Origin of the sequence: Cellulomonas cellasea (assembly GCF_006538745.1) — a bacterium.
Lineage (GTDB): Bacteria > Actinomycetota > Actinomycetes > Actinomycetales > Cellulomonadaceae > Cellulomonas_A > Cellulomonas_A cellasea.
The window spans coordinates 57,672-173,014 of sequence record NZ_BJLR01000025.1 but is presented as its reverse complement, the minus strand read 5'-3'; the positions used below and the strand labels follow the sequence as shown (position 1 = coordinate 173,014).

103 protein-coding genes and 1 riboswitch (2 of these 104 cut by a window edge) are annotated in these 115,343 nt (G+C 74.7%); of the genes, 76 read left to right on the top strand and 27 right to left on the bottom strand.

Features of this window, described 5'->3' with window-relative positions:
• The 10 genes from pdxT to CCE01nite_RS13845 all read left to right on the top strand — a co-directional run.
• On the top strand, positions 1-568 hold the 3' portion of the coding sequence (gene pdxT / locus CCE01nite_RS13890; protein WP_034626557.1) for a pyridoxal 5'-phosphate synthase glutaminase subunit PdxT. Its footprint begins 44 nt before the window's first position; only the last 568 of its 612 coding nucleotides appear in the window; its start codon lies beyond the left edge, outside the window; its stop codon occupies positions 566-568.
• A 75-nt stretch (positions 569-643) separates the two neighbouring features.
• Complete coding sequence (locus tag CCE01nite_RS13885; protein ID WP_034626553.1) at positions 644-1,405, top strand: YebC/PmpR family DNA-binding transcriptional regulator; 762 nt, start codon at positions 644-646, stop codon at positions 1,403-1,405.
• 106 nt (positions 1,406-1,511) lie between these two features.
• Positions 1,512-2,081 carry a crossover junction endodeoxyribonuclease RuvC gene (ruvC, locus tag CCE01nite_RS13880; protein ID WP_034626601.1) on the top strand — a complete coding sequence of 190 codons (570 nt, stop codon included), beginning with the start codon at positions 1,512-1,514 and terminating at the stop codon, positions 2,079-2,081.
• A gap of 118 nt (positions 2,082-2,199) precedes the next feature.
• A complete protein-coding gene (ruvA, locus tag CCE01nite_RS13875) occupies positions 2,200-2,814 on the top strand; it encodes a Holliday junction branch migration protein RuvA (RefSeq protein ID WP_034626599.1) in 615 nt (204 codons plus the stop codon).
• Positions 2,815-2,857: 43 nt separating this feature from the next.
• Positions 2,858-3,895: a Holliday junction branch migration DNA helicase RuvB gene (ruvB, locus tag CCE01nite_RS13870; protein WP_052103690.1), complete on the top strand. Its 1,038-nt coding sequence runs from the start codon at positions 2,858-2,860 to the stop codon at positions 3,893-3,895.
• A 111-nt stretch (positions 3,896-4,006) separates the two neighbouring features.
• Positions 4,007-4,429 (top strand): preprotein translocase subunit YajC, encoded by a 423-nt coding sequence (gene yajC / locus CCE01nite_RS13865; protein ID WP_034626546.1) that lies wholly within the window; start codon positions 4,007-4,009, stop codon positions 4,427-4,429.
• Positions 4,430-4,519: 90 nt separating this feature from the next.
• Positions 4,520-6,475 (top strand): protein translocase subunit SecD, encoded by a 1,956-nt coding sequence (secD, locus tag CCE01nite_RS13860; protein ID WP_034626542.1) that lies wholly within the window; start codon positions 4,520-4,522, stop codon positions 6,473-6,475.
• Positions 6,475-7,566 carry a protein translocase subunit SecF gene (gene secF / locus CCE01nite_RS13855; RefSeq protein ID WP_034626538.1) on the top strand — a complete coding sequence of 364 codons (1,092 nt, stop codon included), beginning with the start codon at positions 6,475-6,477 and terminating at the stop codon, positions 7,564-7,566. The genes secD and secF overlap by 1 nt, the downstream gene beginning before the upstream one ends.
• A gap of 8 nt (positions 7,567-7,574) precedes the next feature.
• Positions 7,575-8,123, top strand: coding sequence for an adenine phosphoribosyltransferase (locus CCE01nite_RS13850; RefSeq protein ID WP_034626534.1), 549 nt, complete (start codon positions 7,575-7,577; stop codon positions 8,121-8,123).
• Positions 8,124-8,216: 93 nt separating this feature from the next.
• A complete protein-coding gene (locus CCE01nite_RS13845; RefSeq protein WP_141372595.1) occupies positions 8,217-10,556 on the top strand; it encodes a RelA/SpoT family protein in 2,340 nt (779 codons plus the stop codon).
• Here CCE01nite_RS13845 and CCE01nite_RS13840 read toward each other — a convergent pair.
• The 3 genes from CCE01nite_RS13840 to CCE01nite_RS13830 form a co-directional block, all read right to left on the bottom strand.
• Positions 10,505-11,194, bottom strand: coding sequence for a hypothetical protein (locus CCE01nite_RS13840; protein WP_052103662.1), 690 nt, complete (start codon positions 11,192-11,194; stop codon positions 10,505-10,507). The genes CCE01nite_RS13845 and CCE01nite_RS13840 overlap by 52 nt on opposite strands.
• A gap of 181 nt (positions 11,195-11,375) precedes the next feature.
• A complete protein-coding gene (locus tag CCE01nite_RS13835; protein ID WP_428829502.1) occupies positions 11,376-13,076 on the bottom strand; it encodes a DUF349 domain-containing protein in 1,701 nt (566 codons plus the stop codon).
• 416 nt (positions 13,077-13,492) lie between these two features.
• Positions 13,493-14,272 (bottom strand): peptidylprolyl isomerase, encoded by a 780-nt coding sequence (locus CCE01nite_RS13830; RefSeq protein WP_034631475.1) that lies wholly within the window; start codon positions 14,270-14,272, stop codon positions 13,493-13,495.
• A gap of 168 nt (positions 14,273-14,440) precedes the next feature.
• On the opposite strand from CCE01nite_RS13830, the gene CCE01nite_RS13825 reads away from it, so the two are divergent.
• Positions 14,441-15,238 carry an MBL fold metallo-hydrolase gene (locus CCE01nite_RS13825; protein ID WP_034631477.1) on the top strand — a complete coding sequence of 266 codons (798 nt, stop codon included), beginning with the start codon at positions 14,441-14,443 and terminating at the stop codon, positions 15,236-15,238.
• Between the two features lie 296 nt (positions 15,239-15,534).
• Positions 15,535-17,307: an aspartate--tRNA ligase gene (gene aspS / locus CCE01nite_RS13820; protein WP_034631478.1), complete on the top strand. Its 1,773-nt coding sequence runs from the start codon at positions 15,535-15,537 to the stop codon at positions 17,305-17,307.
• Positions 17,308-17,445: 138 nt separating this feature from the next.
• On the opposite strand, the gene CCE01nite_RS13815 is transcribed toward aspS, so the two are convergent.
• Complete coding sequence (locus CCE01nite_RS13815) at positions 17,446-19,680, bottom strand: MMPL family transporter (RefSeq protein WP_034631479.1); 2,235 nt, start codon at positions 19,678-19,680, stop codon at positions 17,446-17,448.
• 169 nt (positions 19,681-19,849) lie between these two features.
• Here CCE01nite_RS13815 and CCE01nite_RS13810 point away from each other — a divergent pair, with 169 nt between their 5' ends.
• From CCE01nite_RS13810 to CCE01nite_RS13710, 21 genes are all read left to right on the top strand, one after another.
• Positions 19,850-21,301 (top strand): replication-associated recombination protein A, encoded by a 1,452-nt coding sequence (locus tag CCE01nite_RS13810; protein WP_034631481.1) that lies wholly within the window; start codon positions 19,850-19,852, stop codon positions 21,299-21,301.
• A 227-nt stretch (positions 21,302-21,528) separates the two neighbouring features.
• Positions 21,529-22,155 carry a 30S ribosomal protein S4 gene (gene rpsD / locus CCE01nite_RS13805; RefSeq protein WP_052104227.1) on the top strand — a complete coding sequence of 209 codons (627 nt, stop codon included), beginning with the start codon at positions 21,529-21,531 and terminating at the stop codon, positions 22,153-22,155.
• 129 nt (positions 22,156-22,284) lie between these two features.
• Positions 22,285-22,656 (top strand): DUF948 domain-containing protein, encoded by a 372-nt coding sequence (locus CCE01nite_RS13800; RefSeq protein WP_034631486.1) that lies wholly within the window; start codon positions 22,285-22,287, stop codon positions 22,654-22,656.
• Entirely contained in the window at positions 22,656-23,024 is a 369-nt protein-coding gene (locus CCE01nite_RS13795) for a hypothetical protein (protein WP_034631488.1), read from the top strand. The genes CCE01nite_RS13800 and CCE01nite_RS13795 overlap by 1 nt, the downstream gene beginning before the upstream one ends.
• A gap of 115 nt (positions 23,025-23,139) precedes the next feature.
• The gene (alaS, locus tag CCE01nite_RS13790; RefSeq protein WP_034631490.1) at positions 23,140-25,848 is read left to right on the top strand and encodes an alanine--tRNA ligase; all 2,709 of its coding nucleotides are present in this window, start codon (positions 23,140-23,142) and stop codon (positions 25,846-25,848) included.
• A gap of 1 nt (position 25,849) precedes the next feature.
• On the top strand, positions 25,850-26,473 hold the full coding sequence (gene ruvX / locus CCE01nite_RS13785; protein ID WP_084142771.1) for a Holliday junction resolvase RuvX: 624 nt from the start codon (positions 25,850-25,852) through the stop codon (positions 26,471-26,473).
• Complete coding sequence (mltG, locus tag CCE01nite_RS13780) at positions 26,466-27,617, top strand: endolytic transglycosylase MltG (RefSeq protein WP_034631492.1); 1,152 nt, start codon at positions 26,466-26,468, stop codon at positions 27,615-27,617. Before ruvX ends, mltG begins: the two co-directional genes overlap by 8 nt.
• Positions 27,614-28,504 (top strand): shikimate dehydrogenase, encoded by an 891-nt coding sequence (locus CCE01nite_RS13775; RefSeq protein ID WP_052104229.1) that lies wholly within the window; start codon positions 27,614-27,616, stop codon positions 28,502-28,504. Before mltG ends, CCE01nite_RS13775 begins: the two co-directional genes overlap by 4 nt.
• 184 nt (positions 28,505-28,688) lie before the next feature.
• Positions 28,689-30,368 carry a GspE/PulE family protein gene (locus CCE01nite_RS13770; RefSeq protein WP_034631494.1) on the top strand — a complete coding sequence of 560 codons (1,680 nt, stop codon included), beginning with the start codon at positions 28,689-28,691 and terminating at the stop codon, positions 30,366-30,368.
• Positions 30,369-30,678: 310 nt separating this feature from the next.
• Positions 30,679-32,253, top strand: a complete 1,575-nt coding sequence (locus CCE01nite_RS13765) for a type IV pilus twitching motility protein PilT (protein ID WP_281282396.1) — start codon at positions 30,679-30,681, stop codon at positions 32,251-32,253.
• A complete protein-coding gene (locus tag CCE01nite_RS13760) occupies positions 32,253-33,482 on the top strand; it encodes a type II secretion system F family protein (protein WP_034627368.1) in 1,230 nt (409 codons plus the stop codon). The genes CCE01nite_RS13765 and CCE01nite_RS13760 overlap by 1 nt, the downstream gene beginning before the upstream one ends.
• Positions 33,483-33,653: 171 nt before the next feature.
• Positions 33,654-34,121, top strand: a complete 468-nt coding sequence (locus tag CCE01nite_RS22420) for a prepilin-type N-terminal cleavage/methylation domain-containing protein (protein ID WP_034627366.1) — start codon at positions 33,654-33,656, stop codon at positions 34,119-34,121.
• 107 nt (positions 34,122-34,228) lie between these two features.
• The gene (locus CCE01nite_RS13750; protein ID WP_034627365.1) at positions 34,229-36,037 is read left to right on the top strand and encodes a prepilin-type N-terminal cleavage/methylation domain-containing protein; all 1,809 of its coding nucleotides are present in this window, start codon (positions 34,229-34,231) and stop codon (positions 36,035-36,037) included.
• A complete protein-coding gene (locus CCE01nite_RS13745) occupies positions 36,030-36,734 on the top strand; it encodes a PulJ/GspJ family protein (protein WP_034627362.1) in 705 nt (234 codons plus the stop codon). The genes CCE01nite_RS13750 and CCE01nite_RS13745 overlap by 8 nt, the downstream gene beginning before the upstream one ends.
• Positions 36,735-36,751: 17 nt before the next feature.
• Positions 36,752-38,380 (top strand): hypothetical protein, encoded by a 1,629-nt coding sequence (locus tag CCE01nite_RS13740; protein WP_141372594.1) that lies wholly within the window; start codon positions 36,752-36,754, stop codon positions 38,378-38,380.
• Between the two features lie 17 nt (positions 38,381-38,397).
• Positions 38,398-39,162, top strand: coding sequence for a prepilin peptidase (locus tag CCE01nite_RS13735; RefSeq protein WP_246056552.1), 765 nt, complete (start codon positions 38,398-38,400; stop codon positions 39,160-39,162).
• Positions 39,163-39,251: 89 nt separating this feature from the next.
• The gene (pilM, locus tag CCE01nite_RS13730) at positions 39,252-40,310 is read left to right on the top strand and encodes a type IV pilus assembly protein PilM (protein WP_034627352.1); all 1,059 of its coding nucleotides are present in this window, start codon (positions 39,252-39,254) and stop codon (positions 40,308-40,310) included.
• Complete coding sequence (locus tag CCE01nite_RS13725; protein WP_034627347.1) at positions 40,307-41,011, top strand: fimbrial assembly protein; 705 nt, start codon at positions 40,307-40,309, stop codon at positions 41,009-41,011. The genes pilM and CCE01nite_RS13725 overlap by 4 nt, the downstream gene beginning before the upstream one ends.
• A gap of 1 nt (position 41,012) precedes the next feature.
• Complete coding sequence (locus CCE01nite_RS13720) at positions 41,013-41,798, top strand: hypothetical protein (RefSeq protein WP_034627341.1); 786 nt, start codon at positions 41,013-41,015, stop codon at positions 41,796-41,798.
• Positions 41,799-41,874: 76 nt separating this feature from the next.
• Positions 41,875-43,065, top strand: a complete 1,191-nt coding sequence (gene aroC, locus CCE01nite_RS13715) for a chorismate synthase (RefSeq protein WP_034627340.1) — start codon at positions 41,875-41,877, stop codon at positions 43,063-43,065.
• 177 nt (positions 43,066-43,242) lie between these two features.
• The gene (locus CCE01nite_RS13710; RefSeq protein ID WP_034627333.1) at positions 43,243-44,478 is read left to right on the top strand and encodes a glycosyltransferase 87 family protein; all 1,236 of its coding nucleotides are present in this window, start codon (positions 43,243-43,245) and stop codon (positions 44,476-44,478) included.
• Here CCE01nite_RS13710 and CCE01nite_RS13705 read toward each other — a convergent pair.
• Positions 44,465-46,396, bottom strand: coding sequence for a DUF6541 family protein (locus CCE01nite_RS13705; protein ID WP_034627329.1), 1,932 nt, complete (start codon positions 46,394-46,396; stop codon positions 44,465-44,467). The two genes, CCE01nite_RS13710 and CCE01nite_RS13705, sit on opposite strands and share 14 nt — an antisense overlap.
• Before the next feature lie 110 nt (positions 46,397-46,506).
• Here CCE01nite_RS13705 and CCE01nite_RS13700 point away from each other — a divergent pair, with 110 nt between their 5' ends.
• From CCE01nite_RS13700 to nusB, 7 genes are all read left to right on the top strand, one after another.
• The gene (locus tag CCE01nite_RS13700) at positions 46,507-47,100 is read left to right on the top strand and encodes a shikimate kinase (RefSeq protein ID WP_034627380.1); all 594 of its coding nucleotides are present in this window, start codon (positions 46,507-46,509) and stop codon (positions 47,098-47,100) included.
• On the top strand, positions 47,097-48,230 hold the full coding sequence (gene aroB, locus CCE01nite_RS13695) for a 3-dehydroquinate synthase (protein WP_034627327.1): 1,134 nt from the start codon (positions 47,097-47,099) through the stop codon (positions 48,228-48,230). The genes CCE01nite_RS13700 and aroB overlap by 4 nt, the downstream gene beginning before the upstream one ends.
• Positions 48,227-48,685, top strand: coding sequence for a type II 3-dehydroquinate dehydratase (locus CCE01nite_RS13690; protein ID WP_034627325.1), 459 nt, complete (start codon positions 48,227-48,229; stop codon positions 48,683-48,685). Before aroB ends, CCE01nite_RS13690 begins: the two co-directional genes overlap by 4 nt.
• A gap of 39 nt (positions 48,686-48,724) precedes the next feature.
• Positions 48,725-49,369 (top strand): sigma factor-like helix-turn-helix DNA-binding protein, encoded by a 645-nt coding sequence (locus tag CCE01nite_RS13685; RefSeq protein ID WP_034627324.1) that lies wholly within the window; start codon positions 48,725-48,727, stop codon positions 49,367-49,369.
• Positions 49,370-49,490: 121 nt separating this feature from the next.
• Positions 49,491-49,943, top strand: a complete 453-nt coding sequence (locus tag CCE01nite_RS13680) for a hypothetical protein (RefSeq protein WP_034627322.1) — start codon at positions 49,491-49,493, stop codon at positions 49,941-49,943.
• A 148-nt stretch (positions 49,944-50,091) separates the two neighbouring features.
• Entirely contained in the window at positions 50,092-50,655 is a 564-nt protein-coding gene (gene efp / locus CCE01nite_RS13675) for an elongation factor P (protein WP_034627321.1), read from the top strand.
• Position 50,656: 1 nt separating this feature from the next.
• Positions 50,657-51,073, top strand: a complete 417-nt coding sequence (gene nusB, locus CCE01nite_RS13670; protein WP_034627315.1) for a transcription antitermination factor NusB — start codon at positions 50,657-50,659, stop codon at positions 51,071-51,073.
• A gap of 340 nt (positions 51,074-51,413) precedes the next feature.
• On the opposite strand, the gene CCE01nite_RS13665 is transcribed toward nusB, so the two are convergent.
• Positions 51,414-53,648 (bottom strand): putative bifunctional diguanylate cyclase/phosphodiesterase, encoded by a 2,235-nt coding sequence (locus tag CCE01nite_RS13665; protein ID WP_034627374.1) that lies wholly within the window; start codon positions 53,646-53,648, stop codon positions 51,414-51,416.
• 173 nt (positions 53,649-53,821) lie between these two features.
• Between CCE01nite_RS13665 and pyrR the strand changes: the two genes are divergently transcribed.
• The 25 genes from pyrR (at position 53,822) to CCE01nite_RS13540 (ending at position 79,990) form a co-directional block, all read left to right on the top strand.
• Complete coding sequence (gene pyrR, locus CCE01nite_RS13660) at positions 53,822-54,442, top strand: bifunctional pyr operon transcriptional regulator/uracil phosphoribosyltransferase PyrR (RefSeq protein ID WP_034627313.1); 621 nt, start codon at positions 53,822-53,824, stop codon at positions 54,440-54,442.
• A complete protein-coding gene (locus CCE01nite_RS13655) occupies positions 54,439-55,425 on the top strand; it encodes an aspartate carbamoyltransferase catalytic subunit (protein WP_034627310.1) in 987 nt (328 codons plus the stop codon). Before pyrR ends, CCE01nite_RS13655 begins: the two co-directional genes overlap by 4 nt.
• Positions 55,422-56,762, top strand: a complete 1,341-nt coding sequence (locus CCE01nite_RS13650; RefSeq protein ID WP_034627308.1) for a dihydroorotase — start codon at positions 55,422-55,424, stop codon at positions 56,760-56,762. The genes CCE01nite_RS13655 and CCE01nite_RS13650 overlap by 4 nt, the downstream gene beginning before the upstream one ends.
• On the top strand, positions 56,762-57,325 hold the full coding sequence (locus tag CCE01nite_RS13645) for a PH-like domain-containing protein (protein WP_034627306.1): 564 nt from the start codon (positions 56,762-56,764) through the stop codon (positions 57,323-57,325). The genes CCE01nite_RS13650 and CCE01nite_RS13645 overlap by 1 nt, the downstream gene beginning before the upstream one ends.
• On the top strand, positions 57,322-58,533 hold the full coding sequence (gene carA / locus CCE01nite_RS13640) for a glutamine-hydrolyzing carbamoyl-phosphate synthase small subunit (protein ID WP_034627304.1): 1,212 nt from the start codon (positions 57,322-57,324) through the stop codon (positions 58,531-58,533). The genes CCE01nite_RS13645 and carA overlap by 4 nt, the downstream gene beginning before the upstream one ends.
• Positions 58,533-61,937: a carbamoyl-phosphate synthase large subunit gene (gene carB / locus CCE01nite_RS13635; protein WP_052103800.1), complete on the top strand. Its 3,405-nt coding sequence runs from the start codon at positions 58,533-58,535 to the stop codon at positions 61,935-61,937. The genes carA and carB overlap by 1 nt, the downstream gene beginning before the upstream one ends.
• Positions 61,934-62,794, top strand: coding sequence for an orotidine-5'-phosphate decarboxylase (pyrF, locus tag CCE01nite_RS13630; protein WP_034627302.1), 861 nt, complete (start codon positions 61,934-61,936; stop codon positions 62,792-62,794). Before carB ends, pyrF begins: the two co-directional genes overlap by 4 nt.
• A gap of 78 nt (positions 62,795-62,872) precedes the next feature.
• Positions 62,873-63,184 (top strand): integration host factor, actinobacterial type, encoded by a 312-nt coding sequence (gene mihF / locus CCE01nite_RS13625; RefSeq protein WP_034627300.1) that lies wholly within the window; start codon positions 62,873-62,875, stop codon positions 63,182-63,184.
• Positions 63,185-63,255: 71 nt separating this feature from the next.
• Positions 63,256-63,822, top strand: a complete 567-nt coding sequence (gene gmk / locus CCE01nite_RS13620; RefSeq protein WP_034627297.1) for a guanylate kinase — start codon at positions 63,256-63,258, stop codon at positions 63,820-63,822.
• A gap of 42 nt (positions 63,823-63,864) precedes the next feature.
• Positions 63,865-64,128 (top strand): DNA-directed RNA polymerase subunit omega, encoded by a 264-nt coding sequence (rpoZ, locus tag CCE01nite_RS13615; RefSeq protein ID WP_034627292.1) that lies wholly within the window; start codon positions 63,865-63,867, stop codon positions 64,126-64,128.
• A gap of 31 nt (positions 64,129-64,159) precedes the next feature.
• The gene (gene coaBC, locus CCE01nite_RS13610) at positions 64,160-65,356 is read left to right on the top strand and encodes a bifunctional phosphopantothenoylcysteine decarboxylase/phosphopantothenate--cysteine ligase CoaBC (RefSeq protein WP_034627288.1); all 1,197 of its coding nucleotides are present in this window, start codon (positions 64,160-64,162) and stop codon (positions 65,354-65,356) included.
• Between the two features lie 24 nt (positions 65,357-65,380).
• Positions 65,381-66,583, top strand: coding sequence for a methionine adenosyltransferase (gene metK, locus CCE01nite_RS13605; RefSeq protein ID WP_034627283.1), 1,203 nt, complete (start codon positions 65,381-65,383; stop codon positions 66,581-66,583).
• A 366-nt stretch (positions 66,584-66,949) separates the two neighbouring features.
• The gene (locus CCE01nite_RS13600) at positions 66,950-69,154 is read left to right on the top strand and encodes a primosomal protein N' (RefSeq protein WP_141372593.1); all 2,205 of its coding nucleotides are present in this window, start codon (positions 66,950-66,952) and stop codon (positions 69,152-69,154) included.
• Between the two features lie 130 nt (positions 69,155-69,284).
• Positions 69,285-69,899, top strand: coding sequence for an HAD family hydrolase (locus CCE01nite_RS13595; protein WP_141372592.1), 615 nt, complete (start codon positions 69,285-69,287; stop codon positions 69,897-69,899).
• A 33-nt stretch (positions 69,900-69,932) separates the two neighbouring features.
• Positions 69,933-70,883, top strand: a complete 951-nt coding sequence (fmt, locus tag CCE01nite_RS13590; RefSeq protein WP_141372591.1) for a methionyl-tRNA formyltransferase — start codon at positions 69,933-69,935, stop codon at positions 70,881-70,883.
• Positions 70,880-72,412 (top strand): RsmB/NOP family class I SAM-dependent RNA methyltransferase, encoded by a 1,533-nt coding sequence (locus CCE01nite_RS13585; RefSeq protein ID WP_174774698.1) that lies wholly within the window; start codon positions 70,880-70,882, stop codon positions 72,410-72,412. The genes fmt and CCE01nite_RS13585 overlap by 4 nt, the downstream gene beginning before the upstream one ends.
• A gap of 152 nt (positions 72,413-72,564) precedes the next feature.
• Complete coding sequence (gene rpe, locus CCE01nite_RS13580; protein WP_141372589.1) at positions 72,565-73,236, top strand: ribulose-phosphate 3-epimerase; 672 nt, start codon at positions 72,565-72,567, stop codon at positions 73,234-73,236.
• 185 nt (positions 73,237-73,421) lie between these two features.
• Positions 73,422-73,556: riboswitch (FMN riboswitch) on the top strand.
• 99 nt (positions 73,557-73,655) lie between these two features.
• Positions 73,656-74,984, top strand: coding sequence for a bifunctional diaminohydroxyphosphoribosylaminopyrimidine deaminase/5-amino-6-(5-phosphoribosylamino)uracil reductase RibD (ribD, locus tag CCE01nite_RS13575; RefSeq protein ID WP_246056550.1), 1,329 nt, complete (start codon positions 73,656-73,658; stop codon positions 74,982-74,984).
• Entirely contained in the window at positions 74,984-75,625 is a 642-nt protein-coding gene (locus CCE01nite_RS13570) for a riboflavin synthase (RefSeq protein ID WP_034626960.1), read from the top strand. The genes ribD and CCE01nite_RS13570 overlap by 1 nt, the downstream gene beginning before the upstream one ends.
• Positions 75,622-77,058, top strand: coding sequence for a GTP cyclohydrolase II (gene ribA, locus CCE01nite_RS13565; protein WP_246056548.1), 1,437 nt, complete (start codon positions 75,622-75,624; stop codon positions 77,056-77,058). Before CCE01nite_RS13570 ends, ribA begins: the two co-directional genes overlap by 4 nt.
• Positions 77,055-77,561: a 6,7-dimethyl-8-ribityllumazine synthase gene (ribH, locus tag CCE01nite_RS13560; protein WP_034626963.1), complete on the top strand. Its 507-nt coding sequence runs from the start codon at positions 77,055-77,057 to the stop codon at positions 77,559-77,561. The genes ribA and ribH overlap by 4 nt, the downstream gene beginning before the upstream one ends.
• A complete protein-coding gene (gene pnuC / locus CCE01nite_RS13555; protein ID WP_211254528.1) occupies positions 77,561-78,271 on the top strand; it encodes a nicotinamide riboside transporter PnuC in 711 nt (236 codons plus the stop codon). Before ribH ends, pnuC begins: the two co-directional genes overlap by 1 nt.
• A gap of 9 nt (positions 78,272-78,280) precedes the next feature.
• On the top strand, positions 78,281-78,544 hold the full coding sequence (locus tag CCE01nite_RS13550) for a phosphoribosyl-ATP diphosphatase (protein ID WP_034626965.1): 264 nt from the start codon (positions 78,281-78,283) through the stop codon (positions 78,542-78,544).
• A gap of 87 nt (positions 78,545-78,631) precedes the next feature.
• The gene (gene hisG / locus CCE01nite_RS13545) at positions 78,632-79,480 is read left to right on the top strand and encodes an ATP phosphoribosyltransferase (RefSeq protein WP_034626967.1); all 849 of its coding nucleotides are present in this window, start codon (positions 78,632-78,634) and stop codon (positions 79,478-79,480) included.
• Between the two features lie 30 nt (positions 79,481-79,510).
• Positions 79,511-79,990: a PH domain-containing protein gene (locus CCE01nite_RS13540; protein ID WP_052103759.1), complete on the top strand. Its 480-nt coding sequence runs from the start codon at positions 79,511-79,513 to the stop codon at positions 79,988-79,990.
• 83 nt (positions 79,991-80,073) lie between these two features.
• On the opposite strand, the gene CCE01nite_RS13535 is transcribed toward CCE01nite_RS13540, so the two are convergent.
• The gene (locus tag CCE01nite_RS13535) at positions 80,074-81,231 is read right to left on the bottom strand and encodes a DUF3866 family protein (protein ID WP_034626969.1); all 1,158 of its coding nucleotides are present in this window, start codon (positions 81,229-81,231) and stop codon (positions 80,074-80,076) included.
• A 33-nt stretch (positions 81,232-81,264) separates the two neighbouring features.
• Between CCE01nite_RS13535 and CCE01nite_RS13530 the strand changes: the two genes are divergently transcribed.
• The 9 genes from CCE01nite_RS13530 (at position 81,265) to lnt (ending at position 92,687) form a co-directional block, all read left to right on the top strand.
• Positions 81,265-82,296 carry a helix-turn-helix transcriptional regulator gene (locus CCE01nite_RS13530; protein WP_034627054.1) on the top strand — a complete coding sequence of 344 codons (1,032 nt, stop codon included), beginning with the start codon at positions 81,265-81,267 and terminating at the stop codon, positions 82,294-82,296.
• A complete protein-coding gene (locus CCE01nite_RS13525) occupies positions 82,289-83,254 on the top strand; it encodes a helix-turn-helix transcriptional regulator (RefSeq protein ID WP_034626971.1) in 966 nt (321 codons plus the stop codon). The genes CCE01nite_RS13530 and CCE01nite_RS13525 overlap by 8 nt, the downstream gene beginning before the upstream one ends.
• A gap of 66 nt (positions 83,255-83,320) precedes the next feature.
• The gene (locus tag CCE01nite_RS13520; protein WP_034626975.1) at positions 83,321-83,647 is read left to right on the top strand and encodes a hypothetical protein; all 327 of its coding nucleotides are present in this window, start codon (positions 83,321-83,323) and stop codon (positions 83,645-83,647) included.
• Positions 83,648-83,728: 81 nt separating this feature from the next.
• Complete coding sequence (tatA, locus tag CCE01nite_RS13515) at positions 83,729-84,076, top strand: Sec-independent protein translocase subunit TatA (protein ID WP_084142540.1); 348 nt, start codon at positions 83,729-83,731, stop codon at positions 84,074-84,076.
• A 45-nt stretch (positions 84,077-84,121) separates the two neighbouring features.
• The gene (gene tatC / locus CCE01nite_RS13510) at positions 84,122-84,907 is read left to right on the top strand and encodes a twin-arginine translocase subunit TatC (protein ID WP_034626979.1); all 786 of its coding nucleotides are present in this window, start codon (positions 84,122-84,124) and stop codon (positions 84,905-84,907) included.
• A gap of 121 nt (positions 84,908-85,028) precedes the next feature.
• Positions 85,029-85,955, top strand: a complete 927-nt coding sequence (locus CCE01nite_RS13505; protein WP_034626983.1) for a diacylglycerol/lipid kinase family protein — start codon at positions 85,029-85,031, stop codon at positions 85,953-85,955.
• Between the two features lie 9 nt (positions 85,956-85,964).
• Positions 85,965-88,949, top strand: a complete 2,985-nt coding sequence (locus CCE01nite_RS13500) for a DEAD/DEAH box helicase (RefSeq protein ID WP_034626987.1) — start codon at positions 85,965-85,967, stop codon at positions 88,947-88,949.
• Between the two features lie 138 nt (positions 88,950-89,087).
• A complete protein-coding gene (locus CCE01nite_RS13495; RefSeq protein ID WP_034626991.1) occupies positions 89,088-90,749 on the top strand; it encodes an amidohydrolase in 1,662 nt (553 codons plus the stop codon).
• A gap of 372 nt (positions 90,750-91,121) precedes the next feature.
• Positions 91,122-92,687: an apolipoprotein N-acyltransferase gene (gene lnt, locus CCE01nite_RS13490; protein ID WP_034626995.1), complete on the top strand. Its 1,566-nt coding sequence runs from the start codon at positions 91,122-91,124 to the stop codon at positions 92,685-92,687.
• A gap of 154 nt (positions 92,688-92,841) precedes the next feature.
• Here the strand turns inward: lnt and CCE01nite_RS13485 are convergent, their stop codons facing one another.
• The 4 genes from CCE01nite_RS13485 to CCE01nite_RS13470 form a co-directional block, all read right to left on the bottom strand.
• The gene (locus CCE01nite_RS13485; protein WP_034626998.1) at positions 92,842-93,186 is read right to left on the bottom strand and encodes an RNA polymerase-binding protein RbpA; all 345 of its coding nucleotides are present in this window, start codon (positions 93,184-93,186) and stop codon (positions 92,842-92,844) included.
• 252 nt (positions 93,187-93,438) lie between these two features.
• Positions 93,439-94,044 carry a hypothetical protein gene (locus tag CCE01nite_RS13480; protein ID WP_034627000.1) on the bottom strand — a complete coding sequence of 202 codons (606 nt, stop codon included), beginning with the start codon at positions 94,042-94,044 and terminating at the stop codon, positions 93,439-93,441.
• Positions 94,045-94,213: 169 nt separating this feature from the next.
• Positions 94,214-96,448, bottom strand: coding sequence for an ABC transporter ATP-binding protein (locus tag CCE01nite_RS13475; protein WP_084142538.1), 2,235 nt, complete (start codon positions 96,446-96,448; stop codon positions 94,214-94,216).
• 10 nt (positions 96,449-96,458) lie between these two features.
• The gene (locus CCE01nite_RS13470) at positions 96,459-97,562 is read right to left on the bottom strand and encodes a carboxylate-amine ligase (RefSeq protein WP_034627002.1); all 1,104 of its coding nucleotides are present in this window, start codon (positions 97,560-97,562) and stop codon (positions 96,459-96,461) included.
• 415 nt (positions 97,563-97,977) lie between these two features.
• Here CCE01nite_RS13470 and CCE01nite_RS13465 point away from each other — a divergent pair, with 415 nt between their 5' ends.
• Entirely contained in the window at positions 97,978-98,829 is an 852-nt protein-coding gene (locus CCE01nite_RS13465; protein ID WP_034627004.1) for a site-specific integrase, read from the top strand.
• A 156-nt stretch (positions 98,830-98,985) separates the two neighbouring features.
• On the opposite strand, the gene CCE01nite_RS13460 is transcribed toward CCE01nite_RS13465, so the two are convergent.
• The 8 genes from CCE01nite_RS13460 to CCE01nite_RS13425 all read right to left on the bottom strand — a co-directional run bounded on the left by CCE01nite_RS13460 (position 98,986) and on the right by CCE01nite_RS13425 (position 107,664).
• Positions 98,986-100,152, bottom strand: coding sequence for a tyrosine-type recombinase/integrase (locus CCE01nite_RS13460; RefSeq protein ID WP_034627007.1), 1,167 nt, complete (start codon positions 100,150-100,152; stop codon positions 98,986-98,988).
• Positions 100,153-101,069: 917 nt separating this feature from the next.
• On the bottom strand, positions 101,070-101,516 hold the full coding sequence (locus CCE01nite_RS13455; protein WP_034627009.1) for an SRPBCC family protein: 447 nt from the start codon (positions 101,514-101,516) through the stop codon (positions 101,070-101,072).
• Between the two features lie 178 nt (positions 101,517-101,694).
• Positions 101,695-102,045 carry an ArsR/SmtB family transcription factor gene (locus CCE01nite_RS13450; protein WP_034627011.1) on the bottom strand — a complete coding sequence of 117 codons (351 nt, stop codon included), beginning with the start codon at positions 102,043-102,045 and terminating at the stop codon, positions 101,695-101,697.
• Positions 102,042-102,503, bottom strand: coding sequence for an SRPBCC family protein (locus CCE01nite_RS13445; RefSeq protein ID WP_034627014.1), 462 nt, complete (start codon positions 102,501-102,503; stop codon positions 102,042-102,044). Before CCE01nite_RS13445 ends, CCE01nite_RS13450 begins: the two co-directional genes overlap by 4 nt.
• 174 nt (positions 102,504-102,677) lie before the next feature.
• The gene (locus tag CCE01nite_RS13440) at positions 102,678-103,190 is read right to left on the bottom strand and encodes a GNAT family N-acetyltransferase (RefSeq protein WP_034627016.1); all 513 of its coding nucleotides are present in this window, start codon (positions 103,188-103,190) and stop codon (positions 102,678-102,680) included.
• On the bottom strand, positions 103,187-103,393 hold the full coding sequence (locus CCE01nite_RS13435) for a hypothetical protein (protein ID WP_141372588.1): 207 nt from the start codon (positions 103,391-103,393) through the stop codon (positions 103,187-103,189). The genes CCE01nite_RS13440 and CCE01nite_RS13435 overlap by 4 nt, the downstream gene beginning before the upstream one ends.
• A 135-nt stretch (positions 103,394-103,528) precedes the next feature.
• On the bottom strand, positions 103,529-104,182 hold the full coding sequence (locus CCE01nite_RS13430; protein WP_034627023.1) for an MBL fold metallo-hydrolase: 654 nt from the start codon (positions 104,180-104,182) through the stop codon (positions 103,529-103,531).
• Positions 104,183-104,262: 80 nt separating this feature from the next.
• Positions 104,263-107,664, bottom strand: coding sequence for a pyruvate carboxylase (locus CCE01nite_RS13425; RefSeq protein WP_034627025.1), 3,402 nt, complete (start codon positions 107,662-107,664; stop codon positions 104,263-104,265).
• 168 nt (positions 107,665-107,832) lie between these two features.
• Here CCE01nite_RS13425 and CCE01nite_RS13420 point away from each other — a divergent pair, with 168 nt between their 5' ends.
• Positions 107,833-108,609: a ParA family protein gene (locus CCE01nite_RS13420; protein ID WP_034627027.1), complete on the top strand. Its 777-nt coding sequence runs from the start codon at positions 107,833-107,835 to the stop codon at positions 108,607-108,609.
• Positions 108,610-108,718: 109 nt separating this feature from the next.
• Here CCE01nite_RS13420 and CCE01nite_RS13415 read toward each other — a convergent pair whose 3' ends face one another.
• The 8 genes from CCE01nite_RS13415 to clsA form a co-directional block, all read right to left on the bottom strand.
• A complete protein-coding gene (locus CCE01nite_RS13415; protein WP_034627030.1) occupies positions 108,719-109,318 on the bottom strand; it encodes a MerR family transcriptional regulator in 600 nt (199 codons plus the stop codon).
• A gap of 197 nt (positions 109,319-109,515) precedes the next feature.
• The gene (locus CCE01nite_RS13410; RefSeq protein WP_246056545.1) at positions 109,516-110,085 is read right to left on the bottom strand and encodes a bifunctional nuclease family protein; all 570 of its coding nucleotides are present in this window, start codon (positions 110,083-110,085) and stop codon (positions 109,516-109,518) included.
• A gap of 75 nt (positions 110,086-110,160) precedes the next feature.
• Positions 110,161-110,973, bottom strand: a complete 813-nt coding sequence (ftsR, locus tag CCE01nite_RS13405; protein WP_084142539.1) for a transcriptional regulator FtsR — start codon at positions 110,971-110,973, stop codon at positions 110,161-110,163.
• Positions 110,970-111,491 (bottom strand): FHA domain-containing protein, encoded by a 522-nt coding sequence (locus tag CCE01nite_RS13400; protein WP_052103762.1) that lies wholly within the window; start codon positions 111,489-111,491, stop codon positions 110,970-110,972. The genes ftsR and CCE01nite_RS13400 overlap by 4 nt, the downstream gene beginning before the upstream one ends.
• 135 nt (positions 111,492-111,626) lie before the next feature.
• A complete protein-coding gene (locus CCE01nite_RS21375; protein ID WP_170223975.1) occupies positions 111,627-113,525 on the bottom strand; it encodes a DUF881 domain-containing protein in 1,899 nt (632 codons plus the stop codon).
• Positions 113,522-113,854 (bottom strand): small basic family protein, encoded by a 333-nt coding sequence (locus tag CCE01nite_RS13390; RefSeq protein ID WP_034628570.1) that lies wholly within the window; start codon positions 113,852-113,854, stop codon positions 113,522-113,524. Before CCE01nite_RS13390 ends, CCE01nite_RS21375 begins: the two co-directional genes overlap by 4 nt.
• 22 nt (positions 113,855-113,876) lie before the next feature.
• Complete coding sequence (locus CCE01nite_RS13385) at positions 113,877-114,785, bottom strand: DUF881 domain-containing protein (protein WP_169744005.1); 909 nt, start codon at positions 114,783-114,785, stop codon at positions 113,877-113,879.
• A 41-nt stretch (positions 114,786-114,826) separates the two neighbouring features.
• Positions 114,827-115,343, bottom strand: the 3' portion of a protein-coding gene (clsA, locus tag CCE01nite_RS13380) for a cardiolipin synthase ClsA (protein ID WP_034628572.1). The gene runs 71 nt beyond the window's last position; the window shows 517 of its 588 coding nt (coding positions 72-588); its start codon lies beyond the right edge, outside the window; it ends in the stop codon at positions 114,827-114,829.

The following is a 115,343-nucleotide window of genomic DNA, read 5'->3' as shown; positions in this document are numbered from 1 at the left end:
CGAGCACGCGCGCGCGCTCGAGGAGTGCGGCGCGGACGCGGTCCCCGTGCGTCGTGCGAGCGAGCTGGCCGCGGTCGACGGGCTCGTGATCCCCGGCGGGGAGTCCACGACGATCGACAAGCTGCTGCGCGCGTTCGACCTCTTCGAGCCGGTCCAGCAGCGCCTGCGCGACGGCCTGCCCGCGTACGGGTCGTGCGCCGGGATGATCCTGCTGGCGGACCGCGTGCTCGGCGGCATCGAGGGCCAGCGGACGCTCGGCGGCCTCGACATCACGGTGCGCCGCAACGCGTTCGGGCGGCAGGTCGACTCGTTCGAGACCGACCTCGTGATCGACGGCGTCGAGGACAGCGCCGCGGACCCGCTGCACGCGGTGTTCATCCGGGCGCCGTGGGTCGAGGAGGTCGGCGAGCAGGCGACCGTCGTGGGGCGCGTCGAGTCGGGTCCCGCCGCCGGTAGGATCGTCGCGGTGCGTCAGGGCCCGCTCCTGGCGACCTCCTTCCATCCGGAGGTCACCGGCGACACGCGGGTGCACCGTCTGTTCGTGCAGATCGTCCGCGACAGCCTCTGACCCCGTACGGCGCCCTCGACGGCGCGGCACGTCCGGGGTCCGCGCCGCGGGCGGAGACGAAGGGGTAGCGAGACCATGTCGGGTCACTCCAAGTGGGCCACCACGAAGCACAAGAAGGCCGTCGTCGACGCCAAGCGGAGCAAGCTCTTCGCGAAGCTCATCAAGAACATCGAGGTCGCGGCCCGCACGGGCGGCGGTGACCTCGCGGGCAACCCGACGCTCTTCGACGCGGTCCAGAAGGCCAAGAAGAACTCGGTCCCGATCGACAACATCAACCGCGCGGTCAAGCGCGGGTCGGGCCAGGAAGCCGGCGGCGCCGACTACCAGGGCATCATGTACGAGGGTTACGGCCCGGGCGGCATCGCGGTGCTCGTCGAGTGCCTCACGGACAACCGCAACCGTGCCGCGTCCGACGTGCGGGTCGCCTTCACGCGCAACGGCGGCCAGATGGCCGACCCCGGCTCGGTCTCCTATCTGTTCTCCCGCAAGGGCGTCGTCATGGTCCCCAAGAACGACGGGGTCGACGAGGACGGCGTCATGGAGGCCGTGCTCGACGCGGGCGCGCTCGAGGTCAACGACTTCGGCGACGCGTTCGAGGTGCTCTCCGAGGCGACGGACCTGGTCCCGGTGCGCACCGCGCTCCAGGAGGCCGGCCTCGAGTACGACTCCGCGGACGTCGTGTTCTACCCGGCGACGCAGGTCGAGGTCGACGCCGAGGGTGCGCGCAAGATCCTGCGCCTCATCGACGCGCTCGAGGACAGCGACGACGTGCAGAACGTCTACGCCAACTTCGACGCGTCCGACGAGGTCATGGCCGAGCTCGACGCGGACGACTGACCCGAGCCCTGCGCCGGGCGCCCCGCGGCGCCGGGTGCGGACGGCCGGCTGCGGCGCGCCGCGCGAGGTGCGCCGCGGCGGGCGGCGGGGCTGGGAGACTGCGGGCGTGCGCGTGCTCGGAGTCGACCCAGGCCTGACCCGTTGCGGCCTCGGCGTCGTCGACGGGCTGTCCGGCCGGCGGGCCCGGCTCGTGGCCGTCGGGGTGGCGCGCTCCGACCCGGGCCTCGACGTGGACCAGCGTCTCCTCGCGATCGCGACGAGCATCGACGCGTGGCTCGAGGAGCACGCCCCCGACGCGGTCGCTGTGGAGCGCGTGTTCGCGCAGCACAACGTGAGCACCGTCATGGGGACCGCGCAGGTCGCCGGCATCGCGATGCTCGCGGCCGCCCGGCGGCGCATCCCCGTCGCGCTGCACACGCCGAGCGAGGTCAAGGCCGCGGTCACCGGCAGCGGCCGCGCCGACAAGCCGCAGGTCCAGGCGATGGTCACCCGCCTGCTCGCGCTGACCGAGGTCCCGAAGCCCGCCGACGCGGCCGACGCGCTCGCGATCGCGATCTGCCACTTGTGGCGTCCGGCCGGGGCGCTCGGCACGCCGCAGCGCGCCCCCGGTTCGCTCACGCCCGCGCAGCTCGCCTGGGCGCAGGCCGAGCAGTCGGCGCGGCGCGGCGCGCGCTGAGCGTGTCCGTTCGTACACGTGTTCGTCCGCGTGGCATAGTGCGTGCCGACCCCGGGCGGGGGCCCGCCGCTGTGCGGTGCGCCGCCCGGGCGGCCAGGACCAGCAGGAGGAGGAGCGCGTGATCGCGTCGGTACGAGGGACCGTGCAGACGGTCCGGCTGGACGCGGCGATCCTCGAGGTCGGGGGAGTGGGCCTGCTCGTGCAGGCGACGCCCGCGACGCTCGCCTCCCTGCGCGTCGGGGCCGAGGCCGTGCTCGCGACGTCGATGGTCGTGCGGGAGGACTCCCTGACGCTCTACGGCTTCGCCGACGCCGACGAGCGCGAGGTCTTCGAGGTCGTGCAGACGGTCAGCGGCGTGGGCCCGCGTCTCGCGCTCGCGATGCTTGCGGTGCACACCCCGGACGGGCTGCGCCGGGCCGTCGCCGCGGAGGACCTCGCCGCGCTCAAGCGCGTGCCGGGCATCGGTCACAAGGGCGCCCAGCGCATCGTGCTCGAGCTCGCCGACCGGCTCGGTGCCCCGACGCCCGCGGGCGTGCCGGACGGGCCGCCCGCGCCGGCGGGCGACCAGCGCGGTCAGGTCGTCGACGCGCTCGTGGGTCTGGGCTGGAACGTGCGCGCGGCCGAGGACGCGGTCGCCGGGGTGCTGCCCGACCCGGCAGTGACGATCGGCCCGGACGACGTCGCGGGCGTGCTGCGCGCGGCGCTCCGGGCGCTCGGCGGCGGCCGTGGCTGACGCGTACGGCGCCGACGACCACGAGGAGCTCACGACGGAGCGCATCCCCGCTCCCGGCGGGGACGACCCGTCGCTCGTCCGCTCGGCCGCCGACGACCTCGAGCGCGCCGCCGAGGCCGCCCTGCGCCCGCGCCGGCTCGAGGAGTTCGTCGGGCAGCGCGTCGTGCGCGAGCAGCTCTCGCTCGTGCTCCAGGCGGCGCTCGGCCGCGGCCGGGCCCCCGACCACGTGCTCCTCTCCGGCCCGCCGGGGCTCGGCAAGACGACGCTCGCGATGATCATCGCCGCCGAGCTCGGCGCGCCGCTGCGCGTCACGAGCGGGCCCGCGATCCAGCACGCCGGCGACCTCGCCGCCGTGCTGTCCTCGCTCGACGAGGGCGAGGTGCTCTTCCTCGACGAGATCCACCGCCTCGCCCGGCCCGCCGAGGAGCTGCTCTACGTCGCGATGGAGGACTTCCGGGTCGACGTCGTCGTCGGCAAGGGCGCCGGCGCGAGCGCGATCCCGCTGAGCCTGCCGCCGTTCACGGTCGTCGGCGCCACGACCCGGGCGGGGCTGCTCCCCGCGCCGCTGCGCGACCGGTTCGGCTTCACCGGGCACCTCGACTTCTACTCGTCCGAGGAGCTCGAGCGCGTGCTCGTGCGGTCCGCCGGGCTGCTGGGCGTGCCGCTCGCGGCCGACGCCGCCGCCGAGATCGCGGGCCGCTCGCGGGGGACCCCCCGCATCGCGAACCGGCTGCTGCGCCGCGTGCGCGACTGGGCGCAGGTCCGCGGCGACGGCACCCTCTCGCTCGCCGCGGCCCGCGCCGCGCTCGAGGTGTACGAGGTCGACGCGCTGGGCCTCGACCGGCTCGACCGCGCGGTGCTCACCGCGCTGTGCACGCGCTTCGGGGGCGGTCCGGTGGGGCTCACGACTCTCGCCGTCGCGGTCGGCGAGGAGCCCGAGACGGTCGAGACGGTCGCCGAGCCGTTCCTCGTCCGCGAGGGGCTCGTCGGACGCACGCCGCGCGGACGCGTCGCGATGCCGGGCGCCTGGGCGCACCTGGGCCTCACCCCGCCGGCGGCGGGGAACACGCTCTTCGGCTGACCGCTCCGGGCGTCCGCCGGGGAACCGCGCACCGCCGGCGGACGTTAGGTCCGAGGAGCCGCTGCGCCTAGACTGCGGCGGACATCTCGACCAGATCCGGAGACCCACCCCGTGGACCCCACGTTCCTGCTCTTCATCGCCATCGCCTTCGGCGCCATGTGGCTCATGACCAGCCGCACGCGCAAGCAGCAGAAGCAGGCGGTCGACTTCCGGGCGAACCTCGCGGTCGGCCAGGACGTGATGACCGGCTCCGGGATGCTCGGGACGGTCGTCGCGATCGACGGGGACGAGATCACGCTCGAGTCGACGCCCGGCAACCGGTCCCGGTGGTTGCGCGCGGCGATCGCGAAGCTCGTCGAGGCCCCGGTCGCGGCGTCGGCGGAGGAGGACGTGACGGTGGTCGACGAGGACCCCGAGCCCACGACCGCCGGCCCCTCGCTCGTGAAGGGGACCCCGGCCGCGTCGTACGACGTGCCCGACGACCTGTCGACGCTCCCGCCCGCGCGGGGGGACGACACGCCCGAGAAGAAGTAGCCCGCAGGCCCGCCCCGGCACCGACGCCGGGACGGACCACGATCCCACCGCCGCGCTCGTGGCGGTGCGCGCACGAGAGAAGACACTCCGTTGGCTCAACCCACACGCCGTCACCGGCCGCTGCGCTCGCTGATCATCCTCGGCGGGCTCGTGCTCGCGCTCTTCGGGTCCCTGCTCGCCGGCTCGCGGTGGTCCGACGCGTCGCTCACCCCGAAGCTCGCGCTCGACCTCGAGGGCGGCACGCAGATCATCCTGCAGCCCGTCACCGAGAACGACGAGGAGGTCACGCCCGAGACGATCTCGGAGGCGATCGCAGTCATCCGCCAGCGCGTCGACTCCTCGGGCGTCGCGGAGGCCGAGATCACGAGCCAGGGCGGCCGGAACATCGTGGTCGCGCTCCCGGGCCGCCCCGACGCCGAGACGCTCGCGCTCGTGCGCACGTCGGCCCAGATGGAGCTGCGACCGGTGCTGACGGTCTCGGGCCCGGCACCGGTCGAGGACCCGGCGGAGGCCGACCCGGCCGCCGACCCCGCGGCGACCGCCGCGCCCACCGACGGCGAGCCGGCAGCCGCGGACGCCGCCGCGACGCCGGCCGCCGACGCTGCGGCGACGCCCGCGCCCGCGCCCGAGGCAGCGGCCACGCCCGCGCCGACGGAGACGGCCGCGCCCTCGGACGAGCCGGGCAAGGAGGCGCCGGACAACGCGAGCGACCTCACGTACTACGCGACGCCCAAGGTGCAGGCGGACTTCGCGGCGCTCGACTGCACGGACCCCGCGAACCTCACCGGCGGCGTTCAGGGCCCCGCGGACCGCGCGCTCGTGACGTGCGACCCCGACGGCACCGCCAAGTACCTGCTCGGCCCGGTCGAGATCCAGGGCACGAACATCGCGAACGCGACGTCCGGCCTCGAGGTCACGCAGACCGGTGCGACGACCAACAACTGGGTCGTCAACATGGAGCTCGACGGCGAGGGCACGCGGATCTTCCGCGACACCACGACCCGTCTGCAGGCGCTCACGCAGCCGCAGAACCAGTTCGCCATGGTCCTCGACGGGCTTGTCATCTCGGCGCCGAGCCTCGCCACGGGCGTCATCATCTCCGACGGCAAGGCGCAGATCTCCGGCGACTTCACGCGCGAGACGGCCGCGACGCTCGCGAGCCAGCTCAACTTCGGTGCGCTCCCGCTGACCTTCGAGGTGCAGAGCGAGGAGCAGATCTCTGCGACGCTCGGCGCCGAGCAGCTCGAGAAGGGCCTCATCGCGGGCCTCATCGGGCTCGGCCTCGTCGTCGTGTACTCGCTGTTCCAGTACCGCGCGCTCGGTCTGGTGACGGTGGCCTCGCTCATCGCCGCCGGCGTCCTCACGTTCGGCGTCATCTCGGTGCTGTCGTGGACGCAGGGCTACCGGCTGTCGCTGCCCGGCGTCGCCGGCCTCATCGTCGCCATCGGCATCACCGCCGACTCCTTCATCGTCTACTTCGAGCGCATCCGCGACGAGCTCCGCGACGGGCGCACGCTCCAGGCGGCGGTCGACAAGGGCTGGGAGCGCGCGCGGCAGACGATCCTCGCGTCCGACGCCGTCAACTTCCTCGCCGCGATCGTGCTGTACCTGCTCGCGGTCGGCGGGGTCCGGGGCTTCGCGTTCACGCTGGGCCTGACGACGATCATCGACCTCGTCGTGGTGTTCCTCTTCACCCACCCGCTCATGCTGCTGCTCGCCCGCACGAAGTTCTTCGGCGAGGGTCACCCGCTCTCGGGCCTGGACCGTCGCCGGCTCGGCGGGACCGCACCGCGGTACGCCGGCCGCGGGCGCGTCGTCAGCGCCGGCAACGCGGGCACGGCGTCGCTCGAGAGCACGTCCGAGCCCAAGGTGCCGGTCACCGCGGGCGTCGGGGGCTCCGGCCAGACGATCGCGCAGCGCCGCGCCGCAGCAGCGGCCGCGGCACGGACCACCGAGCCGGGACCTGATGCGGCCGCACCGGACCCGTCCCCAGGGGACGGCGCCGCCGAGCCGACGTCCGGACGCACCGAGGGGAACGAGCACTGATGGCCTCCGGATTCGCCCAGTGGGGCAACGACCTGTACACGGGACGACGCTCGTACGACATCGTCGGCAAGCGGCGCCTGTGGTTCCTGATCGGCGCGGTGCTCGTCCTGATCTCCGCCGTCCTGCTCGTGCGCCCGGGCCTGAACCCCGGCATCGAGTTCCGGGGCGGCTCGGAGTTCCGGATCAACGAGATCGTCGACCCCGCGGAGCAGCCCGCCATCGACGCCGTGACCGCGGTGTCGGAGGAGGAGGAGGCGCGCGTCAGCCGCATCGGCTCCAACGCGCTGCGCGTCCAGACGGCGACGCTGACGTCCGAGGAGGTCGAGGAGGTCCGCACGGCCCTCGCCGAGGCCTACGACGTGTCGACCGACCAGGTCACGAGCTCGTTCATCGGCCCGACGTGGGGCGCCGACGTCTCCGACAAGGCGATCCGCGGCCTGCTCGTCTTCCTCGGCCTCGTCACGGTCGTGATGACGCTGTACTTCCGCAACTGGCGGATGGCGGCGGCGGCGCTCATCGCGCTGTTCCACGACCTCGTCGTCACGGTCGGCGTCTACGCGGCCGTCGGCTGGGAGGTCACGCCCGCGACGGTCATCGGCTTCCTGACGATCCTCGGGTACTCGCTGTACGACACCGTCGTGGTGTTCGACAAGGTGCGCGAGAACACGGTCGGCGTGCTGGACCAGTCGAAGGCGACCTACGCCGAGCGCGCCAACCTCGCGGTGAACCAGACGCTCGTGCGCTCGATCAACACCTCCGTCGTCGCGCTGCTCCCGGTCTCGGCGATCCTGTTCGTCGGTGCGTTCATCCTCGGCGCCGGGACGCTGCGCGACATCGCGCTCGCGCTGTTCGTCGGCATGGCGATCGGCACGTTCTCGTCGATCTTCCTCGCGACGCCGTTCGAGGTCGCGCTGCGCCAGGGTGAGCCGAAGATCAAGGAGCACACCGCCCGGGTCCTGCGGTCGCGCACCGCCGCGTCCGAGGGCGGCGAGCCGGCTCTGGCGGCGGCAGCACGCGCGTCGGGGCAGATCCGCCCCGGCACGCACCTGGGCACGGCCGCGCAGCCGCGCCGCAAGCCGAGCAAGCGGTAGGCGCCCGGATGACGTCGGTCGACCTCACCGGCCCCGCGCTGCTCGCACGCATCACGGAGCTCATCCGTGACGTCCCGGACTTCCCGACCCCGGGTGTGGGCTTCAAGGACATCACCCCGGTGCTCGCCGACGCGGCGGCCTTCTCGGCGGTCGTCGCCGAGATGGCCGCGCGCGTCGACGGCCCGGTGGACCTCGTCGTCGGCATGGAGGCGCGCGGGTTCATGTTCGCGGCCCCGGTCGCCGTGGCGCTCGGCGCGGGCTTCGTGCCGGTGCGCAAGGCCGGCAAGCTGCCCGGCCCCACGGTCTCGCGCGAGTACAGCCTCGAGTACGGCACCGCGACGGTCGAGCTCCACCCGGCGGACATCCCCGCCGGGTCGCGGGTGCTCGTGGTCGACGACGTCCTGGCGACCGGCGGGACGGCCGCCGCGACGGTCGAGCTGCTCGAGGGCTGCGGCGCCGAGGTCGTCGGCCTGACGTTCCTCGTCGACCTCGAGTTCCTCGGCGGGCGCGCGCGCCTGCACGGCCGCCGTGTCGAGGCGCTGCTCGGCGTGAGCTGAGCCCGTCCCGCCGTACACTTCACGGATCGGGTCGGTGGGGACCCGGCGGGCCGCGCCCTCGCACCGGGCGCCGACCCGACGGGCGCCCGCCGGATGGGCGCGGGGAGGGGGTGTGCGGTGACCGACGAAGCACGCCAGGAGCCGCCGACGGCGCCCGGGGAGGTCTTCGCGGGCGGCCGCGTCCGCTCGCGGCTCGCGCGCTTCGGCACACGCGGCCCGGGGACGTCACCCGCGCTCGAGCCGTTGCTGCAGGCGATCCGCACCAACCACCCCAAGGCCGACCTCGGGGTCATCGAGCAGGCGTACGTCGTGGCCGAGCGCGCCCACCGCGGCCAGATGCGCAAGAGCGGCGACCCGTACATCACCCACCCCGTCGCCGTCGCGACGATCCTCGCCGACCTCGGCATGACGCCGCCGACCCTCGCGGCTGCGCTGCTGCACGACACCGTCGAGGACACCGAGTACTCGCTCGACCAGCTCCGCACCGAGTTCGGTCCCGAGATCGCGATGCTCGTCGACGGCGTCACGAAGCTCGACAAGGTGACGTACGGCGACGCGGCGCAGGCCGAGACCGTCCGCAAGATGGTCGTGGCGATGTCGCGCGACATCCGCGTGCTCGTCATCAAGCTCGCCGACCGGCTGCACAACGCGCGGACCTGGAAGTTCGTCGCGTCGGGGTCCGCCGAGCGCAAGGCCCGCGAGACGCTCGAGATCTACGCCCCGCTCGCGCACCGGCTCGGCATGAACACGATCAAGTGGGAGCTCGAGGACCTGTCGTTCGCGACGCTCTACCCGAAGGTCTACGACGAGATCGTGCACCTCGTCGCCGAGCGGGCGCCGGCACGCGAGGAGTACCTGGCGGTCGTGCGCGACCAGGTCGGCGCGGACCTGCGGACCTCGAAGATCAAGGCGACGGTCTCGGGCCGGCCGAAGCACTACTACTCGATCTACCAGAAGATGATCGTCCGCGGCCGCGACTTCGCGGACATCTACGACCTCGTCGGCGTGCGCGTCCTGGTCGACTCGGTGCGGGACTGCTACGCGGCGCTCGGCGCGCTGCACGCGCGGTGGAACCCGGTCCCGGGCCGGTTCAAGGACTACATCGCGATGCCCAAGTTCAACCTCTACCAGTCGCTGCACACGACCGTGATCGGCCCCGGCGGCAAGCCCGTCGAGATCCAGATCCGCACGCACGACATGCACCGCCGCGCGGAGTACGGCGTCGCCGCGCACTGGAAGTACAAGGAGAACGCCAAGAACCAGCCGGCCGCCACGGACGCGGCGGGCAACGACATGACCTGGCTGCGCCAGCTCGTCGACTGGCAGAAGGAGACCGCGGACCCGAGCGAGTTCCTCGACTCGCTGCGCTTCGAGATCGCCGGCGCCGAGGTCTACGTGTTCACCCCGAAGGGCGACGTGATCTCGCTGCCCGCCGGGTCGACGCCGGTCGACTTCGCGTACGCGGTGCACACCGAGGTCGGGCACCGCACGATGGGCGCGCGCGTGAACGGCCGCCTCGTGCCGCTGGACTCGGCGCTCGAGAACGGCGACGTGGTCGACGTCTTCACGTCGAAGTCCGAGACCGCGGGTCCGAGCCGGGACTGGATGGGCTTCGTCAAGAGCCCCCGCGCGCGCAACAAGATCCGGCAGTGGTTCTCGAAGGAGCGCCGCGAGGAGGCCATCGAGCAGGGCAAGGACGCGATCGCGAAGGCGATGCGCAAGCAGAACCTGCCGATCCAGCGCCTGCTGTCGCACGAGTCCCTCGTGGGCCTTGCGAACGAGATGCGCTACGCCGACGTGTCCTCGCTGTACGCGGCCATCGGCGAGGGCCAGGTGTCCGCCGCGAACGTCGTCCAGCGGCTCGTGCAGTCGATGGGCGGGGAGCCGGGCGCCGAGGAGGACCTCGCCGAGACCGCGCGGCCCGGCCACACCGCGCGCCGCATCCGCACGGGCGACCCCGGCGTCGTGGTCAAGGGCGTCGACGACATCTGGGTCAAGCTCGCGAAGTGCTGCACCCCGGTCCCCGGCGACGAGATCATCGGGTTCGTCACGCGCGGCGCCGGTGTGAGCGTGCACCGGACCGACTGCATCAACGTCGACGGCCTGCGCCAGCAGCCCGAGCGGATCGTCGACGTGAGCTGGACCCAGGGGAGCAGCGCGCTGTTCCTCGTCCAGATCCAGGTCGAGGCGCTCGACCGCAGCCGGCTTCTCTCGGACGTCACGCGCGTGCTGTCCGACCACCACGTCAACATCCTGTCCGCCTCGGTGTCGACATCGCGCGACCGCGTGGCGATGTCGCGCTTCGTGTTCGAGATGGCCGAGCCCTCGCACCTCGCGTCGGTGCTCGGGGCGGTCCGCAAGGTCGAGGGCGTCTTCGACGTCTACCGGATCACGGGCGCCAAGGCGTCCGAGGAGCCTGCGATCCGCGCCTGACGCGGCGCGTGCGCGGTCCCGGGGCTCGGCGGCGGAGCCTGCGCCGCCCGGTCCTGCGGTCGCGGTCCCGGGGTGGTGGGAGCCAGCGACGCGAGCAGGTCCGCCGCGGCGAGGGTCCCGGCGTAGCCGTGCAGCCGCGCGAGGTCCGTCCGGGCGTGCACCGGGTCGAAGCCGGCGCGCAGCAGCGAGCCGAGCAGCGTGGACGCCTCCTCGGCCGGGAACCAGCGGGCCACGTCGAGACCGGTGCGCTGGACCGTCGTCACGCGCACGCCACCGAGGTCGACCACGTCGGCCTCGGGCAGCGCGCACTCGTGCGTCGTGCGGCGCGGGTGGGGGTCCGGGCGCCGGCTCCGTGGGCCGACGAGGACGTCGACGCGCCGCGGTGTGTGCTCCCCGGTGTGCACCCAGACGGCCGACCGCCGACCGACGACGGCCCGCGCCGGCACGAGCCCGCGGAACGCTGCGGCGCGCAGCCGCGGGCCCACGGGGACGTCGGCGGGCACCGCGAGGTCGCCCCAGACGACGTGAGCTACGCCGTCACGCACAAGCGTGCGGTGGGTGAGGGGGCCGACGTTCGACGGGCGCAGCTCGAGCGGCAGGGGCGGAGCGGGGCGGGGCATCCACGGTGCGGGGCGCATCGCGCCAGCATGGCCCCACGGGCGACCGGCCGTGCGGACCGTGCACAGGGTCCGCCGGCCGCCGGCCGCCGGCCGCCCGCCGCCCGCCGCCCGTCACAGCCTCGGCAATCGACGGCGACGGGGGCGGACGCGCCGACGGGGCGGTGCGGGCCGACGCCCGCACCGCCCCGTCGAGGCTCGCTCAGCCGCGCGCGTCCTGCGCGGCGCGCTGGACCTGCTCGAGCCAGGAGCGCCGGGCGTCGAGCGCGGCCTGCGCCTCGCGGATCCGGCGCTGGTCGCCCTTCGCCTGCGCCTTGGCGAGGTCGTCCTCGAGACCGGCGATCGCCGCCTCGAGCTGCGCCGCCGCGCCCTCGGCCCGCGCGCGCGTCTCGGGGTTGCTCCGGCGCCAGTCGCTCTGCTCGGCGTCGCGCACGGCCGTCTCGACCGCCCGCATGCGCGCCTCGACGCGCTGCACGTCGGCGCGCGGCACCTTGCCGGCGGACTCCCAGCGGTCCTGGAGGCTGCGCAGCGCCGCCTTCGCGGCACGCAGGTCCGTGACCGGGACGAGGCGCTCGGCCTCGGCGAGGAGCGCCTCCTTGACCTCGAGGTTCGCGCGGAACTCGGTGTCGGTCGCGGCTGACGCGGCGTCGCGCGCGGCGAAGAACGCGTCCTGGGCGCTGCGGAAGCGGGCCCACAGCGCGTCGTCGTCCGACCGGCTCGCACGGCCGGCGGCCTTCCAGCGCGTCATCAGGTCGCGGTACGCACCTGCGGTCGCACCCCAGTCGGTGCTCGTCGCCAGGGCCTCGGCCTCGCGGACGAGCGCCTCCTTGGCCGCCTTCGCACCGGCGTTGCGCGACTCGAGCTCGGCGAAGAAGTGCCGGCGCTCACGGTCGAACGTCGTGCGCGCGTGGCTGAACCGCTTCCACAGCGACTCCTCGGTCGGCCGGTCCAGGCGCGGGCCATTGCGCTGCGCGTCCTTCCACTGGTCGAGCAGCAGGCGCAGCTGCTCACCGGCGGGCCGCCACTGGATGCGGCTCGGGTCGGTCGCCGCGATCTTCTCGGCCTGCTCGACGATCGCCGTCCGCGACGCCACCGCCGCCTCGCGCGCCGCGGCCCGCTCGGCCTCGGCTGCCGCCCGACGCTCCGCAGCGACACCCCGCAGCGCGTCGAGGCGCGCACGCAGCGCGGCGAGGTCGCCCACTGCGGCGGGCTCGGCGAGCTCGTCGGTCAGCTTCGCGAGCGTCTGGTCGATCTCCTTGACCGCGAGGTCCGTGGCGCCGAGGCGGGCCTCGAACAGCACGACCTTGGCCTGCAGGTCGAGGAACCGGCGCACGTAGAGGGCGAGCGCCTCGTCGTGACCGGCGCCCGGGAACTGCCCGACCACGCGCTCGCCCGACTCCTCGCGGACGTAGACCGTGCCGTCCTCGTCGACCCGGCCGAAGGTCGCGGCGTGCGCGGCCTCGGCGGCGTCCTGCGGGGGCACGACGGCCGCGGGGACGGCGGGAGCACCGGCAGGCGCCCCGGCCTGGGGGACGGCGACCGGGCGCGCCGACGGGCGCGGGACGGGACGCGGCACGGGGCGGGGCGTCGGACGGGGCGCCGAGGCACCCGCGGATGCCTCGGTGTCGCCCTCCTCCGCGGGCGCGGCATCGGGCGTCGGGGCCTCGGCCGTCTCGTCGACGGTGGTCTGGTCGGTCGACGCGACATCGGAGGACGCCTCGTCCGCGGGCGCGACGTCATCCGTCGCCTCGGCGTCGGTCGCCGGGCGGGACTCGGTGTCGGCAGCTGCCGACGCCTCGTCCACGCTCTCGTCGGAGCCCGTGACCTCGTCCGCCGGCTCGGTGGCGGCCGGAGCCTCGCCTGTCGCGTCGTCCGGTGCCGCGTCGGGTGCGGCGTCGTCCACCGGGCTCGGCTCGGCGTCGGCCGGAGCGACGTCGTCGGCGGGAGTCACCTCGTCGGCGGCAGGAGCCTCGTCGACGGGGGCAGGAGCCTGGTCGACGGGAGCCACGTCGTCGGCCGGAGCCTCGTCGGGCGCGGTCACGCTGGTGTCGGCCCCCGCGGGCTCGTCCGGGGCCGTCTCGGGCGTCGTCTCTGCCGCGGTCGCCGCGTCGTCGGCGACGAGCTCCTCGTCGGGCACGGCGTCCTCGAGGGCCGGGGCCGCCTGGAACTCGCCGGCGTCGGCGATGTCCGCCGCGATCTGCGCGTCGAGCTCCTCGCCGCCGCCGGACGCGATGTCCTCGGCGGCGGGCTCGACGCCCTCCGGTGGTGTGGACTCCGCGACGTCGTCGGTCTCGGGCTGCCGGGCAGCCGGGTTCTCGGTCACTGGGTCTCCACTCCCTCGATGATGACGTCGGAGGCCGGTGCCGTTCCGTCGGCACCGATCCCGCCGTCAGCGATTGCCTGCACCACGTCCAGTCCGGAGGTGATGCGGCCGAACACCGTGTACCCGCCCGCTGCGTCGGACGGGATGGTCGAGTCCTCGTAGACGAGGAAGAACTGGCTGCCCATGGACTCGCCGCTGCCGCCGACGCGGGCCATCGCGATCGTGCCCGCGGGGTAGACGTCGTCCGCCGGGGCGTTCTCGATCGGTCCCCAGGTGTAGCCCGGGCCGCCCGTGCCGGTCGCGGTCGGGTCGCCGCACTGCAGCACCTTGATGCCCTCGGTCACGAGCCGGTGGCACTTCGTACCGTCGAAGTAGCCCTCGCGCGCGAGCGTCACGAAGTTCGCGACGGCCTGCGGGGCCGCGGCGCCGTCGAGCTCGATGCCGACCGCGCCGGTGTTCAGCGTGACGGCGCCGGTCCAGGTCCGGGCCTCCGCGGCCGCGGGGTCGGGCACGACCCCGCCGTTGCCGGTCCGCGCGGGCAGCGCGCTGGCCGAGGCCTCGGGCGCGGGCGACCCCGTCGCGGTCGGCGAGGCGTCCGCGGTGGCATCGCGGCGGGTGAGGATCACGGCGGACACGACTCCGAGCCCGAGCACGAGGACACCGACGAGCGAGATGGCGATCACCCTGCGTCGACGCTCGCGGTTCGCGGCCTGACGCTGCTGCCACTTCTCGTAACGGCGACGCTCGTACTCACGCTCGCGCTTGCTGGACGACACGCAGACTCCTCGACGACGGGCGACCGGCTGACGCTGTGGCCTGCCGCGTCGCACTCTGGACCTCCGACAGTCTAGGCAGGGGACACCGCGCGTTCGCCACGCGGCGCGTCGTGCCGGGGCGCCGAAGGTCACGGTCTGGTCTCGGAACCGCGCCGCTACCGTGGTGACGTGCAGATCCTCACCGTCGTCGCCCCCGTGTTCGGCACCAACTGCTACGTCGTCGTGGCCGACGACGGCACGTGCGTCGTGGTCGACGCGGGTGCGGGCGTCGCGGGCCCCGTGCGCGACGCGGTGACCGGGCGCGGCCTGCGCTGCGTCGCGGTGCTCGCGACGCACGGGCACGTCGACCACACCTGGGACGCGGCCGAGCTGTCCGAGGCGTTCGACGTGCCGGTGCACCTGCACGCGGCGGACGCCTACCGGCTCGATGACCCCTTCGGCACGCTCGGGCTCGGAGCCTCCCACGACCCGGGCGGCCCGCTCGCGCAGGCCCTCGCGTCGGCCGGCGCACGGCCCGAGTCCTACCGGCGCCCGGAGCGGGTCGAGCCGTTCGGCGGCGCGGCGGGGGAGGGCGGCCGCAGCGCGGACGTGGTGCTCGCGCTGGGCGGCGTGCGGGTCGTCGCGCGGCACGCCCCCGGGCACACCCAGGGGTCGACGCTGTACCTGCTCGGCGCGGTGCCCGACGCGGTCGACGGCGCTCCGGCTGCGCGCGCCGGGAACGCAGGGACGACCGACTCCGCTGCGCCGGCAGCCGCGGGCGGCGACCTGGTCGCGCTCACGGGGGACGTGCTGTTCGCCGGGACGATCGGCCGCACCGACCTGCCGGGCGGCGACGACGCCGTGATGGCCGTGACGCTGCGGGACGTCGTCGCGGCGCTCCCGCCGCACACCGTCGTCCTGCCCGGGCACGGGCCGACCAGCCGGGTCGCGGCCGAGCTCGCCGGCAACCCGTACCTGGCCCGCTGACACCCCCCGTCGCACGCGCCGCTCAGCTCAGGTGCGCGGGCGCGAGGTCGCGCACCACGGCACGGTGCTCCGGGGCGTCGGCGGGGCCGAGCCGTGCGTGCGGGCACCCACGGCCAGGACGGGCCCGGCAGCGGGGACGCGCGCGGAGGTCGCCATCCCCCGAGCCTCACCCCGCGGCAGCGCCCCCGCAACCGGGTGCGCCCGGAATCAGGAGGCCGTCGCCCGGGCCTGCCCCACTAGACTCGTCCGGGCGCCCGCGCGGCGCCATCCCCTGGACGTCCCGGAAGGACCCTCTCGTGCTCCGCACCCACTCCGCCGGCTCCCTGCGAGCCGAGCACATCGGTACGACCGTCACCCTCACCGGGTGGGTGGACCGGCGCCGCGACCACGGTGGGGTGGCCTTCATCGACCTGCGCGACGCGAGCGGCATCGCCCAGGTCGTGATCCGCGACGAGCAGGTCGCGCACGGGCTGCGCAACGAGTACGTCCTGCAGGTGACGGGCGAGGTCGGGCGCCGGCCCGAGGGCAACGAGAACGCGCACCTCGCGACCGGCGAGGTCGAGGTCGTCGCGCAGCAGGTCGTCGTCCTCAACGAGTCCGCGCCGCTGCCGTTCCAGGTGTCGTCCGCGCTCGACGAGACGATCGGCGAGGAGGCGCGCCTCAAGCACCGGTACCTCGACCTGCGTCGTCCCGCCCCCGCCCGCGCGCTGCGGCTGCGCTCGCAGGCGAACCAGGCGGCGCGCCGCGTGCTCGACGCCGAGGACTTCGTCGAGGTCGAGACCCCGACGCTGACCCGCTCGACGCCCGAGGGCGCCCGCGACTTCGTGGTGCCCGCGCGCCTCGCGCCCGGCTCGTGGTACGCGCTGCCGCAGTCCCCGCAGCTGTTCAAGCAGCTGCTCATGGTCGCCGGCCTCGAGCGGTACTACCAGATCGCCCGCTGCTACCGCGACGAGGACTTCCGCGCGGACCGGCAGCCGGAGTTCACGCAGCTCGACGTCGAGATGAGCTTCGTCGAGCAGGACGACGTCATCGCGCTGGGGGAGAAGATCCTCGTCGCGCTGTGGGACCTCATCGGGTACACGGTCCCGACGCCGATCCCGCGCATGACGTTCGCCGACGCGATGGCGCGCTACGGCTCGGACAAGCCCGACCTGCGCTTCGGGCTCGAGCTCGTCGAGCTGACCGACTACTTCAAGCAGACGCCCTTCCGGGTGTTCCAAGCCCCGTACGTCGGCGCGGTCGTCCAGCCGGGCGGGGCCTCGACGCCGCGCCGCGGGTTCGACGCGTGGCAGGAGTGGGCCAAGCAGCGCGGGGCCAAGGGCCTGGCGTACGTCACCGTCGGCGAGGACGGCGAGCTCGGCGGTCCCGTCGCCAAGAACCTGTCCGAGGACGAGCGCGCGGGCCTGGTCGCCGCCGTGGGCGCGAGCCCGGGCGACGCGGTGTTCTTCGCCGCGGGCAAGGTCTCCGACGCCCGGGCGCTCCTCGGTGCCGCGCGGCTCGAGATCGGCCGCCGCGGCGGGCTCATCGACGAGGACGCGTGGAACTTCGTCTGGGTCGTCGACGCGCCGCTGTTCAAGCCCACGGGCGAGGACGACGACGTCGCGGTCGGCGAAGGCGCCTGGACCGCGGTGCACCACGCGTTCACGTCGCCGACGCCCGAGTGGCTCGACCGGTTCGAGGAGGACCCGGGCCAGGCCCTCGCGTACGCCTACGACATCGTGTGCAACGGCAACGAGATCGGCGGCGGGTCCATCCGTATCCACCGCCGCGACGTGCAGGAGCGCGTCTTCCGGATCATGGGGATCGGCGAGGAGGAGGCCCAGGAGAAGTTCGGGTTCTTGCTCGACGCGTTCCAGTTCGGCGCGCCGCCGCACGGCGGGATCGCGTTCGGGTGGGACCGGATCGTCGCGCTGCTCACGCGCTCCGAGTCGATCCGCGACGTCATCGCCTTCCCGAAGTCCGGGGGCGGCTACGACCCGCTGACCGGCGCGCCGGCCCCGATCACCGCGGCCCAGCGCCGCGAGGCCGGCGTCGACGCGAAGCCGAAGGCCGCGCCGCCCGCGGAGTGAGCACGGCGCCGTCGGCGCAGCGAGAGGGGCAGCGGCCCGCCGGGCGACCGGTGCGGGCGCTGCCCTTCGTCGTGCAGGACTACGGGTCGCGCGTCCGGGGCGCACCGGCGGGTGCGCCCCGGGGACCGGTGCGACCGGTCAGTGGTCCAGTCCGACGCGCGCGTGCAGGCGCTTGAGGAAGCCCGGCGCCCACCAGTTCGCGCGCCCGAGGATCGTCATGGTCGCGGGGACGAGCAGCAGGCGCACCACGGTCGCGTCGATGAGCACCGCGACCGCGAGGGCGAAGCCGACCTCCTTGATCACGAGGAGCTTGCCGGCGACGAAGCCCGCGAACACGACGATGATGATCGCCGCCGCAGACGTGATGATGCGCCCCGAGCGCTGCAGGCCGAGCCGCACCGCCTCGTCGTTCGGCAGCCCCGCGTCGTGCAGCTCCTTGATGCGCGAGAGCAGGAAGACCTCGTAGTCCATCGCGAGCCCGAACGCGAACGCCACGACGAGCGCGAGCACGTATGTCTCGATGCCCCCGGTCGACACGAAGCCGATGAGCCCCGACAGGTGACCGTCCTGGAACACCCAGACGAGCACGCCCAGCGACGCGGCGATCGACAGCAGGTTCGTCAGCAGCGCCTTGACGGGGATCACGACCGAGCCCGTCATGAGGAACAGCAGCACGAGGCTCGCGACGGCGACGATGCCCGCGGCCCACGGCAGGCGCTCGACGAGCGAGTCCGCGAAGTCCATCTGGCCCGCGGCCTGGCCCGTGACGAGGACCGGGAAGTCGGCGTCCAGGTCCCGGATCTGGGTGACGACGCCGCGGGCCACCTCGTCGCCGGGGTCGTCGGTGTCCGGCCGGACGCCGATCACGACGTGCGCGCCGCTCGGTGACGGCGGGTCGACGCCGGCGACGTCGTCGAGCTCCGCGATCGACGCGGCCCACGCCGTCGCGGCCTCGAGCGACGTCTCGGCGACCACGATCACCCCCGGCGAGGACGCGGCGGGGTAGTCGTCGGCGAGCGCCTCGACGTACTCGCGCTGGGTCGTGCCCGACGGCAGCAGCTGCGTCGTGGAGTTGCGCAGCTCGAGCTGGGTGAGCGGCAGGGCGAGCACCCCGAGCAGCGCGACCGACCCGAGCATCACGACCCAGGGGTGGCGCTGGACGCGGGTCGCGAGGCGCGAGAAGACGCCCTCCTCCGACTGCACGTCCGCGGTGCGCGCGAGCAGCCCCCGCAGCCCCGGGACGCGCGAGACGAGCCCGGGGCGCACCAGCCGGCGGCCGAACAGCACGAGCATCGCCGGCACGAGCGAGAGCGCGGTCGCGACCGCCACGACGATGACCGCGACACCGGCCGCGCCGAACGCCCGCAGGATGTCGGGTCGGAACGCGAGCAGCCCCGCGATCGAGATCGCGACCGTGACCGCGGAGAACGCGACCGTCCGGCCCGCCGTCGACATCGTGCGGGTCAGGGCGGTCACCACGGCGCCGTCGCCGCGCCGCCGACGCGCGCCGGCACCGCCGTCCTCGTCGACGAGGTGGTGCAGCTCCTCGCGGAACCGGGACACGATCAGCAGCCCGTAGTCGATCGAGAGCCCGAGCCCCAGGATCGTCACGACGTTGACCACGGACGAGTCGAGGTCGAGCACGTAGGAGAACCCGAGGAGTGCGCCGAGCCCGCCCGCGATCGACGCGATCGCCCCCACCATCGGCATCGACGCCGCGAGGAAGCCGCCGAAGACGAGCACCATGATGACGAGCGCGACCGGCAGCGCGATCGTCTCGCCCGTCGCCAGGTCCTCCTCGACCTGGCTCGTGATCGCCTCGACGATGAGCGACGTCCCGCCGACCAGCCCGCTCGCGCCGGGCGCGACCGGCTCGAGCACCGCGGGGACGCCGTCGAGCGTGCGCTCGACGGACCCGAGCGCCTCGTCCTGCGCGGCCTCGCCCAGCCCGGGCTCGAGCTCGACGACGACGAGGAACCCGCTGCCGTCCTGCGCGATCAGCGGCGCCGCCGCCGGGTTCGCCGCGCCCTGGGGCAGCACCAGCGGGTCGATCACGGACGCGACACCCTCGATGGCCGCGAGCTCCTCGTGCACGGGCGCCATCGCCTCGGCGACGCCCACCGTCGTGGGGTCGACGTCGCGCAGCACGAGGGTCAGGCTCGCGCCGCGCTCGTCGGAGTCGCTGAGGATCTCGTTCGCGCGCGAGCTGTCCGAGCCGGGCACCGCGGGCTCACCCGTCGACAGCCGCTCGAACAGGTTCTCGCCCTGCACGCCGACGACGGCGAGGCCGAAGCCCAGCACCGTCAGGACGAGCCAGACGGCGACCGTGAGGCGGGGGTGGTGGGCGATCGCGCGGCCCAGGCTCTCGAACACGGCGTCAGCATCGCAGCAACGCGCGCGCGACCGCACACCGGGCGTCCCGCGTGGGCGCGTTCGGGGGGCCGGACCGTCCCGCCGGGCGCGCGTCCGGCGGACGGGCCCGTCCCGCGGGAGCGCGTCGGGCGGGCCGGGCACGTGGGCGGCGGTGCGTAGGCTCGACGCCATGGACCTGTTCGACGCGGTCAGCTCGACCGCGCAGGGGCTGCCGACGGTCTCCGCCGGTGCCCCCCTTGCGGTGCGCATGCGTCCGCGCACCCTCGCCGAGGTCGCCGGCCAGGGGCACCTGCTCGTCGCCGGGTCGCCGCTGCGGCGCCTCGTCGAGCCCGGGGGAGAGGCCTCCCGCCGCGCCGCGCCCAGCTCCGTGGTCCTGTGGGGGCCGCCCGGGACCGGCAAGACGACGCTCGCGTACCTCATCGCCGCGACGTCGGGACGGCGCTTCGTCGAGCTGTCCGCGGTCACCGCGGGCGTCAAGGACGTGCGCGCCGTGATCGACGACGCCCGCCGCCGGCTCGCGGGCGACGGCAGCGAGACCGTGCTCTTCATCGACGAGGTGCACCGTTTCACCAAGGCCCAGCAGGACGCGCTGCTGCCGAGCGTGGAGAACCGCTGGGTCACGCTCGTCGCGGCGACGACCGAGAACCCGAGCTTCTCGGTGAACTCCCCGCTGCTGTCGCGCTCGCTCCTGCTGACCCTCCAGCCGCTCGGTGTCGAGGACGTGCGCGCGCTCGTGCGCCGAGCGGTGCTCGACGAGCGCGGGCTCGGCGGAGCGGTCACGCTCGACGAGGATGCCGAGGAGCACCTCCTGCGGCTCGCGGGCGGGGACGCGCGCAAGGCGCTGACCATCCTCGAGGCCGCGGCCGGTGCGGCGCTCGCGGACCACGACGAGCGCCCCGACGAGGACGAGCGCCCCGACGAGGACCAGCGCCCGGACGAGGACGCGCGCCCGGACGACGGCCCCACGGGCGCACCCGCACCCGCCGTCGTCGACCTCGCGACCGTGGAGCGCGCGATCGACGTCGCCGCGGTGCGCTACGACCGCGACGGCGACCAGCACTACGACGTCATCAGCGCGTTCATCAAGTCGATGCGCGGGTCCGACGTCGACGCGTCGCTGCACTACCTCGCGCGCATGATCGCGGCCGGCGAGGACCCCCGCTTCATCGCCCGCCGCATCGTCATCGCCGCCGCGGAGGACGTCGGCATGGCGGACCCGAGCGCGCTGCAGACCGCGGTCGCCGCCGCGCAGGCCGTCGCGCTCATCGGCATGCCCGAGGCGCGGATCATCCTCGCCGAGGCGGTCGTGCACCTCGCGACGGCGCCGAAGTCCAACGCGGCGTACACCGGGATCGACGCCGCGCTCGCGGACGTGCGTGCGGGGCGGATCGGATCGGTCCCAGCGCACCTGCGCGACGCGCACTACGCCGGCGCGAAGGAGCTCGGCCACGGGAAGGGCTACCGGTACGCGCACGACGCGCCGCACGCGGTCGCCGCGCAGCAGTACCTGCCCGACGAGCTCGTCGGGACGCGGTACTACACGCCGAGCGACCGCGGCTTCGAGCGGTCGGTGTCCGAGCGGCTCGAGCGCATCCGGGCGATCCTCGCGAGCGACGGCTGACGCGATTGGGTGCACCGGCGTGCACCCGCTAGTCTGTACAGGTTGCCCGGCGGGCGACGGCACGGTGCGGCCCGGGAGACCGGGGAGCACGCGCCGTCCCGACGAGCCGGACGACCACCTGGGGCCTTAGCCGCGCGACCGACACGGGTCGCGCACCGAAGGTCGGCCCCACCCCGCCGGAGTCCTCCGCGTCGGGTGTGACGTCTACAACGACAGGAAGTACGTCTGTGAGCAGTGTGACCCGCTCGCGTCGCCAGGTGCGCCTCTCGCGCGCCCTCGGCCTCGCGCTGACGCCCAAGGCTGTCAAGCACTTCGAGAAGCGTCCCTACCCCCCGGGCGAGCACGGCCGCGCGCGCCGTCGGACCGAGTCCGACTACGCCGTCCGTCTCCGCGAGAAGCAGCGCCTGCGTGCGCAGTACGCGCTCCGCGAGAAGCAGCTCGCCCGTGCGTACGAGGACGCCCGCAAGGCCCCGGGCCTGACCGGTGAGGCGCTCGTCGAGAACCTCGAGACGCGTCTCGACGCGCTCGTCCTGCGTGCCGGCTTCGCCCGCACGATCCTCCAGGCCCGCCAGGTCGTCGTGCACCGTCACGTGCTCGTCGACGGCAAGATCGTGGACCGCCCGTCGTTCCGCGTGAAGCCGGGCCAGACCCTCCAGGTCAAGCCGAAGAGCCAGGCGACCGTGCCGTTCCAGGTCGCCGCCGCCGGTGCGCACCGCGACGTCCTGCCGGCCGTCCCGGGCTACATCGACGTGCAGCTGGAGAAGCTCAGCGCGGTCCTCGTGCGCCACCCCAAGCGCGCCGAGGTCCCCGTGACCTGCGAGGTCCAGCTCGTCGTCGAGTACTACGCGCGCTGACACCGGCGCGTCGCAGCACCTCAGCGCCCCGCGCGTGCCGAACCCGGCGCACGCGGGGCGCTGTGCTGTCCGGGTAGGGTTTCGCAGGATCGGGCGGGCGCCCGGTCGCACGCTTCCAGGAGGGTCGTCATGCTCGGAGACATCGCAGGGATCGTGGCGGCGTCTGCCTTCCTCATCCTCGTGGGCGTCCTGGCGGTGCCGCTCGTGAAGCTCGGCCGGACCTTCGACGAGGCGACCGTGTCGCTGCGCAAGGTCACCGAGCACACGCTCCCGGTGATCGACGAGACCGCGGCCGTCGTGGCGTCCACCAACGGCCAGCTCGAGCGCGTCGACCAGATCACCACGTCCGCGGCGCAGGTCTCCGCGAACGTCTCGGCGCTCACGTCGCTGTTCGCGGCGACGGTCGGCGGCCCGATGATCAAGGTCGCTGCGTTCTCCTACGGCGTGCGGCGGGCGCTGTCCGGGCTCGGCGCGACCGCGAAGGCGTCGAGGACCCGCTGATGCGGCGCCTGTTCTGGGTCGCCGTCGGCGCGACCGTGACGCTCGTGGCGGTGCGGCGCGCGCGCGACGTCGTGACCGGGTACCTGCCCGCCGGCACGGGGGAGGCCCTCGGCGTCGTCCAGCAGGTGACCACGGCCGCCCGCACCGCCCGCTCCGAGTTCCTCGCGGGGCTCGCGGAGCGCGAGGAGCAGCTCACGCACGACCTCGTCGGCGACGTCGACGTGGACGCGCTGCGCGAGGAGCGCGCCCGCCGCCGTGCGGCGGAGGACGCCGAGCCGGCCGCGCGCGGGCGTCGCGCGGCGCACCGCCGGCCCGCCACCGAGGACCCGGACGACGCCGACGGGGACCTGCCCTACTCGTTCTACTGACCGACGTCCTCCTGACGGACGCGGACGGCCCCGCGGAACTGACCGGGGCCCCCGCACGTCAGACTGACATCACCGCCGACAGCGACCGGCACACACCGAAGGAACCGAGAATCCCATGCGTACCGCCGAGATCCGCCAGCGCTGGCTCGACTACTTCGAGGGCCGCGGGCACACCGTCGTCCCGTCGGCCCCGCTCATCTCGCCCGACCCCTCGACGCTGTTCGTCATCGCGGGCATGGTGCCGTTCATCCCGTACATGCTCGGCGAGCAGACCGCGCCGTGGCCGCGTGCGACGAGCGTGCAGAAGTGCGTGCGCACGCTGGACATCGAAGAGGTCGGCAAGACGACCCGGCACGGCACGTTCTTCCAGATGAACGGCAACTTCTCGTTCGGCGACTACTTCAAGGAAGGCGCCATCACGTACGCGTGGGAGCTCGTCACGGGCTCCACCGCGGACGGGGGCTTCGGGTTCGACCCCGAGACGATCTGGGTCACCGTCTACCACGACGACGACGAGGCGGCCGCGCTCTGGAAGCGCATCGCCGGGCTGCCCGACGAGCGCATCCAGCGCCGCGGGATGAAGGACAACTACTGGTCGACGGGGGCGCGCGGCCCGGCCGGCCCGTGCTCGGAGATCTACGTCGACCGCGGGCCGGAGTACGGCGCCGAGGGCGGGCCCGTGGTCGACGAGGACCGCTACATCGAGATCTGGAACCTCGTCTTCATGCAGTACGAGCGGGGCGACGGCGGCGGCAAGGAGGACTTCCCGATCCTCGGGGAGCTCCAGCAGAAGAACATCGACACCGGCATGGGGCTCGAGCGCGTCGCGTACCTGCTGCAGGGCGTCGACAACATGTACGAGATCGACGAGGTCTTCCCGGTCATCCAGGCGGCGCAGGAGCTCTCGGGCCGCCGCTACGGCGCCGATCGCGACGACGACGTCCGCATGCGCGTCGTCGCCGACCACGTCCGGAGCAGCCTCATGCTCATGGGCGACGGGGTGACGCCCTCGAACGAGGGCCGCGGCTACGTGCTGCGCCGCCTGCTGCGCCGCTCGGTCCGCGCGATGCGCCTGCTCGGCGTCGAGGACCTCGCGCTGCCGACGCTCCTGCCGGTGAGCAAGGACGCGATGAGCCCGTCCTACCCCGAGCTCGCGGAGCGGTTCGACCGCATCAGCACGGTCGCGTACGCCGAGGAGGACGCGTTCCGCCGCACGCTCGCCGCCGGCACGACGATCCTCGACACCGCGGTGCGCACGGTGAAGACCCAGGCCGGAGGAGACGCCCCGTCGGCGACGCCGCTGCTCTCGGGCGAGCAGGCGTTCCAGCTGCACGACACGTACGGCTTCCCGATCGACCTCACGCTCGAGATGGCCGCGGAGCAGGGCGTGTCGGTCGACGAGACCGCGTTCCGCTCGCTCATGCAGGCCCAGCGCCAGCGCGCCCGCGCCGACGCGCTCGCGAAGCGTGCCGGGCGCGCGGACACCGCCGCGTACCAGGAGCTGCACTCCACGCTCAGCAGCGAGAAGGCCGGCCCGGTCGAGTTCCTCGGCTACACCGACACCACGTCGCGCTCGCGCGTCGTCGGGCTGCTCGTCGACGGCGTGCCCGCCCCCGCGGCGACCGCGCCGGCCGACGTCGAGGTCGTGCTCGACCGCACGCCGTTCTACGCGGAGTCGGGCGGCCAGCTCGCCGACCACGGCGTGATCGTGCTCGACGGCGGCGCGCGGATCGAGGTCGACGACGTCCAGGCGCCCGTCAAGGGGCTGTCGGTGCACCACGGCCGGCTGGTCGACGGCACCGTCACGTTCGGCGAGGCCGGCACCGCGACGATCGACGTCGTGCGCCGCAAGGCGATCAGCCGCGCCCACACCGCGACGCACATGGTGCACAAGGCGCTGCGCGAGGCGCTCGGTGACACCGCGACGCAGGCCGGCTCCGAGAACGCCCCGAGCCGCATCCGCTTCGACTTCCGGTCGAGCGCCGCGGTGCCCGCGGGTGCGCTCTCCGAGATCGAGGAGCGCGTCAACACCCAGCTCGCGGAGGACCTCGACGTGACCGACGAGGTCATGCCGATCGCCGAGGCGCGCGCGCTCGGGGCCATGGCGCTGTTCGGCGAGAAGTACGGCGACCGAGTGCGCGTGGTGTCGATCGGCGGGGACTGGTCGCGCGAGCTGTGCGCCGGGACCCACGTGCGCCGCTCGGGCCAGCTCGGGCTCGTGACGCTGCTCGGGGAGTCCTCGATCGGCTCGGGCGTCCGGCGCGTCGACGCGCTCGTCGGCGACGGCGCGTACGGGTTCCAGGCCAAGGAGCACGCGCTCGTCGGCCAGCTCTCGGGCCTGCTCGGCGCCCGGCCCGACGAGCTGGGCGACCGCGTGTCGTCGCTGCTCACGCGGCTCAAGGAGTCGGAGAAGGAGCTCGCGGCGCTGCGCCAGGCGCAGGTGCTCGCGGGTGCGGCCGCGCTCGCGTCCGGCGCGGTCGACGCGGGCGGGGTCCGGGTCGTCGCGCACGACGCCGGCGAGGTGTCCTCGGCGGACGACCTGCGGACGCTCGTGCTCGACGTCCGCGCGCGCCTCGGGGAGTCGGCGCCGGCGGTCGTGGCGGTCGGCGGCGTCGCCAAGGGCCGCCCGGTCGTCGTCGTCGCGACGAACGCGGCCGCGCGCGAGCGCGGGGTGCGGGCCGGTGCGCTCGTGAAGACCGCGTCCGGCGTGCTCGGCGGTGGGGGCGGCGGCAAGGACGACCTCGCGCAGGGTGGCGGCACGGACGCGAGCCGGCTCGGAGCCGCGCTCGACGGCCTGCGGGCCGAGATCGGCGCGGCGGCCTGAGGTGCAGGGATCCGCTGCACCGGTCACGCGCGGGAGCCGCCTCGGGGTCGACGTGGGGAGCGTCCGGGTCGGGCTCGCCTCGAGCGACCCCGACGGGCTGATCGCGACCCCGGTCGACACCGTGCCCCGCGACACCCGCCGGCCGGCCCCCGGGGCGCTGCCCGCCGACGTGCGGCGCATCGCCGCGGAGGCGGAGGAGCGCGCGGCCGCTGTCGTGTATGTCGGACTTCCCCGACACCTCTCCGGAGTCGAAGGTGCCGCATCCGAGGCCGCGCGCGCGTACGCTGTGGTGCTGGCGCAGGCCGTCGCACCCGTCCCGGTGCGGATGGTCGACGAGCGGATGAGCACGGTGTCCGCCCATCAGGCGCTACGCGCGTCCGGCCGGGCCGGGCGCAGCCACCGGCAGGTCGTCGACCAGGCGGCCGCGGTGGTGATCCTGCAGACCGCGTTGGACGCGGAGCGGGTCACGGGTGCACGGGCGGGGGAACGGGTCGACGCGGACCCGCCGGTGGTCGCGCGTGACGCGGGTGGCTGCGGGGACGGACGGACGAGACTGCAGGACGGTGCAGATGAGCGGCACGACGGACCGACGAGCCAGGGATCGGAGGGAAGAGAACGTGAGTGACCTCTTCCTCGGCGCACCGACGCAAGCCGCGAGCGAGCCCGCCGCGTCGCGCCGTGCCCGCCAGCGCGGCAAGGCCCGCAAGGCCAAGGAGCGCCGCAAGCGCCGCCGCCGCAGCATCGTCGTGATCGTCATGGCCCTCGCCCTCGTGCTCGGTGCCGGGTACGTCGTCTGGAGCGTCGTCGGCCCCATGCTGTCCAGCGGGGGCGGCGAGGACACGGTCACGGACTACCCCGGCCCCGGCAGCGGCGAGGTCCAGGTGGCCGTCGCGCAGGGCGACTCCGGCGGTGCGATCGGGCAGAAGCTCGTGGACGCGGGCGTCGTCGCCACGACCAGCGCGTTCACCGCAGCGTTCACCGCGAACCCCGACGCCCCGAGCATCCAGCCCGGCACGTACACGCTCCAGCTCCAGATGAAGGCGAGCGACGCGGTCGCGGCCCTCCTCAACACCGCCAACCGGGTGTCCCTCAAGGTCACCGTCGCCGAGGGGCTCTCGCGCGACGACGTCTTCACGCGGGTCAACGAGGTCACCGGCATCCCGGTCGACGCGCTCAACGCCGCGGTCGCCGACCCGGCCGTCGGGCTCCCCGCCGAGGCCGGCGGCAACGTCGAGGGCTGGCTGTACCCCGCGACGTACCAGATCGAGCCGGGCGCGACGGCAGCGAGCGTCGTCAAGCAGATGGTCGACCAGACGGTCGGGGTCCTCACCGCGAAGCAGATCCCGCGCGAGCAGTGGCAGGACGTGCTGATCCGCGCCTCGCTCGTCGAGCGGGAGGCGCGCCGCGACGAGGACCGCGGCAAGATCGCGCAGGCGATCCAGAACCGGCTCGACAAGGACATGATCCTGCAGATCGACGCGTCGCTCGCGTACGGCCTGGGCAAGCCGGGGACCGGTCTGACCACGGCCGACAAGAGCGTCGAGAACCCGTACAACCTCGAGATGAACACCGGCCTGCCGCCGACGCCCATCGCGTCGCCCGGCGAGAAGTCGATCGACGCGGTGCTCGCACCGACACCCGGCCCGTGGATCTTCTGGGTCGCGATCAACCTCGAGACCGGCGAGACGATGTTCTCCGAGACGTACACCGAGCACCAGGAGAACGTCGCGCTCCTGCGCCAGTGGCAGAAGGAGAACCCCACGTCGTGACGGACGCGCACGCAGCCGACGGCGGCGCGGGCCGCCGGGCGGCGGTGCTCGGGCACCCCGTCGCGCACTCGCTGTCGCCGGTGCTGCACCGTGCCGCGTACGCCGCGCTCGGGCTCGACGACTGGCGCTACGACCCGGTCGACGTGACCGAGGACGGCCTCGCCGCGTTCGTCGGCGCGCTCGACGCCTCGTGGGCGGGTCTGAGCCTGACGATGCCGCTCAAGCAGACGGTCCTGCCGCTGCTCGACCACGTCGAGCCGCTCGCGGGCGTCGTCGGCGCCGTCAACACGGTGCTCGTCCAGCCCGCTCGCGGGACGCCGGTGCTCACGGGCGCCAACACCGACGTGTACGGGCTCGTGACGGCGCTCGGCGAGGGGCTCGGGACCGGCGGGGGACCCGTCCGGCGGACCGCGGCCGTGCTCGGCGGCGGCGCGACGGCCGCCTCGACGCTCGCCGCGCTCGCGCAGCTGGGGTGCACGACCCCCGTGGTGTACGTCCGCTCGATCGCGCGCGTCGGCGGGCTCATGCGGGCCGCGCACCGGATGGGTGTCGAGCCGCGGTACGCGCCGCTCGAGACCGCCGCGCGCGAGGTGCCCGGCGCCGACGTCGTGGTCTCGACGCTCCCGCCGCGCGCCGCCGACGACCTGGCCGCGGAGCTCGACGGCGTGCCGGTCCGCGGCGTGCTGCTCGACGTCGCCTACGACCCGCGGCCGACCGCGCTGTCCGTCGCCTGGGACCGCAGCGGCGGACCCGTCGTCGGGGGCGAGCGGATGCTGCTGCACCAGGCGGTCGAGCAGGTCCGGCTCATGACCGGGCGACCCGGGCCGGTCGAGGCGATGGACGCGGCTCTGCGGTCGGCGCTCGCGTCGACACCCGCGACCCGCTGACCCGACCGTCGCGCGCCGCGGACCCCAACCCCGCGACCCGCTGACCCGCCGCCGCGCGCCGCGGTCCGGCACCCGGCGCACGTCGGGACGTCCGACCCCTCACGACGCACCCGGTGCGTGCCGATAAGTCCTCTGGGCACGTACGCGCGCGATCCCTGGGCGCGCCCGCGACGAGAGGACGACCGTGAAGCAGCTCGGCGAGATCTTGCTGGACGAGGGTCTGGTCACGGAGTCCCAGCTCATGGCCGCGATGGACGAGCAGCTCACGCGCGGGCAGTCGCTCGGGCGCACGCTCGTCGAGATCGGCATCCTCTCCGAGGGGCAGCTCGTCGCCGCGCTCGCGCGCCAGGTCGGCATGGACTTTATCGACCTCGACGAGTACCCCGTCGACCGCTCGGCCGTGAGCGTCGTGCCCGCGGCGCTGTGCCGGCGGTACACGGTCCTCCCCGTCGGCTTCGCGAACGGGTCCCTGGTCCTCGCGACCGCGGACCCCGGCAACGTCGTGGCGGTCGACGACGTCCGCACGATGTCGGGCCTGCAGGTCACGCCGGTCGTCGCGACCTACGACAACCTCACGCGCGCGATCGACCGGTTCTGCCGCGCCGACGGCGAGATGGACGACCTGACCTCCGCGTTCGAGGAGGAGCAGCAGGCCGCGACGGCCGAGGCCGACCTCGCGCGCGTCGGGGAGTTCGTCGACGACGACGCGCCGATCGTCCGGTACGTCAACCTGCTCGTCTCGCAGGCGATCACGGACCGCGCGTCGGACATCCACATCGAGCCGAGCGAGCACGACCTGCGGGTGCGCTACCGCATCGACGGCGTGCTGCACGAGATGCAGCGCTCGCCCAAGCAGATCACCGGCGGCGTGATCAGCCGCGTCAAGATCCTCAGCGACATCGACATCGCCGAGCGGCGCAAGCCGCAGGACGGCCGCATGTCGATCAACCACAACGGGCGCAAGATCGACCTCCGCGTCGCGACGCTCCCGACGGTGTGGGGCGAGAAGATCGTCATGCGTATCCTCGACAACTCCACCGCGAGCCTCGACCTGCGCGACCTGTCGTTCCTCGACCAGAACTACGACGTCTACCGCGAGGCGTACACCAAGCCCTACGGCATGATCCTCGTGACCGGGCCGACCGGCTCCGGCAAGTCGACGACGCTCTACGCGACGCTCAACGCCGTCTCGCGGCCCGAGATCAACGTGATCACGGTCGAGGATCCTGTGGAGTACCGGCTCGCCGGGATCAACCAGGTGCAGGTCAACCCGAAGGCCGGCCTGACGTTCGCCGGCGCGCTGCGCTCGATCCTGCGCTCGGACCCCGACGTCGTGCTCCTCGGTGAGATCCGTGACCACGAGACCGCCCAGATCGCGATCGAGGCGGCCCTCACCGGTCACCTCGTGCTCTCGACGCTGCACACGAACGACGCCCCGTCGGCGATCACGCGCCTCGTCGAGATGGGCATCGAGCCGTTCCTCGTCGGCTCGGCCCTCGACGCCGTGGTCGCGCAGCGGCTCGCGCGCAAGCTCTGCGACAAGTGCAAGGAGCCGTACCGGCCCACGCCGACCGAGCTCGTCGCCGCGAGGTTCCCGTGGGTCGAGGGTGAGGAGATCCCCGTGCTCAACCGGCCCGCGGGATGCGTCTCGTGCTCCAAGACGGGGTACCGCGGCCGCATCGCGCTGCACGAGGTCATGCGGGTGACCGAGGAGATCGAGCGCCACGCGGTGTCGCACTCGTCGGCTGCCGACATCGCCGCGACCGCGCGCAAGCAGGGCATGATCCAGCTCCGCGACGACGGCTGGCACAAGGTCGCCCTCGGGATGACGTCGATCGAGGAGATCCTGCGCGTCGTGGCGTGACCCGGGCCGCCGGCTCGCGCTGACGGTGCCGTCCGGACCGGCGCGGGCACTGTCGACCGGCGCGGGCACCGTCGTTCGTCCGGGCCGTCGACCGTCCCGGCCGTCGTCCGTCCCGCACGGCGTGCGTCCCATCCGTCGTCGCCCGCGCCCCGCTCGCAGAGCCCGCGGCGTCACTCGCCGTGGACCTCGGTGCCCCTTGTCCCTCAAGACCCGGGGGCCGCCGGCCGATGAGACGACAGAGCGCCCTGAGTGGGCCTCGACCGCCGGGCGTGCCCGGCGACGTGCGTTCCGAAGACGTGGAGGCCATTCAGTGAGCGACTCGTACCAGGCCCGCGGCGCCGACCCGACGCGGCCGCTGCCGCCGTACCGGCCGGCGGGTCCGCAGGCCGGCCCCCCGAGCGACGCCCCCGTCACGGGACGGCCCACCTACATGCCGGTGCCCTCGCAGGGCAGCGCGGGTGCCGCGCCGCCCGTCGGCCCGCCGGCGCCCCTCCCGCCGCCGCCCGGCAGCTACCCGCCGCCGGCCGCCGCCGGCTACCCGCCGCCCCCGCCGGGCGCGTACCCGCCGCCCGCCGCACCCGGCGGGTACCAGCCCGCCGCGCCGACGGCCGCGCCGCACGCTCCGCCCGTCGGAAGCCCCCCCGGGCGCCCCGCAGGTGCCGCGGCGCCCGCCGGAGCCCCGCGCGGCGAGGTCCCCACGCCACCGACCCGCGCCGCCGCGCGCAGCTCGCGCATCGGCATGAGCCAGGAGTCGCACGACGACGACCTGCAGCTCGACCAGGCGCTCGTCGCGATGATCAAGACCGGTGCGTCCGACCTGCACCTGACGTCCGGCGCGCCGCCGATGATCCGGCTCAGCGGCTCGCTGCGCCCGCTCGAGGGCTTCGACCGGCTCATGCCCGACTCGCTCCAGCGTTCGCTGTACTCGGTGCTCACGCAGAAGCAGCGCGAGACGTTCGAGGAGAACCTCGAGCTCGACTTCGCGTACTCGGTGCGCGGCCACGCGCGGTTCCGCGTGAACCTCTACCAGCAGCGCGAGGCGATCGGCGCGGCGTTCCGTGTCATCCCGTACGAGATCAAGCCGCTCGAGGACCTCGGCGTCCCGCCGATCGTCGGGACGTTCGCCGGGATGCCCCGCGGGCTGGTCCTCGTCACCGGGCCGACCGGCTCGGGCAAGTCCACGACGCTCGCCGCGATCGTCGACCTCGCGAACCGCACGCGCGAGGACCACATCATGACGGTCGAGGACCCGATCGAGTTCCTGCACAAGCACAAGAAGTCGCTGATCAACCAGCGCGAGGTCGGCGCGGACACGCACTCGTTCGCGAACGCCCTCAAGCACGTGCTGCGCCAGGACCCCGACATCATCCTCGTCGGCGAGATGCGTGACCTCGAGACGATCTCCGTGGCGCTCACCGCGGCGGAGACCGGTCACCTCGTCTTCGCGACGCTGCACACGCAGGACGCCGCGCAGACGATCGACCGCATCATCGACGTGTTCCCCTCCCACCAGCAGGCTCAGGTGCGCACGCAGCTCGCCGGCGCCCTGCAGGGCGTCGTGTGCCAGACGCTGTGCAAGCGCGCGGACGGTCCGGGGCGCGCGGTGGCGACAGAGGTCCTCGTCGCGACGCCGGCGATCCGCAACCTCATCCGCGAGGGCAAGACGCACCAGATCTACTCCTCGATGCAGGCGGGCGCCCAGCAGGGCATGCACACGCTCGACCAGCACCTCGCGGACCTCGTGAAGACCGGCCGGATCACCCACGAGACCGGCCTCGAGAAGTGCCACCACATCGAGGACTTCAACCGCCTGACCGGCCGTTTCTCAGGCGGGGTGCAGGGCGGCCAGGCCGCGATGGCGACGATGAACGGGCAGGCGTACTGATGGCGGACGCGACCACGACCTACGAGTACGCGGTCCGGGACCGCTCGGGCAAGCTCGTCAAGGGCCGGATCGAGGCGCACAACCAGGCGGCCGTCGCGAACCGTCTCAAGGGCATGGGGCTGGCCCCCGTGTCGATCGAGGCGGTCTCGAACGGCGGCCTGAACAAGGAGATCACGCTCTTCGGCATGGGCGAGAAGATCTCGCTCAAGGACCTCGCCATCATGTCGCGGCAGCTCGCGACGATGATCAGCGCGGGGCTGTCGCTGCTGCGCGCGCTGTCGATCCTCGCCGAGCAGACCGAGTCCAAGCCGCTGTCGAAGGTGCTCGCGCAGGTGCGCAGCGACGTCGAGACGGGCGTGGCGTTCTCGAACGCGCTCGCGAAGCACCCCAACGTCTTCCCGCCGATCATGATCAACATGGTCAAGGCCGGCGAGGTCGGCGGCTTCCTCGACGAGGTGCTGGTCTCGGTCGCCGACAACTTCGAGACCGAGGTCAAGCTCCGCGGCAAGATCAAGTCCGCGATGACCTATCCCGTGGTCGTATTCGTGATCGCGATCCTGGCGACGGTCGGCATGCTGCTGTTCATCGTGCCGATCTTCGCCGGGATGTTCGCGACGCTCGGCGGGACCCTGCCGCTGCCGACGCGGATCCTGGTGATCCTCTCGGACATCCTGAAATGGACGATCGTGCCGACCGTCATCGCGCTGGGGGTATTCGCGGTGTGGTGGGGAAAGCACAAGAACGACCGCGCGATCCGCGAGAAGGTCGACCCCTGGAAGCTCAAGGTCCCGGTGTTCGGCAAGCTCTTCCAGAAGATCGCGGTGTCCCGCTTCACCCGCAACTTCGGGACGATGATCCACGCGGGCGTGCCGATCCTGCACGCCCTCGACATCGTGGGGGAGACGAGCGGCAACCTCGTGATCGAGCGGGCCGCGAAGGCCGTCGAGGAGTCCGTGCGCCGCGGTGAGTCCCTGACGGGCCCGCTCTCGCAGCACCCCGTGTTCCCGCCGATGGTCGTGCAGATGATGGCGGTCGGTGAGGACACGGGCGCGCTCGACACGATGCTCGACAAGATCGCCGACTTCTACGACCAGGAGGTCGAGGCGACCACGGAGCAGCTCACGAGCCTCATCGAGCCCATCATGATCGTCGTCATCGGTGGCATCGTCGGCGGAATGATCATCGCGATGTACATGCCGATCTTCGGCATCTTCAACCTGATCGAGTAATACAAAACGGGCGCGCGCCCGCCGAACGGGTGAACCGCGAGTGAATCGCGGCCCAGGCGCTCAAGGGGACGGGGGAGGCGCCCGATGAATCGGGTGCACCACCTGATCCGGCCCCGGCCGGCACTGAGCTGGAAAACCGACTCGCACGACACCACCGAACGGGAGCACGACGTGATCGCTCGCATCCGCAAGTCCATGCAGGAGAAGGACCAGGGCTTCACCCTGATCGAGCTCCTGGTCGTCATGATCATCATCGGGATCCTCGCGGCCATCGCGATCCCGGTGTTCCTCAACCAGCGCAAGAAGGCGAACGACACCGCCGCCACGTCGGACGTCTCGACGCTCGGCAAGGAGATCGCCACGTACTACGTCGACGCGAAGGACCCCATCGCGGCGGGCGCCTTCGGCGTCGGCTCCACCGACAGCAAGTGGTCGATCGGCACGGGCACGACGGCCATCGCCGACATGGGCGTCAAGAGCGGCCCCGTCTCCGGCGCGACGCTGTCGTACACCGGCACCGGTGGCGCCACCATCGCGAACGCGGCCGTCAACTGGTGCGTCACGCTCACCTACACGGGCGGCACGCGCACGACGGTCTTCTACTCGGCAGCCAAGGGCCTGAACAAGGAAAGCTGCTGACCCAGGCTGGACGCACCGACAGGGCAGGAGGCGCTCGCCTCCTGCCCTGTCGGTGAACCCGTACCCAGAACGAACCCCACCGTCGTCGACCGCTCGAGAGGAGCGTCGTGCTGAAGAGGCTGGTCCGCCGCGTCACGGCGCCCCGGGAGGACACCGGGTTCTCCCTCATCGAGCTGCTCGTCGCGATGATGATCATCACCGCGGTGCTGGTCATCCTCATGGCGGTCCAGACGTCCGCGCTCGTGACGACCGCGCAGTCGCGTCAGCGCACGCAGGCCACCGCGGTGAGCAACCAGATCCTCGAGGAGCTGCGCTCGCTCCCGTGGCTCGTGCTCAGCCGCGGGCTGCACACGAACTTCGCCGGCGCCGCGGGCGGGGACGCGAACGTCGCGGGCGGGAGCCTGCGCCCCGTGGCGGACCCCTCGATCAACGAGGTGCTCGTCACGTCGAGCAGCCAGGCGACCGACGTCCCGCCGCTGTCCGGCACCGGGGGGAGCAACAAGACCGTCTCGGCCGACGTCTCGGGCGTCGGGACGCCGTTCACCTCGCGCGTGTACGTGTCGCGCTCGTCGGCCACGACCACCGACGTGCTCACGCTGACCGTCATCACGACCTGGACGCGCTCGGGCAGGTCGACCGCGGCGTCCGTGATCGCCCGCTCGCAGGCGTACGCGCCCGACGGCGGCTGCGGCGACCCCGCGAACCAGCCCTTCCTCGGCGCGTGCCAGGCGCTGCTGTCGAGCTCGGGTGGCGCGCTCGGCCCCTCCATCACGCTCACCGGCCAGGACCCCGCCACGACCGTCGTCGGCCCGGCCGCCCCTCCGGCCCCCGGCCCCGGCCCGTGGCCGCTCCTGCCCGGCTCGAACGCGCTCACCGCGACGCTGAGCCTGTCCCGCGCGGGGAGCAGCTCGACCTCGCAGCAGGCCACCGCGACCGACTCGGTCGTGACGCACGGCGGCGTCGTCGTCGAGGGCGTCGACCCCGCGACCCCCCTGGCCTCGGACGGTTCCGGCAAGCTCACGAACGCTGCGTCGAACGACGTCGGTGCGTCGGGCGCCGCGCCCGCCAACCCCGCTGACGTCGTCGGCACGGGCCCGGTCGCGACGACGAACATCCCCGCCGGACCGGCGAGCCTGAGCCTGACCGCCGGCACCGGCACGAGCGGCACCGCCCGCGCCTCGACGACCGCGTCGTGCCGCACCGGCATCCCGGCCGGCCAGCCGTGCTCCGCCGGGCTGCTCAGCTCGGGCAGCGCGTCGAACGTGACCCTCTCGCTGCCGACCGGCTCCGTCTCGGTCTGGGGCTACGCGGGCGGCGGCTCCTCCTCGACGTTCACCGGACGCTTCACGAACGCCCCCGGCACGGCGGCGGTCGGGTGCGCGACGCTCGCGGGCGCCGGCTGCACGTCGGCCGGCTCGCAGCGCACGCTCGGCGGCTCGACGTTCGGCGTCGGTCCCTGGGACGGCGGCGTCGCCGCCGCGAACGGCCTCGTCCGCGTCGCGTCGTACACCGACTCCGTGCTCGTCGAGCGCGGCTCCTCGCAGCGCACGACCGCGGCCACGGCGACGCGCAGCGCGAGCGTCCAGTACTGGGACGGCGCCGGGTACCAGACCCTCACGGTCACGCCGAGCACGAACCAGACCGTCAACGGCGGCCAGGTGACGTGGACGACCCCGAACGGGACCGTGACCGCGAAGGCCACCGTGGCGGTGACCCCGGCGATGTCGATCGCGTCCAACCCGGACCCGCTGCTGTGCAAGACCGACGGGTGCTCGCTCGACGCCGAGGCGGGGACGCTCACGGTCACGGTGACGTACACGCTGAGCACGCCGCTCGGCTCGAGCGCGTTCACCGCGGTCGCGACGTACGGCACGGCCAACGCGAACGCCGGCTACAAGGCGGCCCCCGATGCGTGATCTCCTGCGGGCCCGGCTCGCCGCGGCGCGCCGCCGACGCCGGGGCGACGAGGGCTGGACCCTCGTCGAGCTCATGGTCTCGATGACGATCTTCGCGGTGCTGCTGACGATCGTGTTCTCGATCCTCATCTCGGTGAGCACGCAGACGCGGGACAACCTCGCGCGCAACCGCGCGGTCGAGGAGGCGCGCCTCGGCCTCATGCAGATCGACCGGCAGGTGCGCTCGGGGAACGTCATCTCCGACCCCGCGGCCGAGACCATCGCCGGCTCGGGCGTCGCGCCGTACTACTCGCTGCGCGTGCACACGCAGACGGACGGCGTGTACCAGTGCGTGCAGTGGCGCGTGATCTACCCGGCCGGCTCGGAGTTCGGTGACCTCGAGTACCGCTCGTGGCGGCCGGACTGGCAGGCCGTGGGCGGGGTCGAGGACTGGCGCGTCGTCGCGCACAACGTCGTCAAGCCGACCGGGACCGGCTTCGTGGAGTCCGACCCCACGACCTGGCCGCCGTTCTACGTCGACCCGTCGTCCGCGGCCCAGGCGAGCTCCGAGGCGCAGACGATCCGGGTCACGCTGCGGCTCAAGGACCCGGCCCAGCGGGCGTCCTCGAAGCCCGCGAGCGTCACGTCCGTCCTGACCGGCCGCAACACCGTCTTCGGGTACCCCGCCGACAAGTGCGCCACCATCCCCACCCCGTGACCGACCGAGGAGAACCGATGCTGAGAGCGCTGCGTCACCGTGTGACGGGCGACGACCGGGAGCGGGGTGCCGCGCTCGTCGCCGCGGTCGCCGTCGCCCTGATCGGGATCGCGCTGGCGTCCGTCGTGGTCGCGAACACCATCGTGACCGCGAACGACTCCGGGCGGGACCGTGCTCGGACCGTCCAGGTGCACAGCGCCGAGGGCGCGGTCGACGCGGTGTTCGCCGAGCTCGAGACCTCCACGCCGTGCCAGTGGCCGGCGAGCGGGACGTTCTCGTCGGGCACGTCCCCGAGCACCACGACCGTGTCCGCCGCCGTGACGTACTACGACGTCAACAACGTCCAGCTCCCGTGCTCGGCCGGCGCCGTGACCGGCAGCCCGACCCTCGCCGTCGTGACGGCGACGTCGACGTCCCCCCAGGTCGGGTCCTCTACGCCCAGCCGACGCTCCGTGCAGTCGAAGGTCAACCTCACGCCGCTGAGCGTGCCCGGGCGCGGCGCGGCGATCTTCGCGGCGAGCTCGATCATGACGACGAACGGCTTCACGCTCGAGACGTCGCTGCCCGACACCGAGGTCGACGTGTGGGTCGACACGGGCGACGTCAACTGCAACTCCAACGTCAAGATCGACGGCAACCTCATCGTCGTCGACGGCAAGGTCGACATCTCGAACGCGTGCCGCATCACCCAGAACCTGTGGAGCAAGAAGGCGCTCACGGTGCACAGCGCGCAGTCCGCCGGCCTGACGACCGTCGGGGTCGACACGTACGCGTCCGCGGGCGCCACGCTCGCGGGCGGGTCCAAGTACGGCCGTGACGTCATGATCGTCGGCGGCCTGAGCACGTGGGGCGGCGGACCGCAGGCGGGTGGCTCCGTGCGCACCGGCGTCGCGGCGAGCTCGATCCCGCAGTACGTACCCGTGAAGCTCCCCGAGGTCAACTACCGGCTGAGCGACTGGACGGGCTTCGTCACGTCCGGCGACCGCTCGGCGGCCTACCGCCAGTGGGTCATCGACAACGCGGTGGCGAACAACGCCCCGACCTGGTCGGACGCGCGCAACCCGGCGAAGACCCAGTGCACCGTCGCGGGGGAGAGCTACGGGGTCAACGGCCCGCTCGTGGGGCCCGCCGTCCCGACGGTCTTCGACACGCGGCACTGCGCCCAGACGATGTTCCAGGGCGGGCTCGACATCCAGCTCCGCTCGGACCTCGTGATCTTCGCCAACGACTTTTACGCGACCGGCAACTTCAAGATCACCTCGAAGGACGGCGCGCAGCACAACGTCTGGATCATCATCCCGGACCCCGACCCGACCCCCAACGGGCTCGCGGAGTGCGGCAAGACGGTCGGCGGCAAGAAGTCGGGCAACTTCAAGATCGACTCCGGCAGCCTCGCGATCGCCCCGATCACGCTGTTCGTCTACACCCCGTGCACGCTCGAGACGAACAACACGGCCACGTTCTACGGCCAGCTGTACGGTGGCAACGTGATTCTCCGGAACAACATGACGCAGCGGTACGTGCCCATCGGCATCCCGGGCGTCACCTTCCCGAGCACCACGCCCACCGCGGCCTCGGGCTTCCGCGTCGACGTCGTCTACAAGCGCGAGGTCAAGCCCGCGAGCACGCCCGCGCCGACGCCGTGACGCTCCCGCTCGTCCTGGTGGCCGCACTCTTCGGTGCGGCCATCGGGTCGTTCCTCAACGTCGTCGTCTGGCGGGTGCCGCGCCGCGAGTCGGTCGTGCACCCGCCGAGCGCGTGCCCGGCGTGCGGGCACGAGATCCGCCCGCGCGACAACGTCCCGGTCGTGTCCTGGCTCCTCCTGCGGGGCCGGTGCCGCGACTGCGCGGCACCGATCTCGGCGCGCTACCCGCTCGTCGAGGCCGGCACCGCGGTGCTCTTCGCGCTCACGGCCGCGTGGCTCGGCCCGTCGTGGGCGCTGCCCGCGTTCCTGTACCTCGCCGCGGTCGCGGTGGCGCTCGCGCTCATCGACCTCGACACGCACCGCCTGCCGAACGCGATCGTGCTGCCCTCCTACCCGGTGGCGGCGGTCCTGCTCGCGCTCGCGAGCGCGAACCCCGGGGGAGCGAGCGACTGGCCCGCGCTGCTGCGCGCGGCGATCGGCTGCGCCGTGCTCTACGCCGTGTACTTCCTGCTCGTGCTCGTCTACCCGGCCGGGATGGGCTTCGGGGACGTCAAGCTCGCCGGCGTGCTCGGCCTGTACCTCGGCTGGGTCGGCTGGGGCGCTCTCGTCGTCGGCTGGTTCGCGGCGTTCGTGCTCGGGGGCGTGTTCGGCGTCGCGCTGCTCCTGTCGGGGCGCGCGGGCCGCAAGACCGGCATCCCGTTCGGGCCGTGGATGCTCGTGGGGGCCGCGGTCGGCCTGCTCGCGGGTGAACCGCTGCTCGACGCGTACCTCGACCTCCTCTGAGCGTCAAAGTCGCTCGCACGGCTCCTCAAGAAGCCCCGCCCACCGCCCGATAGAGGGAACGGAAGCGTGTGGCATCGAAAGGGGCACCTGTGGCCAGCACCCGAGTTATCGGGCTCGACATCGGCACGACGTGCGTGCGTGCTGCGGAGCTCGAGTTCCGCAGCGGCGCGCGCACGGGCACACCGACCCTCGTGCGCTACGGCCAGGTGCCGCTGCCGCTCGGCGCGGTCCGGGACGGCGAGGTCGTCCAGCCCGAGACGGTCGCGAGCGCCCTGCGCCAGCTCTGGGTCGCGGCGAAGTTCGACTCCAAGGAGGTCGTCCTCGGCGTCGGCAACCAGCGCGTGATGGTCCGTGAGCTCGACCTGCCGTGGATGCCGCTGCCGCAGCTGCGCGCGTCGCTGCCCTACCAGGTGCACGAGCTGCTGCCCATGTCGACCGACGACGCGCTGCTCGACTACTACCCGACGAGCGAGTTCGACGGCCCGCAGGGGCGCACGGTCCAGGGCATGCTCGTCGCCGCCCAGCGCGACACCGTGAACGCCAACGTCCTCGCGGTCGAGGGCGCCGGCCTGCGCGCGAGCATGGTCGACCTCAACGCGTTCGCCCTGCTGCGTGCCGTGGCTCGCGGGGACCTCGCGGACCGCGTCGTGGCGCTCGTCGACATCGGCGCGAGCGTCACGAACGTCGTGATCTCGGCGCGCGGCGTCCCGCGCCTGGTGCGCACGCTGCCCGCCGGCGGGCAGAACGTCACGGCGGCCGTGGCGTCGGCGCTCGGGATCGCGGCCGCGGAGGCCGAGGTCATCAAGCGGACCATCGGCGTCGGCTACGCGGTCGAGGCCGAGCACGAGGCCGCCGCCGAGGCGGTCGCGAACGTGACCCGCACGCTCATCGAGTCGGTCCGCAACACGTTTGTCTACTACGCCGGGAACAACCCGGGCGCGCTGATCGAGGCCGTCGTGCTGACCGGCGGCGGATCGCACCTGCCCGGCCTCGGCCAGTACCTGTCGAGCGCGAGCCGGCTCCCGGTGACCCTCGGCGACCCGCTCGCGGGTCTGAAGATCGGCAAGACCGTGGCGCGCGAGTCGCTCACGGGCCTCGAGTCGTTGGTCGCCCTCCCGGTCGGCCTGGCCTACGGAGTCGCCGCATGACCGCCCTGACCGAACGCGCCCGCCGGGCCAAGCCGAGCAGCGCGGGGTCGCTCGTCGGCACCGGCTCGCTCCCGCAGGTCAACCTGCTCCCGCCCGAGGTGCGCGCCGCACGCGGCCTCAAGGCCATCAAGAAGTGGCTCGGCGTGAGCCTGCTCGGTGTGCTCACCCTGTGCGTCGTGGCCTACGCGATCGCGCTCGTCGACGTGTCCGCGGCGAGCCGGGAGCTGACGTCCGCGCAGGAGGAGACCTCGCGCCTGCAGGCCGAGCAGCAGAAGTACGCGGAGGTCCCGCAGGTGCTCTCCGCGCTCGAGCTCACCCGGCAGGCGCGCGAGACCGGCATGTCGACCGAGATCCTCTGGAAGGGCTACCTCGACGCGGTCGGCGCGGTCCTGCCCGCCGAGGTCAGCCTCGAGACGCTGCTCGTGACCGGCGCGACGCCGGTCATGGCGCCCGCCGCCCCGACGGACGCGCTGCAGGGCCCGAGCGTCGGGCAGATGCAGTTCACCGGGCGCACGGCGACCCTCCCGGACACCGCGGCGATGATCGACGCCCTCAACGGGGTCCCCGGCCTCGCCGACGCGTGGGTGTCGACCGCGGTGGTGTCGGACAGCGGGTCGTCGTACTACACGGTCTCGGCGACCGCCCAGATCACCGACGTGGCGTACGTCCAGCGCTTCGCCGCCGTGGAAGGAGCGAGCTGACATGGCTGGAGCGAAGAAGAGCACGTGGATCGGCGGGACCGCGTTCGTCGCGGTGGCGATGCTCGCGGCCGCGTGGTTCCTGCTGGTCTCGCCGACCGTCGCCACCGCGTCGGAGTCGCGAGAGCAGACCGAGTCCGTGCGGGCGCAGAACGACCTGCTGGAGCTGCAGCTCGCGCAGCTCGAGGCCGACTTCGCGAAGCTGCCTGAGCACAAGGCCGAGCTCGCCGCGCTCCGGGTGCAAATCCCGACCCGGGCCGAGCTCGCCGCGTTCCTGCGGCAGCTCGACGAGGTCGCGAAGGCCAGCGGCGTGACCGTGATGTCCGTGACGCCGAGCGCGCCCACGGCCGTGGTCCCCGCCGTGTCCGTCGCGGCACCGGTCGCGCCCGCCACGACCGAGCCCGCCGAGGGCGGCGCGACCGACCCGGCAACGACGGCACCCGCCCCGGCGGGCCCGGCGCCCCTCACGGGCTTCGTGCAGGTGCCGGTCTCCATCACGGTGCTCGGCGGCTACGAGCCGACGCTCGCCTTCGTCGACGCGCTCCAGCGGGCCTCGCGGCTGTTCCTGGTCACGGGCCTGCGTGCCACGGGCCAGAAGGTCGCGGAGGGGGGCGGCGGTCGCCCTGCGACGGAGCTCGGCCACGTCGAGCTCGCGGTCGACGGCGTCATGTACGTCCTCACCGACCCGACGGTCCTCCCGACCCCGACGGACCCGGCCGCGCCGGCGCCCGTCCTGCCGGGCGCGGTGCCCGGCAAGAATCCGCTGATCCCGGTCGGCGGCGAGGACTGAGCACCCCCGCGTCGGCCCGGTCCACCCACCGGGCCGACGCGCGGGACCTCGCCGGGCTCGTGGAAGGATGTCGGCCATGCTGCGTTGGTTGACGTCGGGTGAGTCCCACGGTCAGGCGCTCGTCGGGATCCTCGAGGGCCTCCCGGCCGGCGTCGAGGTCACGACGAGCGACATCCAGGCGGCGCTCGCGCGCCGGCGCCTCGGCTACGGCCGCGGGGCGCGGATGAAGTTCGAGCAGGACGAGGTCCGGGTGCTCGGGGGTCTGCGCCTCGGCCTGACGCAGGGCGGTCCGCTCGCGGTCGAGATCGGCAACACCGAGTGGCCCAAGTGGGTCGACGTGATGTCCGCCGACCCGGTCGACGACCCGGAAAAGCTCAACCGCGCGCGCAACGCGCCGCTGACCCGGCCGCGGCCCGGCCACGCCGACCTCGTGGGCATGCGCAAGTACGCCTTCGACGACGCGCGGCCGGTGCTCGAGCGGGCCAGCGCCCGGGAGACGGCCACGCGCGTCGCCCTCGGGACCCTGGCCGCGCGCTTCCTCGAGCAGGCGGCGGGGATCCGGCTCGTCTCGCACGTCGTCGCCATCGGGCCCGTCCAGGCGCCCGAGGACGCCGCGCTGCCGCACCCCGACGACCTCGCGCACCTCGACGCGGACCCGGTGCGCTGCTTCGACGCGGAGACGTCGGCGGCGATGGTCGCGGAGATCGACGCCTGCCATGCGGCAGGGGACACCCTGGGCGGCGTCGTCGAGGTGCTCGCGTACGGGCTGCCCTCGGGCCTCGGTTCCTACGTGCACGCTGACCGCCGGCTGGACGCGCGGCTCGCCGGCGCCCTCATGAGCATCCAGGCGATCAAGGGCGTCGAGGTCGGGGACGGCTTCCGCACCGCCGCCCGGCGCGGGTCTGCGGCCCACGACGAGATCGAGCGCGACGCGTCGGGCCGGATCGTGCGGCGCACCAACCGCGCCGGCGGCGTCGAGGGCGGCATGTCGAACGGCGAGATCCTGCGGGTGCGCGCCGCGATGAAGCCGATCTCGACCGTCCCGCGTGCGCTCGACACCATCGACACGACGTCCGGCGAGGCCGCGAAGGCCCAGCACCAGCGCTCGGACGTGTGCGCCGTGCCGCCCGCGGCGGTCGTCGCCGAGGCGATGGTCGCGCTCGTGCTCGCGGATGCGCTGCTCGAGAAGGCCGGCGGCGACTCCGTCGGCGAGGTGCGCCGCAACCTCACGACGTACCTGGACGCGGTCCCCGAGCTGCAGCGCTGAGGCGCGCCGCGGCGGGGGCGCCCGTCCCGGCGCGTCCGCTGCGGGGCGGTGCCTCGGACGCTTGCGGGCGCCGTCCTCGCGAACCCGGGTGCGACGGGCCGTGCGTGCACCTCAGGTCCCGTCCGCACATGCCGATGTACAGGGCGGTAGCAGCAGAACCGGCGAAGGTGTGCACACGTGCGCGTGACCAGTGAGATCGTGCCCGGGCCGGAGACCTCTTCGTCCCCTACCTGGCTCGAGCGCGAGACCGCCCGGCTGCACACCGACAGCCCCCGGCTCGCAGCGGGCCTGCAGCACCTCGCGGAGCGCCCCGCGCTCGTCCTGCTGCCGCTCGCCGTGGTCATCCTCGGGACGCTCGGTGCGGTCGTCCCCGGCGGTGACGCGGAGTGGTTCCGCATCGCGGGACTGAGCATGCTCGGACCCCGGCTCCTCGACGTGTTCGGTGCACCCGGTCTGCAGATCGGCCCGCTGTACTTGCTGTCGCTCGGCGCGGCGACCGCCGCCACGGACTGGCTGCCGGAACCGTCGATGCGGTTCGTGCTCGCGGCCGGTCAGGGCGCGCTCGTCCTCGCGTACGCCCTCGCCGTCACCCGGCGCGCGGCGTCCGCCACCGGCGCGCGCGCACTGCCCGCCCAGTGGGCGGTCGGCCTCGCCCTGGTCCTCGGCGGGCTGCTCGCGGAGTCGGTGGGCAACGGGCACCCCGAGGAGATCCTTCTCGGCCTGCTCCTCGCGCACGCCGCGCTCGAGGCGGCACGGGCCCGGCCCCGCACCGTCGGGGTGCTGCTGGCGCTCGCGGTCGCCGTCAAGATCTGGGGCGTGCTCGGTGCTCCGGTCGCCCTTGTCGGCCGTCGGCCCCGCACCGTCGTCGTCGCGGGTGCGGTGGGCGGCCTCCTGGCGGCGCTCGTCTACGGACCCTTCTTCCTGTGGGGCGACGTGCAGACGTTCTCGTTCAGCTGGGGGATCCCGCAGGAGACCGTCCTGGCCCGTGTCGTGGGCCCGGAGGCGTCGGACTGGGGCCTGCGCGTCGCCCAGGCCGGGGTCGCGGTCGCCACGGGCGCGGCGGTCGCTCTGCGTCGCGCAGGCTCCCCGCTGACCGTGGTCCTCGCGGTGATCGGCACCCGGCTGCTGCTCGATCCGCTGTTCCTCACGTACTACGCCGGTCCGTTCCTCGTGGTCGCGCTGCTCTGGGCCTGGACGAGCAACGCGCGCCCGGGTCCCGCGCTCCGGGCGGCGTGCTGGTCGCTCGTCCCCACAACGGTGCTCGTCCCGTACCTGCTCGACCGGACGGTCTCGCTCGTCACCCTGCGGCTCGTGGTGGTCGTCGTGGCGGTCGTGGCCCTGATCCTGGACCGCCGAGCGACGCGCCCCGGGCTGCCCGTCCTTGGGGGCCCGGACGTCGTCAGCACGCCGTGATCTCGTAGAGCCGGGCGCTGCCGCCGGCGTCCAGGAGGCGCACGCCACGGTCCGGGGCCGTGAGCGGGTTCACGTGCGTGGGCAGCCAGTTCCACGGGAGCGGGTCCGCGTACAGGTAGCCGACGCCCAGGCGACCGAGCGCGGCGCAGACCTCCGGGTCCTGCCCGAGGTCGTCGAGGTGCAGTCGCAGGTACCGCAGGTCTTCGTTCTCGACCGTGAGGTATGTCGGCGGCACGACCCGCTGCCCGTGCAGCCCGTAGAGGTGCGTCGCGCCCGAGAACGACGAGCCGAGCACGCCGACCTCGGGGTCGAGCAGCTGCCCGGCACGGACGAGCATGGCGAGCTCCGCGTCGTCGGCGACCTGCGCCTCCTCGGCGGGGACGCCGTCGCCGAACGTGTACCGGCTGAGCCCCGACAGACCCACCCCGGAGCTCACGGCCGACATGAGCAGCACGGCGACGGCGAGCAGCGCGCCACCTGCGCGGACTGGTCGGGCGCTCGCGGGGGAGCCACGGGCACGGCGCGCGGCATGCAGCCGGAGCGCACCGGGAAGGGCGTCGAGAGCGCGTGAGGCCAGGGGCACGAGGACCGCGACCATGACGGGCGCGAACCGCCGGGGCTCGCCGTACCAGACCCGGTCGACGTCCGTCAGCACGGGTACCGGGGACGTGGCCGCGACGTACAGCGCCGCCAGGAGCGCGGACGCGAGCACGAGCCAGCGCGCACGCGGGGACCGCCACGACAGCGCCCCACCGACCAGCGCGGCGAGTACGACGGGCACCCCGGCGCCGCAGCCCATCCCGGTCGCGTCACCGGTGAGCAGCGCGACGGCGACGTCTCCCGCCCGGCGGGGCGGCTCCGGCTCGTACGCGTAGACGGCACGCACCGAGTCGGTCCCGGCGAACCACGCGACGGCCCCGACGGCCACCGCCGACGCCACCGCGAGAACCGCCCGGCCCGTGCGTCCGCGCAGCAGCCGCACCACCCGGGGACGCGCGCGCAGGACGGCCCAGGGCAGGACGACGAGCGCGCCCGCCGCGGCCGCGTTCGGGTGGGTCAGCGCGAGCCCCGCGGTACCGAGCGCCAGGACGCACCACCGTGCAGGGGACAGACGCGACCACGGCGCCGTCACCAGCGCGGCGAACGACGGCACGAGGGCCACGGCCACCGCGTTCGCGATCATCCCCTCCGGGCGCATCACCAGCAGCACCGGCAGCGCGACGCCCGCACCGGACGCCACGGCCGCGAAGCACCAGGCCCGCGGGCGGGACGGGAACGTGCTCATGGTCAGGGCAACGAGACCGAGGGTCCACGCGAGGGCGCACGGCACGAGCACCGCGGTGTTGAACACGGTCGACGCGTCCGGGACGTCGCCCAGCAGCGCCGTCACCGCGTGCCACCCGGCGCCGTAGAACCCCTGGGTCGTGCCGTCCAGCGTGTGCGCGTCCGAGATCCGCAGGCTCGAGGCGACCCCGGACTCGCGCGCGAAGCGGACCATCGTGAGGTGCGCGACCGCGTCGTGCCCCGTCAGGAGCCGCCCGGGTCGCCCCATGCCGACCGCGACCGGGACGAGCTGCGCCAGCACGCCGGCCAGGACCGACACGAGCAGCCACACGCGGGTCGAGCCCTGCGCCCGGGGTACCGGGCCGGCCGGCGGCGCGTCGCGCCCCCGGGACGAGCACGCCCCCACGAGACCGGCGGTCACCAGCACCGCGACCGACGCGCTGGCGGCGTCCCACGGGACCCCGAGGAGAGCGACGGCGATCGCTGCCGGGCCGGCGACGCCGAGCGTGAGGAGGGGGGCGGCGGCGAGGAGCCCGAGGCCACGCAGACGGGCCGCCCAGCCGACGAGCAGACCAGGACCCCAGAACGCGGCGACGACAGCGCACGCGACGGCACCCGCACGAAGCCACTCCACGCCCTCCGATCGGCACGCCGAGTCCGGATCTGAAGGTCCTGGCCCTGCGCACCTGACGAGCGCACGGACGCACCCGCACCGCCCGGCACGTCCGAGGTACGGTGCCGTTCGTGCGCGCACCCCACCCGCCGACCGGTCCCGGCCCGCTGCTCGTCCTCGTCGGCCCGCCCGGCGCGGGCAAGAGCACGGTCGCGTCCGCGCTCGGCGTCCGGTGCGGGCTCGCCGTGCGGGACACCGACTCCGACGTCGAGCGTCGCGCGGGAAAGCCGATCAGCGCGATCTTCGTCGACGACGGCGAGCCCGCCTTCCGTGCGCTCGAGCGGGCGGCCGTCGCGGACGCCCTCGCCGAGCACGACGGGGTCCTCGCGCTCGGCGGCGGCGCCGTGCTCGACGCCACGACGCAGGAGCTGCTCGCCGGCTACCGGGACGCCGGCGGCACGGTGGTCTTCCTCGACGTCAGCCTCGCGCACGCCGCGCCCCGCGTGGGGTTCAACCAGTCGCGCCCGCTCCTGCTGGGCAACCCGCGCGCGCAGTGGCAAGCGCTCATGGACGCTCGGCGACCGGTGTACGAGGCCGTCGCGAGCATGCGCGTGTCGACCGACGGGCTGCGCCCCGCGGCGGTCGCCGAGCTCATCCACGACCAGCTGACCGTCGCACCCGAGCAGCGTGCGAGCAGCCCGACGAACAGGAGGCCGGGAGAGTGACCGCCGACGAGAGCGCACGGACCGTCAGGGTCGAGGGCGACCAGCCCTACGACGTCGTGATCGGCCACCACCTGCTGGGCGCGCTGCCCGGCCTGCTCGGCGACGGCGTCCGCCGCGTGCTCGTGATCCACCCCACCGCGCTCGCGGCGTCCGGCGAGGCCGTCCGGGAGGACCTCGCCGCGCACGGCTACGAGGCCCTGGCCGCCGAGGTGCCCGACGCGGAGGCGGCCAAGACGGCGCAGGTCGCCGCGTTCTGCTGGCAGGTGCTCGGTCAGGCGGACTTCACGCGCTCCGACGCGATCGTCTCGCTCGGCGGGGGAGCGACGACCGACCTCGCGGGATTCGTCGCCTCGACGTGGCTGCGCGGCATCCGGGTCGTGCACCTGCCGACGACGCTGCTCGCGATGGTCGACGCCGCCGTGGGCGGCAAGACGGGGATCAACACCGCCGAGGGCAAGAACCTCGTCGGGACCTTCTTCCCGCCCGCCGGGGTCCTGTGCGACCTCGCCGCGCTCGAGACCATGCCCAGGTTCGACTACGTCGCCGGCCTCGCCGAGGTGCTCAAGTGCGGCTTCATCGCCGACCCGCGCATCCTCGACATCGTCGAGGCTGCCCCCGACCTGGTCGCCGACCCCGTCCGCGCGGCGGGGTCGCCCGAGCTGCTCGAGCTCGTCGAGCGCTCCGTCGCCGTCAAGGCGCGGGTCGTCGGCGAGGACCTCAAGGAGTCCAACCTGCGGGAGATCCTCAACTACGGGCACACCTTTGGGCACGCCATCGAGCAGGTCGAGCGGTACTCGTGGCGGCACGGCGCCGCGGTGTCTGTCGGGATGGTCTTCGCCGCCGAGCTCGCACGCCTCGCCGGGCGTCTCGGAGACGACGACGTCGCCCGCCACCGTGCGGTCCTGACCTCGGTCGGACTCCCCGTGGGCTACCGCGGTGACCGCTGGGAGCAGCTCCTGGCCGCGATGCGGCGGGACAAGAAGACCCGTGGCGACCTGCTGCGCTTCGTGGTCCTGGAAGGCGTCGCACGCCCGAGCCGGCTCGAGGGCCCGGACCCGACGCTCCTGGCGGCGGCCTACGCCGAGGTGGCGGAAGGCGCGCCCGCTCCCACTCGGGCGGTCGCACTGTGAACCGCGTCCTGCTCCTCAACGGCCCCAACCTCGGCCGCCTCGGCGTGCGGGAGCCGGACGTCTACGGCTCGGCCTCCTACGCCGACCTCGTCGCCGCCTGCGCACGGTGGGGCGAGAGTCTGGCGCTCGCGGTCGACGTCCGCCAGACCGACTCGGAGTCGGAGCTCGTCGGCTGGCTGCACGAGGCGGTGGACACGCGGAGCCATGTCGTGCTCAACCCGGCCGCGTTCACGCACTACTCGTATGCGCTGCGCGACGCCGCCGCCCAGGTGACGAAGGCCGGCCTCGTGCTCGTCGAGGTGCACCTGTCCAACCCCTACGCGCGCGAGGAGTTCCGGCACACGTCCGTCATCGGCGCGGTGGCGACGGGGACGGTGGCCGGATTCGGGTTCGACTCCTACCGCCTGGCGCTCGATGCGGTGCGCCATCACATGCTCCTCCTGCCACAACCCTGAGGCATTGTGATCGACCTAACAATGTCATAGCCTTGTCTTATGTGGGCGCTCACGATCGACCAGATCGACAGCCGGCGCGTCGGTGATCGCGTCGAGCCGTTCCTCGCGCGTGTGCACCGCCGGCTCGACGACCTCGGGGCGGGCATGCATGTCGTCCGGGCGTTCGAGCGCACGGTCGGCGACGAGGTGCAGGGGCTCCTGTCCGATGCTGCGCTGGTCGTCGACCTCGCCCTGGACGTCGTCCGGCACGGGGGGTGGAGCGTGGGCATCGGCGCGGGGGAAGTCGACGAGCCGCTGCCGTCGTCGACGCGCGCCGCGACCGGCTCGGCGCTCCTGCTCGCGCGCGACTCGGTCGAGGCGGCGAAGCGGCGGTCGCGCCCCGTCCCGCTCGCGGTGCGGGGAGTCGACGAGGCCGCTGCCGCCGACGCGGAGGGGGTGCTCGTGCTCCTCGCGGCCACGGCTGGGCGGCGGTCCGTCGCCGGCTGGGCCGTGGTCGATGCCGTACGGGCGACACCGGGACTTCGGCAGGAGGAGGTCGCGGAGCGGCTCGGCATCACGCAGCAGGCCGTGAGCCAGCGGCTGCGGACGGCGCTCTGGCACGAGGAGCAGGCCGCCCGTCCGGCCGCGGCGCGGTTGCTCGCCCTTGCCGCCGCCCCGCCGACCACCGGGCGTCGCGTCCTGTGACGTCGGCGCCGAAGCCGGCGTCGGGACGAGAGCGGAGCTCGGGCTGCGCTCCTCGCACGCCCGGAGCCGGTACGGTCGGGGCCGCCGGCGCCTCGCCGGCGACGGTCGAGAGGGAGCGCGCATGACCCCGGTCCTCCAGCTGCTCGTCGTGGTCGCGATGCTCGCCGTGAGCGTCTTCGGCGGCTGGGTGCTCACGTCGGGGGTGCTCCGGCTCGCAGGGCGGTCCTCGGATGCGGGGACCCCCGACGGCGGCCCGGGGCCGGGCGGCGCGGGTGACGGTTCCGGCGGTCCCGCACCCGACTCGGTCAGCGACGGGCCCGACGGCGAGCGGGCGCGTGCCGCGCTGCGCGGCGGGACGTGGATCGGCGTGCTCGAGCGGTTCGCGGTCACGGGGCTGGTGCTCGTGGGGGAGAACGAGGGAGTCGCGCTCGTGCTCGCGGTCAAGGGTCTCGGGCGCTACCCCGAGCTGCGGGAGAACCCGGGCGCGTCCGAGCGGTTCGTCATCGGGACGCTCGCCTCGCTGCTGTGGGCGGGGATCGTCGGCTACGCGGGACGCGTGCTGCTGTTCGTCTGAGGCGCCGGGCGCCGGCCCGGTGCCCCGGGTCCGGTGCCACGGGTGCGGGGGAGCGCACGGTAGGATGGTCGGCGGTCTTGCCGCGCCCGGCGTCTCGCGACGCCTGCAGCCGGCACGCAGATTCTCAACTCGACAGGAAGCAGCGATCGTGGCGACCACCAACGACCTGAAGAACGGCACCGTGCTGAAGATCGACGGCCAGCTCTGGACCGTCGTGGAGTTCCAGCACGTCAAGCCCGGCAAGGGTGGCGCGTTCGTCCGCACCAAGCTCAAGAACGTCCTGTCCGGCAAGGTCGTCGACAAGACGTTCAACGCGGGCCTCAAGGTCGAGACGGCCAACGTCGACAAGCGCGACATGCAGTACCTGTACAAGGACGGCACCGACTTCATCTTCATGGACACCGCGACGTTCGACCAGCTGCCCGTCGCCGAGGCGACGGTCGGCGACGCCGCGAACTTCCTGCTCGAGAACCAGAGCGCGCTCGTCGCGACGAACGAGGGCGTGCCGCTCTACGTCGAGCTGCCCCCGTCGGTCGTCCTCGAGATCACGTACACCGAGCCGGGGCTCCAGGGCGACCGTTCGACCGGCGGCACCAAGCCGGCGACCCTCGAGACGGGCTACGAGATCCAGGTCCCGCTGTTCCTCGAGGCGAACACGCGCGTCAAGGTCGACACCCGGGACGGCAGCTACCTCGGCCGCGTGAACGACTGACGTGGGTGCCCGGACCAAGGCGCGCAAGCGCGCGCTCGACGTGCTCTTCGAGGCCGAGCAGCGGGGGATCGACCCCGTGACGCTGCTCGGCACGCGCATCGCGGAGCCCGGCACCGAGGCGGCCCTCCCGCAGTACTCGGTCGAGCTGGTCGAGGGCGTGACGGCCGAGCGGGTCCGCATCGACGAGCTCATCTCGACGCACGCGCACGGCTGGACCATCGAGCGGATGCCCGCGGTCGACCGGGCGCTGCTGCGCCTCGGGTCGTGGGAGATCCTCTACAACGACGACGTGCCCGACGCGGTCGCCGTCGACGAGGCCGTCGAGCTCGCCCGCAGCCTCTCGACCGACGAGTCGCCCACGTTCATCAACGGCCTCCTGGGCCGGATCGTGGACCTCAAGCCGACGCTGCTCGCCTGACAGCACGCACGACCCGCGCGGCCGCGACGGCCCCGGTGACCCCGTCCCGCTCTGCGGATCGCGCGGTCGCCGGGGCCGTCCCGCGTCTGCGGCCACCGCGCGATCCAATAACGGAAACACGCGCCGCCCAAGCGCCGGACAGGCGACAAGCCCAGCCGGGGACCACGGGGGTCGGGGCGTCGACTCCATGCCCGGCGCATCCGGGAGCTCGGCGCACCCGACAGGTCCGGCGAGCGGGCAGCGACTCCGACCGCCGGGGGTGAGGGCGTGCATCGGCCCAGGCCCGGGCGCGGCGCCCCGACGAGGCGCACGTCCCGGGTGGGCACGCCGCCCGAGGCGGTCAGAGCACCCGCACCGGCCGACGCCCGCGCGGACGCGGCCGGGGACCGCGCACGGGCAGCGTGGCGGAGGCGCGCCCGAGCAGGTTGCCCTGCACGCGGGGCACGCCGAGCTCCGCGAGCGCCGTGAGCTCGGACGCCCGCTCGACGCCCTCGGCGACCACGTCGAGGCCGTGCGCGTCGGCGAGCGCCAGGATGGCGCGCAGCACGGCCTTGCCGCGACGCGTGCGGATCTCACGGACGAACGCTTGGTCGATCTTCAGCACGTCGACAGGGAGCGTCGCGAGCCGGGACAGCGAGCTGTAGCCGGTGCCGAAGTCGTCGATCGCGATCTTGACCCCGCGCCGGCGCAGCTCCGCGAGCGTCCCGGCCGCGGCGGCGCTGTCGTCGAGCAGCGCGCTCTCGGTGACCTCGATCGTGAGCTGGGTCCAGGCGCCGTCGCCCCACGAGCGCTCGACGTGCCGCAGGAAGTCGGGCTCGGCGAGCTGGCGCGCGGCGACGTTGACCGCGACGGGCAGCCGGAACTTCTCGTACCCCGCGCGCGAGCTCGCGAGCAGCGCCTGGCCGATGGGGACGATGAGGCCGGACTCCTCGGCGAGCGGGAGCCAGTCGGACGGCATGAGCACCTGGCCGCCGCGCGTCCACCGGGCGAGCGACTCGAGGCCGACGACCTCGAGCGTGACCGTGTCGACGATGGGCTGGTAGTGCGCCTCGAACTCGCCGTCGGCGACGCCCTCGTCGAGCGCCCGGCGCAGCTGCGTCTCGGCGTTGACGCGGTTGCGGAGCTCCCGGCCGAAGAAGACGACGCCGGCGCGCGTGCGCTTGGCCTCGAGCATCGCGGTGTCGGCGTGCTGCAGGAGCTGGTCGGGGGCCACGGTCTCGCCCGGCTCGCGCACGGCGACGCCGACGGTGAGCCGCGGGGGGTTCTGCTCGGGCGAGGTCCCGCCGAAGCCGGCCCGCAGCTCGCGCCCGAACGCCATGAGGTCGTCGTAGGTGCCGGCGCGGGGGATCACGGCGACGAACTCGTCGCCGCCCAGCCGGGCGACCGTCGTCCCGGGGGGAGCCGCGGAGCGCAGGTGGTCCGCGACCTGCACGAGGAGCTGGTCGCCCCAGGCATGCCCGTGGTGGTCGTTCGCGCGCTTGAACCCGTCGAGGTCGCAGTACACGAGCGCGACGCGGGTCCGCTCGACGTCGGCCTGGTCGAGCGCCTCGGCGAGGTGCTGGTCGAGCGCGTGCCGGTTGGGCAGGTGCGTGAGCGAGTCGGTGAACGCCGCCTGGCTGAGCCGGGACGCGAGCGCGTGGCGTTCGGCCGCCGCGGAGACGATCTGCGCCAGGTCCATCAGGAAGCCGCGCTCGCGCGTGCTCCCGGCGTCGTGCTCGACGGAGAAGAGCTCGGTGACGAACCGGCCCCGCGCGAGGGGGCGCAGCGAGCCCTCGATCGTCGGGTCGTCGAGCAGGCGGCGGCTCTCCTCGCGGGCCCGCAGGAGCAGCGCCTCGGGGTCCTTGATGAACCAGGCCGCGTTCGCGATGCGGGCGACGGCGTCGCGCATCTCGTTCTGGCGCACGGCGTCGCCCTGCGCGCGGCGGAGCCGGTCGAGCCCGAGCACCTCGAGGCCGAGGCCGAGGGGCAGCGCCCACATGGTGGCGAAGCCCTCGGCGGTCGCACGGTCCGCGACGAGGTGCGAGGCGACGAGGAGCGCGACGGACACGATCCCGGACGCGAGCAGCAGGATCCCGACCGGCGTGATGCGCAGCTTGCCGACCGCGCGCACCACGTAGAGCGCGACGACGACGACGGGGGCGAGGAAGGTCGCGGCGTCGAACGGGCCGTACACGGGCAGGCCCTGGACGTACGAGTGGGTCATGACGACGTCGGTCGTGACCCACAGCACCGCGCGGACCAGGCCGAACGCGCCCGCGACCAGCACGTAGCGCCGCACGGGCGGGCCGGCGGCGTAGGCGCGCGTCGCGGGCAGCGCGAGGAGCACGACGGCCACGAAGAGCTGGGCGCGCACGAACAGCAGCACCGAGCCCGTGGTGCCCTCGGGCGCCATGGCGAGCAGCCCGTTCGCGACGAAGCCGAGCGCGAGCACCGCCGACCACAGCAGCGTCCACTTGGCGCCGGCCTGCCTCAGCTCGCCGCGCCACCAGACCCACTGGAGCACGCACGAGCCACCCAGCACGCCCGCGAGGAAGAACTGGAGAGCCGCCGGCCAGGTCGAGGCGGTTCCGTCCATGTCGAGTTGATCGGCCGTCCAAGGGCTGGGGGTGAGTCGGCAACCGGGTGATCGACGCCACGGACGGTGGAAACGTGGACAGCCCGGCCGCTCGCGCGACGCCACGGTAAGGTCGGCGCCTGACAGACATTCCTTTAAGGCCCGTCCTGTGAGGCGGGGAAGGAGGTCGCCGGATGAGCTCTGGCACCGCTGTGCCGGCCGACGGCACACCCACCGGGGCGGCTCGCACCGAGCCCGCCCCCGCAGCCCCCGACGCGACGGTCGTCCTCGGCCCCCCGGAGATCTCCCGGGCGCTGACGCGCATCGCGCACGAGATCCTCGAGCGCAACCGCGGCGGCTCGCGCCTCGTCCTGCTCGGCATCCCGACCCGCGGCCTGCCGCTCGCGCATCGGCTGGCCGCGCGCCTCGCCGACGTCGAGCCCGGCCTGGACGCCGCGGCGCTCGTCGGCAGCCTCGACGTGACGATGCACCGCGACGACCTCGCGCACCACCCGACCCGCGCGATCGGCGCGACCGACCTGCCCGCGGCGGGGATCGACGGCAAGGTCGTCGTCCTGGTCGACGACGTGCTGTTCTCGGGCCGGACGATCCGCGCCGCGCTCGACGCGATCAGCGACCTCGGCCGGCCCGCCGCGGTCCAGCTCGCCGCGCTCGTCGACCGCGGGCACCGCGAGCTGCCGATCCGCGCGGACTACGTCGGCAAGAACCTGCCGACGTCGACGTCGGAGCGCGTGCGCGTGCTGCTCGAGGAGACCGACGGCCGCGACGCCGTCCTCATCGAGGGGGCGCGATGAAGCACCTGCTCTCCGCGGGCGACCTCAGCCGCGACGAGGCGGTCCGGGTGCTCGACACGGCCGCGCAGATGGCCGCGACCCAGGCGCGCGAGATCAAGAAGCTCCCGACGCTGCGCGGGCGCACGGTCGTCAACCTGTTCTTCGAGGACTCGACGCGCACCCGCATCTCGTTCGAGACGGCCGCCAAGCGGCTCTCGGCCGACGTCATCAACTTCTCGGCGAAGGGGTCGAGCGTCTCGAAGGGCGAGTCGCTCAAGGACACCGCGCTCACGCTCCAGGCGATGGGCGCCGATGCGGTCGTGATCCGGCACCACGCGTCGGGCGCCCCGCACACGCTGGCCCGCTCGGGCTGGACGCAGGGCGCCGTCGTGAACGCGGGCGACGGGACGCACCAGCACCCGACGCAGGCGCTGCTCGACGCGTTCACCATGCGCCGCCACCTCGTGGGTGACGGCGGCCGCGCGGACGTGGCGGGCCGCGACCTGGGGGGCGTGCGCGTGGCGATCGTCGGCGACGTGCTGCACAGCCGGGTCGCGCGCTCCAACGTCCAGCTCCTGCACACGCTCGGGGCCGAGGTCACGCTCGTCGCGCCGCCGACCCTCGTGCCCGTCGGGGTCGGCTCGTGGCCCGCGCGCGTGTCCTACGACCTCGACTCGATGCTCGCGGACGGACCCGACGCGGTCATGATGCTGCGGGTCCAGCGCGAGCGGATGTCGACCTCGGGCGGCGGGTTCTTCCCGAGCCCGCTCGAGTACACGCGGAGCTACGGCCTCGACGCGCGCCGCATCGGGCTCCTGCCCGAGCACGCGATCGTCATGCACCCCGGGCCGATGAACCGCGGCCTGGAGATCTCGGCCGACGCCGCCGACTCCGACCGCGCCGTCATCGTCGAGCAGGTCTCGAACGGTGTCGCGGTCCGGATGGCGGTCCTCTACCTGCTGCTCGCGGGGGAGACGACGAACGTGAAGGTGGACGGCAAGTGACGACGTACCTGCTCCGCTCGGTCGCACCGCTCGGCGGCGAGCCGGTGGACGTGCTGCTCGCGGACGGCGTGGTCGCGGCGATCGGCCCCGACGCCGGTGCGCGCGCGGGCGAGGCGACGGTCGTCGAGGGGGAGGGGCTCGTCCTCCTGCCCGGGCTCGTCGACCTGCACACGCACCTGCGCGAGCCGGGCCGCGAGGACGCCGAGACCATCCGCTCGGGCACCCGCGCCGCCGCGGCCGGGGGCTTCACCGCGGTGCACGCCATGGCGAACACGACCCCGACGCAGGACACCGCGGGCGTCGTCGAGCAGGTGTGGCGGCTGGGCCGCGACGCCGGCTGGGCCGACGTGCACCCGGTCGGCGCGGTCAGCGTCGGCCTCGCGGGGGAGCACCTCGCCGAACTGGGCGCGATGGCGTCCTCCGCCGCACGCGTGCGGGTGTTTTCGGACGACGGGAAGTGCGTGCACGACCCGGTGCTGATGCGTCGCGCGCTGGAGTACGTCAAGGCGTTCGACGGCGTGATCGCCCAGCACGCGCAGGAGCCTCGGCTCACCGACGGCGCCCAGATGCACGAGGGTGTCGTGTCGAGCGAGATCGGCCTCGCGGGCTGGCCCGCGGTCGCCGAGGAGGCGATCATCGCCCGCGACGTGCTGCTCGCCGAGCACGTCGGCTCGCGCCTCCACGTGTGCCACCTGTCGACCGCCGGCTCGGTCGAGATCATCCGCTGGGCCAAGTCCCGCGGCATCGACGTGACCGCCGAGGTCACGCCGCACCACCTGGTGCTCACCGACGAGCTCGCGCGCGGCTACGACCCCGTGTTCAAGGTCAACCCGCCGCTGCGCACCGCCGAGGACGTCGAGGCGGTCCGCGCGGGCCTCGCGGACGGCACGATCGACATCGTCGCGACCGACCACGCGCCGCACACGCGCGAGGACAAGGACTGCGAGTGGGCTGCCGCGGCGTTCGGCATGACGGGGCTCGAGACGGCGCTGGCCGTCGTGCAGGAGACGATGGTCGACACCGGCCGACTGACCTGGGCCGACGTCGCGCGCGTCCTGTCCGCGGCGCCCGCAGCGATCGGCCGCGTCGAGGGCCAGGGTCGCCCGATCGCCGTCGGTGAGCCCGGGAACCTCGTCCTCGTCGACCCGTCGGCGCGTCGCACGGTCGAGCCCGCCGAGCAGGCGACCGCGAGCGGCAACTCCCCGTTCCGCGGCCGCGAGCTCCCGGGCCGGGTCGTCGCGACGTTCCTGCGCGGGCGTGCGACGGTGCTCAACGGCGTGCTGCAGGACGACGCGGACGGCTCACGCCGGGCGGCCGGACGGGGGGTGGGCGCCTGATGCGCGTGCTCCTCACCGTGCTGGTCATCGTCGCGCTCGTGCTGCTCGCGCTGTGGGGCATGCGCCGGGGCTGGAACAAGCGCCGGGCCGCGACGACCGCCGTCGTCCCCGCGTTGCCCGTCGCGCCCCCGGAGGGCGAGGGCCCGGGCACGCTCGGCCGCGCCCGCACCGAGCCGATCGAGGCGACCTACGTGTCCTCGACGCGCGCGGGGGACTGGCTCGACCGCGTGGTCGCGCACGACCTCGGGACCCGCAGCCCCGCGGTCGTCCAGGTCCGCGATGCGGGCGTGCTTGTGCGCCGCACCGGTGCGCGCGAGGTGTTCGTCCCCGCCGGCTCGCTGCGCGCGGTCGCCACCGCCCCCGGGCAGGCCGGCAAGTTCGTCGGCCGCGACGGGCTCGTCGTCCTGACGTGGCGCACCGGACCCGACGACGAGCGCGGCCTCGACACCGGCCTGCGCGTGCGACGACGGGCCGACCGGGCCCGCCTGGTCGCCGCCGCCACGACCCTGATCTCGCAGAACCCGCCGCCTGCCGCACCGCAGGCGCAGAAGGAGCAGTCATGACCGACGCAGTCCTGGTCCTCGAGGACGGGCGCACGTTCCACGGCGAGGCCTACGGCGCGCACGGGACCACCGTCGGGGAGGTCGTCTTCAACACCGGCATGACCGGCTACCAGGAGACGCTCACCGACCCGAGCTACCACCGCCAGATCGTGGTGATGACAGCGCCGCACATCGGCAACACGGGCGCCAACGACGAGGACCCGGAGTCGGGCCGCATCTGGGTCGCCGGCTACGTGGTCCGCGACCCCGCCCGCCGCGCGTCGAGCTGGCGCTCCGTGCGCACGCTCGACGAGGACCTCGCCGCCCAGGGCGTCGTCGGCATCTCCGGCATCGACACCCGGGCGCTGACCCGCCACCTGCGTGAGCGCGGCGTGATGCGCGCCGGGATCTTCTCGGCCGACGCGCTCACCGGCGACGCCGGCGTGCGCCGCTCCGACGACGAGCTGCTCGCGGTCGTGCTGGCCGCCCCGGCGATGCAGGGCGCCGACCTCGCCGGGGAGGTCACCACGAAGGAGGCCTACGTCGTCGAGGCGCTCGGCCCGGACGGGTCCCCGCTCGACGAGCCCGTCGCCACGGTCGCCGCGATCGACCTCGGCATCAAGGCCATGACGCCGCAGCGGCTCGCCGAGCGCGGCGTGCGGGTGCACGTGCTGCCGGCGAGCTCGACGATCGACGACGTGCTGGCCGCCGGCCCCGACGGCGTGTTCTTCTCGAACGGCCCGGGCGACCCCGGTGCGGCGACGCACGAGGTCGAGCTGCTCCGCGAGGTCCTCGACCGCCGGATCCCGTTCTTCGGCATCTGCTACGGCAACCAGATCCTCGGGCGCGCGCTCGGCTACGGCACCTACAAGCTCGGCTACGGGCACCGCGGCGTGAACCAGCCGGTGCTCGACCGCGCGACGGGCCGCGTCGAGATCACCGCGCACAACCACGGCTTCGCGGTCGACGCCCCGCTCGAGGGCGAGTCCGTGGCACCGCACGACGGCGGGCGCTACGGGCGCGTCGTCGTCTCGCACGTCGACCTCAACGACGACGTCGTCGAGGGCCTCGCCGCGCTCGACCTGCCGGCGTTCTCCGTCCAGTACCACCCCGAGGCCGCCGCGGGCCCGCACGACGCCGCGTACCTCTTCGACCGTTTCCTCGACCTCATGCGCGGTGCGCCCACGGGCGCCGACGTGCAGCTGAACCAGAAGGGTGCGGACGCCTGATGCCCCGCCGGACCGACCTCCACAGCGTCCTCGTCATCGGCTCCGGGCCGATCGTCATCGGCCAGGCCGCCGAGTTCGACTACTCGGGCACGCAGGCGTGCCGCGTGCTCAAGGAGGAGGGCCTGCGGGTCATCCTCCTCAACTCCAACCCGGCCACGATCATGACCGACCCGGAGTTCGCCGACGCGACCTACGTCGAGCCCATCACGACCGAGGTGCTGACCTCGATCATCGCCAAGGAGCGCCCCGACGCGGTCCTGGCGACCCTCGGCGGCCAGACGGCCCTGAACGCCGCGATCGCGCTCGACGAGGCCGGCGTGCTCGAGGAGTACGGCGTCGAGCTCATCGGCGCGAACATCGCCGCGATCCAGAAGGGCGAGGACCGCCAGCAGTTCAAGGAGGTCGTCGAGGTCTGCGGCGGCGAGAGCGCCGCGTCGGAGATCATCCACTCGGTCGACGAGGCGCTCGACGCCGCCGGGCGGCTCGGCTACCCGATGGTCGTGCGCCCGTCGTTCACGATGGGCGGGCTCGGCTCGGGCCTCGCGTACGACGAGACGGACCTGCGGCGCATCGTCGGGCAGGGCCTGCACTACTCGCCGACGTCGGAGGTCCTGCTCGAGGAGTCGATCCTCGGCTGGAAGGAGTACGAGCTCGAGCTCATGCGCGACCACGCGGACAACGTCGTGGTCGTCTGCTCGATCGAGAACGTCGACCCCGTCGGCGTGCACACCGGCGACAGCGTCACGGTCGCGCCCGCGCTGACCCTGACCGACCGCGAGTACCAGCGCATGCGCGACATCGGCATCGCGGTCATCCGCGAGGTCGGCGTCGACACCGGCGGCTGCAACATCCAGTTCGCGGTCGAGCCGGACACCGGGCGCATCGTCGTGATCGAGATGAACCCGCGCGTCTCGCGCTCGTCGGCCCTCGCGTCGAAGGCCACCGGCTTCCCGATCGCGAAGATCGCCGCGCGCCTCGCGATCGGCTACACGCTCGACGAGATCCCGAACGACATCACGGGCTCGACCCCGGCGTCGTTCGAGCCGACCCTCGACTACGTCGTGGTCAAGGTCCCGCGGTTCGCGTTCGAGAAGTTCCCCGCGGCCGACGCGACGCTCACGACCACCATGAAGTCGGTCGGCGAGGCGATGGCGCTCGGGCGCAACTTCACCGAGGCCCTCGGCAAGGCGATGCGCTCGATCGACCGCGCCGGCTCGGTGTTCCACTGGGACGGCGAGCCGCTCACGGGCGACCCGCTGGACGCGCTGCTCGCGACGATCTCGGTGCCGACCGAGCACCGGCTCATCGACGTGCAGCAGGTCCTGCGTGCGGGCGTCCCGCTCGAGGACGTCTACGCCCGCACCGGCATCGACCCCTGGTTCCTCGACCAGCTCGTGCTGGTCAACGAGGTCGCCGCGAAGACCGCCGACGCCCTCGAGCTCGACCGCGCCGTCCTCGTGCGCGCCAAGCGCCACGGGCTGTCCGACGCGCAGATCGGCGCGCTGCGCGGGATCGGCGAGGACGCGGTCCGCGCCGCCCGGTGGGAGGCCGGCGTCCGCCCGGTCTACAAGACGGTCGACACCTGCGCCGCGGAGTTCGCCGCGCTGACCCCGTACCACTACTCGGCGTACGACGACGAGACCGAGGTGCGTCCCCGCACGCGCCCCGCGGTGCTCATCCTCGGCTCGGGCCCCAACCGCATCGGGCAGGGCATCGAGTTCGACTACTCGTGCGTGCACGCCGCGCTGGCCCTCAAGGGCGAGTTCGAGACCGTCATGGTCAACTGCAACCCCGAGACGGTCTCGACCGACTACGACACCTCCGACCGGCTGTACTTCGAGCCGCTCACGTTCGAGGACGTGCTCGAGGTCTACGAGGCCGAGCTCGCCGTCGGGCCGGTCGAGGGCATCATCGTGCAGCTCGGCGGCCAGACGCCGCTGTCGCTCGCGCAGCGCCTCGCCGACGCCGGCCTGCCGATCCTCGGCACCCCGCCCGAGGCGATCGACGCCGCCGAGGACCGCGGCGCCTTCGGTGCGGTGCTCGAGGCGGCCGGGCTCCCGGCGCCGTCGTTCGGGACGGCCACGACGCTCGAGGGCGCGCGCGAGACGGCCCAGGGCATCGGCTTCCCGGTGCTCGTCCGCCCCTCCTACGTGCTCGGCGGGCGCGGCATGGAGATCGTGTACGACGACGCGCAGCTCACCGAGTACGTCGAGCGCGCGATCGCCGCCGCAGTCAACACCACGGGCCGCGGCACCGAGATCCCGCCGCTGCTCATCGACCGGTTCCTCGACGACGCCATCGAGATCGACGTCGACGCGCTCTACGACGGCACCGAGCTGTTCCTCGGCGGCGTCATGGAGCACATCGAGGAGGCCGGCATCCACTCCGGCGACTCCGCGTGCGTGCTGCCGCCCGTCACGCTGTCGCTGTCCGAGCTCGAGCGGATCCGCCGCTCGACCGAGGCCATCGCCAAGGGCGTCGGGGTCCGCGGCCTGCTCAACATCCAGTTCGCGCTCGTCTCCGACGTGCTCTACGTCCTCGAGGCCAACCCCCGGGCCTCGCGCACCGTGCCGTTCGTGTCCAAGGCGACCGGCGTCCCGCTCGCCAAGGCCGCCGCGCTCGTCATGACCGGCCACTCGATCGCGGACCTGCGCGCGTCGGGCGTCCTGCCGGCGACCGACGCGAGCGTGCTCGACCTCGACGCGCCCATCGCCGTCAAGGAGGCCGTGCTGCCGTTCAAGCGGTTCCGGACGCACGACGGCACGGTCGTCGACACGGTGCTCGGGCCGGAGATGCGCTCGACGGGCGAGGTCATGGGCTTCGACGTCGACTTCCCGACGGCGTTCGCGAAGTCCCAGGCCGCGGCGTTCGGCGGGCTGCCGACGTCGGGCACCGCGTTCATCTCGGTCGCCGACCGGGACAAGCGCTCGATCGTCTTCCCGGTCAAGCGGCTCGTCGAGCTCGGCTTCGAGATCCTCGCCACCGAGGGCACCGCCGCGGTGCTGCGCCGCAGCGGCATCGCCTCGCGCGTCGTCCGGAAGTTCTCGCGCGGCCGCGGTCCGGCGGGGGAGCCGACGATCGTCGACCTGATCTCCTCCGGCAGCGTCGACATCGTCGTGAACACCCCCTCGGGCCAGGGCGCGCGCGCCGACGGCTACGAGATCCGGGCCGCGACGACGGCCGCCGACACGGCGATCGTCACGACCGTGCAGCAGCTCGGGGCCGCGGTGCAGGGCATCGAGGCCGCGCTCGCCGGACCGTTCACCGTCACGAGCCTCCAGGAGCACGACGCGGCGACGCACGCGCGCCGTGCGGCGGCTGCGGCCGCTGCCGGAGCGGTGGCGGCGGCGGCGGGCGGGACGGGTGCGGGTGCGGGTGCGGGTGCGGGCACGGTGAGCGCGTGACCGCGCCGTTCGGTGCGCGTCTCGCGGCCGCCATGGACGTGTACGGCCCTTTGTGCGTCGGTCTGGACCCGCACCCCGGGCTTCTCCGCGACTGGGGCCTGGCGGACGACGTGGCGGGGCTGCGCGCGTTCAGCCACGGCGTGCTCGACGCCCTCGCGGGCAAGGTCGCGGCGCTCAAGCCGCAGTCGGCCCTCTACGAGCGGCACGGCGCGGCGGGCGTCGCGGTGCTCGAGGAGGTCGTCGCGGCGGGCCGGCGGACCGGCACCCTCGTGATCGTCGACGCCAAGCGCGGCGACATCGGCTCGACGATGGCCGGCTACGCCGACGCCTACCTGCGCGACGGCTCGCCGCTCGCCGGCGACGCGCTCACGGTGTCGCCGTACCTCGGCTTCGGGTCGCTCACGCCCGCGGTCGAGGCGGCCGCTGCGTCCGGGCGCGGGCTGTTCGTGCTCGCGCTCACGTCGAACCCCGAGGGTGCGTCGGTGCAGCACGCGACCGGGCCGGACGGGACCGCGGTCGCCGCCGCGGTGGCGGCGCAGGCCGCCGCGCTCAACGCCGCGGAGCTCGCGTCGACGGGCGGCACCCTGGGGTCGGTGGGCCTCGTCGTCGGCGCCACGACGGGCGACGCCGCCCAGCGCCTCGGGGTCGACCTGGAGGCCGTCCGCGGACCCCTCCTGGCCCCCGGTGTCGGGGCGCAGGGCGCGGGTGTGCCCGAGCTCGCGCGCGTCTTCGGGACCGCACGCCACGCCGTGCTCGCGTCGTCCTCGCGCGCGGTCCTCGCCGCCGGACCCGACCGGGCGTCGTTGCTGGCAGCGGCGCAGAACGCCGCCCGAGAGGCCGCGGGGGCGCTCCGCTGAGCGTCGCGTTGGCGGTCCCGCCCGGCGGTCGCTAGGTTCGGACCACGATCACATCCCGCGGACGAGAAGGTGACTCGAGTGGCTCTTCCCCCCTTGACCCCCGAACAACGCGCAGCAGCACTCGAGAAGGCGGCCGCGGCCCGGCAGGCTCGGGCCGAGGTCAAGAACCGACTCAAGTACTCTCAGGGCACGCTCTCCGAGGTGATCGCCCAGGGCCAGGCGGACGAGACGATCGGCAAGCTCAAGGTGCTCGCGCTCCTCGAGTCCCTGCCGGGCGTCGGCAAGGTCAAGGCGCGCGCCATCATCTCCGAGATCGGCATCTCCGAGACACGGCGCGTCCGAGGCCTGGGTCCGCACCAGGTCAAGGCGCTCGTCGACCGCTTCGGGTGAGCCCGGAGGCACGTACCGTGTGCCGCTGACCACCCGGATCCACGCACCAGGCCAGGAGCACCGCAGCACCCATGACGACGCCAGCCCGGCTCACCGTTCTCGCCGGACCGACCGCCGTCGGCAAGGGCACGGTCTCCGCCGACATCCGCGAGCGCTACCCCGAGATCTGGTTGTCCGTCTCCGCGACGACGCGTGAGCCGCGACCCGGCGAGGTCGAGGGCGTGCACTACCACTTCGTGTCCCCGGCCGAGTTCGACGCGATGGCCGAGGACGGGGAGCTGCTCGAGTGGGCCGTCGTGCACGGTCGCAACCGGTACGGCACGCCGCGACGCCAGGTCGAGGAGCGCCTCGCCGCGGGGGCGCCGGCACTGCTCGAGATCGACCTGCAGGGTGCCCGTCAGGTGCGCTCGACGATGCCCGGCGCGCGCTTCGTGTTCCTCGCACCGCCGTCGTTCGAGGAGCTCGAGCGCCGGCTCGTGGGCCGGGGCACCGAGGGGCCCGAGGAGCGGGAGCGCCGGCTGGCGACGGCGCGCGTCGAGCTCGCCGCCGAGCCCGAGTTCGACCACGTGATCGTCAACGACGACGTCCGGCGGGCGACCGACGAGCTGGTCCGGGTCATGGGACTGCCGACCAGGTAGACTGGCGTCAGTCCCACCCCTTCGTCTTTGCGGGAGTCCACCGTGTCCGGAACCGTCGCTGCACCCGTCGGCATCACCGACCCGCCCATCGACCAGCTGCTGGAGCGCGCCGACTCCAAGTACGCGCTCGTGATCTACGCCGCCAAGCGCGCGCGCCAGATCAACGCCTACTACTCCCAGCTCAACGAGGGCCTGCTCGAGTACGTCGGGCCCCTCGTCGAGACCCGCCCGCAGGAGAAGGCCCTCTCGATCGCGATGCGCGAGATCGACGGCGGGCTGCTGACCGTCGAGGCCACCGAGGGCTGACCTCGGTCTCGTCCCTCCCGGCGTCCCGACCATGCGGATCGTCCTCGGCGTCGCCGGCGGCATCGCGGCGTACAAGGCCGTGCTGCTCCTGCGCCTCCTCTCCGAGGCGGGGCACGACGTGCGCGTCGTGCCGACGGAGTCCGCGCTCGAGTTCGTGGGTCGCGCGACGTGGGAGGCCCTGTCCGGCGAGCCCGTGACGACGCGCGTGTTCGAGGACGTCGACCAGGTCCCGCACGTGCGGCTCGGCAAGACCGCCGACCTGGTCGTCGTCGCCCCCGCCACCGCGGACCTGCTCTCGCGGGCCGCGACCGGCCGGGCCGACGACCTGCTCACCGCGACGCTGCTCACGGCGCGCTGCCCGGTGCTGCTCGCCCCGGCGATGCACACCGAGATGTGGGAGCACCCGGCCACGCGCGCGAACGTCGAGACGCTGCGGGCGCGGGGCGTGCACGTGCTCGACCCGGACTCCGGCCGCCTCACGGGCGCGGACACCGGGCCCGGCCGGCTCCCGGAGCCCGAAGCCATCGCTGCGGCAGCCCTCGCGCTCGTGCGGACCGCGCCTCAGGACCTCGCCGGGCGGCACGTCGTCGTCTCGGCCGGCGGGACGCGCGAGCCGCTCGACCCGGTGCGCTACCTCGGCAACCGGTCCTCGGGCCGCCAGGGCTACGCGCTCGCGCGGGCGGCGGCGGCGCGGGGTGCCCAGGTGACCCTCGTCGCCGCGAACGTCACTCTGCCGGCTCCCGACGGCGTCGCCGTGGTCCCGGTCGAGACGTCCGCCGAGCTGCGGGACGCGGTGCGGGCCGCCGCCAAGGACGCCGACGTCGTGGTCATGGCGGCCGCGGTCGCCGACTTCCGGCCCGCGACGTCCGCCGAGACGAAGATCAAGAAGGACGCCGACGGCGCGACGCGGGCGCTCGAGCTCGTCCAGACGACCGACATCCTCGCGGAGCTGTCCGCGCCTCGGCTCCGGGCGGGCCAGCTCGTCGTCGGATTCGCCGCGGAGACCGGCGACGCCGAGGGCACGGTGCTCGACCACGGCCGCGCCAAGGCCCGGCGCAAGGGCGCCGACCTGCTCGTCGTCAACGCCGTCGGGGGCGGGCGGGGCTTCGGGACGGCCGACAACGACGTGACGATCCTCGACGGGAACGGCGACGTCGTGGCCGTCGCGGCGGGCTCGAAGGACGACGTCGCGCACGCCGTCTGGGACGCCGTTCTGCTCCGGGGCTGAGCGCGCGGCCAGTAACCTGTGCGCATGACCGAGCCTGACATGCGCCTGTTCACGTCCGAGTCCGTGACCGAGGGGCACCCCGACAAGATCTGTGACCAGATCTCCGACGCCATCCTCGACGCGATCCTCGAGCAGGACCCCACAGCCCGGGTGGCCGTCGAGACCATGGTCACGACCGGCCTGGTGCACGTCGCCGGCGAGGTGACCACGAGCGCGTACGTCGAGATCCCGCAGGTGGTCCGCGAGGTCGTCCGCGGCATCGGCTACACCTCCTCGCACATCGGCTTCGACGGCGACTCGTGCGGCGTGTCCGTCTCGATCGGGCAGCAGTCGCCCGACATCGCCCAGGGCGTCGACAAGGCGCTCGAGGTCCGCGTCGACTCGGGCGACCTCGACCCGCTCGACCTGCAGGGCGCAGGCGACCAGGGCCTCATGTTCGGGTACGCGAGCGACGACACCCCGAGCCTGCTGCCGCTGCCGATCTGGCTCGCGCACCGCCTCGCCGAGCGCCTGGCGGCCGTGCGCAAGGAGGGCGTCGTGCCGGGCCTGCGCCCCGACGGCAAGACCCAGGTGACCATCGGCTACGACGGCGACCGCGCGGTGCGCCTCGACACCGTCGTCCTGTCCACGCAGCACGACCCGGACGTGCACCTCGAGACGACCCTCGCGCCCGCTATCGCCGACCTCGTCGTCAAGCCGGTCGTCGCCGAGCTCGACCTCGACGTGAGCGACTTCCGCCTCCTCGTGAACCCGACGGGCACGTTCGTCGTCGGCGGGCCGCAGGGTGACGCGGGGCTCACCGGCCGCAAGATCATCGTCGACACCTACGGTGGCATGGCCCGTCACGGGGGCGGCGCGTTCTCGGGCAAGGACCCGTCGAAGGTCGACCGCTCGGCCGCCTACGCGATGCGGTGGGTCGCGAAGAACGTCGTCGCCGCCGGACTCGCGCGGCGCTGCGAGGTGCAGGTCGCGTACGCGATCGGCAAGGCGCACCCCGTCGGGCTGTACGTCGAGACGTTCGGCACGGGCACCGTCCCGGTCGGGCGCCTGACGGCCGCGATCCGCGAGGTGTTCGACCTGCGCCCGGCCGCGATCATCCGCGACCTGGACCTGCTGCGCCCGATCTACCAGCAGACGGCCGCGTACGGGCACTTCGGCCGCGACCTCGCCGACTTCACGTGGGAGCGCACGGACCGCACCGCCGACCTGATCAGCGCCGTCGGCTGACCTCGCTCGGGGCGCGTCCGGGCGCGCGTGCGTCATGGACGCGGGCCCGTGTGCGCGCGGGTCGTGGTGCCGGACGCGGGACCGCGCACGTGCGGCGTCGTGCCGGACGCAGGCCCGCGCACCCGTAGGCCGCGCCCGCGCGCCGCGCCCCGGAGCAGCCCACCTCGCGCCTCGGCGCGGCCACGCCCGCCCGCTCGGCCGTCACCCGGCCGGGCGGGCGGTCGTCGTCCGGGGAGCACAGCGCGCCGCTCGGCATGGTGGCGGCGGTGGCGGTGGGGCCGCGCGCGCCTGGACCGCCGCGGAGCCGCCGGTCGACCGGTGGACGACGCGGACCGCGGGGTCGGTGGCGGATGGTGAGATAGAGGCGTGGAGGCGACGGGCGGAGCAGCGGGGGAGCAGCTGACCCTCGCGGGGCTGCCGGAACCCGTGCTCGGCGGCCGGGGGCGGTCCGCGGCCCGGCGCCGGACCCCCGAGGGTCTCGAGCCCGCGGCGTCGCTGCCCGTCGCGCGCCTGTGCATCGACCTCCCGCCCGCGCACCTCGACCGGGTGTTCGAGTACCTCGTCCCGGAGCAGCTCTCGGCCGCCGCGGTCCCGGGCACGCGCGTCAAGGTGCGGTTCGGCCGCCAGGACGTCGACGGGTACGTGCTCGCGCGCACCCCGGACGCGGAGCACGACGGGGCCCTGCAGCCGCTGCGGCGCGTCGTGTCCGCGGAGCCGGTGCTCAGCGACGCGGTGGCGCGGCTCGCGCGCGCGGTCGCGGACCGGTACGCCGGGACGCTCGCCGACGTGCTGCGCCTCGCGATCCCTCCGAGGCACGCCCGGGTCGAGTCGGAGCCGGCGCCGCCCGGCGGTCCCGCGACGGGACTGCCGTCGGGCCCGGAGACCCCGTCGCCGGTGCACGGGCGCCTGTCCGGTGAGGCGTGGCTCCCGTACCGGGGTGGTCCGGCGTTCCTCCAGCACCTCGCCGCAGGCTCGGCGCCGCGCGCGGTGTGGACGGCGCTGCCGGGGCCGGTCGGCGCCCGCTGGCCGGACGCTGTTGCCCAGGCCGTCCAGGCCTGCCTCGTGTCCGGTCGCGGGGCGCTCGTCGTCGTCCCGGACGCGCGCGACGTCGCGCAGGTCTGCGAGGCGCTCGACCGCGCCGAGGTGCCCGCGTGCACGCCCGACGCGCCGGGCGGGTACGTCCGCCTCGCCGCCGAGGACGGCGCCGCCCCCCGGTACCGGGCGTTCCTCGCGGCGCTGCGCGGACGGGCCCGGGTCGTGGTGGGGACGCGCGCGGCGGCGTTCGCCCCGGTCGCCGACCTCGGGCTCGTCGTGTGCTGGGACGACGGCGACGACCTGCACGCCGAGCCGCGGGCCCCCTACCCGCACGTGCGAGAGGTCGTCCGGCTGCGCGCCGAGCTCGAGGACGCCGCGGTGCTGCTCGCCGCGCACGCCCGCAGCGTCGAGTCCCAGGCGCTCGTGGAAACCGGGTGGGCGCGCGAGGTGAGCGCCGACCGCGCGGTGCTGCGCGCCCGGACCCCGCGCGTGCGTGCGCTGACGTCCGTCGAGCTCGCGCGCGAGGGTGCCGCGGCGTCGGCGCGGCTTCCCGGCGAGGCGTGGCGGGCGATCCGCGAGCACCTCGCGCACGGGCCGGTGCTCGTCCAGGTGCCCCGCGCGGGCTACGTGCCGGCCGTCGCGTGCGGCCGCTGCCGTGCGCTCGCGCGCTGCACCGCGTGCCACGGGCCGCTGTCGCTCACGTCGGCCGACGGCGTCCCGCAGTGCGGGTGGTGCGGGCGGCTCGCGACGGAGTGGCGGTGCGCCGAGTGCGGCGCGGGCGCCCTGCGGTCGGTGCGCGTCGGCTCGGAGCGCACCGCGGAGGAGCTCGGCCGGGCGTTCCCGGGCGTGCCGGTGCGCTCCTCGGGTGCCCGGTCGGCGACGGGGGTCCTCGCGAGCGTGCCCGCCACCCCGGCGCTCGTCGTCGCCACGACGGGGGCCGAGCCGGTGTGCGACGCGGGCTACGCGGCCGGGGTGCTGCTCGACGCGGCGGTCGCGTCCGCGTCGACGTCGCTGCGCGGCGCGGAGGACGCGCTGCGGCGCTGGCTCGCCGCCGCGGCGCTCGTGCGGCCGAGCACCGACGGCGGGGTCGTCCTCCTCGTCGGCGACGGCGCGCCGCGCCCCACGCAGGCGCTCGTGCGGTGGGACCCCGCCGGGCTCGCCGCGCGCGAGCTCGCCGAGCGCCACGAGCTCGCGCTGCCGCCGTCCGTGCGGGTCGTCGCGGTCACGGGCGGGCGCGAGGCCGTGCGGGCGGTCCTCGCCCGGCTCGAGCTGCCTCCCGGCGCCGACGTGCTAGGTCCGGTGCCCGTCGACGAGGGCTCGGGCGTGGTGCGGTCGGGGGTCGCGTCCGGGCGCGGGCGGGCCGCGGCCGCGCCGGCGCAGGGCTCGTTCGAGCCGGAGGTGCGGGCGCTCGTGCGGGCGCCGGTCGCGGCGGGGGACGCGCTCGTGCGCACGGTCGCGGCGTCGGTCGCGGTGCGCAGCGCGCGGCGCGAGGGCGGCACGGTGCGCGTGCAGGTCGACCCGTCGGAGATGCTGTGAGCGTCCGGGGCGTCCGGGGCGTCCGGGGCGTCCAGGGCGAACGGGGCGTCCGGAGCGGCCCGGGGGCGCGGGGCGCGAGCGGCGTCGACGGCGCCGAGACCACGACCCTCGACCCGCGAAGGAGACACCCATGACCGCCGCGTCCGTCGAGGCCGTGGTCTTCGACCTCGGCAACGTGCTCGTCCGCTGGGACCCGTACGGCCCGTACGAGGGGCGCCTGCCCCGCGCGGACGTCGACGCGTTCTTCCGGGACGTCGACTTCCCGGCGTTCAACCACCTGCAGGACGCGGGACGGCCGTGGGCGCACGCGCGCGCCGACGTGCACGCCCGGCTGCCGCAGCACGTGCCGGCGCTCGACCTGTACGTCGAGCACTTCCGCGCCGCGCTGCCCGGGCCGGTGCCGGGCTCGGAGGAGCTCGTGCGCGACCTCGTCGCCCGCGGGGTGCGGGTGCTCGGCCTGACGAACTGGTCGGCGGAGACGTTCCACCACGCGGAGCCGGCGGCGCCCGCCGTGGGGCTGCTCGAGGGCGTGCTCGTCTCCGGCGAGGTCGGGATCGCCAAGCCGGACCCGCGCATCTACCGGCTGCTCGCGGAGCGGTTCGCGCTCGACCCCGCCCGGACCGTGTTCCTCGACGACAGCGCGGCGAACGTCGAGGCTGCGGCCGGCGAGGGGTTCGACGCGGTGCTCTTCACGACGGCGGCGGCGGCCCGTGCCGAGCTCGCCGCCCGCGGCGTCCGCGTCTGAGGCGGCCGTCGGGCGCCGCCTAGGATCGAGCCCATGCGCCTCCTCTTCGCCGGGACCCCGGACGTCGCCGTCCCGGCTCTCGACGCCCTGCTCGCCTCCCGGCACGACGTGGTCGCGGTGCTCAGCCGTCCCGACGCCCGCTCGGGACGCGGCCGCACGCTCGCGCCGAGCCCGGTCAAGCAGCGCGCGCTCGACGCCGGCCTCGAGGTGCTGACCCCGCGGTCCCCGCGCGACGCCGACTTCCAGGCGCGCCTCGCCGAGCTCGACGTCGACGCCGCCCCGGTCGTCGCGTACGGCGCGCTGCTGCCGCCCGCGGTGCTCGACGTCCCGCGGCACGGCTGGGTCAACCTGCACTTCTCGGTCCTCCCGGCGTGGCGCGGCGCTGCGCCCGTCCAGCACGCGCTCCTCGCGGGCGACGAGGTCACGGGGGCGAGCACGTTCCGGATCGAGGAGGGCCTCGACACCGGGCCGGTCTTCGGTGTCCTCACCGAGCAGATCCGCCCCCGCGACACCTCGGGCGACCTGCTCGGGAGGCTCGCCGTGGCCGGGGCGGGCCTGCTCGTGAGCACGCTCGACGCGATCGAGGACGGCATCCTGGCACCCGTCCCGCAGGCGTCCGAGGGGGTCAGCCACGCGCCGCGGCTCGAGGTCGAGGACGCCCGCGTGCGCTGGGAGCACCCCGCGTACGCGGTGGACCGCCGGGTGCGCGGCTGCACGCCGGCGCCGGGCGCCTGGACCCGCACCCCGGACGGCGCCCGTCTCGGGCTGGGCCCCGTCACTCCCGAGCCCGACGTGACCGACCTCGCGCCCGGTGAGCTGCGGGCGGCGAAGGACGCGGTGCTCGTGGGCACCGCGACGCACGCCGTGCGGCTGGGGGACGTGACCCCGGCCGGCAAGCGCACGATGCCGGCGGTCGACTGGGCCCGCGGTGCCCGCCCGGCGCACGGCACGGTGCTTGGCGCAGCCCTGGTGGAGCAGGCGTGAGCGGCGCGGGTGGCGCGGGCGAGCGACCCCGCGGCGGGGCGGACCGGCGCGACCGGCAGGGCCGCGAGCGCGGGGCCGCACGCGCCCAGGGCCGGGGCGCCCGGACGGCCGCCGCGCCGTCGGCCCGCCGGCGGGCGGGGGACCCGGCGCGCGGCGCGGCGTACGACGTGCTGCGGGCCGTCGACACGAGCGACTCCTACGCCAACCTCGTCCTGCCCCCGCTGCTGCGCGAGCGCCGGGTCGCGGGTCGGGACGCGGCGTTCGCGACCGAGCTCGCGTACGGGACCCTGCGGCTGCGCGGGCGCTACGACGCGGTGATCGAGCTGTGCGCGTCGCGCCCGGCCGCGTCGATCGACCCGCCCGTGCTCGACCTGCTGCGCCTCGGGATGCACCAGGTGCTCGGGATGCGCGTGCCCGCGCACGCCGCCGTCTCCGAGACCGTGGGCCTCGCGCGCGAGCGGGCCGGGACCGGCGCGTCGCAGTTCGTCAACGCGGTCCTGCGCGCGGCGTCCCGCGAGCCGCTGGACACGTGGCTCGAGCGCATCGCCGAGGCAGCGCAGCCCGCGGACGACACGACCCGCCTCGCCGTCACCGAGAGCCACCCGGCCTGGGTCGTGCGCGCGCTGCGCGAGGCCCTGGCGGGGTCGGGGCGCCCGGTCGCCGAGCTCGAGGACCTGCTGCGCGCGGACAACCAGGCACCGCAGGTCACCCTCGTCGCCCGGCCCGGCCTCGTCGACCCGGACGAGCTCGCCGCGGACGCCGGCGCACGCCCCGGGCGGTGGGCGCCGACCGCGCTCGTGCTCGAGGGCGGCGGCGACCCGGCGGCGCTGGCCGCGGTCCGGGACGCGCGGGCCGGCGTGCAGGACGAGGGCAGCCAGCTCGTGACGCTCGCGCTGACCGGTGCGCCGCTCGACGGGCCCGACGAGCGATGGCTCGACCTGTGCGCGGGGCCGGGCGGCAAGGCGGGGCTGCTCGGCGCGATCGCCGCGCAGCGCGGGGCCCGGCTCGTCGCCAACGAGGTCCAGCCGCACCGTGCGCGCCTCGTCGAGCAGGCCGTCGCGGGGCTGCCCGCCGGCGCGGTCGAGGAGGTCCGCACGGGCGACGGGCGCACCCTCGGGGCCGACGAGCCCGGTGCGTACGACCGCGTGCTCGTCGACGCGCCGTGCACGGGGCTCGGGGCGCTGCGCCGCCGCCCGGAGTCGCGGTGGCGGCGCAGCCCCGCCGACCTCGCGGGTCTGGCGGAGCTGCAGCGGGCCCTGCTGACGTCGGCGCTCGCCGCGGTCCGGGTCGGTGGCGTCGTCGCGTACGTCACGTGCTCCCCGCACCTCGCGGAGACCCAGCTCGTCGTCAAGGACGTCGTGCGCGCGCGGACGAGGGCGGGGGACGGCCTCGAAGTCCTCGACGCCCGCGCCGCCGTGCTGGCCGTCGCCCCCGGGATCGACCTGCCCGAGCGTGACGACGTGCAGCTGTGGCCGCACGTGCACGGCACCGACGCGATGCACCTGACCCTGCTGCGCCGCACGTCCTGACGGGCGCGGGTCCGCGTCGCGACCTCGGCGCGCGGACCCGTGCCCGCGTCGGACACCGTCGCGGCGGCGCACGCGTCCCTCGGGAGCCGGCGGGCGGCGCGGGAGGTGCCGCCCGGCCGCACGCTGCGCCGCGGCGTGACTACGCTGACCGGGTGCGCGCGCTGATCAACCCGAGCATCCTGTCCGCCGACTTCGCCAACCTCGAGCGTGACCTGGCCGCGATCGCGGGCGCCGACTACGCGCACGTCGACGTCATGGACAACCACTTCGTGCCGAACCTCACGATCGGGCTGCCCGTGGTGCAGCGGCTCGTCGAGGCCTCGCCCGTCCCGGTCGACGTGCACCTCATGATCGAGGACCCCGACCGGTGGGCGCCCGCGTTCGCCGAGGCCGGCGCGGCGTCCGTGACGTTCCATGCCGAGGCCGCCCAGGCGCCCGTCCGCCTCGCGCGCGAGCTGCGGTCCCTCGGGGCGCGCGCCGCGGTGGCCGTGCGGCCGGCGACGCCCGTCGAGCCGTACCTCGACCTGCTCGACGAGCTCGACATGATCCTCGTGATGACGGTCGAGCCGGGGTTCGGCGGCCAGTCCTTCATCGAGGGCACCCTGCCGAAGATCCGCCGCGCCCGTGCCGCGATCACCGCGGCCGGCGCGGACACGTGGATCCAGGTCGACGGCGGGGTGTCGCGCAGCACGATCGAGCGCGTCGCGGCCGCGGGGGCGAACGTGTTCGTCGCCGGGTCCGCGGTCTACGGGGCGGACGACGTCGCGGGCGAGATCGCGGCGCTGCGAGACCTCGCCGAGCAGGAACTGCGCTCCGCGGGGTGAGCGAGCGCGCCCGGGCGGGACGGTCCGGTGCGCGACGTGCGTGACGTGCGCGCGACGTCGGCGGCGGCCCGACCGGCCGTCCCGCGGCTCCCGTGCGCCCGAAACCGCGGCGTGTCGGCCCCCGGACACCCCGGCGGGCGGGAATGCGAGGTGTGCCATGATCGTTGCGCAGCAAGAACACGCACACACGTGCTCCGGGGTCGGTGCAATTCCGAGCCGGCGGTGACAGTCCGCGACCCGTGAGGCTCCTCGTGAGCCGAGCGGTTGACCTGGTGGAACTCCAGGACCGACGGTGAAAGTCCGGATGGGAGGAGACGTGGCGTGCGCGCGGCCGACGGTCGTGCGCACGTGGCAGCGGCGACCCCTGGGGTCGTCCTCCGCCGAGACCCCGGAGCCCTGACCGGCACGGGAGGACGGCGATGGGCCCCGAGATCCAGGACGGCGCGACGCTCGTCGGCGAGCGCACCTCCGCCGGCGCGCCACGCACCGCGCCCGCCTCCCACGCGGCGCCCAGCACCGCGCCCGCACCGGCCGACCCCCACCGGCCGCCCGCACCGGCCGACGCCTCGCCCGTGCGCTCGCACGCGTCCCCCCGTCCCACCACCGCGCCGGCGGACGCACCCCCCGGCCCGGCCGCCGCACCGCACCCGGGCGCGACCCCCGCCGAGACCGGCGCCCTGCGCCACGCCCTGACCCTCGCCCGCCGAGGACCGGCCCACGGCCCCAACCCGCGCGTCGGCTGCGTGCTCCTCGCCCCGGGTGCCACCACGGACGCGTCCGGCGCACCCGACCCCGCCGCCGTCCTCGGCGAGGGCTGGCACCAGGGCGCCGGGACCGCGCACGCCGAGGTCGCCGCGCTCGCTGACGCCCGCCGCCGGGGCCACGACGTGCGCGGCGCGACCGCCGTCGTGACGCTCGAGCCGTGCGACCACACCGGGCGCACCGGCCCGTGCAGCCGCGCGCTCCTCGACGCCGGGATCGCCCGCGTCGTGGTGTCCGTGGCCGACCCGAACCCCGCGGCCGCCGGGGGAGCGGACCGCCTGCGCGCCGCCGGTGTCGACGTCCTCGAGGGCGTCCTCGCCGAGCAGGGCCGCGAGACGCTCGGCGCGTGGCTGCCCGCCGTCGAGCGCGCCCGCCCCTTCGTCACGCTCAAGCTCGCCACGAGCCTCGACGGGCGCGTCGCCGCCGCGGACGGCTCGAGCCGCTGGATCACCTCGCCGCAGTCCCGCCGGCACGCGCACGACCTGCGCGCCGACGTCGACGCGATCGTCGTCGGCACGGGCACCGCGCTCGCGGACGACCCGTCGCTGACCGCCCGGACCGCCGACGGCGCCCTGACCCACCACCAGCCGCTGCGGGTCGTCGTCGGCCACCGCGACGTGCCCGCCGGCGCCCGCCTGCACGGCCCGGGCGGCGAGCTCGTGCACGTGCGCACCCACGACCCCCGCGAGGTCCTGCGGGTGCTGCACGAGCGCGAGGTGCGCCACGTCCTGGTCGAGGGCGGCCCGACGCTCGCCGCCGCGTTCCTGCGCGCCGGGTTCGTCGACGAGGTGCACGCCTACGTCGCGCCCGTCCTGCTCGGCGCCGGGCCGCCCGCGCTCGCGGACCTCGGCGTCACCACGATCACCGGCGCGCTGCGCCTGACCCCCCGCGAGGTCGTCCACCTCGGCCCCGACGTCCTCGTCGTGGCGACCCCGGACGCCCCCGCACCCCCGACCGGCACGAGCACGACCAGCGAGGAGAGCTGATGTTCACAGGCATCGTCGAGGAGGTCGGCGCGGTCGTCGCGCTGCACCCGGGCACGACGGACGGCGGGGACGGCGCCGAGCAGGACGCCCGGCTCACCGTGCGCGGGCCGCTCGTCGCGTCCGACGCGCGCCTCGGGGACTCGATCGCGGTGTCCGGGGTGTGCCTCACGGTCGCCGAGCTCGGGGAGGACGGCACCTTCACGGTCGACGTCATGCCCGAGTCGCTGCGCCGCACGGCGCTGGGCGACCTCACGGCGGGCAGCCCGGTCAACCTCGAGCGCGCGCTGCGGGCCGACGCGCGCCTCGGCGGGCACGTCGTGCAGGGGCACGTCGACGGGGTCGGGACCATCCGCGCCCGCCGCCCGGGCCCCCGGTGGGACGACGTGGAGATCGCGCTCGACCCGCACCTCGCCCGGTACGTCGCCGAGAAGGGCTCGATCACCGTCTCCGGGGTGTCCCTCACGGTCACGCACGTGGCCGACGACGCGTTCGGCGTCTCGCTCATCCCCACGACCCTCGAGGCCACGACCCTCGGCACCCTCGCCCCGGGCGCCCGGGTGAACCTCGAGGTCGACGTGCTCGCCAAGTACGTCGAGCGCCTGCTCGCGACCGGCACGGCGACCGGCAGGGTGACCCGGTGAGCGCGCCCGTGCGCCTCGGCACCGTCGAGGACGCCCTCGACGCGCTGCGCGCGGGCCGCCCCGTGCTCGTCGCGGACTCCCCGGAGCGGGAGAACGAGGCCGACGTGATCCTCGCCGCGCAGTCCGCGACGCCCGAGTGGGTCGCGTGGACGATCCGGCACTCCTCGGGGTACCTGTGCGCGCCGATGCCGGCGGCCCGCGCCGACGCCCTCGAGCTGCCGCTCATGGTGCCGCGCAGCGAGGACCCGCGGCGCACGGCCTACACCGTCACGGTCGACGCCGCCCGCGGGGTCACGACCGGCATCTCCGCGGCGGACCGCGCGCACACGCTGCGCACCCTCGCCGACCCGTCGTCGGGCCCGGAGTCGCTCATCCGCCCGGGGCACGTCCTGCCGCTGCGCGCCGTGCCCGGCGGGGTCCTGCACCGGGCCGGGCACACCGAGGCCGCCGTCGACCTGTGCCGCCTCGCGGGCCTCGAGCCCGTCGGCGCGATCGCCGAGCTCGTGAACGACGACGGCACGATGGTCCGGCTCCCGGAGGCCGCCGGGCTCGCCGAGCGCGACGGCCTCGTGCTCCTGACGATCGAGGACCTCGTCGCGTGGCGCCGCCGGCACGACCCCGTCGACGCCCCTGGCGCCGACGACACCGGTCACGGGGGAGGCGCAGCGGGGGTACCGGCCCAGCCGCGCGTGCACGCCACCCACACCGCCTACCTGCCGACCCGGCACGGGGACTTCCGCATCCACGGGTACCGCGACCTGCGCACCGGCGCCGAGCACGTCGCGCTCGTGTCCACCGCGGGCCTGGCCGACGAGCCCGTGGTGCGCGTGCACTCCGAGTGCCTCACCGGCGACGCGTTCGGGTCCGCGCGCTGCGACTGCGGACCCCAGCTCGACGCCGCCCTCGCCCTCGCCGCCCGCGACGGCGGCGCCGTGGTGTACCTGCGCGGGCACGAGGGCCGCGGCATCGGGCTCCTCGCCAAGGTCGCCGCGTACGCGCTGCAGGACGCCGGCCGGGACACCGTCGAGGCCAACCTCGACCTCGGCTGGCCCGCCGACCGCCGCGAGTACGGCGCCGCCGCCGCGATCCTCGCCGACCTCGGCGTCACCCGCGTGCGGCTCCTGACGAACAACCCCGCCAAGGTCACCGGGCTGCAGGCCCACGGGGTCGCCGTGACCGAGGTCCGCAGCCTCGAGGTCGGCCGCACCCCGCACAACGAGGCGTACCTGCGCACCAAGGCCACCGCCATGGGGCACGTGCTGCCCGGCCTCGACGCCCGCGGCGCACCCCCGGTGCGGACCGACCCCGTGCGCGTCGACCCCGTGCACGCCGCCCCGCCGCGCCCCGGCACCGACACGACCGACCACGTCCTCGACGCCACCCCCGACCCCACCCCCGCACCCACCCTCACGAACCAGGAGACCCCCGCATGAGCGGCGCCGGAGCCCCCACCCTCACCGTCGACGGCACCGGGCTGCGCGTCGTCGTCGTCGCCGCGAGCTGGCACACCGTCGTCATGGACGGCCTGCTCGCGGGGGCGCAGCGCGCGCTCGCGGACGCCCACGTCAGCGACGTCACCGTCGTGCGCGTCCCGGGCACGTTCGAGCTGCCCGTCGCCGCCCGGCACGCCGCCGAGCACGGCGCGGACGCCGTCGTCGCGCTCGGTGTCGTCATCCGCGGGGGGACGCCGCACTTCGACTACGTGTGCCAGGCCGCGACCCTCGGGCTGACCGACGTCGCCGTCCGCCACGGCGTGCCCGTCGGCTTCGGGGTGCTCACGTGCGACGACGAGGCGCAGGCCCTCGACCGCGCCGGGCTGCCCGGCTCGCACGAGGACAAGGGCGCCGAGGCCGCGCAGGCGGCGGTCGCGACCGTCGTCGCGCTCCGGGGCTCGCTCGCGCAGTCGCCCGGTCAGCCGCTCGGGGGGACCCGGTGATCGACTGGCTCTTCGACGCCCAGCTCGTCGTCGCCGGCGCGCCGATCCTCGTCCGGGAGGTCGTCGGCAACCTGTTCGGGCTCGCCTCCGCGGTCGGCGGGCTGCGCCGGCGCGTGTGGGCGTGGCCCGTCGGCATCGTCGGCAACGTGCTGCTGTTCACCGTGTTCCTCGGCGGGGTCTTCGACACCCCGCAGGCCAAGGACCTCTACGGGCAGGCTGGGCGGCAGGTGTTCTTCGTCGTCGTCGCCGTCTACGGGTGGGTGCGCTGGCGCCAGGCCCGCGGCGCGGGGGACGGACCGGCGATCGTGCCCTCCTGGGCGGGCACCCGCGGCCGGGTCCAGCTGCTCGTCGCCGCCGTCGTCGGGACCGTCGTCACGGCGCTCGTGTTCCAGGCGCTCGGGTCGTGGGGGCCGTGGGCCGACGCGTGGATCTTCACCGGCAGCCTGCTGGCCACCTACGGCATGGCCCGCGGCTGGACCGAGTTCTGGCTCGTGTGGATCGCGGTCGACGCCGTCGGCGTCCCGCTGCTCCTGCAGGCCGGGTACTACCCGTCGGCCGTCCTGTACGCCGTGTACGGGGGCGTCGTGCTCTACGGGTTCACCGTGTGGGTCCGCGCGCAGCGCACCGGGCAGCCGCAGGAGGTCACCGCCGCGGGCGGGGCCGGCACCCTCGCGGTGGACGTGCCCGCCCCCGACCGCGCGGGCGTCTAGGCTCAGCGCGTGAAGACGTTCGACTCGCTGTTCGCCGAGCTGGCCGAGAAGGCCACCACCCGCCCCGCAGGATCCGGAACCGTCGCCGAGCTCGACGCCGGCGTCCATGCGATCGGCAAGAAGATCGTCGAGGAGGCGGCCGAGGTCTGGATGGCCGCCGAGCACGAGGGCGACGAGCGCACCGCCGAGGAGATCTCGCAGCTGCTCTACCACCTGCAGGTGCTCATGCTCGCGCGCGGCCTCACGCTCGAGGACGTCTACACCCACCTGTGACCCCGGCACGACCCGCCCTCCCCGCGTGCACACCGTCCGCGCCCGGGCGGCCACCCGCCCGACCCCCGACCACCCCGTGAGGACCACGTGCTGAGGATCGCCGTCCCCAACAAGGGCTCCCTGTCCGAGCCCGCCGCCGACCTGCTCCGCGAGGCCGGCTACCGCCAGCGCCGCGACTCCCGCGAGCTCGTGCTGCCCGACCCCGACAACGACGTCGAGTTCTTCTTCCTGCGCCCCCGCGACATCGCCGTGTACGTCGGCGAGGGGACCGTCGACGTCGGCATCACCGGGCGGGACCTCCTGCTCGACTCCGCCTCCACCGCGACCGAGCACCTGCGCCTCGGCTTCGCGCGCTCCACCTTCCGCTTCGCCGCCCCCGCCGGCCGGCTCACCGACATCGCGCAGATCGCCGGGCACCGCGTCGCGACGTCCTACCCGGTCCTCGTGGCCGATTACCTGCGCGAGCACGGGGTCGAGGCCTCCGGCATCGTCCGCCTCGACGGGGCAGTCGAGACCGCCATCCGCCTCGGCGTCGCCGACGTCATCGCCGACGTCGTCGAGACCGGCACCACGCTCCGCGCCGCCGGCCTCGAGATCTTCGGCGAGCCGATCCTGCGCTCCGAGGCCGTCCTCGTGTGCCGCGCCGACGGCGACGAGCCCGCCGGCCTCGACGTCCTCACCCGCCGCATCCAGGGCGTCCTGACCGCCCAGCAGTACGTCCTCATGGACTACGACGTGCCGCTCGCGCTCGTCGACCAGGCCGTCGGGATCACCCCCGGCCTCGAGTCGCCCACCGTCTCCCCGCTGCACAACCGCGAGTGGGCCGCCGTGCGCGCCATGGTCCGGCGCGACGAGACCAACCGCGTCATGGACGCGTTGTACGACGTCGGTGCGCGCGCGATCCTGGTGACCTCCATCCACGCGTGCCGGCTCTGACCCGCGGCACGCCACCCCCGGAGTGACGCCATGACCCCCGGCGACCCCACCGGCGACCGCATCGCCGGGCTCTACGCGACGTTCCGCCCCCGCCTCGCCCGCGTCGTCACCCTCGGGCTCATGGTCCTCGTCCTCGGCCTGACCGCCGCCCTCGTCATCGCACTGCCCTCCATCGGCCCCGAGGGCGAGTCGTTCGGGGACCAGCTCGGCATGGGCCTCCTCGGCGCGGGGATCGCCTGGTTCTGCTGGCGCCAGGCCAGCGTCCAGGCCCGGGTCGACCACGACGGCGTCACCGTCCGCAACCTCCTGCTCACCCGGCGCCTCACCTGGGCGGAGATCGTCTCCGTGCGGTTCGGCCAAGGGCGGCCCTGGGTCCAGCTCGACCTCGCCGACGGTGACACGCTCGCCGTCATGGGGGTCCAGCGCTCCGACGGCGCCTACGCCGACGCGCAGGCCCGCCGCTTCGCGACTCTCGTCGCCCTGCACTCCCGCACCCCGCGCGACGACTGACCGCACGCACGCCGCCACCGGGTGGCCGACACGCGTCGGGCAGGCGCGCTGTGCCCGGCGCGGGCGCTCGCGGGCCGTCCGGCTCAGGCGCTCGCGGACCTCGCGGCCAGCCGCTCCGCGTGCACCCCGGCGGCGGCGACCGCGAGGAACGACGCCGGGTCCCCGTCGATCCCGCGCCCCATAGTCGAGAGCCGCACCGGCGTCCCGCGCAGCGCGTCCAGCAGGTCCGGCCCGGTCGGGACGTCGACGAGCCGGTGCCGCCCGGCCGGCGCACCGAGGGCGCGTGCCTGCGTCCGGACCCGGTCGTCGAGCTCGTCGAGACCGGCACCGGCGGCCGCGAGCCCGGGCACGACGACGTCGGCGGGGGAGAGCGCCACCCGCCCGTACGCGGTGGTCGAGTGGTGGGAGATGCCGAGGTGCCGCTCGCGCGCGTCGGCGCCGGAGACGCGCAGCGACGCCACGGCGCGCCCGCCGAGCACCCCGGCGGCGTTGACGGCCTCGCCCGCGGCGACCCCGGAGAACCCCCACCGCGTCCCGGTCCCGAGGTTGCCCGGACCCTGTGCGACGACCACGAGGTCCGCGCCCGCGACGAGCCGCGCCGCGAGCAGCCCGGTGTGGACGGTGACGGCCTCGAGGTCGCCCCCGAACGCCTGCCCGGTGGTCACGCACGCCTCGATCCAGCCGGCGTCGCGCAGCCCGGCGACGGTCCGGGAGAACCACGCGGGCAGCGCGCCGCCGTCGGTCATGACGTAGACGACGCGCGGCGCCGGCCGCCCGTGCACCGCCGCGGCGTGCCGGGCGCCCGCCACGACCGCCGGGAGCGCGGAGTGCAGGTCCGCGACGACGACGGGCAGCCCGGCGAGGTCGTCCGCGTCGCGCAGCAGCTCGTGGTGCTCCGACTCCTGGTCGTCGACGCCGAGCACGGTCGCCTGCAGCGCGGTGTACCGGGCCTTGACCAGGTGCCCGGGGCCGGCCGGCGGGTCGGCGGGCACGCGGTCGCCGAGCGCGACGACCATCGCGTACCCGCCCGTGCCGAGCCCGCGCGCGAGCGCCGAGACGTTGAGCAGCACCCGGTCCCCGACGCGCGGCTCGCCGACGAGCTGTGGGTAGGCCAGCGCCCGCACGCGCCCGTCCGCGGGGAGCCCGCCGACCGGCTCGCCCTCGAGCTCGACCTGCATCTCGACCGCGCCGGGCCACGACGCGCCGCCCGACACCACGACACCCGCACGCCACGTGATCACCGCTGCAGGCTACCGGCGACTACGGTGGAGCTGATGCCCGACCAGATCCACCCCGCCGAACGGCTGCTCAACCTCGTCATCGCCCTGGTCAACACCTCGGCGCGCATGACGAAGGAGCAGATCCGTCGCAGCGTCGCGGGGTACGCCGACGCCCCGTCCGACGACGCGTTCGAACGCATGTTCGAGCGCGACAAGGACACGCTCCGCGACCTCGGCATCCCCGTCCTCACGGTCACCGGCGCAGGCCACGGCGACGACATCGGCTACCGCATCGACCAGGAGGCCTACGCCCTCCCGCCGGTCGACCTCACCGCCGCCGAGCTCGGTGTGCTCTCGCTCGCGTCGGAGTTCTGGCAGGACAAGTCGGTGCGCAGCGACACCGAGCGCGCCCTGACCAAGCTCCGCGCCGTCGGCGACGCCCCTGAAGCGTCCGACCTCGTCGCCGGCCTCGCCCCGCGCGTGCGCGCCGCCGGGGGCGCGTTCGGCCCGCTGCTCGACGCGGTGCACGCCCGCCAGGCCGTCCGCTTCACCTACCGCGCCGCGAGCACCGGGGAGGTCCGCGAGCGCGTCGTCGAGCCCTGGAAGCTCCTCGCCCGGCGCGGGGGGTGGTTCCTCGTCGGCCACGACCGCGACCGCGACGCCCCGCGGTCCTTCCGGCTCAGCCGCATCGAGGGCAAGGTCCGCACCGTCGGGTCGCCCGGCGCGTTCCCCGAGCCCGACGCCGCCCGCCTCGGCTCCGCCCTGCACAGCTGGACCGCGGGGGAGGAGCGCATCGCGACTCTCGCGATCCGGCCCGAGCGCGCCGAGGCGCTGCGCGTGCGCGCCGTCCGCACCCCCGCGACGACGCCCGACGACGTCGACCTCGACGACCCTCGCGTCGCGGCCGTGCTCACCGAACGCGACGTCGTGCGCATCCCGTTCACCGCGCTGTGGGACCTCGCTGAGGAGATCGTCGGCTACGGCGACGCCGTCGTCGTGCTCGCCCCCGCACCCCTGCGCGCGACCGTCCTGCGCCTCCTGCGCACCGCCGCCGCCCTCGTCACCCGGGGAGCCGACCATGGCTGAACGCGCGAGCGACCGCCTCCTGCGCATGCTCGGCATGATCACCTACCTCGACCGCCACGCCGGCGTCCCCGTCGAGCAGGTCGCCGAGCAGTTCGGCGTGACCCCGGCCCAGGTGATCGACGACGTCGACACCCTCTGGATGACCGGCACCCCCGGGTACTTCCCGCACGACCTCATCGACTTCGACGCCGCGTCCTACGAGGCCGGGGTCGTCCGGCTCACCGAGTCCCGTGGCATGACGCGGCCCCTGCGGCTCGGGACCCGCGAGGCCGTCGCGCTCGTCGCCGCCCTGCGCGCCATGGAGGAAGCCCTCGGCCCCCGCCTCGAGCCCGCGCGCGCCGCCGTGCTGTCCTCCGCGCTCGCCAAGCTCACCGCTGCGACCGGCGAGGCCGCCGCGACCATCGACGTCCGCCTCGCCGTCGACGGCGCCCCCGAGGTCGTCGAGGCCCTGTCCGCCGCGCTGCGCGACGGCCGGCGCCTGCGGCTGCGGTACGTCAACGCCGCGGACGTCGCCAGTACCCGTGACGTCGACCCGATCCGGCTCGTCACCGACGACGAACGCTCCTACCTGCTCGCCTGGTGCCTGCGCGCCGACGACGAGCGCCTCTTCCGCGTCGACCGGATCCTGCGCGCCGACGTCCTCGGCGAGGCCGCCCAGCCGCACCGCGTGCGCGCCGACGCCGAGGTGTTCCGGCCCGACCCGTCGGGCGGGCTCGTGACCCTGCACCTGACCAGCCAGGGCCGCTGGGTCGCCGAGAACGTCCCCGTCGAGGCCGTCCGCAACCACGACGACGGCACGTTCGAGGTCGACCTGCGCATCGCCAACCGGGCGTTCCTGCGCCACCTGCTCCTGCAGGCCGCCGACGACATCCTCGAGGTCCGCCCCGCCGACGCCGCCGCCGACGTCTCCGCGGTCGCCCGCGCCGCGCTCGACGCGTACGGCCCTCTCGCCGACTGACGTCCCACGGGTCGCCGAGCCGACGCCCACCGGACCGGTCCCTGCTCCCGCGGCTAGGCTGGCCCGATGCTGTGGTTCACCGTGTGGACGGTCCTCGTGCTCGGCGCCGGGACCGGCGCCTTCCTGCTCGGGCGCAGCCTCTGGCGCAAGGTCCAGGACCTCGGCGCCGCCGCGGCCGAGGCCTCCGACGCCTTCGCCCGCCTCGCCGACCAGGTGGACGCGCTCGCGGAGGCGGCGGGCCGGGCGGAGCCGGTGCGGGCGGACCTGTTCGACGACACGCAGGCGCTGCGGGAGCGCGTCGCGGGGCTGCGCCGGGAAGCCGCCGGCCGGCGCGTCGTGCGGCAGCTGCGGCACCAGGAGACCTACGCGCGGTGGCGGGCGTACAGCCGCTGAACAGATCACGGGAACGACGGTCGAAGCGCTTCGACGGGGTTAGGATCGTCTGACCCACCGATGTTCGAGGGAGAGCACCCCATGTTCGGCAACGCTGTGAAGCCCACGCACATCCTGATCCTGGTGATCGTGATCATCCTGCTGTTCGGGGCGAAGCGGCTTCCCGACCTCGCCCGCAGCGTCGGCCAGTCCCTCAAGATCTTCAAGAGCGAGGTCAAGGACCTCACGGACGACAAGGACAAGGGCACCCCCGTGCCCGGGACTCCCGCGTCCTACACGACGCCGGCGACGCCCCCCGCGTCCTACACGACGCCGGCGACGCCCCCCGCCCCGTACACGAACGGCGGGATCCCCGATCCCGTCGTCGCCGCGGAGCCCGTGCGCCCCGCCGAGCCGCCCGTCGAGGGCGGCGGCCAGCCCCGGGTCTGACGCGTCGTGCCTGCTGAGCGCCGCCGGGGCGAACCCGGCGGCCGGATGCCGCTGCGCGAGCACCTCCTCGAGCTGCGCAAGCGGCTGTTCCTCGCCGCCTGTGGGCTGGTCCTCGGTGCCGTCGGCGGGTGGCTGCTCTTCGACCCCGTCTTCGAGGCGCTCCAGGAGCCGCTGCTGAACGCGGCCGCCGCACGCGAGGCGACCGCGGCGGTGAACTTCGGTGGCCTGGCGACCGCGTTCGACATGCGCGTCAAGGTCTCGCTCTTCCTCGGCGCCATCGTGACGAGCCCCTGGTGGCTGTACCAGCTGTGGGCGTTCGTCACGCCCGGCCTCACGCGTCGCGAGCGCCTGTTCGCGGTCGGCTTCGTCCTGGCCGCCGTGCCGCTGTTCCTCAGCGGCTCGTACCTCGCGTGGACGACGATGCCCACCGCGGTGCGGGTCCTCACCGACTTCATCCCGCCGGACTCCACGAACCTCGTCGACGCCCAGACGTACCTGAGCTTCGTGATGCGCTTCATCCTCGCGTTCGGCGTCGCGTTCGTGCTCCCGGTCATCATGGTCTGCTTGAACCTGGCCGGGCTCGTGCGGGCCGCGACGTGGGGTCACGGCTGGCGCTGGGCGGTGCTGCTCGCGTTCGTCTTCGCCGCCGTCATGACGCCGACGCCGGACGCCGTGACGATGATCGTCATGGCGCTCCCGATCTGCGGGCTCTACTTCCTCGCGCTCGGGGTCTGCCTCCTGCACGACCGCCGGGTCGACCGCAAGCGGCTCGCGGAAGGCCTCCCGCGGCTCGACGGCTCGGTGCCCGGCGAGGGCCTCACCACGTCGTGAGCGGGCCCCGCAGCACGCCGGCGCTCGACCACCGCGCCGCCGATCAGGACCGCACCGCCGGTCCCCACCCGGTGACCCGCCCCGTGCGGCGTGCTCCCGGCCGGGCCGGGGGTCCGCGCGCGTGAGCCGCCTGGGCGTCGTCGTGAACCCCACCGCCGCCCGCGGGCGGGGTGCCCGCGTCGGGGCGGCAACGGTCGCGCGGCTGCGGGCGCGCGGGCACACCGTCCTCGACCTGTCCGCCCCCGACGCCGAGCGGGCGCGCGCCTCCGCACGGCACGCCGCGGTCGAGGGGCTGGACGCGCTCGTCGTGGTCGGCGGCGACGGCATGGTGCACCTCGGGGCGAACGTCGTCGCCGACACCGACCTCCCGCTCGGCGTCGTCCCGGCGGGCACCGGCAACGACCTCGCCCGGGCGCTCGGGCTCGCGCGGGGCGACGTCGACGACCACGTCGCGGCCCTCGAGCGCGGGCTCGCCGTCGGCCCGAGGTCCATCGACGCGGTGAGCGTCGGCCCGCCCGAGCACAGCGCGCGCGAGTGGTACCTCGGGGTCCTCTCGTGCGGGATCGACGCCGCGGTCAACGCGCGCGCGAACACCCCCACGTGGCCACGCGGGAGCGCCCGCTACGTCCGCGCCCTCGCCGGCGAGCTCGCGCGCTTCCGGCCCTACGGTTACCGCCTCACGCTCGACGACGTCGTCTGGGAGTCCGCCGGGACCCTCGTGGCCGTCGCCAACGCGCCGTGGTTCGGGGGTGGCGTGCACATCGCCCCCGGCGCGGTCCTCGACGACGGGCTGCTCGACGTCGTCGTCGCCGGACCCTTCACGAGGCCGGGCGTGGTGCGGATCTTCCCCGGCATGTACGCCGGCCGGCACGTCACCCACCCCGCGGTGCAGGTCTTCCGGTCCCGGTCGGTGCTCATCGAGCCCGTCGCGCGCCTCGGCGCCGAGCCGCCGCACGCGTTCGCCGACGGGGAGCGCCTCGGCCCGCTCCCGCTGCGCGCGGACGTCCACCCCGGCGCCGTCCGGGTGCTCGGCGGCACCAGCGCCTAGGGTTGTCGGGTGGCACGCACCGGACGACCGCGACCCGCGTCGCACCCAGAAGCAGGCTCGGCGGCGCTCTCCCCGGCCGAGCGGTACGCGGCAGCCCGGCGGCGCACCGCCGCGGAGCGCACCGAGCTCGCCCGCTTCGCGGAGGGCTTCGAGTTCGGTCTCGACCCGTTCCAGGTCGAGGCGTGCGAGGCCGTCGAGCGCGGCAGCGGCGTGCTCGTCGCGGCCCCGACGGGCGCGGGCAAGACCGTCGTCGGCGAGTTCGCCGTGCACCTCGCGCTCGCGTCGGGGCGCAAGGCGTTCTACACGACGCCGATCAAGGCGCTGTCGAACCAGAAGTACGCCGACCTCGCCCGGCGGCACGGCGCGGACAACGTCGGTCTCCTCACCGGCGACACGTCGGTCAACGGCGACGCACCGGTGGTCGTCATGACGACCGAGGTGCTGCGGAACATGCTCTACGCGGGCTCGCGCGCGCTCGACGGGCTCGGCTACGTGGTCATGGACGAGGTGCACTACCTCGCCGACCGCTTCCGCGGCCCGGTCTGGGAGGAGGTGATCATCCACCTGCCCGACGACGTCCAGCTCGTCTCGCTCTCGGCGACCGTCTCGAACGCCGAGGAGTTCGGCGACTGGCTCACGATGGTCCGCGGCGACACCCAGGTCGTGGTGAGCGAGCGCCGGCCCGTCCCGCTGTGGCAGCACGTGCTGATCCGCGGCGACCTGCTCGACCTCTACGCCGGTCAGGTCGACCCGACCGACCCGGGCCCGAACCCCCCGATCAACCCGGAGATCACCCATCTCCTGCGCCGCGAGGACCGCATCGACGGCCCGCACCGGGGCCGCCGGGGTCCGGGGGACCGCGGGTTCCGCGGGCGCGGCCACGGGCCCTCCAACGCGCTCGGAGGCAACCGCCCGACCCCGCGCTTCGCGGTCGTCGACGTGCTCGAGCAGGCCGAGCTGCTGCCCGCGATCTTCTTCATCTTCTCGCGCGCCGGGTGCGAGGGCGCCGTCTCGCAGTGCCTGGCCGCCGGGCTGCGCCTGACGAGCCCGGCGCACGAGGCCGAGATCCGCCGGGTCGTCGAGGAGCGCTGCGCGTCGATCCCGCCCGAGGACCTCGAGGTGCTCGGCTACTGGGCGTTCACCGAGGCGCTCGCGCGCGGCATCGCGGCGCACCACGCGGGCATGCTGCCGGTGTTCAAGGAGACGGTCGAGCACCTGTTCGCCCGCGGCCTGGTGCGCGTCGTCTTCGCGACCGAGACCTTGGCGCTCGGCATCAACATGCCGGCGCGCTCGGTCGTCCTGGAGAAGCTCGTGAAGTGGGACGGGTCCAACCACGTCGACATGACGCCGGGGGAGTACACGCAGCTCACCGGGCGTGCGGGACGGCGCGGCATCGACGTCGACGGGCACGCCGTCGTCGTCGCGCACCCCGGGCTCGACCCGGTCGCGCTCGCCGGCCTCGCGTCGAAGCGGCTGTACCCCCTCAAGTCGAGCTTCCGGCCCACGTACAACATGGCCGTCAACCTCGTCGCGCAGGTCGGCCGGGACCGCGCGCGCGAGGTGCTCGAGACGTCCTTCGCCCAGTTCCAGGCGGACCGCGGCGTCGTCGGGCTCGCCCGCCAGGCGCAGGCGCACACCGAGGCGCTCGACGGGTACGCGAAGGCGATGAGCTGCCACCTCGGGGACTTCTCCGGGTACGCGGCGATCCGCCGGGCCATCACCGCACGGGAGCGCACGATCGCGAAGGAGTCGTCGGCCGCGCGCCGCGCCGACGTCGTCCGCTCGCTCGAGGGCCTGCGGGTCGGCGACGTGATCGAGGTGCCGTGGGGGCGTCGTGGCGCGCACGCGGTGGTGCTCGACCCCGGCACCGCGGGCGGGTTCGACGGCCCCCGTCCGACGGTCCTGACCACGGACCGCCAGGTCCGCCGGCTCGCCGTCGCCGATGTCGGCACCGGCGTGACGACCGTCGGGCACCTGCGCGTGCCGAAGGGGTTCAACGGGCGTGTCGCCGCGGCCCGTCGCGACCTCGCGGCGACGCTGCGCGACTTCGTGACGGACCTGCCGTCGACGGACGGCGCGCGCCGCGACGGGGGTCGCCGGGCGCGCGGGCGGTCCGGCGCACGCGAGGACGCGACGCTCGACGAGCTGCGCCGCACCCTGCGCGCGCACCCGTGCCACCAGTGCCCCGACCGCGAGGAGCACGCCCGCTGGGCCGAGCGCTGGGAGCGGCTGCGCGCGGAGCACGACGCGCTCGTGCGCCGCATCGAGGGCCGCACGGGGTCGATCGCGAAGGTCTTCGACCGCACGTGCGACGTCCTGCTCCGGCTCGGCTACCTCTCGACCGCCGCCGAGCCGGCCGCGGAGCCCGCCCCGGACGTCGACGCGGACCCCACCGCGTCCTCGGACGGCGACGGGTCCTGGCCGCCCCGCTCGGTGCGTGCGCCGGCGACCGGCCGCGCGGGCGCCGGGACCCGCACCGTCGTGACGCCCGAGGGCCGCTGGTTGCGCCGGCTCTACGCCGAGAACGACCTCCTGCTGGCGGAGTGCCTGCGCCGTGGGGCGTGGGACGAGCTCGACGCCCCCGGTCTCGCGGCGGCCGTCTCGTCGCTCGTCTACTCGGCGCGGCGCGACGACCGCGAGGCCGAGCCGGGCATCCCCGGCGGTCCGGCCGGGACGCTCGGGCGCGCGCTCGACGAGACGGTGCGCATCTGGTCCGAGCTCGAGGACCTCGAGCGCGAGCACCGCCTCGAGACGCTCGCGCCCCCCGACCTCGGGCTCGTGCAGTCCATCCACCGGTGGGCGGCCGGACGCAGCCTCGACGCGGTGCTGCGCGGCAGCGAGCTCGCGGCGGGGGACTTCGTGCGCTGGTGCAAGCAGGTGATCGACCTGCTCGACCAGCTCGCGCAGGCGGCGCCCGACCCGCACGTCCGCCAGACCGCCGGTCGTGCGGTCGGGGCGCTGCGGCGCGGCGTGGTGTCCTACTCGTCCCTGTGACGCGGGCGGGCCCCGGGAGCCCGCCGGGCCCGCGGTGAAGCGATTCGGCACGGCACGCGGCGGACCGAGGTGCCCGCATGCCCGCTCGTGCGGGCTCCTTCGCAGGTCAGACCCGGTCAACCTGGCTATCGTGCGGGTGTGACCTCCACCCTGTACCGGCGCGGCGTCGTCCACTCGTCCGCGGACCCCTTCGCCGAGGCGCTCGTCGTCGAGGACGGGACGATCGTGTGGATCGGTGCGGACGACACGGCCGACGGGCTCGCGGACCGCGCCGACGAGGTCGTCGACCTCGACGGCGCGCTCGTCGCCCCCGCGTTCGTCGACGCGCACGCCCACGTGCTCGAGACCGGCTTCGCGCTCGAGGGCGTCGACCTGTCGGCCGCGGCCGGCGTGACGTCGCTCGATGCCGCGCTCGCCGCGGTGCACGCCGCCGCGGAGGAGGTCCGGGCGGCGGGCGGCGAACGCGCCGGGCTCCCGCTGCTCGGGCACGGCTGGGACGAGCTGGCGTGGCCCGAGGGACGCGCGCCCACCCGCGAGGAGCTCGACCGGGCCGCCGGCGGCGCACCCGTGTACCTCGCGCGCGTCGACGTGCACTCGGCCGTCGTCTCCACCTCGTTCGCCGAGGCCCTCGGCCTGCCCGCCCTCCGCGGCTGGCGCGACGACGGCCTCGTGACCCTCGACGCGCACCACGCGGCCCGCGACGCCGCCCGGGACGTCGACGCGGCACGTCGGGACGCGCTCTACGCCCGCGTGCTGCGCGCCGCGGCCGCCTCCGGCATCGTCGCGCTGCACGAGCACAGCGCCCCGCACGTCGACACCCGCGAGGGCCTCGTCGCGCTGCTCGCGATGACCGCCGACGCCCGCTCGGGGCTGCCCCACGTCGCCGGGTACCGCGCGGAGCTCTGCGTCACGAGCGACGACGCACGCGAGCTCCTCGCGGCGGTCCCCGGGCTCACCGGCATCGGCGGCGACCTCTCGGTCGACGGCTCGCTCGGCTCCCGCACCGCGGCGCTGCGCTCGCCGTACGCGGACGCGCCCGCCGGCTCCGAGCACCCGAGCGGGGTGCTGCACCTCGATGCCGGCCGGCTGAGCAACCACGTCGCTGCGGTGACCCGCGCCGGGTCGCACGCCGCCTTCCACGTGATCGGCGACCGCGCCATGGACGAGGTCCTCGTGGGCCTGCGCGCCGCGGTGGACGTCGAGGGGGTCGGGGCGATCCGGGGCGCCGGCCACCGGCTCGAGCACGCCTCGATGATCGACGCCCCCACGCTCGCGGCGCTCGTGCTCCTCGGCGTGCGCGTCAGCACCCAGCCGGCGTTCGACGCCGCGTGGGGCGGGCCCGGAGGCATGTACGCCCGGCGGCTGGGGGAGGGGCGTTCCGACGCGCTGCACCCGCTGGCCGACCTCGCCGCCGCGGGCATCCCGCTCGCGTTCGGCTCCGACTCGCCCGTGACGCCGTTCGACCCCTGGGGCGCCGTCCGGGCGGCCGTCACGCACCACGCGCCCGACCAGCGCATCTCCGCACGTGCGGCCTTCCGCGCGCACACGCGCGGCGGGTGGCGCGCCGCCGGGCTCGACGACACCGGCGCGGGCGAGATCCGTCTCGGGGCACCCGCGCATCTCGCGGTGTGGCGCGCCGAGCACCTCACCGTGCAGGCGGCCGACGGCCGGGTCTCCGCGTGGAGCACCGACGCGCGCGCGGGCACGCCGCTCCTGCCGGACGTCAGCCCCGGTGCCCCGGCGCCGCGCTGCCTGCGCACGGTCCGTGCCGGTGTCGTCCTGCACGACGAGCTCGCCTGACCGCCGGCGGGAGACCACCCCAACGGGCGGACGTCCCGGGCCTGCGGGCGACACACCGGGCGACACGCCGGGAACCCCCGGGGCGACACGCCGGGGTGGGGGTGGCTGACCAGCCGGTAGACGCATGACCTGGGACAACGCGGCCTTGACACGTGCCGGACAGCCGGTAGGTTCACGTGGTGTTCCGCTCTGGCGGACGACGGTCGGTCCGGAGATGCGTTCAGCACCCAGGGCCCGCCGCCCGTACAGGAGGACCCGGCTGGGCCCGCGTGTTCAGTAGAAAACGTACGCCGCACCTCACGGTCGTGGCGTCCGGCACGAAGGACACGCGGGCCGGTCGGCCGGGTCACCCGGCTGACGTAGGCTTCTGCGGTGCCAGCCCGTGAGCCCTCGCGCGTGCTCAGCCTCGTGCTCGCCGCCCTCGGTGGCGTGCTCGCCTGGGCGGCGTTCCCCGACCTCGGCTGGTGGGGCACGGCGTACCTCGCCGTCGCGGCCCTGTTCCTCGCGATGCGGCGCGACAGCGCCCGGTGGAACGCCCTGCTCGGCCTCGTCTGGGGGCTCGTCTTCTTCCTCCCGCACATCGCCTGGGCCGACTACGCCGTCGGCCCGGTGCCGTGGGTCGCGCTGTCCGTGCTGGAGGCCGGCTTCGTCGCACTCTTCGGTGCCGCGTGGAGCTGGGCGCGGCGCGGCAACGCCGTGTGGCGCAACGCCGGGCTCCAGACGGTCGTCTTCGTCGTGCTCTGGGTCGCCGTCGAGGAGCTGAGGTCCGCCTGGCCGTTCGGCGGCTTCCCGTGGGGGCGGCTCGCCTTCTCCCAGGCGGACTCGCCGGTCCTGGCCTACGCATCCTGGGGTGGCGCGCCGCTCCTGTCGCTGCTGACCGCCACGATCGGCGTCCTGCTCGCCCTCGGGCTGCTCGCGGCACGCCGGCTCGCGGTCGGGAGCACGGCGCTGCGGGTCGGTGCCGCGCTCGTCGTGATCGTCGGTGGGCTCCTCGTGCCGCTCCCGTCCGGCGCCGAGGTCGGGCGGCTGGCTGTCGGAGCCGTGCAGGGCAACGTCCCGACGCCAGGCCTCGACGCGTTCGCCCAGCAGCGCGAGGTGCTGCACAACCACGCCGTCGGGACCCACGCGCTGCTCGAGCAGGTCGAGCCCGGGGAGCTCGACCTCGTGCTGTGGCCCGAGAACGGCACCGACGTGGACCCCCAGGTCGACGCGGACGCGGCGGACGAGATCGACGCCGCCGCGCAGGCCGTGGGCGCACCGATGCTCGTCGGGACCGTCGAGTACCCCGAGTCCGGCGGCCGCTACAACACGGCCGTCTTGTGGGAGCCCGCACAAGGCGTCGTCGCGACCTACTCGAAGCAGCACCCCGCGCCCTTCGCCGAGTACATCCCGCTGCGGTCGCTCGTCCGGCCGTTCTCTTCCGCGGTCGACCTCGTGCGCAACGACATGCTGCCCGGCACGAAGGTCGGCCTCGTCCCGCTCGAGTCCGAGCGGCTCGGCCGGGTCGTCGGGATCGGGGACGTCATCTGCTTCGAGGTCGCCTACGACGAGCTTCCCCGCGACGCGGTGCGCGCCGGCGCCGAGCTGCTCGTGGTGCAGACCAACAACGCTTCGTTCGGCTACACCGCCGAGTCGACCCAGCAGCTCGCGATGTCGCGCGTGCGGGCCGTCGAGCACGGGCGCGCGACGGTGCAGATCTCGACGGTCGGCGTCAGCGGGGTCATCCAGCCGAACGGGGTCGTGAGCCGGCGCACCGGGCTGTTCACCGCCGAGCAGCTGGTGGCGTCCCTCCCGCTCCGGGAGTCCCTCACGCTCGCCTCACGCCTCGGCGCCTGGCCCGCGTGGGTCGTCGACGCGCTCGCGCTCTGCGTCGTGGTCACCGGGATGGCGGGCGCACGTCGCCTCCGGCGGGGGGAGCGGCCCGACGGCGTCGGGTGAGGCTGCCGATCGGCCCGGCACAGTGGGTGAAGCCTCTGGTCGGCCCGGCAGGGCTTGACGAAGGGCGGGCATGACGAAGGGCGGGTTCCGGCTGCTGCCGGGACCCGCCCTTCGTGGTGTCTCACCTCATCGCGGTGCGGACGCCGTCACGGCGTCACGCGCTGCGGCGCAGCTTGCCCGCCCGGAGCAGGCCGAGACGTTCGTCCAGGAGCTCCTCGAGCTCCTTGACCGTCCGGCGCTCGAGCAGCATGTCCCAGTGGGTGCGCGGCGGCTTGCCGGCCTTCGGCTCCGGACGCGACGCGTCGCGCAGGAGCGCCTCCTCACCGCAGCGGCACTCCCACACGAGCGGGACGTCGGCCTCGACGGAGAACGGGAGGATGATGGTGTGACCGTTGGGACAGTCGTAGTGCGCCTGGAGACGAGGGGCGAACTCGACGCCGTCCTCGGTCTCCATGCTGTGAGAACCGATGCGCATACCGCGCAGTGACCGGTTCGACATCTGTGGACCTCCGTGCTGTTGCCTTACGAGATCTTCCACCGGGCTCAACGATGGAGGGACCCTGGGTGTTCCAGTCTGCCGTGAAGGTCTCGTGAACGCGCGCGGGGCCAGGAGCAGCACGGATGCCGAGCCGGGCATACCCGGACGAAACCCCGCAGGAGCAGGCGCCCGGGTGTGACGGACGTCTCGCGGGCCGGTCGGCGCCGCCCCGTCGAGCGGCCTCCCGAGCGCTCCGCGGTCACCCGGCGGCTCTCACCAGCGGGGGTCCACGACCCTCGCGCGGTCCTGGCCGACGGCCGCCTCCGCCCGGATCCGCACCCCGGCGCGCATCGCTTCCTCGTGCAGGACGCGGGACCAGCCGGACTCGAACGCCCCGCGGTCGCCGCCTCCCCGCCGCACGTACGCCACGAGCAACGAGCCGCCCGGCGCGTCGTGCGCGAGCACGGACGCCAGGACGTGGACGAGGTTCGACGCCACGACCGGGTCCGCGACGAGCGGGACCTCAGGGATCGGGAGCACGACGGGCAGCACCCGGTCGTGCGCGTCGAGCAGCACGAACCAGAGGGCCGGCGGACCCGACCGGTCACGGCCGACGAGACCGAGGAGCAGCGCGAGGGCGTCGTCGGCGCTCTCCAGGGTCCGGCCGACCTCGTCGGGCGCCTCGTGCGGGGGCAGGTGCAGGCCGTGCCAGTCGTCGGTGGGGTGGTGCGTGGGCAGGTCCGCACCGGACGGCCGGCGCGGGTCGAGGGCGTGGGCGTCGGTCGGGTCGGGCGTGGGGGAGCGGGGCTCGGTGCCGGCGGGCGGCAGGTCCTCCCGGTGGGGACGCGGGCGGGGCAGCAGGTGGTCGTCGGAGCTCATGGTGCGACGCTCGCGGGTCGGGCCGCCCGGTCGGCGGTGCGGCAGCGGCGTCCGAGGTCGCCGGTGCGCGCGGCGGGTCTGTGGGTGGCGGCGGTCCGAGCGGTCGTGCTCGGCCGCTGCCCTGCCGGGCGGCAGCGCCGCCACCACGGCACGGCGAGGACGGGTGCGTTCAGGCGTGCGGGGGAGCCGGCTGGGCGAGGACGACCCCGTCGGTGAACATGACGCCGTCGGAGAACCGCGCCTCGACCCGACCGCCGCCGAACTGCTCGGCGTACAGCCGCGCGTACAGCCCGTCGGGAGCGGTGACGAGCTCGTCGTGCGAGCCGCGCTCGACGACCCGGCCGTCGTCGACGACGAAGATCACGTCCGCGTCGCGGATCGTCGAGAGCCGGTGCGCGATCGCGAGGGTCGTCCGCTGGCGCACCGCACGGGCCAGGGCGCTCTGGACGAGCCGCTCGGACGCGGTGTCGAGCGCGGACGTCGCCTCGTCGAGGATGAGGACGCGCGGGTCCTTGAGCAGCACGCGCGCGATCGCGATGCGCTGCTTCTCCCCGCCGGAGAGCCGGTAGCCGCGCTCACCGACGAGGGTCCGGTACCCGTGCTCGAACGCCTCGATCCGGTCGTGGATGTTGGCGGCCCGGCACGCCTCGACGAGCTCGTCGTCGGTCGCGTCCGGGCGGGCGTAGCGCAGGTTGTCCGCGATGGTCGCGTGGAACAGGTACGGGTCCTGCGTGACCATCCCGACGGTGTCGGCGAGGCTCGAGAGCGTGAGGTCGCGCACGTCGTGTCCGTCGACGCGGACGGCACCCCGGTCGACCTCGTACAGCCGCGGGACGAGGTAGCTGAGCGTCGTCTTGCCCGCGCCCGAGGGGCCGACGAACGCCGCGAGCTGCCCGGGCTCGACCACGAGCGAGACGTCGCGGACGGCCCACGCGCGCCGCCGGGAGCCGGCGAGGGCGTCGTCGGTCGCCGGCTCCGGCTCGTCGCGCGGCAGCCGGACCACCCCGGCCGCGCCGCCGGGGTGCCTGCCGCCGGAGGGCGCGGCGAGACCGGCCATCGCCCCGCGCATGCCGAACCCGCCGCCCCTGCGCCCACCGGGCGCCGGCGGGGGCTGCGTGAGCCGCGGCGGCGGCGGGTACCGGAACCACACCTCGTCGAGCTCGACCCGACCCCGCGTCTGCTCCGGGTCGAGGTGCACGGCCCCGGGGCGGTCGGTGATCGCGGGCGTGAGGTCCAGGTACTCGAAGATGCGCCGGAACAGCGCGAGCGACGTCTGCACGTCGAGGGCCACGCGCATGAGCGAGATCACCGGCATGAGCAGTCGCGCCTGCAGCGTGGAGAACGCGACGAGCGTCCCCGCGGTCAGCGTGTCCGTACCGGCGCGGCCCGTGATCATGTAGCCGGCGACGAGGTAGACGAGCGCGGGCGTGATCGCCATGAACGCGGTGACGACGCCGAAGAATCCCTGGCCGGCCATGGCCTGGCGCACCTGCAGCGTGACCTGGCGGTCGTTCTCGGCGCGGTACCGGGCGATCTCGGTGTCGGAGCGGTTGAACACCTTCGTCAGCAGGACCCCGGAGACGCTCAGCGCCTCCTCGGTGATCGCCGTCATGTCCGACAGCGACTCCTGCGTCTGGCGCGCGATGACCTGCCGCCGGGCGCCGACCCGGCGCTGCAGCACGACGAAGACGGGCATGAGCGCGACGGCGACGACCGTGAGCTGCCAGCTGAGCAGGAGCATCGCGACGAGCGAGGCGAGCACCGTCACGGTGTTCGACAGGATCGAGGACGCGGTCGTGGTGAGCACGGAGCGCACGCCGCCCACGTCGTTCGCGAGGCGCGACTGGATCGAGCCGGTCTTCGTCGCGGTGAAGAACGCGAGCTCCATCCGCTCGAGGTGCTCGAACAGCCGGCCGCGCAGCTCGGCCATCGCGAGGTTGCCGATCTTCGTCGTGAGGTACGTCTGGCCGACGCCGATGGCCGCGCTCAGCAGCGGGATGACGATCATGGCCGCGACGAGCCACGTGAGCAGCGGCAGGTCGACGCCCGACCCGTCGACCGGGAACAGCGCGTCGTCGAACACGCGCTGCGTGAGGAACGGCGTGACGATGCCGAGCACGGACGCGACGACGATCGACAGCGCGACGAGCAGCAGCGCCCCGCGGTGCGGCGCGAGCAGCGCACCGATCCGCCGCAGGAGGGCGGCGTCACCGGTGCCGGGCCGACCGCGCCCGGATCCCGCCACGGCGGCGCCGCCCGCGGCGTCCTCCGGGGACGTGGCCTCCGGTGCGGTCCCGGCATGGTGGGCCCGCTCGCCCGGGCGCGGGGTCCCGGACTCGGTGCCTGCCGGCGTGCGATCGACGGGGCGCGGGGTGCCGGGGATGCCGTCCGGCGGGGAGGTCATGGGACCAGTCTCAGGCAAGCGTCGCCTCGACCGCGCGCGCGACGAGCGCCGAGTCGTCCGCGCCGCCGTCGCGCCACCGGCGTTGCTGGATCGCTCCGTTGCCGCGCGCGAGGACCTCCTTCACGTGGCTCGAGACCCACTCGAGGTCGCCCGAGGCCTCGAGCGCGGGCCGCACGTGGGCGAGGAGCTCGGCGACGACGTCCGCGGCGGGCGCCGAGGTACCGAGCCCCGGGCTCACGAGGACGCCGCTCAGCCCCGAGCGCGCCGCCCGCCACGCGGCGACGCGCATGACCTCGGTCCGCGGCTGCTCGAGGTCGGTGCGTCCCGCGTGCTCGACGGCCGTGTCGGCGAGCGCCCGGACCAGCGCGCCCTGCAGCACCGCGTCGGCCGGGTCGAGGCAGACGTCCGGCACCCGCACCTCGACGGTGGGGTACCGCGCCGAGAGCCGGGCGTCGAAGTAGATCATCCCGTCGTCGAGGATCGTGCCGCTCGCGAGCAGGTCGCGGACGACCGAGCGGTACGTCGCGACGTCGCCGAACGGGGCGGTCGGGCCGGCCGTCGGCCAGCGGCCCCACACCTGCGACCGGAAGCTCGCGTAGCTGGTGTCCTCGCCCTGGTGGTAGGGGCTGTTCGCGCTGAGCGCGAGGAGCACGGGGGTCCACCGGCGCAGGTGGTCGAGGATGACGACGCCCTCGTGGTCGTCCTGCACCTCGACGTGCACGTGGCACCCGCACGTGAGCTGCTCGCGGGCGACCTGGCCGAACTCGGTGCGGATCTGCCGGGCGCGGTGGTTCGCGATGACGGTGGCCTCGACGCGCTGGGGTGCGGTGGCGAGGGCCGCGACGCGCGCGCCCGCGTGCTGTGCGGACGCGTCGGCGCGCGCGCGCCCCGAGCGCACCTCGGTCAGGAGCGCGTCGAGGTCGGTGCACGGGTGCGTCGAGGTCTCGACCTGCTCCTGCGTGAACTCCTTCTCGAGCTCGCCGCCGGGACCCGCGTCCTGGGCCGGCTCGGGCGTGCGCGCCGACGCGTGCTGCAGCACCGCCGCCGCGACCGCCCGGGGCGTTCCGTCGGGGGAGACGAGCAGGAACTCTTCCTCGATTCCGATGCTGCGCATGCGGCCAGTGTGGTGGTGAGCGGGAGGTGTGTCCTGCGCAGTCGTCCCGCAGGGCCCGCGCGGGGGCGCGTACCACCCGACCTGGTGACCGTGGCCGGCCCGGCCGGGCGAGGCGGAGCGGGTCGAGGGACGCATGCCGGGAGAGGGGAACGGGTTCGCGTCAGGGCCGCACCGATCTTCTCTGGACGCTCCAGGACAGGCCGCGTCCTGCCGATGGAGAAGGTGAAGGAGAGCAGCACACGATAACGGAAACATGCGTAGTCGTTCCTCGTCCCTGCCGCAGTTGGGCCGGCCCGGCGCGCGCGCTGCGCACGCCAGCAAGGACAGGGGGAGCGAGAGGCTAGTTTCCGTTATCAACGGCCGATCCCGGGACGGGCCGTCTTGTGGTGTGGGTGAGACGCGGTACACCTGTGCCATGAGCAGCGCGGGCCGGTCCCTGAGCATCCACGACGCGACCGAGCGCTACCTCGCAGGGCTCGAGGGATCCGCCTCGACGCAGCGGCAGCGGCGGTGGGCCCTGCGCGACCTGTGCGAGCACGCCGAGGAAGCCGGCCGGGGAGCCGCGCACGACGCGTTGCAGCCCGAGGCCCTCGCCGCGTGGCTCACCGCCCGGGAGGCTCCCGAGGACGGGCGTCCCGCGTCCGTGGCCGGCGTCCGGGCCCGCGCGAGCGCCGCGCGAGCCCTCACCGAGTTCGTCCGCAGCCACCACCTCGTGCCCGGGCTCGCGGATCCCGCCGACGCCCTCAGCCGGCCCGACACCGCAGCCGCCGTGCACGACCCGCGCGCCGGGCGGTACCTGCTGTCGATGGCTTCCTCCGGCAGCCCGTGGGGCGTTCCGGCGGCCGTCTGGGCACGCTTCTCCGCCCACGTGCACCTGCTCGCCGCCACGGGAGCCGGCGAGAACGACCTCGCGCGGCTGCGCGTCGAGGACCTTGCACCGGGCCACGACGCCGTGACGCTGCGCACGGGCACCGTCCCGCTGTCCGACCCCGCCCGGCGCTCGCTCGACGTGTGGCTCGCCGCCCGCACCGACGTCGTCCGCCGGCTCAGTGGCTCCGACCCGGCCGCGCTGTGGATCCGGATCCACCCGGGCAAGGACCGCCGCACCGGGGTCATCGCACCCGCGGGGCTCGCGATCAGCGCGCGAGGGCTGCGGCTGTCCTTCCAGACCGTGCGTGCCGCGCTCGCCGCCGAGGACCCGCGCGTCGCCGAGGTCAGCGTCCGGGACGTCCGGGCGCTGGGGCGCCTCGAGGACGCGCGCGCCTGAGACATGTGCCGGTGTCGCAGCCGGGGCGTCCGGCTGCACGGACCGTGCCGGGCGTCGGGCTGCCCGAGCCGATCGGGGCGTCCGGCTGCGCGGGCCGATGGCGGCCGGCTCGACCGGGTGGGTCGCGGCCGGCTCAGCGCGTCGGCGGCGGCCGGCTCAGCGCGCCGGGCGCGCCTCGGCGACCGCGTCCGGGCGGGTCACCTCGTGGACCAGGTGCGCGCCGGGGTTGGCCTCGACCGCGTCGCGCAGGCCGTGCCCGACGGACTGCAGGTACCGCTTCGTCGTGTCGAGGCTCTCGTGGCCGAGCAGCTCCATGACCTCGACGATCGACGCCGAGCTGTTCACGAGTTGCGTCGCGAACGTGTGCCGCAGCGCGTGCACGCACGACTCCCCGCGCGGTGTGATCCCGGCGCGGGCGTACCAGCGGTAGACGAGGTGCTGCATCGCGCGCGGCGTGAACGGACGGCCGTCGCGGTGCACGAAGAGCGCGTCGGACGCCCGCGACGGACCCAGCCCGTGCCCCCGCTCCGCGAGGTACGTCTCGAGGGTCCCCACCGTCGACCGGGCCAGCGGGACGGTGCGGTGCTTGTTGCCCTTGCCGAGCACGTGCAGGTGGGGCGCCCCGGTCGCGTCGCGCAGGTCGCCGACGGTCACGGCGCAGGCCTCGGCGAGGCGGATCCCCGAGGTCAGCAGGACCGACGCCAGTGCCAGGTCGCGTGCCGGCCACGGACGGCGCGAGGTGCGGGCGACGTCGGGCTGAGCGACGGTGCGCAGGAGGCGCTCGGCCTCGTGGAGCTCGAAGGGCGTGGGGGAGTAGGTCGGCTTGGGGCCCTTGCTGATCCGCGGGTCCCGCATCGGGTTCGCCGCGAGGAGCCCGTGCGCACGGGCGTGCTCGCACAGCGCGGTCCAGGCCGCGGCGGCGCGCCGACGCGTCGCCGCACGACGAGGCTCGGTCTCGATCCCGGGCCGGACGACGCGGCGCCGGTCCGGTGCCGACGACCCGAACACCGCGAACGCCTCCGCGAGGTGGCGCGGGTGCAGGTCGCCGAGCGTGAGCGCCGAGACCAGCCGGACGGTCTCGCGGTACGTCGTCGGGCTCACTCCGGCCGGGACGCGCTCGACCGGCACGTCGAGCGCCGGTGGCACGGCACGCCCGAGCACCTCCGTCAGCGCGCGCGCCACGAGCTGGACGTCGGCAACGTACGCCCGGACGGTGGCCCGGGACTTCTCGCCGGTGAGCACAGTGACCCAGTCGACGAAGACCGGCAGCAACGGCGAGTCGGCACTGACATCGACCTCGTCCGCGAAGCTCAGGCCGCCCATGGGTGCAGTCTGCCGCCCACCACCCACACGGCCCGTCCGACGCGGGCAGCGGCGGGCTCTCCGCTGCGCGGCCGTCCGAGGCTCACCTCGGGCGCAGGTCCGGCACGCGTCGCGGGGCCCGGACCTGGTACTTCACCCGGATCCGGGGGAGCCGCGCCATCTGCTCGCGGTCGGAGGGCAGGGGAGTGGCGCCGGGAGCGGGCCCCGGGGGACGGGCGTCAGGAACGTGAGCGGAGCGCGCTGCCGGCGGGCACCGAGTGGCAACGAGTCAGAGGGGAGGGCTGTCGGATCACCTGACACGCGGCTAGAGTCATATGATCGTCCGCCGTGGGTAATGCGTAGATAATGTCCGTTATCTACGCATTACGAGACGAGCGGGGTCCGAGCCCGTAGACGGAGAGCGCGACTCGACCAGCGCATGTCGTCTTCGCAGCCGGTGTCGGCTCGAGTCCGCGAGCGCTGGGGCGTCGAGCCGGGCGAGCGCCGGCGTCCACGCTGGGCCGGGAGTATTCGGCGAGGCCGGCCCTGAGACGTGCCACGTCGACAGGGCCCATGCGCCAGGACATCCGGCGCGGTCGCACCCGACATGTCCAGCGTCGTCAGGAAGCCGGCGCCCGTCCGTCGCACGAGCACTGGCATGCGGCGTGAGCTGCACGCGCTGCGTGACCACCCACGGCGTCGGCGCCGAGGTTCCGAGGCGCCAACCGCAGCGAGTCCGTCGCGGCTCGCGCACCGCACCGCCTGGCGGACGGCGCGGCTCGCCCTCGGCGTAGATCGAGCCGCGGTGTGCGATGTTCAGTGCCTCATGACCCGCGGCGCCCAGAACCCCTCTCGGGCTCCCATCCTCATCCATGGCGTAACGCCGATAATGTATATTATGACATTACGGCGTGACGAGAGCCCCTCCTGCGGCCCGCTCAGCCCCAGTTGTCGACGCGCACGTCCCGCGGCGCAGGCGCAGCGGCTCCGGTCTCCACGAGCAACTTCAGGCTCAGGAGGAACGACGCCCACTTCGTGCTGCAGTGGTGCATGAACTCGACGGGCTCACGCCAGCCGCGGTGCGCGAACAGCACGACCACGTACTCGCCGTCCTGCCGCAGCTCCCACTCGATCGTCGTGCCGACCCACTCCGCCGGGCCGTCGATCACGCGCCACACGACGCGCTCGTCCGGCACCAGCTCGACGACCTCCATGTCGAAGCCGCCGGTCGGGAACCGGAACTCGAGCTTGTCGCCGATCGCGTCGCCGCTCCCCCGCGTCTCCTCCGTCCACCAGCCCGCGAGCGCGTCGACCTTCGTCAACGCCTCGTACGCCGCGGCCGGCGCCGGGGCCACCGCCCCGATCCTGTGCAGGATGTCCACCATCTCGTCTCTCCTCCGTGTGTGCTCGGTACTGCGTGTGGTCGGCACTGCGTGCGCGCAGCGCTACCGGGCGTGCTGCAGGCACAGCGGGGCGCATCGGCTGCACCTCACCGGGGTGCTGCCGCTCGCCAGGTCGTGGCCCGAGGGCGCGACCCGCGCTCCGCCGCTCCCCCGCCGGCCCTCAGTCCTGCTGGGCGCGCTCGATCGCCTCGGCGATCCGCTTGATGCGCTGCAGGCGGGCGTCCCAGGCCGTCCCGACCGACGTGAGCTGCGCGACGGCGCGCGCGAGCTGCGCCTCGTCGACCTGGTAGCGCTTCTCCCGCCCCGCGGGCGCCGCGGTGACGAGGCCGACCCGGTCGAGCACCGCGAGGTGCTTGGCGACGGCCTGCCGGGTCACCGGGAGGTGCTGGCTCAGCGTCGTGGCGGTTCCTCCCCCGCCGGCGAGGAGCAGGTCGAGCATGCGCCGCCGCGTCGGGTCGCCGACGGCCGACCAGAGCTGGTCGTCGACGACCTCGGCCACGCCGGCGCTCACTGGCGCACCTCGAGCGTCGCCACGTACGGCGCGAGCCGCGGCAGGAAGAAGTCCCAGCCGGTGACGTGCTCGTTGTACTGGTGCTCGAGGACCGCCGCCTCCCAGCCCATCTCCCGGAAGCCCGTCTCCGTCATCCGCAGGAGCGTCCCGCTGCCCGACGACCTCAGGTCGAACGTGACGAGCAGGGAGTTCCCCTCCACGGCGGTCTGGCCGGCCGGGTGCGTCCACCGGAACGAGAACGTCCGGGGCGGACGGGACTCGACGACGGTGAAGGACGCCACGACCCCGCCGTCCGCGGGATCGCCGAAGACGATCTCCCCCGGCGCGCCGGGCACCAGCTCGTAGTGAGCGTCGTCGGGCCACCAGCCCGTGATGTGCTCCGGGCTGCTCACGACGTCGAAGACCACCTCGGGTGAGGCGTCCACGTAGATCTCGCGCTCGATCGTTCCCAGCTCCACGGCTTCCTCCTGCAACGTTTGGCTGCAAGTGACGGTACGCCGACGGAGCACACAGTGCAACCATCAGTTGCACAAGGCCTGGCGAGAGCGAGGAGGATGCGGGAGGTCGACGCCGTGCACCTCGACGACGCCCGTCCCGACGGCCGCTTCCGGGCCTGGGTGAGTGCGCACGGGTCAGGCGGTCGCGGCGCTCCCCGGCACGAGCGCCCGGACGTAGCGCAGCTCGACGAGCCCGTCGTGCCCCGGGACCGGGTGCCTCTCCCCCGTCGGCTCGAAGCCCAGGCCGTCGTACAGGCGCAGCGCGGCCGCGTTGTCCTCCCGGACCCACAACGAGAGCGTCTCCGCCCCGGCGCCCAGAGCCTCGCGCTCGACCGCGTCGAGCAGCGCCGTCCCGACACCGCGCCGACGCGCCTCGGGTGCGACCCACAGCGCGACGACGTGGCGGTCCGTGCTGGGCGACCCGGGCTCCTCGATCAGGCAGGCCAGCCCGACGGCCTCGCTGCCCTCCTCCGTGACCAGCCACCACGGGCTCGAGCGCAGCCGCATCCGCCAGTGCTGCTCCCGGAAGAGCTCCTCGCGCGCGAGCGACGACGCGAACGCCTCCGGGTCGCTGCGCAGCGCACGCAGGCGGATCTCCGCGAGCCGTTCCCAGTCGTCCTCGTCGAGCCGGGCGACCGCTGCGGTCACGGCAGCTCGCGCGCGGTGACGCCGGCCTCGGGCGTGCCGCCGTGGCCGTCGGGGTCGGGCACCGAGCGAGCGACGTCGGCGATCTCCTCCTCGGGGCGCGGCGGGACGGTCTCGTCGACCTCGAGGAGCTCCACCTCCTCGGACGCTCCCGGAAGGGTGGCCGGCTGCGCGGCGTCGGGGCTGTCGGGGACGGGGATCGTCACGGTGTGCTCCTTCGGGTCGGTTCCGTCCACGGTAGTGCGCACGCGCCCGGTGAGCAGCGCGGCGCACTCAGACCCGGCGCGTTCGGAGGTGGTGCGTCCGGGCGTGGTGCGTCCGGGCGCAGCGCCGCGTCCCGGTCAGCCGAGCGTGAACCCGGCCCCCATCGACAGCCGCCGGTACTCCCCCGGGGTGAGTCCCGACAGCAGCCGGTCGACCATCGCGTTCCCCGCGCCGCTGAGGTGGGCGTCGTGGATCGGGACCAGCACGCGCGGGCCGACCGCTCGGGCGAACTCGACCGCCTCGGCGAGCTTGAGCCACGGGGCCGCGACGGGCAGGCACAGCACGTCGACGCCCTGCGCAGCGTCGGGGACGTCGAACGCGTCGCCCGGGTGCAGCACGGTGCCGTCCACGAGGTAGCCGACGTTCGCGATCCCGGGGACGTCGGGGTGGATGACGGCGTGGCTCCCGCCGACGACCGCGACGTCGAAACCCCCGGCGGCCACGCGGTCCCCCGCGACGACCGTGTGCACGCGCGCGTCGGCGCCCGTCACACCCGCGAGCTGCTCGGTGACCGGCGCCGGGGCCCACACCTCGAGGTCCGGCTGGGCCTCGAGCGCGGCGCGCAGCTGGTCGGGGACGACGTGGTCGGCGTGCTCGTGCGTCACGAGAACCGCCTGGGCGCCGGTGAGGGCGTCCGGGGAGCTGAACGACCCCGGGTCGACGACGAGGCGCCGGCCCTCCCGGTCGAGACGGATGCAGGCATGGCCCCAGAAGCTGAGCTCGGTCGTCATGCGCCCAGCATGTCCCCCGCGAGGTGACGCGCGCCACGCGAGGTCGGCCGCCGGACGTGCACGGCCGACCTCCGCGGGGGTCAGGCGACGACCATCACCAGGTCGCCGCCCTCGAGCTGCTGGACCGCACCGATCGCGAGCCGCTGCACCTTGCCGGCGATCGGCGTCGTGATCGCCGCCTCCATCTTCATGGCCTCGACGGTCGCGACGGTCTGGCCCGCCTCGACCGACTGGCCCTCCTGCACGACCGGCGTGACCGCACCGGCGAACGGCGCCGCGATGTGACCCGGCGTGCCGGGGTCGGCCTTCTCGGCGGTCGCGATGTCGACCTCGACCGTGCGGTCGCGGACCTGCAGGGGTCGGATCTGCCCGTTCAGCGTGAACATGACGGTCCGCATGCCGCGCTCGTCGGCCTCGCCCACGGCCTCGAGCCCGACGAGGAGCCGCACGCCGCGCCCGAGCACGATGTCGACCTCGTCGCCCGCGGCCATCCCGTACAGGTAGCGCGTCGTGTCGAGCACGCTCACGTCGCCGTAGGCACGGTTGAAGGTCTCGTACTCCTTGGTCGGACCCGCGAACAGCAGGTGGTTGAGGCGGTCGCGCCGCGTCGCGGAGTCGCCGTCGAGATCCTGGCGGTCCTGGTCGCTGAGCGGCGTGATCGCCGTCCGCACCGTGCGGCCCGCGAGGGCGCGCGAGCGGAACGGCTCGGGCCAGCCGCCGGGCGGGTCGCCGAGCTCCCCGGACAGGAACCCGATGACCGAGTCGGGGATGTCGAAGTCCTGCGGGTTCGCCGCGAACTCCGCCGGGTCGGCGCCGCGCGCGACGAGGTGCAGGGCGAGGTCGCCGACGACCTTGGACGACGGCGTGACCTTCACGAGGCGGCCGAGGATGCGGTCCGCGGCCGCGTAGGTCGACTCGATGTCCTCGAAGCGGCTGCCGAGGCCCAGGGCGATCGCCTGCTGACGCAGGTTCGACAGCTGCCCGCCCGGAATCTCGTGCTCGTAGACGCGCCCCGTCGGACCCGGCAGGCCCGACTCGAACGGCCGGTACAGGCGGCGCACGGCCTCCCAGTACGGCTCGAGGTCGCACACGGTGCGCAGGCTCAGGCCCGTGGCCCGCGGCGTGTGCTCGAGCGCGGCGACGAGCGCCGACATGGGCGGCTGGCTCGTCGTCCCGGCCATCGCGGCGCTCGCCGCGTCGACCGCGTCGACCCCGGCGTCGGCAGCCGCGAGCAGCGTCGCCATCTGCCCGCCGGTCGTGTCGTGGGTGTGCAGGTGGACCGGCAGGTCGAACCGCGCCCGCAGCGCCGTGACGAGCTTCGCGGCCGCCGCCGGGCGCAGCAGACCCGCCATGTCCTTGATCGCGAGGACGTGCGCGCCGGCCTCGACGATCCGGTCCGCGAGACGCAGGTAGTAGTCGAGCGTGTACAGGTTCTCCGCCGGGTCGAGCAGGTTGCCCGTGTAGCACAGCGCGACCTCGGCGATCGGCGTGCCCGCCTCGCGCACCGCGTCGATCGCGGGACGCATCTGCTCGACGTCGTTGAGCGCGTCGAAGATGCGGAAGATGTCGATGCCCGTCGCGGTCGCCTCCCGGACGAACGCCTCGGTCACCTCGGTCGGGTACGGCGTGTAGCCGACCGTGTTCCGGCCGCGCAGCAGCATCTGGATCGCGAGGTTCGGCATGCTCTCGCGCAGCGCCGCGAGGCGGTCCCAGGGGTCCTCGCCGAGGAAGCGCAACGCGACGTCGTACGTCGCACCGCCCCACGCCTCGACCGACAGCAGCTGAGGCAGCGCACGGGCCTGGGTCGACGCCACCCCGAGCAGGTCGTGCGTGCGCACGCGCGTCGCGAGCAGCGACTGGTGCGCGTCGCGGAACGTCGTGTCCGTGACCGCCACCGCGGTCTGCTCGCGCAGCGCCCGCGCGAAGCCCTCGGGACCGAGCTCGAGCAGGCGCTGGCGGCTGCCGTGCGGGGCGGGAGCCGTCAGGTCGACCTTCGGGAGCTTGGTCCGCGGGTCGATCGCGTCCGTGGGCCGGGGGCCGTGCGGGCGGTTGACCGTCACGTCACCGAGGTAGGAGAGCAGGCGCGTCCCGCGGTCACGGTTCTCGCGCGCCGCGAGCAGCTCGGGCCGCTCGTCGATGAAGGACGTCGAGACCTGCCCCGCCGCGAACTCGGGGTCGGCGAGCACCGCCTGCAGGAACGGGATGTTCGTCCGGATGCCGCGGATGCGGAACTCGGCGAGCGCGCGGCGCGCCCGGCGGACCGCCGTCGGGAAGTCCCGCCCGCGGCACGTGAGCTTGACCAGCATCGAGTCGAAGTGGCCCGAGATCTCCGAGCCCGCGGTCGCCGTCGCGCCGTCGAGGCGCACGCCGGCGCCGCCCGGGGAGCGGTAGGCGATGATCCGGCCGGTGTCGGGCCGGAAGCCGTTCGCCGGGTCCTCGGTCGTGATGCGCGTCTGCAGCGCCGACCCGTTGACCCGGACGGTGTCCTGCGAGATGCCGAGGTCGGCGAGCGTCTCCCCCGCCGCGATGCGGATCTGGGAGGAGACGAGGTCGATGTCCGTGACCTCCTCGGTCACCGTGTGCTCGACCTGGATGCGCGGGTTCATCTCGATGAAGACGTGCTCACCCGCACGGTCTCCGACCGTGTCCAGGAGGAACTCGACGGTGCCCGCGTTCTGGTAGCCGATGCTCCGCGCGAACGCCACGGCGTCCCGGCACAGCGCGTCACGGATCTCGGGGTCGAGGTTCGGCGCCGGCGCGATCTCGACGACCTTCTGGTGGCGCCGCTGCAGCGAGCAGTCGCGCTCGAAGAGGTGGACGACGTTGCCCTCGCCGTCCGCGAGGATCTGCACCTCGATGTGCCGCGGGCGCAGCACGGCGCGCTCGAGGAAGACCGTCGGGTCGCCGAACGCCGCGTCGGCCTCGCGCATCGCCGCGGCGAGGGCGTCGGGCAGGGCGTCCCGGGTGTTGACGCGACGCATCCCGCGCCCGCCACCGCCGGCGACCGCCTTGACGAAGATCGGGAAGCCGACCTCGTCCGCCGCCGCGATGAGCTCGTCGACGTCCTTGGACGGCGCCGTCGACGGGAGCACCGGGATGCCGGCGTCGCGGGCGGCCTGCAGCGCGCGGACCTTGTTGCCCGCGAGCTCGAGCACCTCCGGCGGCGGGCCGATGAACGTGATCCCGGCGGCCTGGGCGGCGCGCGCGAGGTCCGGGTTCTCCGACAGGAAGCCGTACCCGGGGTAGATCGCGTCGGCGCCCGAGTCGTGCGCGACGCGGATGATCTCCTCGATGTCGAGGTAGGCGCGCACCGGGTGACCCGGCGTCCCGATCGGGTACGCCTCGTCGGCCTTGAGCCGGTGCTCGGAGTTCCGGTCCTCGTGCGGGAACACGGCGACCGTCCGCGCGCCCAGCTCGTACGTCGCGCGGAACGCACGCACGGCGATCTCTGCGCGGTTCGCGACCAGCACCTTGGAGAACACGACTCACCCCATCCGTAGGTTCGGCAGCACCGTAGCGACCGGCTCGGGGGCCGGTCATGACCAACCGCATACCGAACGCCGGTGCGGGGTACCGGTCGGAATCCTGCCACGGTTCTGAATCGGCGCAGGGATTCGTGCACGGACTGATCACGGCGTTACCGTGGCGCCGTGCTGGTCCTCGGAGTGTGCAGCCTCAAGGGCGGTGTCGGGAAGACGTCCGTCACGCTCGGCCTCGCCTCGGCGGCGCTCGAGCTCGGCCTGCGGACGCTCGTCGTCGACCTCGACCCCCAGGCCGACTGCACGCTCGCGCTCGGCGCGGGCGTGGACGGCCAGGACGACGTCGCCGCGGTGCTCGACGACCCCAGCGCCGAGACGATGCGACGCGCCACGGTGCCGAGCTCGTGGGCCGACGACGGGCTGGACGTGCTCGTCGGCTCCCCCCGGTCCGTGCGCCACGACCGCGTCGACGACGCCGGCGCCGGCCTCGACGGCCTGCGGTTCGCGCTCTCGTGGGTCAGCGGCTACGACCTCGTGCTCGTCGACTGCCCGCCGTCCCTGGGCGGCCTGACCCGCACGGGCCTGGTCGCGAGCGACCGCGCGGTCATCGTCACCGAACCAGGGCTGTTCTCGGTCATGGCCGTCGGGCGCGCGATGCGCACGATCGACGAGCTGCGCCGCGGCGCCGCGCCCTCGCTCCAGCCGCTCGGCGTGGTCGTCAACCGGGTGCGGTCGAGGTCGGTCGAGCAGGCGTTCCGGCTCGAGGAGCTCCGCACGCTCTACGGGCCGCTCGTGCTCGCGCCGCAGGTGCCGGAGCGGGCGGCGCTGCAGCAGGCGCAGGGCGCCGCCCAGCCGGTGCACGCCTGGCCCGGAGCCGCAGCCGCCGAGCTCTCTCAGGTGTTCGAGGACCTCCTCGAGCGCGCCCTGCGCGCACCCGGCGCGCGCTGACCCGTCCGCGGTGCACGACCACGGCGCGGTCGCCGCGGGTGCGCACGCAGCAGGACCCGGCCGCGTCGAGCGCGTCCGGGTCCTCGGTGCGTGGTCCGCCGGCTGTTGGTCAGCCGGCGGTGCGGGCCTGGCGGCGGGCGGCGAGCTCGTCCGCGGCGCTCGGCTGGGCCGGGACGGCGTCGTGCGTGTCGTCGTCCGCGCGCTCGGTCGGCAGCTGCGCGAGCGTGCCCTCGACCTCGCGCCAGACGCGCCCGACGGCGATGCCGAAGACGCCCTGCCCACCCTGCACGAGGTCGATGACCTCGTCGGCGGACGTGCACTCGTACACGCTCGCGCCGTCGGACATGAGGGTGATCCGCGCCAGGTCGTCGACGCCGCGCTCGCGCAGGTGACCGACCGCCGCGCGGATCTGCTGCAGCGAGACCCCGGTGTCGAGGAGGCGCTTGACGACCTTCAGCACGAGGATGTCGCGGAAGCTGTACAGGCGCTGCGTGCCTGAGCCCGTCGCGGGCCGGATCGTCGGCTCGACGAGGCCGGTCCGCGCCCAGTAGTCGAGCTGGCGGTAGGTGATGCCGGCCGCGCGGCACGCCGTGGGCCCGCGGTACCCCGTCGCCGTGTCCAGGTCCGGCAGCTCGTCGCCGAACAGCAGCCCCTGTGCGCGCTGCGGGACCCCGCCCGCGACCTCCACGCTCTCCCCGCTGCCGCTCACGCGTCCTCCACTCACGCCCGCACCCGCCCTGATCGGCGCCTGCTCAGGAGGCCGCGTCTCACGCAGCGGCGCCGTCCTGCCTCGGATGTCTGACCTTGCAACGCTAAGCCTGCACCCTGGGGGCGTCAACGACGCGGAGCGACGCGCCGAACCGGCGTGTCGTCCCGGCGTGTCTCACCCGCTGCTTGAGGGTCGGCTCACCCTCCGGGCCGCTGCTCGGGGTCCTCGTCCTCGTCCTCCTCCTCGCGGGCGCCCGGCTCCCCGGCGGGCCCCGGCTCCTGACCGGTGAGGAAGTCCTCCGCGCTGACCTGCTCGAGGAACGCCCGGAAGCGCTCGACCTCCTGCTCCGACGGGCCGTCCGACGCCTCGATGCCGGCGACCGCGACGACCTCGGCGGCACACAGCACCGGGCACCCGACCCGCACCGCGACCGCGATCGCGTCGGACGCGCGCGAGTCGACCCGGACCCCCGACGCGAGCACGAGGGCCGCGTGGAAGACGCCTTGCCGCAGCTCCGTGATCTCGACCGTCGCGACCGCGGACCCGAGCGCGGCGACGACGTCGCACAGCAGGTCGTGCGTCATCGGCCGGCGCGGCACGATGCCCGCCTGCGCCGACGCGATCGCGGTCGCCTCGGTGGGGCCGATCAGGATCGGGACGAACAGCTCCGCGGCCGGGTCGAGCAGGAGCACGACGAGCTCGTCGTCCACGAGGTGCTGACGCACCCCGACGACCTCCACCTGCACCAGCTGCTCGTCGTCCGCCACACCCTCACGCTACGACCCGAACGGCCGCGCGTCTGCACGAGAACCACCGCACGCTCGGGCGGCGACCCGACGCCGTCAGGAGGTGAGGCCGGAGACCGCGGAACGGAGCAGCGCGGTGTGCAGCTGCGTGCACAGCTCGCCGACCTCGGCGGCCAGCGTCCCCGCGCGCGCCCGGGACGACGCGGCGTTGTGACCGCGCCAGGGCGCGACGATCTGCTCGACGAGGTCCGCCTGACGGTCCGCGGCCGCGCGGAAGACCCGCAGGTGACGCGCGTCGACCCCGTGCTCGCCGAGCGCCGCCGCGAGCACCACGACGTCGCGGGCCCACGGGTCGAAGTGGCCGGACACGCTCGGGCGCAGGACGCCGGAGCGCACGAGCTCCTCGACGAGCGCGACGTCGACACCGGCCTCCCGGGCGAGGGCGTCCCCGGTGTAGCGCGCGGCGACCGCGGGGCCCTGCACCACACCGTCACGCGTCGCGAGCTGAGCGCGCGGGGCGGGCTCGTCGTCGTCCCCCGCGTCGAGCGCGGCGAGCTGCTCGCCGATGACCTTGAGCGGCATGTAGCGGTCGCGTTGCTGGCGCAGCACGTACCTCAGCCGTTCGATGTCCGCGGGGCTGTACTGCCGGTAGCCCGCGGGTGTGCGGACCGGCTCGACGAGCCCCTGCTCCTCGAGGAAGCGGAGCTTGCTGTTGGTGACCGCCGGGAACTCGATCCGCAGCGCGGCGAGCACGTCGGAGATGCGCATCGACGCGCGGCGCGAGATGCCGCGGGGCCACGGCTCGACGACGGCGCCCGCGCCCACCTGCGGGTCAGGCGCGCCCGCCCGGGTCGGTGCGGGACCCTCCGAGGCTGCGGCGAGCCGGGACGTGCGCTCGCCCGCCCTCATGACCGGGCGTCGGCAGAGCTCGCAGGGCCGCGACGGTCGCCGTCCCGAGCCGGGCTCGGGTGGAACGTCAGGCGGTACTTGCCGATCTGGACCTCGTCGCCGGCGCGCAGCGCGGCTGCGTCGATCCGGCGGCGGTTCACGTACGTGCCGTTGAGCGAGCCGATGTCGCGCACCACGAAGTCGTCGGCCTCGCGGACGAACTCGGCGTGCTTGCGCGAGACCGTCACGTCGTCGAGGAACACGTCCGCGTCCGTGCTGCGCCCCGCGACGGTGCGCTCCGCGTCGAGCAGGAAGCGCGCGCCCACCGACGGCCCGCGCTGCATGATCAGGAGCGCCGACGTGGGCGGGAGCGCCTGGACGGCGGCGAGCTCGTCGGCCGTGAGGCCCGAGGGGGCGACCAGGTCGAGGTCGACCGGGTCGAGGTTGCCGAAGCTGATCGTCGTGTCCGACGACGTCCGGGCGCTCTGCCGGGCGTCCTGCGCACCACGCTGCTCGGGCAGGTGCCGTTCGTCGCTCATGCCGCCTCCCGGGACTCGTCGTGCCGACGACCACGGCACTGGTGCCGGGTCGCGCACAGCCTATGCGGACGTGAGCCCTGCGTGCAGCACGCGACGCCGGTCAACCTGCACCGACGCCGCCGCAGCGGCGCCAGGTCAGCCCTCCTCGGGCGCGAGCGGGGTCGCGAACCGCGGCTCGGGCACCGTGCGGGTCGCCGGGATGCTGAGCTCGTCCTGCTGCACCGCCGTCGGGCGCCCCCCGTCGTTGCGGATCGTCGCGAACGCCCCGCCCGGGATCTCCATCGCGTTGCCCATCGTCGCCGGGTCGCCGATCACGAGCCACCGGTACGGCGGCTCGACCGCGACGCCGTCGACCACGACGCCCCGCCCCTCGCCCTCGACGACGTAGCTGCTCGCCGTGATGCGCAGGTCGTTGAGCTGGACGGCCTCGGCGCCCGCGTTGCGCAGCTCCTCGAGCAGGTTGAGCAGCGACCGGGCCGCGACGACGCCGTCCGGGTCCGTCACGGTGATGGTCAGTCCCGGGCCCTCGGCGGGGAGCCGGCCCGCGAGGATGCCCTGCGTCGCGGCGCTGCTCATCGCGGCGTCCAGCGCGGCCTGGCTGCTCGTCGAGCCGGTGAGCAGCTTCTGGCGCGTGCGCTCGAGGGAGTCCGCCTCCCGCTCGAGCTCGTCCCCCTGCCGGGTCGTCTGGTCGAGGATGCCGACGAGCTCGGACTGCCGCAGCGTCGAGAGCCCCTCGTCGTGCGTCTGGCGGACCTGCACGACGACCGCGAAGCCGAGCATCCCGCACAGCACGCCCGCGAGGACCTGGGCCCGGTTGGCGCGCGGGCGCAGGCTGCGGCCGAGCGTGCGCCACGCCTCGGGGGGCTCGGCACCGGCGGGCGCGGGCGCGGCGTGCTCCGGTGCCGGGGCGGGCGCCGTCGCACCGGTCGGCCCCGGCTCGCGCTCGTCGACCGGGGTGCCCGGCACCGGGCGAGCGGGCACCGACGGGGCGTGCTCGCCGTCGTCCGACGACGGGTCGGACGGGTCGGCCGGGTCCTCGACGGCCGGGTCCGGGTCGGGCGGGGCGGAGTCGTCGTGGGGCAGCCCGTGCGGCTGCCTGTCGTCCGGACTCGGGCCCGGTGTCGGCGCGATGTCCGGGACCTCCGCGTCGCGCTCGTCGGCGGGGGTGGGCGGGACGCCCGCGTCGAGCGCATGCCCGGCGCGCGGCCCGTGGTCGGAGGTGCGCGCGCCGTGCGGCCCGGGCTCGTGGTGGTCGTGCGGGCCCGTGTCGTCTCCGGGGCCCGGGTCAGCGGCGTCGTGGTCGAGGAGCGCGCCGGGGTCGTCGCCCGAGATGGGGTCGACCTCGTCGGGCCGTCCGGGGAGCTCGAGGGGCGGCCAGGAGAGCCGGGCGCCGGGCGCGGAGGCCTCCCACGGGTCGACCCCGGGCGGGAGCGCCGGCCTGGGGACCGCGTCGTCGTCCGCCTCGGTCGTGTCGTCGTCGTGGGCACCCGCAGCGGCGTCCGGCAGCCAGCCGGACGAGCAGGCGGGCTCGTCGTCGGTGACGAGCGGAGGGGGCTCGACGCGCGGCACCAGCCGGGTGGGGGGCGCTGTCTCGTCGCCCGGAGTACCGACCAGAGCGCCGGCACCCTGCACGCCGGCACGCTCGTCGTCCTGCGGGTCGTCATGGCGCTCGGGCACCTCGAGCGCAGCGGCGCGGGCCGCCCGTTCCCACGCTGCCTCGTCGGACGGCACGTCGTTGCGCCGCTCGTCCGCGACCGTGTCGTCCGGCACCGTGTCGTCCGGCCCCGCGTCGTCGGGGGCGAGGCCGTCCGGCACGGCGTCGTCCGGGGCGAGGCCGTCGGCGGCGAGGTCCTCAGGCGCCGGATCGTGCGGCGCGAGGCCGTCGGGCCCCACCTCGCCGGACCCGACCTCGCCGGGCTCGACCCCGTCGGTCACGAGGTCGCGCGGTCCGGACGCCCCGCCGGTCCGGGCAGGCAGCGCGACGGGTCCGGTGCGGGCGTCGACCGGCTCGTCGGACTCGGGTGCGCGCGTCATGCCTTGAACAGGTGGCGACGGATGGACGCGGCGTTGGAGAAGATCCGGATGCCGAGCACGACGACGACGCCGGTCGAGAGCTGCGTGCCGACCCCGAGCTGGTCACCGAGGAACACGATGAACGCGGCGACCACGACGTTGGACAGGAACGACACGAGGAACACGCGGTCGTCGAAGATCCCGTCGAGCAGCGCGCGCAGGCCGCCGAACAGCGCGTCGAGCGCCGCCACGACCGCGATCGGCAGGTAGGGCTGCAGTCCCACGGGCACCGTGGGCTGCACGAGCAGCCCGGCGACGACGCCGACGACCAGGCCGATCACTGCGATCACGGACAGCTCCTCCTCGTGCGCGTCATCCCCCGGACCCCGCCGGGTCCTGCTGCTCGTCCGTCACGGTACCCGTCGGCGTGCCCGTCCCGACCGGGCCCTGCGTCGCGCCACCCAGGAGGGGGACGCCGAGGGGCACGCTCGCGGACCGCAGGCCGGGGCGCGCGGCGGACGGGAGCTCGAGCTCGGACTGCGACGAGATGTCCACCCCGATGCCCCAGCTCACCGTCAGGTCGCTCAGGTACGTGCCGACGCTCGACCGCGCGAGACCGGTGTGCAGCTTCTGCGTGTCGCCGATCGCCTCGACGACGTAGGGGCCCGACAGCGGCACGAGGTCGACGAGGATCGCGCTGCCGGCGCTGCGGATCGCGGTCGTCGACGTCAGGCGCTGGCCGTCGACGGCGATCGCCTCCGCGCCGACCGCCCACAGCCCGTTGACGAGGATCTGCAGGTCCTGGTCCTGGACCCGCGAGAGCGCCTCGTCCCCCGGCGCTCGCGGAGGTCCGTCCTTGATCGTGATCCGTAGGCCCGGCCCGGTGACCGGGACCGCACCGGAGACGAGGGAGTCGGCGGCGATCCGCTCGAGCAGCTCGGTGTCCTCCGCGGCGAGCACTGCGGCCTGCAGCTCCGCGATCTCCCGGCTGCGGTCGGCGTTCTCCTCACGCAGCCGCTCGACCGCAGCCGTCCGCTCGGTGATCTGCTCCTCGAGCAACGAGCGGGCCGCGAGCACCGACGGCTCGGGCGCCCGCAGCGCGAGGGTCGCTGCGGTCGTCGCCAGCCCGAGCCCGACGGCGGTGAGCAGGAGCACGACGCGGCGCGGCGTGGAGCGCGGGGGGTCGCCCTGGCTGCGGCGGCGCTCGGCGACCATCGCGTAGCCGGGGTCCAGCGGGCGCCGGATCACCTCGTTGAGCAGCGTCATCGACGCGTCCGCCACCCGGGGCACGGTCGGCACGGGTGCGGGACGGTGCCGGGACGTCATGCGCCGGTGCGCCCGTCGACGGCGAGCAGCCGACGCGCCTGGACGACGTAGATCAGGCCGGCGAACCAGTAGAGCGCGATCCCCCACCAGGCGAACGCCCACCCGAGGACGTAGGAGACGGTCCCGATCGGTGCACGCCACTCAGCGAGCAGCAGGAGCGGGAACGCATAGAGCAGGGCGAACGTGCCGGCCTTGCCCGCGAGGTGGACGGGGAGCGGGCCGTAGCCGTGCCGCGCGACCACGGCGAACAGCCCGAGCAGGAGGACGTCGCGCGCCACGAGCACGGCGACCAGCCACCACGGCACGAGGTCGCGCCACGCCAGCCCGAGCAGCGTCACGAGGATGAAGAGGCGGTCCGCCGCCGGGTCGAGCATCTGGCCGAGCTTCGAGACCTGGCCGAGGCGCCGCGCGAGCACCCCGTCGAGCCAGTCGCTCGCACCGGAGACCGCGAGGACGACCAGGGCCCACCCGTCGTTGCCGACCGCGATGAGGACCGCGAACACCGGCACGAGG

Coding starts and splice junctions, on each gene's coding strand:
- tatA (WP_084142540.1), top strand. CDS start 83,729: ATGTTCGGCAACGCTGTGAAGCCCACGCACATCCTGATCCTGGTGATC.
- CCE01nite_RS13845 (WP_141372595.1), top strand. CDS start 8,217: ATGGGCGCGGGGAGGGGGTGTGCGGTGACCGACGAAGCACGCCAGGAG.
- CCE01nite_RS13850 (WP_034626534.1), top strand. CDS start 7,575: ATGACGTCGGTCGACCTCACCGGCCCCGCGCTGCTCGCACGCATCACG.
- CCE01nite_RS13570 (WP_034626960.1), top strand. CDS start 74,984: ATGTTCACAGGCATCGTCGAGGAGGTCGGCGCGGTCGTCGCGCTGCAC.
- tatC (WP_034626979.1), top strand. CDS start 84,122: ATGCCGCTGCGCGAGCACCTCCTCGAGCTGCGCAAGCGGCTGTTCCTC.
- secF (WP_034626538.1), top strand. CDS start 6,475: ATGGCCTCCGGATTCGCCCAGTGGGGCAACGACCTGTACACGGGACGA.
- CCE01nite_RS13885 (WP_034626553.1), top strand. CDS start 644: ATGTCGGGTCACTCCAAGTGGGCCACCACGAAGCACAAGAAGGCCGTC.
- alaS (WP_034631490.1), top strand. CDS start 23,140: ATGCGTACCGCCGAGATCCGCCAGCGCTGGCTCGACTACTTCGAGGGC.
- ftsR (WP_084142539.1), bottom strand. CDS start 110,973: ATGAGGGCGGGCGAGCGCACGTCCCGGCTCGCCGCAGCCTCGGAGGGT.
- CCE01nite_RS13525 (WP_034626971.1), top strand. CDS start 82,289: ATGGCTGAACGCGCGAGCGACCGCCTCCTGCGCATGCTCGGCATGATC.
- CCE01nite_RS13475 (WP_084142538.1), bottom strand. CDS start 96,448: ATGACCTCCCCGCCGGACGGCATCCCCGGCACCCCGCGCCCCGTCGAT.
- CCE01nite_RS13795 (WP_034631488.1), top strand. CDS start 22,656: ATGCGGCGCCTGTTCTGGGTCGCCGTCGGCGCGACCGTGACGCTCGTG.
- CCE01nite_RS13540 (WP_052103759.1), top strand. CDS start 79,511: ATGACCCCCGGCGACCCCACCGGCGACCGCATCGCCGGGCTCTACGCG.
- CCE01nite_RS13645 (WP_034627306.1), top strand. CDS start 56,762: ATGCGCGTGCTCCTCACCGTGCTGGTCATCGTCGCGCTCGTGCTGCTC.
- CCE01nite_RS13810 (WP_034631481.1), top strand. CDS start 19,850: ATGGACCTGTTCGACGCGGTCAGCTCGACCGCGCAGGGGCTGCCGACG.
- metK (WP_034627283.1), top strand. CDS start 65,381: ATGACCGAGCCTGACATGCGCCTGTTCACGTCCGAGTCCGTGACCGAG.
- CCE01nite_RS13470 (WP_034627002.1), bottom strand. CDS start 97,562: ATGCGCAGCATCGGAATCGAGGAAGAGTTCCTGCTCGTCTCCCCCGAC.
- CCE01nite_RS13655 (WP_034627310.1), top strand. CDS start 54,439: ATGAAGCACCTGCTCTCCGCGGGCGACCTCAGCCGCGACGAGGCGGTC.
- pyrR (WP_034627313.1), top strand. CDS start 53,822: ATGAGCTCTGGCACCGCTGTGCCGGCCGACGGCACACCCACCGGGGCG.
- CCE01nite_RS13665 (WP_034627374.1), bottom strand. CDS start 53,648: ATGGACGGAACCGCCTCGACCTGGCCGGCGGCTCTCCAGTTCTTCCTC.
- CCE01nite_RS13520 (WP_034626975.1), top strand. CDS start 83,321: ATGCTGTGGTTCACCGTGTGGACGGTCCTCGTGCTCGGCGCCGGGACC.
- CCE01nite_RS21375 (WP_170223975.1), bottom strand. CDS start 113,525: ATGACGCGCGCACCCGAGTCCGACGAGCCGGTCGACGCCCGCACCGGA.
- CCE01nite_RS13760 (WP_034627368.1), top strand. CDS start 32,253: ATGGCGGACGCGACCACGACCTACGAGTACGCGGTCCGGGACCGCTCG.
- CCE01nite_RS13725 (WP_034627347.1), top strand. CDS start 40,307: ATGACCGCCCTGACCGAACGCGCCCGCCGGGCCAAGCCGAGCAGCGCG.
- CCE01nite_RS13465 (WP_034627004.1), top strand. CDS start 97,978: ATGAGCAGCGCGGGCCGGTCCCTGAGCATCCACGACGCGACCGAGCGC.
- CCE01nite_RS13455 (WP_034627009.1), bottom strand. CDS start 101,516: ATGGTGGACATCCTGCACAGGATCGGGGCGGTGGCCCCGGCGCCGGCC.
- CCE01nite_RS13595 (WP_141372592.1), top strand. CDS start 69,285: ATGACCGCCGCGTCCGTCGAGGCCGTGGTCTTCGACCTCGGCAACGTG.
- gmk (WP_034627297.1), top strand. CDS start 63,256: ATGACGACGCCAGCCCGGCTCACCGTTCTCGCCGGACCGACCGCCGTC.
- CCE01nite_RS13530 (WP_034627054.1), top strand. CDS start 81,265: ATGCCCGACCAGATCCACCCCGCCGAACGGCTGCTCAACCTCGTCATC.
- carB (WP_052103800.1), top strand. CDS start 58,533: ATGCCCCGCCGGACCGACCTCCACAGCGTCCTCGTCATCGGCTCCGGG.
- CCE01nite_RS13485 (WP_034626998.1), bottom strand. CDS start 93,186: ATGTCGAACCGGTCACTGCGCGGTATGCGCATCGGTTCTCACAGCATG.
- CCE01nite_RS13720 (WP_034627341.1), top strand. CDS start 41,013: ATGGCTGGAGCGAAGAAGAGCACGTGGATCGGCGGGACCGCGTTCGTC.
- carA (WP_034627304.1), top strand. CDS start 57,322: ATGACCGACGCAGTCCTGGTCCTCGAGGACGGGCGCACGTTCCACGGC.
- CCE01nite_RS13800 (WP_034631486.1), top strand. CDS start 22,285: ATGCTCGGAGACATCGCAGGGATCGTGGCGGCGTCTGCCTTCCTCATC.
- CCE01nite_RS13680 (WP_034627322.1), top strand. CDS start 49,491: ATGACCCCGGTCCTCCAGCTGCTCGTCGTGGTCGCGATGCTCGCCGTG.
- aroC (WP_034627340.1), top strand. CDS start 41,875: ATGCTGCGTTGGTTGACGTCGGGTGAGTCCCACGGTCAGGCGCTCGTC.
- ribH (WP_034626963.1), top strand. CDS start 77,055: ATGAGCGGCGCCGGAGCCCCCACCCTCACCGTCGACGGCACCGGGCTG.
- CCE01nite_RS13430 (WP_034627023.1), bottom strand. CDS start 104,182: ATGACGACCGAGCTCAGCTTCTGGGGCCATGCCTGCATCCGTCTCGAC.
- CCE01nite_RS13740 (WP_141372594.1), top strand. CDS start 36,752: ATGCTGAGAGCGCTGCGTCACCGTGTGACGGGCGACGACCGGGAGCGG.
- ribD (WP_246056550.1), top strand. CDS start 73,656: ATGGGCCCCGAGATCCAGGACGGCGCGACGCTCGTCGGCGAGCGCACC.
- CCE01nite_RS13685 (WP_034627324.1), top strand. CDS start 48,725: ATGTGGGCGCTCACGATCGACCAGATCGACAGCCGGCGCGTCGGTGAT.
- CCE01nite_RS13460 (WP_034627007.1), bottom strand. CDS start 100,152: ATGGGCGGCCTGAGCTTCGCGGACGAGGTCGATGTCAGTGCCGACTCG.
- CCE01nite_RS13745 (WP_034627362.1), top strand. CDS start 36,030: ATGCGTGATCTCCTGCGGGCCCGGCTCGCCGCGGCGCGCCGCCGACGC.
- CCE01nite_RS13400 (WP_052103762.1), bottom strand. CDS start 111,491: ATGAGCGACGAACGGCACCTGCCCGAGCAGCGTGGTGCGCAGGACGCC.
- CCE01nite_RS13480 (WP_034627000.1), bottom strand. CDS start 94,044: ATGAGCTCCGACGACCACCTGCTGCCCCGCCCGCGTCCCCACCGGGAG.
- CCE01nite_RS13840 (WP_052103662.1), bottom strand. CDS start 11,194: ATGCGCCCCGCACCGTGGATGCCCCGCCCCGCTCCGCCCCTGCCGCTC.
- fmt (WP_141372591.1), top strand. CDS start 69,933: ATGCGCCTCCTCTTCGCCGGGACCCCGGACGTCGCCGTCCCGGCTCTC.
- coaBC (WP_034627288.1), top strand. CDS start 64,160: ATGCGGATCGTCCTCGGCGTCGCCGGCGGCATCGCGGCGTACAAGGCC.